General features: G+C 69.2%; 102 protein-coding genes and 16 pseudogenes. 56 read left to right on the forward strand and 62 right to left on the reverse strand.

Going from position 1 to position 95,477, the window contains the following annotated elements:
• Positions 1-114 precede the first annotated feature (114 nt).
• The 5 genes and pseudogenes from phoU to ACIQMV_RS33535 form a co-directional block, all read left to right on the forward strand.
• Positions 115-699, forward strand: a pseudogene (gene phoU / locus ACIQMV_RS33515) (phosphate signaling complex protein PhoU); the annotation flags it as partial.
• A gap of 604 nt (positions 700-1,303) precedes the next feature.
• Positions 1,304-1,522 (forward strand): hypothetical protein, encoded by a 219-nt coding sequence (locus ACIQMV_RS33520; RefSeq protein WP_402597065.1) that lies wholly within the window; start codon positions 1,304-1,306, stop codon positions 1,520-1,522.
• Positions 1,523-1,563: 41 nt separating this feature from the next.
• Complete coding sequence (locus ACIQMV_RS33525; RefSeq protein WP_402596973.1) at positions 1,564-2,013, forward strand: hypothetical protein; 450 nt, start codon at positions 1,564-1,566, stop codon at positions 2,011-2,013.
• A 37-nt stretch (positions 2,014-2,050) separates the two neighbouring features.
• On the forward strand, positions 2,051-2,287 hold the full coding sequence (locus ACIQMV_RS33530) for a hypothetical protein (protein WP_402596974.1): 237 nt from the start codon (positions 2,051-2,053) through the stop codon (positions 2,285-2,287).
• Between the two features lie 145 nt (positions 2,288-2,432).
• Positions 2,433-2,714 carry a hypothetical protein gene (locus ACIQMV_RS33535; protein WP_402596975.1) on the forward strand — a complete coding sequence of 94 codons (282 nt, stop codon included), beginning with the start codon at positions 2,433-2,435 and terminating at the stop codon, positions 2,712-2,714.
• 170 nt (positions 2,715-2,884) lie between these two features.
• Here the strand turns inward: ACIQMV_RS33535 and ACIQMV_RS33540 are convergent, their stop codons facing one another.
• Together ACIQMV_RS33540 and ACIQMV_RS33545 are read right to left on the reverse strand one after the other, a co-directional pair.
• Positions 2,885-3,085 (reverse strand): hypothetical protein, encoded by a 201-nt coding sequence (locus ACIQMV_RS33540; protein WP_402596976.1) that lies wholly within the window; start codon positions 3,083-3,085, stop codon positions 2,885-2,887.
• Positions 3,078-3,425, reverse strand: coding sequence for a hypothetical protein (locus tag ACIQMV_RS33545; protein ID WP_402596977.1), 348 nt, complete (start codon positions 3,423-3,425; stop codon positions 3,078-3,080). Before ACIQMV_RS33545 ends, ACIQMV_RS33540 begins: the two co-directional genes overlap by 8 nt.
• Positions 3,426-3,487: 62 nt before the next feature.
• Here ACIQMV_RS33545 and ACIQMV_RS33550 point away from each other — a divergent pair, with 62 nt between their 5' ends.
• The 5 genes and pseudogenes from ACIQMV_RS33550 to ACIQMV_RS33570 form a co-directional block, all read left to right on the forward strand.
• Complete coding sequence (locus ACIQMV_RS33550) at positions 3,488-3,826, forward strand: DUF6233 domain-containing protein (protein WP_402596978.1); 339 nt, start codon at positions 3,488-3,490, stop codon at positions 3,824-3,826.
• 128 nt (positions 3,827-3,954) lie between these two features.
• Complete coding sequence (locus ACIQMV_RS33555) at positions 3,955-4,164, forward strand: DUF6207 family protein (RefSeq protein WP_402596979.1); 210 nt, start codon at positions 3,955-3,957, stop codon at positions 4,162-4,164.
• A gap of 86 nt (positions 4,165-4,250) precedes the next feature.
• Positions 4,251-5,150: a Ku protein gene (locus ACIQMV_RS33560; protein WP_402596980.1), complete on the forward strand. Its 900-nt coding sequence runs from the start codon at positions 4,251-4,253 to the stop codon at positions 5,148-5,150.
• A gap of 597 nt (positions 5,151-5,747) precedes the next feature.
• Positions 5,748-6,317 (forward strand): GNAT family N-acetyltransferase, encoded by a 570-nt coding sequence (locus ACIQMV_RS33565; RefSeq protein ID WP_402596981.1) that lies wholly within the window; start codon positions 5,748-5,750, stop codon positions 6,315-6,317.
• A 76-nt stretch (positions 6,318-6,393) separates the two neighbouring features.
• Positions 6,394-6,828 (forward strand): annotated as a pseudogene (locus tag ACIQMV_RS33570) (transposase); the annotation flags it as partial.
• A 1,102-nt stretch (positions 6,829-7,930) separates the two neighbouring features.
• Here the strand turns inward: ACIQMV_RS33570 and ACIQMV_RS33575 are convergent.
• On the reverse strand, positions 7,931-8,464 hold the full coding sequence (locus ACIQMV_RS33575; RefSeq protein ID WP_402596982.1) for a hypothetical protein: 534 nt from the start codon (positions 8,462-8,464) through the stop codon (positions 7,931-7,933).
• A 618-nt stretch (positions 8,465-9,082) separates the two neighbouring features.
• Here ACIQMV_RS33575 and ACIQMV_RS33580 point away from each other — a divergent pair.
• The 3 genes and pseudogenes from ACIQMV_RS33580 to ACIQMV_RS33590 all read left to right on the forward strand — a co-directional run.
• Positions 9,083-9,433 (forward strand): annotated as a pseudogene (locus tag ACIQMV_RS33580) (phosphate signaling complex PhoU family protein); the annotation flags it as partial.
• A gap of 16 nt (positions 9,434-9,449) precedes the next feature.
• A pseudogene (locus tag ACIQMV_RS33585) lies at positions 9,450-9,569 on the forward strand (IS3 family transposase); the annotation flags it as partial.
• 336 nt (positions 9,570-9,905) lie between these two features.
• Entirely contained in the window at positions 9,906-10,118 is a 213-nt protein-coding gene (locus tag ACIQMV_RS33590; RefSeq protein ID WP_402596983.1) for a hypothetical protein, read from the forward strand.
• Positions 10,119-10,533: 415 nt separating this feature from the next.
• Here ACIQMV_RS33590 and ACIQMV_RS33595 read toward each other — a convergent pair whose 3' ends face one another.
• Complete coding sequence (locus tag ACIQMV_RS33595) at positions 10,534-10,845, reverse strand: hypothetical protein (protein WP_402596984.1); 312 nt, start codon at positions 10,843-10,845, stop codon at positions 10,534-10,536.
• Positions 10,846-11,394: 549 nt separating this feature from the next.
• On the opposite strand from ACIQMV_RS33595, the gene ACIQMV_RS33600 reads away from it, so the two are divergent.
• The 4 genes and pseudogenes from ACIQMV_RS33600 to ACIQMV_RS33615 form a co-directional block, all read left to right on the forward strand.
• The gene (locus ACIQMV_RS33600) at positions 11,395-11,532 is read left to right on the forward strand and encodes a hypothetical protein (RefSeq protein ID WP_402596985.1); all 138 of its coding nucleotides are present in this window, start codon (positions 11,395-11,397) and stop codon (positions 11,530-11,532) included.
• Positions 11,533-12,102: 570 nt separating this feature from the next.
• Positions 12,103-12,519 (forward strand): MerR family DNA-binding protein, encoded by a 417-nt coding sequence (locus ACIQMV_RS33605; protein ID WP_402596986.1) that lies wholly within the window; start codon positions 12,103-12,105, stop codon positions 12,517-12,519.
• Complete coding sequence (locus ACIQMV_RS33610) at positions 12,516-13,409, forward strand: Clp protease N-terminal domain-containing protein (RefSeq protein WP_402596987.1); 894 nt, start codon at positions 12,516-12,518, stop codon at positions 13,407-13,409. The genes ACIQMV_RS33605 and ACIQMV_RS33610 overlap by 4 nt, the downstream gene beginning before the upstream one ends.
• Positions 13,410-13,734: 325 nt before the next feature.
• Positions 13,735-14,280: pseudogene (locus ACIQMV_RS33615) on the forward strand (transposase); the annotation flags it as partial.
• 5 nt (positions 14,281-14,285) lie between these two features.
• Here ACIQMV_RS33615 and ACIQMV_RS33620 read toward each other — a convergent pair.
• The 5 genes from ACIQMV_RS33620 to ACIQMV_RS33640 form a co-directional block, all read right to left on the reverse strand.
• On the reverse strand, positions 14,286-14,888 hold the full coding sequence (locus ACIQMV_RS33620; protein WP_402596988.1) for a hypothetical protein: 603 nt from the start codon (positions 14,886-14,888) through the stop codon (positions 14,286-14,288).
• Positions 14,885-16,228: a DUF58 domain-containing protein gene (locus ACIQMV_RS33625; protein WP_402596989.1), complete on the reverse strand. Its 1,344-nt coding sequence runs from the start codon at positions 16,226-16,228 to the stop codon at positions 14,885-14,887. The genes ACIQMV_RS33620 and ACIQMV_RS33625 overlap by 4 nt, the downstream gene beginning before the upstream one ends.
• Positions 16,225-17,232, reverse strand: coding sequence for an AAA family ATPase (locus ACIQMV_RS33630; protein WP_402596990.1), 1,008 nt, complete (start codon positions 17,230-17,232; stop codon positions 16,225-16,227). The genes ACIQMV_RS33625 and ACIQMV_RS33630 overlap by 4 nt, the downstream gene beginning before the upstream one ends.
• A gap of 63 nt (positions 17,233-17,295) precedes the next feature.
• Positions 17,296-17,832, reverse strand: coding sequence for a hypothetical protein (locus tag ACIQMV_RS33635; RefSeq protein WP_402596991.1), 537 nt, complete (start codon positions 17,830-17,832; stop codon positions 17,296-17,298).
• Positions 17,829-18,809 carry a DUF4129 domain-containing protein gene (locus ACIQMV_RS33640; RefSeq protein ID WP_402596992.1) on the reverse strand — a complete coding sequence of 327 codons (981 nt, stop codon included), beginning with the start codon at positions 18,807-18,809 and terminating at the stop codon, positions 17,829-17,831. The genes ACIQMV_RS33635 and ACIQMV_RS33640 overlap by 4 nt, the downstream gene beginning before the upstream one ends.
• 429 nt (positions 18,810-19,238) lie before the next feature.
• Between ACIQMV_RS33640 and ACIQMV_RS33645 the strand changes: the two genes are divergently transcribed.
• Entirely contained in the window at positions 19,239-20,834 is a 1,596-nt protein-coding gene (locus tag ACIQMV_RS33645; RefSeq protein ID WP_402596993.1) for an ISL3 family transposase, read from the forward strand.
• A 230-nt stretch (positions 20,835-21,064) separates the two neighbouring features.
• On the forward strand, positions 21,065-21,295 hold the full coding sequence (locus ACIQMV_RS33650) for a hypothetical protein (RefSeq protein ID WP_402596994.1): 231 nt from the start codon (positions 21,065-21,067) through the stop codon (positions 21,293-21,295).
• Between the two features lie 190 nt (positions 21,296-21,485).
• Here ACIQMV_RS33650 and ACIQMV_RS33655 read toward each other — a convergent pair whose 3' ends face one another.
• From ACIQMV_RS33655 to ACIQMV_RS33665, 3 genes and pseudogenes are all read right to left on the reverse strand, one after another.
• Positions 21,486-21,713, reverse strand: a complete 228-nt coding sequence (locus ACIQMV_RS33655; protein ID WP_402596995.1) for a hypothetical protein — start codon at positions 21,711-21,713, stop codon at positions 21,486-21,488.
• 81 nt (positions 21,714-21,794) lie between these two features.
• Entirely contained in the window at positions 21,795-21,935 is a 141-nt protein-coding gene (locus ACIQMV_RS33660) for a hypothetical protein (protein ID WP_402596996.1), read from the reverse strand.
• A gap of 243 nt (positions 21,936-22,178) precedes the next feature.
• A pseudogene (locus ACIQMV_RS33665) lies at positions 22,179-22,412 on the reverse strand (IS982 family transposase); the annotation flags it as partial.
• A gap of 171 nt (positions 22,413-22,583) precedes the next feature.
• On the opposite strand from ACIQMV_RS33665, the gene ACIQMV_RS33670 reads away from it, so the two are divergent.
• Together ACIQMV_RS33670 and ACIQMV_RS33675 are read left to right on the forward strand one after the other, a co-directional pair.
• Entirely contained in the window at positions 22,584-23,408 is an 825-nt protein-coding gene (locus ACIQMV_RS33670) for a poly-gamma-glutamate hydrolase family protein (protein ID WP_402596997.1), read from the forward strand.
• A 283-nt stretch (positions 23,409-23,691) separates the two neighbouring features.
• On the forward strand, positions 23,692-24,234 hold the full coding sequence (locus tag ACIQMV_RS33675) for a hypothetical protein (protein ID WP_402596998.1): 543 nt from the start codon (positions 23,692-23,694) through the stop codon (positions 24,232-24,234).
• On the opposite strand, the gene ACIQMV_RS33680 is transcribed toward ACIQMV_RS33675, so the two are convergent.
• The 5 genes from ACIQMV_RS33680 to ACIQMV_RS33700 all read right to left on the reverse strand — a co-directional run bounded on the left by ACIQMV_RS33680 (position 24,227) and on the right by ACIQMV_RS33700 (position 29,056).
• Entirely contained in the window at positions 24,227-24,787 is a 561-nt protein-coding gene (locus tag ACIQMV_RS33680; RefSeq protein WP_402597066.1) for a transposase, read from the reverse strand. The genes ACIQMV_RS33675 and ACIQMV_RS33680 overlap by 8 nt on opposite strands.
• Positions 24,784-25,323, reverse strand: coding sequence for a winged helix-turn-helix domain-containing protein (locus tag ACIQMV_RS33685; RefSeq protein WP_402596999.1), 540 nt, complete (start codon positions 25,321-25,323; stop codon positions 24,784-24,786). The genes ACIQMV_RS33680 and ACIQMV_RS33685 overlap by 4 nt, the downstream gene beginning before the upstream one ends.
• Before the next feature lie 62 nt (positions 25,324-25,385).
• On the reverse strand, positions 25,386-26,672 hold the full coding sequence (locus ACIQMV_RS33690; protein WP_402597000.1) for a hypothetical protein: 1,287 nt from the start codon (positions 26,670-26,672) through the stop codon (positions 25,386-25,388).
• A gap of 359 nt (positions 26,673-27,031) precedes the next feature.
• The gene (locus tag ACIQMV_RS33695) at positions 27,032-28,462 is read right to left on the reverse strand and encodes a hypothetical protein (protein WP_402597001.1); all 1,431 of its coding nucleotides are present in this window, start codon (positions 28,460-28,462) and stop codon (positions 27,032-27,034) included.
• A 423-nt stretch (positions 28,463-28,885) separates the two neighbouring features.
• A complete protein-coding gene (locus tag ACIQMV_RS33700) occupies positions 28,886-29,056 on the reverse strand; it encodes a hypothetical protein (protein ID WP_402597002.1) in 171 nt (56 codons plus the stop codon).
• Positions 29,057-29,442: 386 nt separating this feature from the next.
• On the opposite strand from ACIQMV_RS33700, the pseudogene ACIQMV_RS33705 reads away from it, so the two are divergent.
• Positions 29,443-29,724, forward strand: a pseudogene (locus ACIQMV_RS33705) (transposase); the annotation flags it as partial.
• A gap of 11 nt (positions 29,725-29,735) precedes the next feature.
• Here ACIQMV_RS33705 and ACIQMV_RS33710 read toward each other — a convergent pair.
• A complete protein-coding gene (locus ACIQMV_RS33710; RefSeq protein WP_401783207.1) occupies positions 29,736-30,152 on the reverse strand; it encodes a hypothetical protein in 417 nt (138 codons plus the stop codon).
• A 110-nt stretch (positions 30,153-30,262) separates the two neighbouring features.
• Entirely contained in the window at positions 30,263-31,546 is a 1,284-nt protein-coding gene (locus ACIQMV_RS33715; RefSeq protein WP_402597003.1) for a CBS domain-containing protein, read from the reverse strand.
• Positions 31,547-31,947: 401 nt separating this feature from the next.
• Between ACIQMV_RS33715 and ACIQMV_RS33720 the strand changes: the two genes are divergently transcribed.
• Positions 31,948-32,247, forward strand: coding sequence for a DUF1540 domain-containing protein (locus tag ACIQMV_RS33720; protein WP_384093943.1), 300 nt, complete (start codon positions 31,948-31,950; stop codon positions 32,245-32,247).
• Between the two features lie 95 nt (positions 32,248-32,342).
• Here ACIQMV_RS33720 and ACIQMV_RS33725 read toward each other — a convergent pair whose 3' ends face one another.
• The 6 genes from ACIQMV_RS33725 to ACIQMV_RS33750 all read right to left on the reverse strand — a co-directional run bounded on the left by ACIQMV_RS33725 (position 32,343) and on the right by ACIQMV_RS33750 (position 36,176).
• On the reverse strand, positions 32,343-32,831 hold the full coding sequence (locus tag ACIQMV_RS33725) for a Tn3 family transposase (protein WP_402597067.1): 489 nt from the start codon (positions 32,829-32,831) through the stop codon (positions 32,343-32,345).
• Positions 32,825-33,106, reverse strand: a complete 282-nt coding sequence (locus ACIQMV_RS33730; protein WP_402597004.1) for a hypothetical protein — start codon at positions 33,104-33,106, stop codon at positions 32,825-32,827. Before ACIQMV_RS33730 ends, ACIQMV_RS33725 begins: the two co-directional genes overlap by 7 nt.
• Positions 33,107-33,474: 368 nt before the next feature.
• Complete coding sequence (locus ACIQMV_RS33735) at positions 33,475-33,867, reverse strand: hypothetical protein (RefSeq protein ID WP_402597005.1); 393 nt, start codon at positions 33,865-33,867, stop codon at positions 33,475-33,477.
• A 177-nt stretch (positions 33,868-34,044) separates the two neighbouring features.
• Positions 34,045-34,458 (reverse strand): Hsp20/alpha crystallin family protein, encoded by a 414-nt coding sequence (locus ACIQMV_RS33740; protein ID WP_402597006.1) that lies wholly within the window; start codon positions 34,456-34,458, stop codon positions 34,045-34,047.
• A 323-nt stretch (positions 34,459-34,781) separates the two neighbouring features.
• Complete coding sequence (locus tag ACIQMV_RS33745; RefSeq protein ID WP_141367814.1) at positions 34,782-34,985, reverse strand: cold-shock protein; 204 nt, start codon at positions 34,983-34,985, stop codon at positions 34,782-34,784.
• Between the two features lie 513 nt (positions 34,986-35,498).
• The gene (locus ACIQMV_RS33750) at positions 35,499-36,176 is read right to left on the reverse strand and encodes a helix-turn-helix domain-containing protein (protein ID WP_390727705.1); all 678 of its coding nucleotides are present in this window, start codon (positions 36,174-36,176) and stop codon (positions 35,499-35,501) included.
• A gap of 148 nt (positions 36,177-36,324) precedes the next feature.
• On the opposite strand from ACIQMV_RS33750, the gene ACIQMV_RS33755 reads away from it, so the two are divergent.
• Positions 36,325-36,543, forward strand: coding sequence for a hypothetical protein (locus ACIQMV_RS33755; RefSeq protein ID WP_402597007.1), 219 nt, complete (start codon positions 36,325-36,327; stop codon positions 36,541-36,543).
• A 317-nt stretch (positions 36,544-36,860) separates the two neighbouring features.
• Here ACIQMV_RS33755 and ACIQMV_RS33760 read toward each other — a convergent pair whose 3' ends face one another.
• The 3 genes from ACIQMV_RS33760 to ACIQMV_RS33770 all read right to left on the reverse strand — a co-directional run bounded on the left by ACIQMV_RS33760 (position 36,861) and on the right by ACIQMV_RS33770 (position 40,369).
• Entirely contained in the window at positions 36,861-37,757 is an 897-nt protein-coding gene (locus ACIQMV_RS33760; RefSeq protein WP_401783179.1) for a GNAT family N-acetyltransferase, read from the reverse strand.
• A gap of 36 nt (positions 37,758-37,793) precedes the next feature.
• Entirely contained in the window at positions 37,794-38,618 is an 825-nt protein-coding gene (locus tag ACIQMV_RS33765; RefSeq protein WP_402597008.1) for a lipase, read from the reverse strand.
• Between the two features lie 677 nt (positions 38,619-39,295).
• Entirely contained in the window at positions 39,296-40,369 is a 1,074-nt protein-coding gene (locus tag ACIQMV_RS33770) for a hypothetical protein (RefSeq protein ID WP_402597009.1), read from the reverse strand.
• 100 nt (positions 40,370-40,469) lie between these two features.
• Between ACIQMV_RS33770 and ACIQMV_RS33775 the strand changes: the two genes are divergently transcribed.
• The 3 genes from ACIQMV_RS33775 (at position 40,470) to ACIQMV_RS33785 (ending at position 42,696) form a co-directional block, all read left to right on the forward strand.
• Positions 40,470-40,649 carry a hypothetical protein gene (locus tag ACIQMV_RS33775; RefSeq protein ID WP_402597010.1) on the forward strand — a complete coding sequence of 60 codons (180 nt, stop codon included), beginning with the start codon at positions 40,470-40,472 and terminating at the stop codon, positions 40,647-40,649.
• Between the two features lie 270 nt (positions 40,650-40,919).
• Positions 40,920-41,327 (forward strand): ATP-binding protein, encoded by a 408-nt coding sequence (locus ACIQMV_RS33780; protein WP_402597011.1) that lies wholly within the window; start codon positions 40,920-40,922, stop codon positions 41,325-41,327.
• 424 nt (positions 41,328-41,751) lie between these two features.
• The gene (locus ACIQMV_RS33785) at positions 41,752-42,696 is read left to right on the forward strand and encodes a hypothetical protein (RefSeq protein ID WP_402597012.1); all 945 of its coding nucleotides are present in this window, start codon (positions 41,752-41,754) and stop codon (positions 42,694-42,696) included.
• Here the strand turns inward: ACIQMV_RS33785 and ACIQMV_RS33790 are convergent.
• Entirely contained in the window at positions 42,667-44,412 is a 1,746-nt protein-coding gene (locus ACIQMV_RS33790; protein ID WP_402597013.1) for a S8 family serine peptidase, read from the reverse strand. The genes ACIQMV_RS33785 and ACIQMV_RS33790 overlap by 30 nt on opposite strands.
• A gap of 134 nt (positions 44,413-44,546) precedes the next feature.
• Positions 44,547-45,014 carry a hypothetical protein gene (locus ACIQMV_RS33795; protein WP_402597014.1) on the reverse strand — a complete coding sequence of 156 codons (468 nt, stop codon included), beginning with the start codon at positions 45,012-45,014 and terminating at the stop codon, positions 44,547-44,549.
• A gap of 507 nt (positions 45,015-45,521) precedes the next feature.
• Here ACIQMV_RS33795 and ACIQMV_RS33800 point away from each other — a divergent pair.
• Complete coding sequence (locus ACIQMV_RS33800) at positions 45,522-46,697, forward strand: PP2C family protein-serine/threonine phosphatase (RefSeq protein ID WP_402597015.1); 1,176 nt, start codon at positions 45,522-45,524, stop codon at positions 46,695-46,697.
• Between the two features lie 443 nt (positions 46,698-47,140).
• Here ACIQMV_RS33800 and ACIQMV_RS33805 read toward each other — a convergent pair whose 3' ends face one another.
• The 4 genes from ACIQMV_RS33805 to ACIQMV_RS33820 all read right to left on the reverse strand — a co-directional run bounded on the left by ACIQMV_RS33805 (position 47,141) and on the right by ACIQMV_RS33820 (position 49,938).
• A complete protein-coding gene (locus ACIQMV_RS33805; protein ID WP_402597016.1) occupies positions 47,141-47,344 on the reverse strand; it encodes a hypothetical protein in 204 nt (67 codons plus the stop codon).
• A gap of 388 nt (positions 47,345-47,732) precedes the next feature.
• The gene (locus tag ACIQMV_RS33810; RefSeq protein WP_402597017.1) at positions 47,733-48,101 is read right to left on the reverse strand and encodes a transcriptional regulator; all 369 of its coding nucleotides are present in this window, start codon (positions 48,099-48,101) and stop codon (positions 47,733-47,735) included.
• Positions 48,098-48,721, reverse strand: coding sequence for a hypothetical protein (locus ACIQMV_RS33815; protein ID WP_402597018.1), 624 nt, complete (start codon positions 48,719-48,721; stop codon positions 48,098-48,100). Before ACIQMV_RS33815 ends, ACIQMV_RS33810 begins: the two co-directional genes overlap by 4 nt.
• A gap of 980 nt (positions 48,722-49,701) precedes the next feature.
• Positions 49,702-49,938: a hypothetical protein gene (locus ACIQMV_RS33820; RefSeq protein ID WP_402597019.1), complete on the reverse strand. Its 237-nt coding sequence runs from the start codon at positions 49,936-49,938 to the stop codon at positions 49,702-49,704.
• Positions 49,939-50,248: 310 nt separating this feature from the next.
• On the opposite strand from ACIQMV_RS33820, the pseudogene ACIQMV_RS33825 reads away from it, so the two are divergent.
• Positions 50,249-50,400, forward strand: a pseudogene (locus ACIQMV_RS33825) (DUF6207 family protein); the annotation flags it as partial.
• Between the two features lie 30 nt (positions 50,401-50,430).
• Positions 50,431-51,351 carry a Ku protein gene (locus ACIQMV_RS33830; RefSeq protein WP_402597020.1) on the forward strand — a complete coding sequence of 307 codons (921 nt, stop codon included), beginning with the start codon at positions 50,431-50,433 and terminating at the stop codon, positions 51,349-51,351.
• A gap of 278 nt (positions 51,352-51,629) precedes the next feature.
• Here the strand turns inward: ACIQMV_RS33830 and ACIQMV_RS33835 are convergent, their stop codons facing one another.
• A complete protein-coding gene (locus ACIQMV_RS33835; protein ID WP_402597021.1) occupies positions 51,630-52,076 on the reverse strand; it encodes an anthrone oxygenase family protein in 447 nt (148 codons plus the stop codon).
• A 92-nt stretch (positions 52,077-52,168) separates the two neighbouring features.
• On the opposite strand from ACIQMV_RS33835, the gene ACIQMV_RS33840 reads away from it, so the two are divergent.
• Complete coding sequence (locus ACIQMV_RS33840; RefSeq protein WP_402597022.1) at positions 52,169-52,747, forward strand: TetR/AcrR family transcriptional regulator; 579 nt, start codon at positions 52,169-52,171, stop codon at positions 52,745-52,747.
• Positions 52,748-53,019: 272 nt separating this feature from the next.
• Positions 53,020-53,205 carry a hypothetical protein gene (locus ACIQMV_RS33845; RefSeq protein WP_402597023.1) on the forward strand — a complete coding sequence of 62 codons (186 nt, stop codon included), beginning with the start codon at positions 53,020-53,022 and terminating at the stop codon, positions 53,203-53,205.
• Positions 53,206-53,223: 18 nt separating this feature from the next.
• On the opposite strand, the gene ACIQMV_RS33850 is transcribed toward ACIQMV_RS33845, so the two are convergent.
• Both ACIQMV_RS33850 and ACIQMV_RS33855 read right to left on the reverse strand, forming a co-directional pair.
• Positions 53,224-54,426, reverse strand: coding sequence for an IS110 family transposase (locus ACIQMV_RS33850; RefSeq protein ID WP_402597024.1), 1,203 nt, complete (start codon positions 54,424-54,426; stop codon positions 53,224-53,226).
• A gap of 304 nt (positions 54,427-54,730) precedes the next feature.
• Entirely contained in the window at positions 54,731-55,084 is a 354-nt protein-coding gene (locus ACIQMV_RS33855) for a hypothetical protein (RefSeq protein WP_402597025.1), read from the reverse strand.
• A 50-nt stretch (positions 55,085-55,134) separates the two neighbouring features.
• On the opposite strand from ACIQMV_RS33855, the gene ACIQMV_RS33860 reads away from it, so the two are divergent.
• Positions 55,135-55,440 carry a DUF4158 domain-containing protein gene (locus tag ACIQMV_RS33860; protein WP_402597026.1) on the forward strand — a complete coding sequence of 102 codons (306 nt, stop codon included), beginning with the start codon at positions 55,135-55,137 and terminating at the stop codon, positions 55,438-55,440.
• Here ACIQMV_RS33860 and ACIQMV_RS33865 read toward each other — a convergent pair.
• Positions 55,437-55,673, reverse strand: coding sequence for a hypothetical protein (locus tag ACIQMV_RS33865; RefSeq protein WP_402597027.1), 237 nt, complete (start codon positions 55,671-55,673; stop codon positions 55,437-55,439). The two genes, ACIQMV_RS33860 and ACIQMV_RS33865, sit on opposite strands and share 4 nt — an antisense overlap.
• Positions 55,674-55,832: 159 nt before the next feature.
• Entirely contained in the window at positions 55,833-56,594 is a 762-nt protein-coding gene (locus tag ACIQMV_RS33870; protein ID WP_402597028.1) for a DeoR/GlpR family DNA-binding transcription regulator, read from the reverse strand.
• An 89-nt stretch (positions 56,595-56,683) separates the two neighbouring features.
• On the opposite strand from ACIQMV_RS33870, the gene ACIQMV_RS33875 reads away from it, so the two are divergent.
• The 3 genes from ACIQMV_RS33875 to ACIQMV_RS33885 all read left to right on the forward strand — a co-directional run bounded on the left by ACIQMV_RS33875 (position 56,684) and on the right by ACIQMV_RS33885 (position 59,644).
• The gene (locus tag ACIQMV_RS33875; RefSeq protein ID WP_402597029.1) at positions 56,684-57,892 is read left to right on the forward strand and encodes an MFS transporter; all 1,209 of its coding nucleotides are present in this window, start codon (positions 56,684-56,686) and stop codon (positions 57,890-57,892) included.
• Positions 57,893-57,999: 107 nt separating this feature from the next.
• Positions 58,000-58,992 (forward strand): LLM class flavin-dependent oxidoreductase, encoded by a 993-nt coding sequence (locus tag ACIQMV_RS33880; RefSeq protein WP_402597030.1) that lies wholly within the window; start codon positions 58,000-58,002, stop codon positions 58,990-58,992.
• Positions 58,993-59,026: 34 nt separating this feature from the next.
• A complete protein-coding gene (locus ACIQMV_RS33885) occupies positions 59,027-59,644 on the forward strand; it encodes an HAD family hydrolase (RefSeq protein WP_402597031.1) in 618 nt (205 codons plus the stop codon).
• Positions 59,645-59,704: 60 nt separating this feature from the next.
• Here the strand turns inward: ACIQMV_RS33885 and ACIQMV_RS33890 are convergent.
• Positions 59,705-60,636 (reverse strand): annotated as a pseudogene (locus ACIQMV_RS33890) (IS5 family transposase).
• Between the two features lie 97 nt (positions 60,637-60,733).
• On the opposite strand from ACIQMV_RS33890, the gene ACIQMV_RS33895 reads away from it, so the two are divergent.
• A complete protein-coding gene (locus ACIQMV_RS33895; protein ID WP_402597032.1) occupies positions 60,734-61,303 on the forward strand; it encodes a hypothetical protein in 570 nt (189 codons plus the stop codon).
• A 158-nt stretch (positions 61,304-61,461) separates the two neighbouring features.
• Entirely contained in the window at positions 61,462-61,596 is a 135-nt protein-coding gene (locus ACIQMV_RS33900; RefSeq protein WP_391300981.1) for a hypothetical protein, read from the forward strand.
• A gap of 54 nt (positions 61,597-61,650) precedes the next feature.
• On the opposite strand, the gene ACIQMV_RS33905 is transcribed toward ACIQMV_RS33900, so the two are convergent.
• Positions 61,651-62,019 (reverse strand): hypothetical protein, encoded by a 369-nt coding sequence (locus ACIQMV_RS33905; RefSeq protein WP_402597033.1) that lies wholly within the window; start codon positions 62,017-62,019, stop codon positions 61,651-61,653.
• Positions 62,020-62,181: 162 nt separating this feature from the next.
• A complete protein-coding gene (locus ACIQMV_RS33910; protein WP_402597034.1) occupies positions 62,182-63,261 on the reverse strand; it encodes a peptidoglycan-binding protein in 1,080 nt (359 codons plus the stop codon).
• Between ACIQMV_RS33910 and ACIQMV_RS33915 the strand changes: the two genes are divergently transcribed.
• Together ACIQMV_RS33915 and ACIQMV_RS33920 are read left to right on the forward strand one after the other, a co-directional pair.
• Positions 63,260-63,688: a hypothetical protein gene (locus ACIQMV_RS33915; RefSeq protein ID WP_402597035.1), complete on the forward strand. Its 429-nt coding sequence runs from the start codon at positions 63,260-63,262 to the stop codon at positions 63,686-63,688. The two genes, ACIQMV_RS33910 and ACIQMV_RS33915, sit on opposite strands and share 2 nt — an antisense overlap.
• Positions 63,669-64,079, forward strand: coding sequence for a hypothetical protein (locus ACIQMV_RS33920; protein WP_402597036.1), 411 nt, complete (start codon positions 63,669-63,671; stop codon positions 64,077-64,079). The genes ACIQMV_RS33915 and ACIQMV_RS33920 overlap by 20 nt, the downstream gene beginning before the upstream one ends.
• A gap of 570 nt (positions 64,080-64,649) precedes the next feature.
• On the opposite strand, the pseudogene ACIQMV_RS33925 reads toward ACIQMV_RS33920, so the two are convergent.
• The 4 genes and pseudogenes from ACIQMV_RS33925 to ACIQMV_RS33940 form a co-directional block, all read right to left on the reverse strand.
• Positions 64,650-64,889, reverse strand: a pseudogene (locus ACIQMV_RS33925) (IS5/IS1182 family transposase); the annotation flags it as partial.
• An 86-nt stretch (positions 64,890-64,975) separates the two neighbouring features.
• Positions 64,976-65,902, reverse strand: a complete 927-nt coding sequence (locus tag ACIQMV_RS33930; protein WP_402597068.1) for a phosphorothioated DNA-binding restriction endonuclease — start codon at positions 65,900-65,902, stop codon at positions 64,976-64,978.
• Between the two features lie 467 nt (positions 65,903-66,369).
• Positions 66,370-66,678 carry a hypothetical protein gene (locus tag ACIQMV_RS33935; RefSeq protein ID WP_402597037.1) on the reverse strand — a complete coding sequence of 103 codons (309 nt, stop codon included), beginning with the start codon at positions 66,676-66,678 and terminating at the stop codon, positions 66,370-66,372.
• Positions 66,675-67,889, reverse strand: a complete 1,215-nt coding sequence (locus ACIQMV_RS33940; protein ID WP_402597038.1) for a hypothetical protein — start codon at positions 67,887-67,889, stop codon at positions 66,675-66,677. Before ACIQMV_RS33940 ends, ACIQMV_RS33935 begins: the two co-directional genes overlap by 4 nt.
• 541 nt (positions 67,890-68,430) lie before the next feature.
• Between ACIQMV_RS33940 and ACIQMV_RS33945 the strand changes: the two genes are divergently transcribed.
• Entirely contained in the window at positions 68,431-69,369 is a 939-nt protein-coding gene (locus ACIQMV_RS33945) for a hypothetical protein (protein WP_402597039.1), read from the forward strand.
• 152 nt (positions 69,370-69,521) lie between these two features.
• Here the strand turns inward: ACIQMV_RS33945 and ACIQMV_RS33950 are convergent, their stop codons facing one another.
• Complete coding sequence (locus tag ACIQMV_RS33950) at positions 69,522-69,893, reverse strand: hypothetical protein (RefSeq protein WP_402597040.1); 372 nt, start codon at positions 69,891-69,893, stop codon at positions 69,522-69,524.
• Positions 69,894-70,252: 359 nt separating this feature from the next.
• On the opposite strand from ACIQMV_RS33950, the gene ACIQMV_RS33955 reads away from it, so the two are divergent.
• Positions 70,253-71,122 carry an LLM class F420-dependent oxidoreductase gene (locus tag ACIQMV_RS33955; protein WP_402597041.1) on the forward strand — a complete coding sequence of 290 codons (870 nt, stop codon included), beginning with the start codon at positions 70,253-70,255 and terminating at the stop codon, positions 71,120-71,122.
• A gap of 215 nt (positions 71,123-71,337) precedes the next feature.
• Here ACIQMV_RS33955 and ACIQMV_RS33960 read toward each other — a convergent pair whose 3' ends face one another.
• Positions 71,338-71,637, reverse strand: coding sequence for a hypothetical protein (locus ACIQMV_RS33960; RefSeq protein ID WP_402597042.1), 300 nt, complete (start codon positions 71,635-71,637; stop codon positions 71,338-71,340).
• A gap of 374 nt (positions 71,638-72,011) precedes the next feature.
• On the opposite strand from ACIQMV_RS33960, the gene ACIQMV_RS33965 reads away from it, so the two are divergent.
• Both ACIQMV_RS33965 and ACIQMV_RS33970 read left to right on the forward strand, forming a co-directional pair.
• Complete coding sequence (locus ACIQMV_RS33965; RefSeq protein WP_402597043.1) at positions 72,012-72,365, forward strand: hypothetical protein; 354 nt, start codon at positions 72,012-72,014, stop codon at positions 72,363-72,365.
• Between the two features lie 697 nt (positions 72,366-73,062).
• A complete protein-coding gene (locus ACIQMV_RS33970; RefSeq protein WP_402597044.1) occupies positions 73,063-73,362 on the forward strand; it encodes an SH3 domain-containing protein in 300 nt (99 codons plus the stop codon).
• Between the two features lie 184 nt (positions 73,363-73,546).
• On the opposite strand, the gene ACIQMV_RS33975 is transcribed toward ACIQMV_RS33970, so the two are convergent.
• Positions 73,547-73,774, reverse strand: coding sequence for a hypothetical protein (locus tag ACIQMV_RS33975; protein ID WP_402597045.1), 228 nt, complete (start codon positions 73,772-73,774; stop codon positions 73,547-73,549).
• A 210-nt stretch (positions 73,775-73,984) separates the two neighbouring features.
• On the opposite strand from ACIQMV_RS33975, the pseudogene ACIQMV_RS33980 reads away from it, so the two are divergent.
• A pseudogene (locus tag ACIQMV_RS33980) lies at positions 73,985-74,143 on the forward strand (ISNCY family transposase); the annotation flags it as partial.
• Between the two features lie 90 nt (positions 74,144-74,233).
• On the opposite strand, the gene ACIQMV_RS33985 reads toward ACIQMV_RS33980, so the two are convergent.
• The 8 genes from ACIQMV_RS33985 to ACIQMV_RS34020 all read right to left on the reverse strand — a co-directional run bounded on the left by ACIQMV_RS33985 (position 74,234) and on the right by ACIQMV_RS34020 (position 82,725).
• The gene (locus tag ACIQMV_RS33985) at positions 74,234-75,670 is read right to left on the reverse strand and encodes an aldehyde dehydrogenase family protein (protein WP_402597046.1); all 1,437 of its coding nucleotides are present in this window, start codon (positions 75,668-75,670) and stop codon (positions 74,234-74,236) included.
• A gap of 28 nt (positions 75,671-75,698) precedes the next feature.
• Positions 75,699-76,472, reverse strand: a complete 774-nt coding sequence (locus ACIQMV_RS33990; protein ID WP_402597047.1) for an SDR family oxidoreductase — start codon at positions 76,470-76,472, stop codon at positions 75,699-75,701.
• Entirely contained in the window at positions 76,472-77,365 is an 894-nt protein-coding gene (locus ACIQMV_RS33995) for a dihydrodipicolinate synthase family protein (RefSeq protein WP_402597048.1), read from the reverse strand. Before ACIQMV_RS33995 ends, ACIQMV_RS33990 begins: the two co-directional genes overlap by 1 nt.
• A 13-nt stretch (positions 77,366-77,378) precedes the next feature.
• Positions 77,379-78,164: an enoyl-CoA hydratase-related protein gene (locus ACIQMV_RS34000; RefSeq protein WP_401782863.1), complete on the reverse strand. Its 786-nt coding sequence runs from the start codon at positions 78,162-78,164 to the stop codon at positions 77,379-77,381.
• Entirely contained in the window at positions 78,161-79,351 is a 1,191-nt protein-coding gene (locus tag ACIQMV_RS34005) for a CaiB/BaiF CoA transferase family protein (protein ID WP_402597049.1), read from the reverse strand. The genes ACIQMV_RS34000 and ACIQMV_RS34005 overlap by 4 nt, the downstream gene beginning before the upstream one ends.
• Positions 79,348-80,703: an FAD-dependent oxidoreductase gene (locus ACIQMV_RS34010; protein WP_402597050.1), complete on the reverse strand. Its 1,356-nt coding sequence runs from the start codon at positions 80,701-80,703 to the stop codon at positions 79,348-79,350. Before ACIQMV_RS34010 ends, ACIQMV_RS34005 begins: the two co-directional genes overlap by 4 nt.
• Before the next feature lie 11 nt (positions 80,704-80,714).
• Positions 80,715-82,016, reverse strand: a complete 1,302-nt coding sequence (locus tag ACIQMV_RS34015) for an MFS transporter (protein WP_402597051.1) — start codon at positions 82,014-82,016, stop codon at positions 80,715-80,717.
• Between the two features lie 100 nt (positions 82,017-82,116).
• The gene (locus ACIQMV_RS34020; RefSeq protein ID WP_402597052.1) at positions 82,117-82,725 is read right to left on the reverse strand and encodes a helix-turn-helix domain-containing protein; all 609 of its coding nucleotides are present in this window, start codon (positions 82,723-82,725) and stop codon (positions 82,117-82,119) included.
• Positions 82,726-83,027: 302 nt separating this feature from the next.
• On the opposite strand from ACIQMV_RS34020, the pseudogene ACIQMV_RS34025 reads away from it, so the two are divergent.
• From ACIQMV_RS34025 to ACIQMV_RS34055, 7 genes and pseudogenes are all read left to right on the forward strand, one after another.
• Positions 83,028-83,588, forward strand: a pseudogene (locus ACIQMV_RS34025) (transposase); the annotation flags it as partial.
• A 313-nt stretch (positions 83,589-83,901) separates the two neighbouring features.
• Positions 83,902-84,174 (forward strand): hypothetical protein, encoded by a 273-nt coding sequence (locus ACIQMV_RS34030; protein ID WP_402597053.1) that lies wholly within the window; start codon positions 83,902-83,904, stop codon positions 84,172-84,174.
• A 318-nt stretch (positions 84,175-84,492) separates the two neighbouring features.
• On the forward strand, positions 84,493-85,008 hold the full coding sequence (locus ACIQMV_RS34035) for a hypothetical protein (protein WP_402597054.1): 516 nt from the start codon (positions 84,493-84,495) through the stop codon (positions 85,006-85,008).
• A 314-nt stretch (positions 85,009-85,322) separates the two neighbouring features.
• Positions 85,323-85,763 (forward strand): hypothetical protein, encoded by a 441-nt coding sequence (locus tag ACIQMV_RS34040; RefSeq protein WP_402597055.1) that lies wholly within the window; start codon positions 85,323-85,325, stop codon positions 85,761-85,763.
• Between the two features lie 346 nt (positions 85,764-86,109).
• Positions 86,110-86,598, forward strand: a complete 489-nt coding sequence (locus ACIQMV_RS34045) for a hypothetical protein (RefSeq protein WP_402597056.1) — start codon at positions 86,110-86,112, stop codon at positions 86,596-86,598.
• Positions 86,599-86,713: 115 nt separating this feature from the next.
• On the forward strand, positions 86,714-87,352 hold the full coding sequence (locus ACIQMV_RS34050) for a class I SAM-dependent methyltransferase (RefSeq protein WP_402597057.1): 639 nt from the start codon (positions 86,714-86,716) through the stop codon (positions 87,350-87,352).
• A gap of 173 nt (positions 87,353-87,525) precedes the next feature.
• Positions 87,526-88,326, forward strand: coding sequence for an IS5 family transposase (locus tag ACIQMV_RS34055; protein ID WP_402597069.1), 801 nt, complete (start codon positions 87,526-87,528; stop codon positions 88,324-88,326).
• 74 nt (positions 88,327-88,400) lie between these two features.
• On the opposite strand, the gene ACIQMV_RS34060 is transcribed toward ACIQMV_RS34055, so the two are convergent.
• Positions 88,401-89,147: a phosphotransferase family protein gene (locus ACIQMV_RS34060; RefSeq protein ID WP_402597058.1), complete on the reverse strand. Its 747-nt coding sequence runs from the start codon at positions 89,145-89,147 to the stop codon at positions 88,401-88,403.
• A gap of 202 nt (positions 89,148-89,349) precedes the next feature.
• On the opposite strand from ACIQMV_RS34060, the pseudogene ACIQMV_RS34065 reads away from it, so the two are divergent.
• Both ACIQMV_RS34065 and ACIQMV_RS34070 read left to right on the forward strand, forming a co-directional pair.
• Positions 89,350-90,104 (forward strand): annotated as a pseudogene (locus ACIQMV_RS34065) (IS5 family transposase); the annotation flags it as partial.
• A gap of 23 nt (positions 90,105-90,127) precedes the next feature.
• Positions 90,128-91,267 (forward strand): hypothetical protein, encoded by a 1,140-nt coding sequence (locus ACIQMV_RS34070; RefSeq protein WP_402597059.1) that lies wholly within the window; start codon positions 90,128-90,130, stop codon positions 91,265-91,267.
• 177 nt (positions 91,268-91,444) lie between these two features.
• Here ACIQMV_RS34070 and ACIQMV_RS34075 read toward each other — a convergent pair.
• Both ACIQMV_RS34075 and ACIQMV_RS34080 read right to left on the reverse strand, forming a co-directional pair.
• A pseudogene (locus ACIQMV_RS34075) lies at positions 91,445-91,657 on the reverse strand (transposase family protein); the annotation flags it as partial.
• Between the two features lie 104 nt (positions 91,658-91,761).
• The gene (locus ACIQMV_RS34080; RefSeq protein WP_402597060.1) at positions 91,762-92,736 is read right to left on the reverse strand and encodes an NADP-dependent oxidoreductase; all 975 of its coding nucleotides are present in this window, start codon (positions 92,734-92,736) and stop codon (positions 91,762-91,764) included.
• A 229-nt stretch (positions 92,737-92,965) separates the two neighbouring features.
• Between ACIQMV_RS34080 and ACIQMV_RS34085 the strand changes: the two genes are divergently transcribed.
• Both ACIQMV_RS34085 and ACIQMV_RS34090 read left to right on the forward strand, forming a co-directional pair.
• Complete coding sequence (locus tag ACIQMV_RS34085) at positions 92,966-93,181, forward strand: hypothetical protein (RefSeq protein ID WP_402597061.1); 216 nt, start codon at positions 92,966-92,968, stop codon at positions 93,179-93,181.
• A gap of 13 nt (positions 93,182-93,194) precedes the next feature.
• A pseudogene (locus ACIQMV_RS34090) lies at positions 93,195-93,878 on the forward strand (major capsid protein); the annotation flags it as partial.
• A gap of 63 nt (positions 93,879-93,941) precedes the next feature.
• Here the strand turns inward: ACIQMV_RS34090 and ACIQMV_RS34095 are convergent.
• Together ACIQMV_RS34095 and ACIQMV_RS34100 are read right to left on the reverse strand one after the other, a co-directional pair.
• Positions 93,942-94,094, reverse strand: a pseudogene (locus tag ACIQMV_RS34095) (transposase); the annotation flags it as partial.
• A 261-nt stretch (positions 94,095-94,355) separates the two neighbouring features.
• Complete coding sequence (locus tag ACIQMV_RS34100; protein ID WP_402597062.1) at positions 94,356-95,210, reverse strand: class I SAM-dependent methyltransferase; 855 nt, start codon at positions 95,208-95,210, stop codon at positions 94,356-94,358.
• Between the last annotated feature and the right edge of the window lie 267 nt (positions 95,211-95,477).

Genomic DNA, 95,477 nt, shown 5'->3' on the forward strand with positions numbered 1-95,477 from the left:
CCCCGCGGCGCGGGGCGTGGCGCCCGCCAATCAATTTTTCCGTTTGTTCTTTTTCGTTTCGGTCCGGCTGTGTGGTGTTGTCCCGGGGGGGGGGGGGGGCCCCCCGCCCCCCCCACCACCGCACTCCTCGATGCCGATCTACAGCTTGCCGAGAACGTGATCTCAAGCGATGAGAAGGTCGACGATCTGCAGCGCGACCTGGAGGACCGGGCACTCAGGCTGCTGGCACGGCAGCAGCCGGTCGCCACGGACCTGCGGATCGTGGTCACCTCACTGCGCATGAGCGCCGACCTGGAACGGTCGGGAGATCTCGCTCGACACGTGGCCAAACTGGCCCGGCTGCGCTACCCCGAACGTGCGATTCCGCGCGACCTTCGCCACACGATCCTGGAGATGGGCCAACTCGCGCAGCGCCTGATGGCCCAGGCCGCCGAGGTACTCATCACCCACGACGTCAACGCGGCACTCCAACTGGAGAAGGACGACGACCGCATGGACGAGCTGCACCGCGCTATCTACCACCACCTCATGGACGACCGGTGGCACCACGGCGTCGAGACGGCCGTGGACGCCACGCTCATCGGCCGCTACTACGAACGCTTCGCCGACCACGCCGTGGCGGTGGCCCAACGCGTGGTCTACCTCGTCACCGGCGAGTATGCGGACGACCTGCTCACCGACCCACCCGCGACCACCTGACCCTGCCCTACGGTCAACCGCGACGCTCACGGTGGCCAACCAAGACGCCCAGTCCACACTTGCCGGCCATGTCCACGGCCGGACCGTCGGCCAGCTCGAGCGCCGTTGTTACACTTGTCCACCACGTAAAGCCTGCCGCCCGTATCTGGCAGGCAGAGGAATCGTTAAGCAGGCCATCGCGTGCATAAAGATCCGCCCCCCGCGGATACGCGAAACACGGTGAGAGTGGCAACCCAGTGGCTGACCAGCACGGGCACCGTGCCATGGACGCTCCGCCCAGGCCAAACCGCCCAGGAGCAAGGCATCACCCTGCCCAAGGCCCGCAACCCACGGGCGGCCGACCCCGCTCTGGCCCGCTGACACCTTCCGGCTCAGAGCCGAGAGCGCCGGCGGCCCTTGTCGGAGCCGCCCTCACCAGACGGGCCCCGGCCGCTCCCCGTGTCCCGTCGCCGTGCGGCAGCTCAGACATCGTGACCACGAGTGCTGCTCGGACGGTCATCAGCGACGCAAACTGAGCTACGAAGAACAGCACGGACGTTGGTTCAGAGAAGCCTGCGTCCGCTGCCCGATGCTCTGGCCCGACCCCGCCCAACGCGGCCGCTTGGTGGAGATCCGAGACAACCTTCACGCCCGCGTCGCGGAAGCCGAGCGCGAGGGCTGGCTCGGCGAGGTCGAAGGGCTGCGAGTCAGCCTCGCCGGCGACGAAGACAAGCTCACCCAGCTCAACCGGCGTCGCGACCATCGGACCGCCGTCGACCTCGGCATCCCCACCCCGAAGCCGGCCTCCACAGACCCACGGCCCGGCCATGACTGTCCGCCATAATCAGGAGGAACAGGGAAGGAGCGAGCTGCGACAATCAGCATATGTCCAGCCAGGAGATCCGCTTCGACTGCCGACGCCATGCTGATCGTGGCGTGCTCGAAGTCGTCCCGTGCATCGACGGAACACCACTCACCGACTTGATCGACCAGTTCGAGACGGACGCTGGGATGCAACCAGCCGGAAACGCCTATGGGGGCCTTATCCCGCGGTTCTTCCGGTTCGGCCCGATGGAAGACCATTTCCACGGACGATCCTCTGGAGCAATGGGGCCGAAGACGCCGCTGCTCGGCTGCGAATGCGGTGAGTGGGGATGCTGGCCGCTGATGGCCGACATCACCGTGACTCCTGACCACGTGACCTGGGACTCCTTCGAACAGCCCCACCGCAAGACACGCGATTACTCCGGGTTCGGTCCGTTCCATTTCGACCGCCACCAATACGAGGACGCCGTGAAGGCCCTGAGCGCAGCAGTCAGCTCCGACGAGACGTGAGTACAACCCATCGGCTCAACACGGGAAGGAAGCAGTCGTGTTTGACCACGTGATCGGACTACGTCCCGAGGAAGCCGCACGCTGGGCCGCGCTTGTCGAGGAGTCCCGGCCAGTCCTTGAGAGCGATGGAATGGAGGCTGTCCAGGCCCTCCTGGCCGAGCGCGGCATGAGCGTCATCCAGTCGATCGCAATCACCCGGGCACTACTGGGCAATGCGGAGACACCGCTCCGAGTCGCCATCGACATCGTGGCCACGAGTAAGGCTCGGCAGTAAGTTCAGCGACCAGCCCGAACTGGATCGTCCCGGACCACACGGCCTTCATGCATCCGGAGTCATTCGCCAGTAGATGGTGCGCATCCCGGCCGCGGGCCGCCCCCACAGCAGCGGGGGGATCGGACCGCCTGCTTAGGATCCGCAAGTGGCGCACGCCTTCGAAGAACTCGTGGAGATGCAGCGCGCAGCTGACGCAGCGCAGGCGCAGGTCGTGCAGCTACGCGATCGGTACGGGCCGCCCGCCCGCGAGCCGTGGAGCGAGCAGCAGACCGCGACGTACGAGACCGCGTGGCGCGCCTGGCGCGACCTTGCCCGTGACGTCCAGGCCGCGGTTACCGAGTACGCGAAGGATGAAGGCCAGGCACGGAACGAGGTCGAGGCCAGTGTGAAGAAAGCCGCGCGGCACGCGACGGAGGAGGGCTCCTAGCGGCGGCGTGTCGACAGCCGGTACTCGCCGCCTGCCCCTTGCTCCTGCGTGCGCGCGGGCGGGAGCAAGGCAGGCGGCCGCGCGTTGCGGTGGCGGCAGAGGATCTGCCGCAGCGCACGGCCGCGGGCGGGGTACGGGCGGTGAGCCATGGCGCCCAGCGTGGCAGGCGGTCAGCCCTCGCCCGGCCACGACGTCAACACGCTGCCCTGCTGCTCATCGGTGAGGGTGATGCGGGCGCCGGGCATACTGCCGTACTCCCCCACCCATGACGAGAACTTGCGGCGAGCGGTCGTCTCGCTCCCCCACCAGCCATGCATCACCAGACGGCCGGCCGCCGTCACGGTCAGATAGAAACGCTGAGAGTCACCCACGGCAGCCGCCCTCGTCGTCGATCACAACGGTCGGCTGCACCCCGGCCTCGGCTGCGGCAGCACGCAGGTCAGCGACGATCTCGGCCACCGTGCCCGACACCCGAGACGGCTGCAGGTCAACGGTGGCAAGGAGACAGGCCCGGCAGCGGTCCAACCACCGGCGGCCGTAACCGGGCACCTCGATGATCCCCGCCGCACGCGCCGACCGACCACAGCCCACACACGGGACCGGATTCCGGCCGACACGGGCCGCTGCCTCCCGGTGGACCTGCCGGGGCGGGGCCGGAGCCAGGCCTGAAGGGTCCACGGCAAGGCGGTGCAGCACATCGTCGATCGCCATGCGCGCTCCTCTCCGGCCCCCCTTGGATTGCAGTCTTCCACCCCGATCATAGAATCGAACATGTGAACGATCTGCCGCCTGACCTGCCCCGTCTCCGCATCCTGGAGACGTGGCTCGTCCTCACCCTCGACCGGGTACGGCAGCAGATCGCCACAGCCGAACGCCGCGAGCAGGAGCGCCAGCGCGGCGAGCAGGCCCGGCCGGCCACACCCGACTGGATCCTCGAAGGCGGCCTGAACCGCGACTCACCGCCCGTCGCCGTCCACGTCGGCGGCTGCCCTATGGCGGGCAAACGCTGGACAGGCGGACCCCGGGACGTCGCCCTGCGGGCACTGAGCGAAGGCATCGAGGCCTGCGGGCACTGCCGGCCCGACGCTGAGCTCGGCTACCTGGATGGCTAGGCGCTGCGACGGGCAGAACCACGCCAGGTGCTCCGCCGCGGCGGTAGAGAGGGCCGGGGCCTTTACTCGGTCAGGTGAAGCGGCCGGGATCGGAGAACCTCTTGGGGTGTCGGCGCGTAGTGCCGTGCATGGAGCCGATCAACGAAACACATGTGGTGGAGCCGGGGCCGGCCGTGGTGGAGATCGCGGCATGCGACGACCAGACGGCCTTCGCCGTCCAGGAGCTGCTCGCCATGCGGTGGGCGACCGCGGCGGCGGACCGTACGACCCGGGATCCGGGGCAGCCCGGAGTGCGGCTGCGCTGCTACCTGGACGCGCGCCAAACGCTCGACTCATAGCGCGCGCCGAGGGCACCCGCCGGCCTGTCCTCGTGCCGGGCCGGGCGGCGTCCTAGGCTGATACTGCTCGGGGCTGGAGGTGTGTCATGCCCGCGAGCGTGTGGAATGGTGCCATCTCGTTCGGGCTGGTCAGCGTCCCCATCGCCGTCCTGGGCGCAACCGAGGATCACAGCGTCCGCTTCCGCCGGATCCACACCGGCGACAACGGCCTGGTGCGCAACCGCTACTGGTGCGAGATCGAGGACCGTGAAATCTCCTACGGGGAGATCGGCCAGGGCTACGAGATGGCCGACGGCCGCGTCATCCCGCTGACCGGCGAAGAACTGCGGCAGCTGCCGCTGCCCACGGCGCGCGCGATCGAGCTGGTGGGCTTCCTCCCGGCCACCGACGTCGACCCCGTTCGGATCGGCCCCGGCTACTACCTCCAGCCCCAGGGCAGCGTCGCCGCGAAGCCGTACGTGCTGCTGCGCCAGGCCCTGCAGCGCGCCTCAAAAGTGGCGGTCGCCCGCTACGCATGGCACGGCCGCGAACGACTCGGTGTGCTCCGGGTCCGCGGCGACGTGATCGCATTGCACGGTCTGCTCTGGCCGGACGAAATCCTCGACCCCGCCGCCGTAGTCCCGCCTCCGGTCCAGTTGGACGAAGACGAGGTCGACGAAGCCGTGGCACTGATCGAGGCTATGACCCGGGACGACCTCACCGGCCCCGAGTTCACCGACCGCTACACCGAGGCGCTGCACGCGGTGATCGAGGCCAAGCAGGAAGACCGCCAGTTGCCGCAGGTCCCGGAGCCGACGGCCCGGCCGGGTCAGCTGGTGGACCTGATGGCCGCGCTGCAGCAGTCCGTCGACAAGGCCCGGGCGGCGCGCGGCGAGACGGATGTGCCCGAGGCGCCGGCCAAGCCCGCGAAGAAGGCGCCCTCACGGAGAGCTTCCTCAAGGACCGCCGGGCGCGCGGGCGGTCGGCGAGGTACGTCAGCGCCCTGACCTGCCGTGGCCGGGCTCATGGTCGGTACTACGGTCAGGGCGTGTCGCCGGAGTGGTAGAAACGGCACGCAACGCCGGGACCGGGCGTGCGCGCTTCGCCGGGGCGCGGGTCGTACAGGGCGCGGCCGCCGGGAAACTGCCCGAGCTCGGTGGACAGGGCCACATGCAAATGCTGCGCGGCACCCAGCCACACACGCCTCACACACCCCAACAAGCTGTAGGCGGGCGACGGCCGGATTCATGACGTTGGAAATCCGGCCATCACCCGCCAGTTTCAGAGGCGCCGGTCACTCCGTCTGCAGGAGCCCGATCGCTGCGACCCTGTCGGTCTGCTGGATGAGCGGTGCGGCGACGTCCGGCTGCGCTTGGACTGCCCGCTGTGTCGCTGACCTTGTTCACCTTCTTCACTGCCTCGTGGAGCGGTGCCGGGGTAGCTGGAGGGCTAGGAGCGTGGGTCAGTTAACAACTCCTGGAATGCCGCGCCTCGTGGTGAAGTGCGGCTGCCGAGCGCTGCTCTTGAAAAGGCGTGGCTGCCGGGCAGTCGTGATGCGAAAATCAGTCCGCAACTTGATCCACATCCGCGTCCCGGAGGTCCGCATGGACGTCGCCTCGCTGCTGCCGTTGACCACGGCCCGGTTGTCGCTGCGTCTGTTCACTCCCGGCGACGCCGACGACCTGTACGCCTACCAGAGCCTGCCGAGCGTGGCGCGCTACTTGTACCGGCCGGCGCACACGCGTGAGCGCAGCGAGCAGGTTGCCGCCGAGCGCGCGGCGCAGACGGCCTGGCGCGCCGACGGGGACAAGCTGGCGCTCGCTGTCTGCCGACGCGATGAGCCTGGCGTCCTTGGCGAGGTGAGCCTCGCCCTGGCCGATGTTCGCGCCGCCCAGGCCGAGATGGGCTGGACTCTCGACCCAGGTCACCAGGGGCACGGCTACGCGACCGAGGCGGCCGCGGCGCTGGCCGGGTTTGCCTTCGACACGCTGGGCGTGCACCGGCTCTACGCACGGCTGGATGTGGAGAACACCGGGTCTGTGCGGGTCTGTGAGCGCCTCGGGATGCGCCGGGAGGCGCACCTGGTCGAGAACGACCTCGACGGGGATCGCTGGGGCAGCGAGTACATCTACGCGGCGCTGTCCGCGGATCTTGGCAATCGATCAGGCGATTGAGCCCGACGCCGCCTCCTGTTCGTGATCTTCCATATGGGAGAACCCTGGTATGTCTGGTGGGGATGGCCTGTTCGAGGTGGATCCGGCGGCGGTGGTGAAGCCGGAGATCGCGCCGACGGTGGCGGTGAAGAAGACCTTCCGGGCGTTCGTCCCCGATCAGATGCTGATGCTGACGCCGTCGCTGGATGAGTGGCTGCCCGAGGGGCATCTGGCCCGATTCGTGGCCGAACTGGTCGACGAGGCGCTCGCCCTGGGCCCGATCCTGACGTCCTACACCGAGAAGCGCGGGTTCCCGCCGTATGCCCCGCGGTTGATGGTCCGGCTGCTGATCTACGGGTACACCACCGGAGTGCGCTCGTCGCGGGCGATCGAGCGCAAGTGCACCGATGATGTGGCCTTCCGCTATCTGGCCGCGGGGGCGGGGCCGGACTACCGGTCGATATCCCGGTTCAGGGCCCGGCACCTGGACGCCCTGGCCGGGATCTTCACCCAGTCGGCCGCTGTCTCCCGCTCTTTCAGACACATCGCATCGAGTTGCTCGTATGGCAGACGGATGCGTCCTTCGGCGATGCCCTCGTAGAGCAGTCACGGCCGGCCCGCACCGCGCCGCTACGGCGGCCCAGCACCGCCTGCCCGGGGCTGGTGATGTGGGTCTTCTTCCCGGCGCCAGCTCTGTCGGAGCTAACAGCGGCGGTAGCGGTAGGCCCACCGGTTCTTCCACCAGCCGAGCCAGTGCTCGGACTCCTGAGGGAAGACCAACTGCAGCGCTGTTACCCCCACGCTCAACCCCAGACTGAGCACGATGGCCCACCGCGGACCGGCCGTGGGGCCGTCTACCGTAGACGTATGGGCGCGATCGTCGTCGTGTACGAGCTCGACAAGCCGGTGGGCACACGCACCTCCCCGGGCGGGGCGCCTGGTGAGGCACGGACCGTCCGCCGGGTGCATGCGGCGCCCACCGCCCCGGGGACGCCCACCGCGACTGGACCGCGGACTCTCTGCGGCAAGGACACCTTCGCTATGGAGACGGCCTGCCAGCAGCCATCCGAGCACCCTGGGGCGCCTTGGTACCCCGCAGAGTACGCGTCCGTGGTCTGCCCCGACTGCGATGCCGTGATGACCACCTGACGGTCGTGACCGACTGCCCCGCCCTCGATGCGTCGCCGAAGGGACCGCTGCGGCTTGCAGCGGCACCCGCTCGCGGACGGCTACTCCTGGGGGATGGCATGGCATTGCATTGCACATGGACATACATGGCTGGCTGGCAATTTTGCCGAACACCAAGACCAGGCGGGCGAAGGTCACCGCGGACAAGCTCCAGACGCTCGCAGGCCTCGGCCTGGAGTGGGCGGCGGCGTGAGGTCACAGTCGCGGCGTCGTTGAACGCGGCGAGGCCTACAGCCGGGCCCTGGGGATGTCATGGCAGTTTCCCGGGGCCCGTGACGTGTCCGGGGCAGATCAGGTCAGGTCGGTGGTGCCGACGGCGGCGGGACTGGTTGCGCGCCCACCTTTTGAGGTCCCCGAGCGGTAGAGCACTTCGGCGCCGCACTTGCCCGCCCAGGCCGCGAGCCCCAGTGCCGATCCACCAGCCGCACACGGCAGGCATGGTGCGGTCAGCCTCGTACTGCTTCGTACAAGCCGCGGCCCGCGCGCCGGGCCCGGGAGGCCTTCACCAATCGCTCCAGGGTGCCGCGTACTGCTTCTATCTGTCCCACAGTCTCCGGGCGTCCGAGCGCCTGGTTGATCTCGCCGGCCTTCATCGCCCTCTTTGCCTTCGACAGGATCTCCACGATCCCGTCCGTCAGCCCTTTCGCCCGCATCGCCGGGGCAGCCTTCTTCTTACCGGCCTTACTGGCAGCCTTCGCCCGGGGCGCGGCCTTCCTCGCCGTGCGGGACGCCGGGCGTTGGGCGGTGGTTCCGGTCTTCCTCCGACCTGCGGTCCTGGGTGCGGCGGTCGTGGCCGCCGCCGTCGCGGTGGACAGGGTCTTGAGGCTCTCCACCGCGGTACGGACGGCTTCCAGACGCTGTGCCACGGCTGCCAGTTCCTGCTCCAACTCCTGCTTGCGCGATTCCAGACCGGGAAGCTCGCCCTGCAGCTGCTCGATGGTGGAGTGGATGCCGTCGGGGGCATCGATCGTGGTTGCCATGGTTATCGTCCCTTTCCGATGCGCACACAGCCGGTGCATGGTCATACCGGCCACCGCGTGGCGAAGTCGGCGTTATGTTACGTACTATGGCAATGCCGCCTTTATTCCAATAGTCCCTCGCATGGGCTGCTGCCGACCGCGTCCCCTTACCGTCGCGCGTCCTGCGTCTTCCCAGGGCGCATGGACGGCTGCGCAGCGGCAGGGCTGGAACCGGCTGTTACCCGCCCAGCAGTGGCTACTGGACAGCGCACTCGGACTGCAACCCGCAGGCGAGGACGAACAGCTGGAGCCAGTCCCGGATGTAGACGCCCTGGCGCAGCGGCTGCCCACCACCCCCGCAGCCGCTGAGCGTCGTGTCCGATACCGGTCAGCGGCCCAGGCGGCAGGTGTTCCAGCCCCGTTTTTCTGGCCAGGTCCTGACGGGCTGCTTCACCCCTCCTGGTGTGACTGAGCGCCTCGGTTGGCCATTGAGTGCTTCAGTTGGCCGCCCTGGTGCTCAGCGTCGCCCCGCTTGGTACTCGCGGATGGCCAAGTTGGCCGGCTGGCCCGTGCATGAGGTGTGCAAGTCTGGCAGTCGGCGGAGGCTGGGGAACGAGCGGCGGCGCGGGGAGGCACGCGATGCGAGAGCACTACCACGACGAACTGGAATCGATCACCGACGGCCTCGTGGAGATGGCGAACCTGGTCGGTTCGGCCATCGGCCGAGCCACCACCGCTCTCCTCGATGCCGATCTACAGCTTGCCGAGAACGTGATCTCAGGCGATGAGGAGGTCGACGATCTGCAGCGCGACCTGGAGGACCGGGCGATCACGGTGCTAGCGCGGCAGCAGCCGGTCGCCACGGACCTGCGGATCGTGGTCACCTCACTGCGGATGAGCGCCGACCTGGAACGGTCGGGAGATCTCGCTCGACACGTAGCCAAGCTGGCCCGGCTGCGCTACCCCGAACGTGCGATTCCGCGCGACCTTCGCCACCTGGCCGAACAGGTCCACTGCCCGCACGGCGATCTTCGAGTGGATCGAGGGCTGGTACAACTTGCACCGGCTGCACAGCAGCCTCGGCTACCGCAGCCCCGCCGACTACGAAGCCGCCCTGGCGGCCTGACCACCACACCGATGGTGTCCTCAAAGCGAAACAAGCTCAACCTGACCCTGCCCTACGGTCAACCGCGACGCTCACAGTAGCCAACCAAAACGCTCAGTGCGTAGAGCTGGCCGCCCGTATCTGGCGAGCAGAGGAATCGTTAAGCAGGCCATCGCGTGCATACAGATCCGCCTCGCGGATACGCGAACACGGTGAGGACCCGAACCAACTCCCTCCCGGTTCGGGCCCTCACCCATGTCAGCCACACCCGCCTAATTGGGACTGCCGAGTCATAAAAACTCGGTTCATTCCGGCGCCTGTCAGGCCGCAGAGACGACGCGTTACGGAGGAATACGCATGCTGCCCATCGGATCACTGGACAACCTGCTGAGCGCCATTGGTGAGCAAGCCACCCGCAGCCTGCGCGCCATCGCTCCGCACGGTTGGGTGGGCCATGCCCAGCGCAATGCCGCGCAGGCCTCCGCAGCGGCCCGCACGCAGCGACTCGAGCGCGATGCAGTGGCCACCTGGCTGGCCGAGCATGACCTTTCCGGAGGGCCACGCCCCTGACGCCGTAACCAGGCTTGCGGCACCATCCGGCTCTCAGGTGAAGCCGGCCCGCGACGGTCAGCACCACTGCTGCGGCAACCGTTACTGCTGAGCACGTGACCATCACGTGAGCATGTGACCGGCTGCATCTGGGGCGGCATCGCAATCAGGTGGGTTCATACCCGTCAGCGCGCGATCAAGACGCACGGTGACCGGGCCGCCTCGGTCATCACACTCTCGGCCCATGCGCATCGGCCATTCGCGGTCTGCGAAGTCCTGGGGTTGTCAGCAGGTGACCGCTCCCGGGTGCGGGGGCGATGGTGGACAAGAATCGCGGCCGGAGGAAGATGCCATGGCTGGAGCATTCTCTTCCGGCCGCGCGGCGCAGCACTACCGCCGATATCCGTCATCGCGGTTGTACCAGGGGCGGCCAGCCTTACTCAGGCTCGGCCGTCGAGGCCTCCCCTTCCTCGGCTGCCGGCTGTTCACCTTCGGCCGGTGCTGCTTCAGATGCCGCATTCTCGTCGGCCGTGGGGGTCTCTGCTTCCGTCGCCTCTTCGGTCTCCGCCGCTCCGGTTGCCGGCTGCTCGCCTTCGGCCGGCGTTGCCTCGGATGCCGCAGTCTCGTCGGCCGTGGGGGCGGCCTCTGCTTCTGTCGCCTCTTCGGTCTCCGCCGCTCCGGTTGCCGGCTGCTCGCCTTCGGCCGGGGTCGCCTCGGGTTCCTCAGGTGCCCGCTCAGTGTCGGTCATGTGTTCGCCTCTTTCCCGCAGCGCACGTTGGAGTCCTGGTGGCAGTTCCCCAGGGAGTCACCAGGGTTGAGGGCATACGCATATATGTGCTTTATAACTTCTGTCCTAGTTCCGCGGGGGTGAGGATGTCAACGGATCTCCCGCTCTTCTGCCGAGAGTTTGCTCAGTCCCGATGAGAGGACGAAAGCTCTGCTTAAGGCGGGCGAGCAGGTAGCGGGTTCAGTCCATCGTGGGTGCCTTCAAGAGTGCACGGGCCGCCGCCTTGCCGCCGCACCTCGATGTAGGCGACCACGGCGACGGTCTGCAGGGCGGTGACGCAGTTGCCGCCGGGCTGCTCCTTGAGCGCCCCAGCGATGTCGTCGCCGTCGATCGGGCGACTGTTGTACCACTTTCCGACGCTGGTAAGGGGGCGCACTCGGGTGGCTGGCTCGCCAGGCGATCTTTGGCAAGCTTTCGCAGGATGGGTTTAGGTTGCCCGGCCGGAGCGGCGGATGGTGGGCGCTTTTCGTCGTGCGCGGCGCCATGCCGCCCGGAGCTCAGGAGCAGAACATGGCAGGGAAGACGGATGTGCTGATACCGGCACTGAAAGATGCCCGTGACGCCCATGCCGCGGTCGTCGACCGGTTTTGGACGGGTGTGGCCCTCACCCCGCCGGGCACCGAGCGGCAACGGCTGGAAAGTCACTAGGACATCGCCGAACGGCTCAACGACCAGGAGAGTGCCGAGCTGCTTGCCGTGCTGGGGCGGCAGGACGAGGTGCTGCTGGAGACCAGCGAGGAGAACCTCGCCCGACGGGCCAGGGCCGTGGCTGCGGCGGCGACCGAAGGCCCCCGCCTGGCGCGGGGAGAAGATGACGACCAGGACCCAACCACAGCAGGCCTGCAGATGCCGCTGCTGCCTGTGGTGCCCTGCCGGTTGCTCTGTCTGCTGGCGTGCCGGGCTCGCCCGGCACGGAGCGCGGAGGCCCCGCCGACGCGCAACGAGACACCGAGGCGCCCGATCCCCCGCCGCGCCAACCGCCAGCCACAGCCCGCCCCACCTCTTCTCCTTTTCTGTTCTGGGGTCGGCTGCGAGAGGCGCATAGAGGGATGCCGGGCTCGCCATCACGGCCGGGCAGGCGTGGTGAGCTGCGGATACGCCGCCCAGGCCGCGGTCGCGCGCGGACAGTTGTCGGACGGGTTATCGGCGGGGATATCGGCCTGGTTGGGGGCGGTGTTGTCGCTTCGTGACCGTGGTCGGGTCTTGATGGTCGCAGGTGTGGTCGGGGGTGTCGGCTGGGCTGGCTCGTACACGCGGCACCGGGCAGGCCCGCGCACCCCGGCCGGCTACCGCGACTACCCACCCCAGGCCGCACACCGAATCGCCTTCATCCGCGAGGCCCAGGCGGCCGGACTCACCCTTGCGGAGATCCGCTCTTTCCTGGCCGTACGCGACTCCGGCGAGGCGCCCTGCGTGCACGTTGCGGACCTGATCGCGCAGCACCTCGCGGACATCGAACGTCCCATGACCGAACTGCGCACCACCCGCACCGCACTGCGCACGCTGGCCCACCGCGCGACGGCCACCGACCCGAGCACCTGCACCGAGGCCGACATCTGCCGCATCATCACACCCGGACGACTGACAACGGGGGATTGTCACCGCAGGAGTGACAATTTACGGTTGTCAGCATGAGCCCAGAACCCACCGTGGACCAGCTCATCCAGGCGGCCCACGCTCGTGCCACCAGTGACGACCCGCTCGATGTCCTCGACGCCGTCCTGGCCCTGGCCCGTGATGTGTCTGGCCGGTCCGACGAGGCTGTCGACCAGACCGTGCGGCAGACCCGCGAGGCCGGATACTCCTGGACCGTGATCGGCGAACGTCTCGGCGTCTCCCGCCAGGCCGCCCGCCAGCGCTACGCCAACCGCGTCGCCCATGCACCCTCGACCGTCGGCCTGATCCGCGGCCGCGACCTGGAGGCCGGACTGGCCGCCGCGCTGGCCGGCGCCGAGGCCGACCATCTGGCTGAGGCGGGCACCGAGCACATGCTGCTGGGGCTGCTCACCGACGGAGTGGCCGCCGCCACCCTGGAACGGCTCGGCGTCAGCCGTGACAAGATCCGCGACGCTTGCCATCGCCTGTTCGACTACCCATCCGAACCCGCACACGAAGGCCGGACCGTGTTCTCCGCCGAGGCCCAAGCGGCTCTGGCCGGCGCCGAGCAGCTGGCCACCGAACGCACGCCGGCCCGCGCGCCGGTGGCCGTCACCACGCCACAGCTGCTCGCCGTGATCGCCACCAACCCCGGCTCACGCGCCCGCCGCGTCCTCAACGACCTCGGCGTGGATGTCGCCGATATCAAGCGGCTGCTGCACTGCTACATCAACGTCCCACGCACTCCTTTCGGCCGCCGCTCCCGGCGCGGCTGGCCCGGCAAGAAGCAGGCGGATCGCTGCTCGTTCTGCGGTCACGCCCGCAGCGAAGAGCGCCGCCTGGTCGCCGGGCCCGACGTGTGGATCTGCTCCGAGTGCGTCGAGATGTGCAGCGAGATCAACGCCCAGCCAACCGACGCAGGAGCGTGACGGCCAGCCAACCCAGCCTGACCAGGCGCTAGTTCAGAGAAGTCACCAGCCCGAACGAGATGGCACCGGACCAGATGGTTCGAGGCATAAGGGTCGTCCTTCACTACCGGCCCCGAGCACCTCCAGGCTACGAGGTGCCCGTCCCGCGGCAGCCACATCAATGGCGCCCGACAGCTCACCGTCACCGCTTATTTTCAGGGGTTCGGATGCGAGGGCGTCTTGAGCTTCCAGGCGCTGCCGCTGCAACTGTCATGCAGCGGTGGGAACCGGTGGCTGGCTTTGTTCACGAGTTGCGGATCAGGCACAAATTTCGTGAGGACGATCAATGGGTTTGGTCTCGGTGACTCACCGTCACCTCGCGAAGCCGTGGAAAGTCGATGACGAGTTGTGGGCGGTAATCGAGCCGCTGCTGCCCAAGGTCGAGCGCCGGACCCGGCACCCCGGGCGCAAGCGGCACCCGGACCGGCTGGTGTTCCAGGGCATCCTGTTCGTACTGCACACCGGGATCGCCTGGGAGCACCTGCCGCAGGAACTCGGCTTCGGCTCGGGCATGACCTGCTGGCGCCGCCTGGCCGAGTGGACCGAGGCCGGGGTATGGCCCAGGCTGCACGAGGTCCTCCTCGCGAAGCTGCGTGGCGCGAACGCCCTGGACTTCTCCCGGGCCGCCGTCGACGGCTCCCACATCCGGGCGTTAAAGGGGGTTCCAAGGCGGATCGCCCGCCGGGGCACCGAGCATGGCTCCGGACTGGGCACCCAACGCTGGGTCGTGGAGCGCGCGTTCGCCCATCTGCATTGGTTCCGCCGCTTGCGGATCCGCTGGGAGATCCGCGACGGTGTCGCCGGGATAAGCGCCAAACTCGCCAGTAGTCTCGGCGGTCAGCCGGGCGGGCTGCGATGGGTTCGCAGCGCCAGTACCAGGCAAACCGTGGTCGCGGCGATGGCGAGTGAGGCGGGCAGACGTGCCCATGAGGTGTCCGCGACCGGCGCCTGGGCGGCGAGCAGTACTACTGCGGTCGCGGCGGCGGCCGTCAGTGCGCGTGTCGCCTGCGGGCGGCCGGGCGGGGCGGTGACACCGGCTGTCCAGGCGTCGGTGACGAGCAGGTAGGCAAGCAGCAGGGCGGCGATGCAGACGACCAGCCAGACCGCGGGGCCGGTGGCCGCCGCGACCGCGATCGCCGCCGCCGGCAGTACGGTCGTCCTGCGGCGGGCCGCGACGGTCCGCCAGCGCATAGAGGTCAAGACGGGGCGCGCGTCGACCATCGGAGCGGCCCACCACGCGGCCGCCGCCGCTCCGACCACCAGCACCCTGACCGGCAGCGGTGCGTGCAGGGCGGCCGGCGGGTCGCAGGCGGCGACGGCAAGGGCCGTTCCGAGCAAGCGGTCGGTGATGCGAGAGGTGAGACGTGCGATGAGCCGGGCGGCTCTGCTGTTGGCCGGGCGCGGGCCTGGCCCGGCGAACCGGGCGGGGACGGTGGTCATCGGGTCCCCCCGTGGATGCGGGTGCGCAGCAGCGGCGCAAGGGCGAGGTCGAGGGTCTCGCCGGGACGGTGGGCGACGACCGCGATGCCACGTTCCATCAAGGCGAAGCGCATGGCGTCGCGATCAGCCCGCCACAGCCGCAGCGCGAGTTCGCCCTCGGTGTCGCCAGGTTCCAGGACCGGCTCGCCAGTGGGGATCTCGACCACGACCATCGGGTTGGCCCGTCCGCGCACCTGGTGCAGGACGTCGAAAATCCGCTGGTCGGTCAGCGGCGTGATGACGTACACCAGCGCTCCCTCGGGCAACGCGGGCGGTGGGAGCAGACTGAGGCCCGCCGTGCCGTACGCGCGGTCCTTGCGGACCTCCAGCACGCTCTCGACGATGCGGTAGAAGTACCCCTGGCCGCTGCCCGGTTGCAGCCAGCGGGTCACGCCACCGACCGACACGACACCGACCCGGTCGTGGGTGCGCAGGTAGGCGCGGACCAGCCCGGCAGCGGCCCGGAAGGTCTCGTCGAGCGAGGACGCGCCGGTGACCGGGTCGACCACGTCGGCGAGCACATCCAGCAGCACCACGGTGTCGGCGGTGCGCTCCGCGGCGAACTGGTGGACCTGCAGGGCGCCGCGGCGGGTGGTGGCCGGCCAGTGGATCCGCCGCTGCCGTTCGCCACGCACATACGGGTGCACGCCGGTGACCTCGACGCCCTCGCCGCGCTGCACGGCGGCGTGCTCGCCGAACCGCTGCGGCAGCCGGACCGGGATGGGCGTGAGGCCGGCGTGTTCGGGCACCGGGAAGACGGCGATCTCGCCGAGTTCGGCCCGCACGGTGCGGCGGGCCAGCCCGCCGCGGTCGTAGACGTCGACGTCGACCGTGCCGAGCGTCCAGCGGCCCCAGCGCTGCGCGGTCAGGACGAGATCGACGCGGTGCGGGCCGACCGCGAGGTGGTCGAGCCGGACCCCGTGACCGAGGGTGACGCCGGGGTCCAGGCGGCCGGTCTCACCGTCGTAGGCCACCGCGATCCGCACCGCCACCTGCTCGCCCTCAAAGCACCGCCGTGGCTCCACCTCGACCTCGGCCGTCACCGCGTCCGGGCGCTGCCCGCTCGGCAGGGCGAGGGCGAGCAGCACCAGGGGCGCGGCGGCGAGAGCAAGCACCCAGGGGCGCCCGGTGAGCAGCGCGGCGGCCAGCGCGACAACGGCCAACGTGCCCAGCCGCAGCGCGCGTTCACCGGTGCGCCAGCCGGGCGGGGGCGGCGGGGGTTCGGCGGCCACGTCATGGCGGCCGTCCAGGGCCCGTTGGGCGGCGGCTGCCGCTCTGCGAGTTGGCACTGGCTCCGTCATGACACGACCGGCGTGCGCGGCACGGTCTGCGGGGCGGGCACGGACTGCATGATCTCGCGGATCACGTCGTCGCCGTCGATCTGCCGGACCCACAGCTCCGGCTTGAGGGTGACGCGGTGCGCGAGGGCCGGCACCGCCACGGACTTGACGTCCTCCGGGGTCACGTAGTCCCGCAGGTCCAGGACGGCACGCGCACGGGCGAGCTGCACGAGGGCCAGGCCGCCGCGCGGAGAGGCACCGACCTGGATGTGCGGGTGGGCCCGGCTGGCGCCGACCAGCGCGACGACGTACTCCAGCAGGTCGTCGTCCACCTCGACGCGTTCGACGGCGGCCCGCATGGCCAGCACCTCGCCCGGCCCGCTGAGCGTGCGCAGCACAGCCTCGGGCGCCGCCCGATCCACACGCGCGCGCAGCATGCCGGTCTCCTGGGACGCCGTCAGATAGCCCATCCGCACCCGCAGCAGGAACCGGTCGAGCTGGGCCTCAGGCAGGGTGTACGTGCCCTCGTACTCGATGGGGTTGGCGGTGGCGACGACCACGAAGGGCTCCGGCAGCGGCCGGGTGCTTCCGTCGATGGACACCTGGGACTCGGCCATCGCCTCCAGCAGCGCGGCCTGGGTCTTGGGCGGGGTGCGGTTGATCTCGTCGGCGAGCAGCAGGTGGGTGAAGACCGGCCCCGGCCGGAAGACCATGTCGGCGGTCCGCTGGTCGTAGAACGGAGCGCCGGTGACGTCGGAGGGCAGCAGGTCGGGGGTGAACTGGATGCGGCAAAAGTCCAGGCCGAGAGTGGTGGCGAAGGAACGGGCCAGCAGCGTCTTCCCGAGCCCCGGCAGGTCCTCGATGAGGACGTGGCCGCCGGCGAGGATGCCGAGCATCACCAGCGCCAGCGGTTCCGTCTTGCCGACCACGGTCGTGCCGATCTCGTCGAGCACGGCCGCGGCCCGTTCGCCCGCCTGCCGAGGGGTCAGGATGTCTTGGTCCGGGGCGGGCTGCGGGCTGGTCACGATCGGATCCTCACGGGGCGGGGTGGGGTGTGCGGGCTGCGGGGTCGGCCGCAGCGCCACCGGTCACAGGGCTTCCAGGCGGTCGAGCAGGGAGCGCAGGACGGGCTCGGGGAGAGTGGGCTGCGGAGCGGTCGCCTCGGGATCGATCCACGGCCACAGCTCAGCACCGACCAGCGCCCGGGCCCGCTGCGGGTTCCGGTACATCGCCACGCCGTGCCGTTCGGCCAGCCGGGCGGCGAACAACCGCTGCAACTGCGGCCGCATGACGGTGCGGAGGTGCACTTCGCTGTCGTCCGCGAGGGTCCTGGCCACGATGCGCTGCCACCCGCCGAGCGCCGGAGCCCGGCTGCCCAGCAGGCGCACCGGCCTGCGGTGTCCGCTGTCCTGGGCGGCACCACCCGCGGCATAGCGCCCCAGCGCCAGCGCAACAGCGGTGATGAGGGCGAGGCCGGTCGCGGCCGCGGCGGCACCGTCGGCCAGGACGAGCAGCACTTCGGCCGCGACGGCGACGGTGCCCAGTACGGCCAGCGAGTGCCGCACCGAACCCGGCGCCGGCAGCACGGAGTTGACGAAGGCCTGGATCCGTGTGGGCGCCTTCACGAGCCACCCGCCACGGCTTCGGGCCCGGACGCCCGCGAGCGCAGACCGTCAGCGATCTCGGCGAGCGCGGCCGCGGCCCGCTCGCGATGGCCGCCGTCCATCGGGTGCGTGGAGTAACGGGCCTCGCGGAACAGGGCGCTGAGCTCGGCGGCGGCCGCCCCCGCGGGCAGGCCGCCGGCGACGGCCCGCTCCAGCAGGTCCTTCGGGCTGTCCGAAGCGCGCCGGGCCACGCCGGAGTCGGCGAGCGACTCCTCCATGGCGGCATAGCCGGCGATGACGGCTGCGCGGGCGTCGGTTCCGTCCAGCAGGGCGCGGCGCCCGGAGTCCACGGCCTGGGCCAGGCGTTCCTGCTCGTCGTCGAGCGTCGCGTACGTCGCCGGGGCCTCGGGCGCCGGCGGCCGGGTCAGATACCGCCACAGGTGCAGCCCGGCGATCACGACGACCACGACGGGCAGGGCGATGCCGAGACCGAGCAGGATGCGCGTCAGCCCGAAGTGCATGCTGTGGCCAGAGTGCCCGGCATGTGGTGCGGGTGGCGGGGTGGGCACCGGGTCTTGCCGCGAGCTGGGAAGCGGTAACGACTCGTGGCCGCCCCCGTGGCTGCTGCCGGACGAACCGAACCGGTGCAGGACCAGGACGAGCAGCGGGACAACCAGCGACGCGGCCAGCAGGACGCGGCTCACGCCGTCAACCATCCGCTGTTCCACCGGGTTGAGTTCCCGGGCGGCGCCGACCTGCTCCAGGTACTTCCCGCGCAGCGCCAAGCCGCCGAGGAGTGACAGCAGGGCGAGGCCGACCACGAGGACCGAGTTGCCGCCGAGCGGCCCGCGGCCCTTGGCGAACAAGCCCGTGTCGGGGTGCAGCAGCAGTGCTCCCAGGGCCGCTCCGCCCACCACCAGCACCGTCAGCGCGGCCTGTGCGGCCCCGATCGTGCCGTGCCGCCGTCGCCCGCCCGCCGTACGCGCCCGCCCCACCACCACACCCCTCCCTTGTGATCGGCAGCTTCGCACACCGGTCGACGGCGTGTCAGCAGGGGGCCACCGGTGGGGCGGCCGGGGCGGGACCCCCAGCGGGTGATCGATTCCCGCCTGCTGGTCCTGCTGTGCGTCTCGCCACCTGCGGCGCTCATCTACTGGCTTATCTGCCAACGTGCGGCACAACGAAGGGACTCACGGCCCCAGGCCGTGGAAGGCGTCGATGAACACGGAGACCCGAGTTAGCCCCGTGATCAATCTTGCCGATGGCTCTTCCCGAGCCCTCCCAATGTCGAGTGACATCAATTCTCAGGCTCTGGTCCACTTCGTGTGGTCGCGTACGCAGGGTGACTGTTGATCTTCGTGTGATGGCGGTTGGGTTCGCCCGAAAATCGCCCGGCCGGATGGTGGTGCGGCCGAGAGTCCTTCGCTGTGAACGAAGTGCTGCCGCAGCTGGATGAGCTGCTGTTCTCCTCGGTCGAGGGCGTGTTGGTGGAGTCGGTCGAGGTGACCGACACGGTCGTCCGAGTCGAGGCTCGTACGACCGCACGACGGGCGGCCTGTCCAGAGTGTGGATGCTGGTCGGGGCGAATACATGGCTCCTACCTGCGGTTTCCTCGTGATCTGCCGGCGGCGGGCAAGTTCGTCGTGGTGTCGTTACGGGTACGGCGGTTCGTCTGCGCGAAGGACTTCTGCCCACGAAAGACCTTCGCCGGGCAAGTCCCCGGGCTCACTCGCCGGTTCGGACGCCGTACTGAACGGCTGCGATCAACGCTGGGGTCGGTCGGTCTCGCGCTCGCAGGCCGGGCCGGCGCCCTCATGACGGATGCCTTCGAGGTCCCGGTCAGCAGGAACACTCTGTTGAGGCTGATCGCTTCGCTTCCGGACCCCGCCACCACCACACCCCGCGTGGTCGGCGTGGACGAATACGCCCAGCGCAAGGGTCGTTTCTACGGAACCGTGCTCGTCGACGTCGAAACACGTCGTCCGATCGACCTCCTTCCCGACCGGGAGGCAGACACGCTCGCGGCCTGGCTCGCCAAGCGGCCCGGAATCGAGATCATCTGCCGTGACCGGGCCCCCTTCTTCGCCGAAGGAGCCACCCGCGGCGCCCCGCAGGCCCTCCAGGTCGCTGACCGATGGCACCTCTGGCACAACCTGGGAGAAGCCGCCGAGAAGTGCGTCTACCGGCACCGCAGCTGCTTGCGCCCCATGCCGGCACGGCCGGAGGAACCTCAGGAGAAGGCGGAGCCGACCGCGTTGTCGCCCTGGCCGACAGGGCACCGGTTCGCCGAACGCACCCGCGCCAAACACGCAACCATCCACGCTCTCCTCGCCGCCGGTCACAGCAAGCGATCCATCGCCCGACAGCTCGGCATGACCCTCAACACGATCTTGCGCTTCTCCCGCGCCACCACTCCGGAGGAGATGTTCACCGGCCAGTGGCAAAGCCGTGTGACCAGGCTCGATGACTACAAGCCCTACCTCGACCAGCACTGGCAGGAAGGCTGCACCAACGCCTGGAAACTGTGGGAGGAGATCAAGGAACAGGGCTATCCCCGGGGCTACGCCAGCGTCCGTGACTACGTCAGCAGGACTCTTCGCGGCAAGCCCCAACCGGTCGGCCCCCGGCCACCATCAGCCCGAGCCGTTACACGCTGGATCCTCACCCACCCCGACGCCCTGCCCGAAGGCGACCAGATCCAGCTCAAATCCGCCTTGGCCAACTGCCCCGAACTGACAGCGCTCGCCGAGCACGTGCGCTCCTTCGCCCACATGCTCACCCACCTGCAAGGCGACCGACTCCCCGCATGGATCGAAGCGGCCAGCGCCACCACTGAACTGCCCAGCCTCCGCCACTTCGCTCAGCACCTCTTGTGCGACCTCGACGCCGTCACCGCTGGCCTCACCCTTCACTGGAACTCCGGCGTCGTGGAGGGCCATGTCAACAGGATCAAGATGCTCAAGCGCCAGATGTTCGGCCGCGCAGGATTCGAACTCCTCCGCAAGCGGGTCCTATTGGCGTGACCGAGCGTTACCGGACCACACGAAGTGGACCAGAGCCGCTACCGCTCGATAAAGTCAACACCCAGCCAGCGATCCGGATCATCTCCTGCGGGTAAAGCTTCGCCAGCGTCGGCAGAGGCCTCAGCCATGATCCCAGAGCGAATGCCTCCCCCAACAAGTGACCGGCCCGCGGCAGACCACACGCCTCTGCCACCTCGGTCAGCGCCCGCGCCTGCTGGTGCGAGTTGGTGATGGCCCGGGCGAGCTGCTCCGCCCGCTCGTGGTCGCCGGCGCTGGCCACAACCCCAACCACCCCGGCCAGCGCCCACGCCTGCCGGCTCAACCTCAAGGGCGTCGGCGGCGGCGACCTCCCCGACCCGAGCACCCAGGTCGGCGAGCGTCAGTACACCTACGTCACCGCAGCCCGCGCCGCCGGCCTGTTCGAGGCGGGCGCCTTCGCCAAGTACCAGCACACCAAGTAGGGCGAGGCAAGCCACCGAGCGGCCTGTTGGCAGGCGCCTCTCAACTGGCGGGCGCCTCTCAACAGGCCGTCTTTGCATCAGCTCGACTGGGCCGCCGGAATGCGTGGGAATGGGGTCCGATCGGGGCTAACAAACGGCATACTGCGACGGTCACACCCCGTCAGCCCCCAACGACATCACGCTTCCAAAGTCAGTAGTGGCCCAGGCGGCAGGTGTTCCAGCCGCGACCGTCGCGTATCAGCGCGCCGGACCGTTCCAAGTTGGCCAGGTGGTACGCGACCGAGGCCGTGCTGCGCATCCCGACGGCGTGGGCGAGCTGCCGCACCGACGGTCCCTCACCCTCGTCTTCGATCCACCGGCGAATGCAGCGCAGGATCTCCTCCTCCCGCTCGGTCAGGTGCTCCGGGCGCCGGTTCACCGCTGCTCCTGCATGGCGCGGGCCTGGTGGCGCAGCTCGGCCCGCGCGGCCGGCATGCGGCCCGGCCCACTCCGGGTGCCATCACAGCCGAACGGACAGCCACTGCAGCCGGCGGCGCAGCACAGTGGTCCGGGCCGGGTCCGGCGCAGCCAGGGCCTCGTAGGTGCGGTGCCAGTCCGTTTGGAGCTGCATCAGGTCTGGGGGGAAGGTCGCGTGCTCCATGCCCGCTATTAGACCGTGTGTTCGATTTTTGGGCCAAGTCTGGACGGGCAGCTTCATCCCTCCTGATGACCCTCCATCTTCGCCTCGTGCACATGCGCCGGCTCGCGCGACGCCCAGCGGCGCGGCTGCTCCGGTCCGGGGCACGGGGCCGGTACCGGTCGAGTCCCCAGTGGCCGACGATTCATGAGCCAGCATCACGCGCGGCCCGTGCCCGTTCGCCCTAGACGAGTCATTCCGATGTGATTAGTGGTCGTAGGCGATCAGGGATCGCATGACCGGCTGTCCGGTCTTGTGGTTGTGCCAGATCGCCGCGGCCAGCGCGAGGACGCGCTGGGCGACGCGGACGGCGACGGCCTCGAAGGTCCGGCCGCCGTGCTGTTCCAGGTCGAGCTGGCCCTTGAGGGTGTCGTTCACCGACTCGATCAGCTGTCGCACCGACTTCAGCAGGGACTCGCCCTTGCGGCGTTTCTCCCGCTTGAGGCCGAGGCCCCCCACTCCAGGAGTGGATCGCGCGCGGGCACTGATCCCAACCCGCACCCCGGGGGCGCCGTCACCCGACCGGGACGGTGCCCCCCGTCGCGTTCTCGTCATCGAGTGGCCCGGAAACCCGCTGGTAGGCGGCGTGTCGCCACTGCCAGGATAGGGATCATGACAACGTCTCGGAGAACTGTTCTGACGGCCCTCGCTGCGGCTCCCGCACTGGTCGGCGCCGGCAGCAGCTTGGCGCAGGCCGCGAGCACCGGTGACACCTATCCGTCGAACACCGCGATGTACGCGGACAGCAGCCTGGTCGAGGGCACCGACTACGGCCGCCGGTACCGGCGCCACGCCATGGAGGACAACAGCCTCACCGACCGCTACGACTTCGGCAGGACGACGGTCATAGCACCGCACGGCGGCGGAATAGAGACTGGCACCTCGGAGCTGTGCCTGGCCATCGCCGGCTACCATCCGGCGGACCTGTCCGTCACCCCTGGGGGAGGGCCGGTCCACGACTACTGGATGTTCGAAGCGCTGCGCTCGTCCGACAACGGGGTCATGCACGTCACCTCGATCCACTGCGACGACACCGTCGCACGCTCGCTCTGCGCGGGCAGCCTCAATGTGCTGTCGCTGCACGGCTGCACGCCCAGCCAGGCCGGTCTGGAGGCCGGAGCGCGGGCGGTGCTGGTGGGCGGCCTCAACACCACTCTGAAGCAGTACCTGCTCGGTGCCTTCAAAACCGCCGGGATCCGGGCCGTCGACGCGGTCGGCGAGGAGGAGCTGGCCGGCGTCTCACCGCAGAACATCGTCAACCGCACCCTGCTGGGCATGGGCGCGCAGTTGGAGATCACCACCGATCTGCGCGCTGCGATGTTCGGGGTCAACACGCGGGCGGGCCGCAAGACCAGCACCACCCAGGTCTTCTGGGATTTCGTTGCCGCCGTCCGTACCGCAATCCAGCGGATGGAGGCCGAACAGCGCATCGCCTGACACAACGCCTGCCGAGCTCGACCCGTGACGCCCCGGTCTGAGAGGCAGTGCGGTTGGCTGTGCCGCTTTCCATGGGAGCCCGAACATGCGTCACGCCGGAGGGCCGGAACTCCCCCGGACAACACATCGAACAGGACTCCGACCAGCGCCGAGCTCTACTGAGCTTGTTGGCGTGATGTCGTTGGGGTCTGACGAATCGTGTTCCCTGCGGTATGCCGTCTGCTGAGGTGCGCACAGGGTGTACAGCAACGGCCTGACCGGACTTTGTGACACGCTGTGAAGCATGGGGTGGACTTTCAAGCTGCACGGTGGTGTTGCAGCCGGGCTGGGCGCCACGCTCTTGGTGCTGGCCACGCTCACGTGGCTGCCTGGGGCCCTGCCGCTCACAGACGCGAGATGGTTGACGGCCGCGACTTTCGCGTCACTCTTCTTGACCTTTGCATCTGCCCTGGTGCGACTGATCCTGACGGGCGCGGACAAACACGCGATATGGCTGGCCTTCCGGTGCCTGCCCGGCAAGGTGCAGATGACACTCGGAGCGTTGGCCCTGTGGGGAGTGGCGCTGTCGGTCTTCAGCACGGCAACGGAAGGGAACCTGCAGTCAGCCGAGGTAAGGGATGGCCGTTATGTCGCCTTCGACACGACGCCCCATGCGCGCGGCATGGTCGAGATCTCCCAGAGCCGCTACCAAGATGTCCTGGAGAGCGATCAGCGCACCATGCTCGCCATCCCAGGCGTGCTCTTCCTCGGCGCTGCCTATGCTGTTCTGGCAGCCGGAGAACTACGCCGAGCAGATGGCGCTGTTGTCCCGTCCGACGTCACGTAAGGGCTTCTCCGCACTTTAGGCGTGGTGTCGTCGGGGTGAGTCCGGTGCCGGTAAGGCATCCGTCGATGAGGTCGGGCTGGTACTGGACTTGGCGCAGTCCCCGCCGGAGGGCGCGCATCAGGTGGGCGGGGTCGGTGAAGGCGGTGTTGGCTTGGCAGCGCCTGCGGAGCAGGGACCAGATGCCCTCGACCGGGTTGAGGTGTGGCGCGTATGGAGGCAGGTAGTGGACGGTGATCCAGTCCTGGGCGTCGATGAACGCGCGTAAGCGGCGGTCACGGTGGACATTGAGGTTGTCCCAGACCAGGACGATCGGCTTGCCGAGCTGCTGGTGGGCTCTGATGAGTAGGTTGCGGTAGTCGGTCCACGCGAAGCTGCGTCGCCCGCCCGCCTTGTGGTCCGGGTGGACCATGGGCCGGTAGATGAGCCGCGAGCGCTCGCCGGGTTTGTAGCAGGCCAGGGCCGCGATCGAGATCTGGCGCTGGGAGCGTCCCCTCACCGTGATGACCGGGGTGTCGCCACGAGGGGACCAGGTGCGGGCGGTGGGCGGCGTCATCGAGAAGCCGGCCTCGTCCTCGAAGACGAGGTAGGCGTCGAGCGCCGCCGCGGTGCTTCCACGTGCGGGAAGGTCTCCTTCACCCACCCGGCCACGGCCGCATTGTCCCGCTCGACCGCTCGCCGGGCCGGGACCTGCTGACTCCAGCCGTGGCGACGCAGCATCTGGGAGATACCCGAGAGAGTGAACGACTTGTGGAACCGCCGCCCGATCAAGGTCTTGATCCGGGCCAGCGTCCAGGTCTGGTCCGGCCAGCCGTGCGCGACCGGTCCCTTGGCCAACTCCTGCTCCAGTACCGCAAACAGCTTCTCGCTCAGCCTGGGCAACGACACCGGCCCCACCGACCGAAGACCGTCCGGGCCGACGTCCTGCCAGGCCCGGCGCCACCGCTGAACCGAACGCACGCTCACCCGTAAATCCTTGGCGACCTCCGCGCTGGAGGCACCGGCGCCGAACCGTTCGGCGGCCTCCATCCGGATCCGCTCACGAAACGCCTGCCGTTCAGGCGTCAGCCCACCACCCTGCGGATACCTCATACAAACGGCATACCGCGACGATCACACCCCCGTCAGCCCTCAACGACATCACGCTTCCAAAGTCAGTAGTTGGCCTCCCCCAGGTAGCTCAGGGCTTGGCGGAAGTCGTCGAGGGCGGGCCCGAATTCGTGGGCGGCGGCGTGGAAGGTCGATCGGTCGATCAGGATCCTGGCCAGTGTTCGCGTTCCGTCTGTCGGATCGTGCTGAGACAGCCGACGGGCCAGACCCACTCCGTTGTCGAACAGGGAGCGCACTCGCTCCGCGAACAGATGGGTGCGGTTCTCCCAGTAAACGGCGGAGCGGACGGTGAGGACCCGATGCAGCCGGACCAGTTCAGCCAGATGCTGGTCCGGATCCTCGGTGGCTCGCGGAGCGAGCGTGTCCACCTGCTCACGGAGGGCATGACGGCTGTCGAAGTAGCGCCGCTTGGCATCGGGCGACCACTGCATGGGCGCCGCCCCTAAAGGGGGACGCGGCTCATCGGACGCAGGCCGATCGCTCTCGGCGCCGGAGAAGGACAGCAGCGCCGCCCAAAGCGACGCCTGATAGCCACTCCAGGATTTCCGCTCACCGGTATCGGCCAATTCCGTCAGCAAGGCGAGTGCCTCTTGCCGGACGAGTGCCGCCTGCCCTCCTCGGCCGTGGGTATCGAGCATCTGCGCATACCCGATGAGCGAGTAGAGATGACAGGCCATCGGGCCGCGGTCATTCGCGGCTTCGGCCGCTTCCATGCTGACGAGTGTCTCGAACGCGGCGAGTGCTTCGCCGGACCGGCCAGCGTCATGGAGAGCGGCGATCCACTCCAGGAGTGACCAGGCGAGACCCCCGCTGCCGGACCCGTCGGGCAGGATCGCTGCGACCAACTCGGTCATGGCATCGGCAGCCTCGGCATACCGGCCTTCCTCGGAAAGACCGGCAGCCCATACATGCAGCCCTTTGACCACGGAGCCTCCGGACAGTTCGGCCTGCGCACGCCCAATGGCAAGCATCTCGGCACGCATGGCCAGCCCTTCGGCGCGTCGACCCAGGTCGTACAGCTCTCTCTGGCACGTGTCGAGAGCCTCGTACAGAACATCCGCACGGGCAGGTTCGGCCGGATCGATGGACCGAGCCACGGCCACCGCCTCCTCGCACAGCGCGAGGCAGGCCGCATGCTTCTTGCCGGAGCTGGTGTCGTAACTCAGACGTTGCAGCGCCCTGGCCAAGAGCGGCAGGTACGAGGCGGGGCTGACCTGGGCGAGCACCCGGTACGCGTCGACTTCCTCGTGCGCCGTGCGGTGTCCCGACGCGAGCAGCACATTCCGCGCCCGCACGATGTCGTCCTGATCGACTCTCCCCGAGTGATTCATAACGGAGATTCTGAGTGCCCCAGAGAGGGCCGAACAAGGCTCGTCACCTGTGCCGTTCCTCCTACGAAAACGCGCTCTGACCTGTCATGATGGGTGTGACATCACTTTCCCGGGGCGTACTGGCAACTGCGGCTATTCAGACTTGCGAAGTTCCCGACGTGCGATGTCCGCTGCATAGCCGAGCCTTGCGTTGCCGGCGTCGTGGGACCAGGCCACCGCGCAGGTGATAGAGATGCCCAGTACGTCGCTCAAGACAGACGCCGGGATCTGAGCTGCAAGACGCTACGTCGCCACCGCCTACCCCGAGCGCACCGCGAAGCTACCCAGGTAGCGGGCCAACCCTCTGTTGGCGGGGAGCGTCATTCCAGGTGCGCGGTATTCGGGGCGGTCCATGAGTCGTCGCACCCGTAGCCGACGTCGGACGGAGCAGCCTCCTGCCACTCCGTTCGGTCCGTCCAGAAGCGTCGTTTCTCCTTCCGTTGGGCGGCCACGTCGGGGATGACGGCAATGGCCTCGGTGAAGCGGCCATGCCGGATCAGCAGTTCGGCCAGGTCGGTTGCGGCCCGCTTGCCAGGAAGCGCGCGCAGGCGGGCGATGGCCTCCTCGAGGCGGCCGTCCTGGGCGAGCAGCCAGGCGATGGTCAGCTCGCGGTCGTCGACCTCGCTGGCCGGCAGCGCCTCGATCTCCGCGATCGCTTCCTGGGCGCGTCCCGACTCTCCCATGAGCCACCACCGGTTGGACCGGAGCCAGAACGCCTCGTTCTCGGCGAGGAAGTCGGGGCTGCGTCCTTCCGTGAGGCCAAGGGCCTTGTCGTGCTGGCCCTGGTCGGCGAGGAGGATCATGGTTGCCTGGAGAAGGTTTTCGTCGTAGAGGTCGTCGAACGTGTGCTCCACCGACTCGATGGCTTCATCGAACCGACCCTGGCGGATGAGCAGCCCCATCAGCGCGCTCTCGTGCCGGCCCGGATGCTTGGCGGCGATGAGGTCGCGCAGGTACGCCTCCGCTTCTCCGGCTCGACCCAGGTTCTCCAGGGCCGTCACGTACGGGCGTACGGCGGCGTACCTACGGGTGTCGGCAAGGTCGCGAAGTTCCTCGATCCGACCGTGTCGGGCCAGCAACTCGGCATAGAACTCAACGTTGTTCTGCGGCCCGTACCGGCGTGCGGCCACGTCCGTGCCGAGCAACCGGATTGCCTCGTCCGCGTGGCCGGACCGCTCCAGGACCCGGGCCTGTGCGGGCAGGACGTCCCACAGGTCACGAATGCCGTACTCCTCCGAGTTACGCCGGAACTCCTCGGCGATCGGGGCGAGCAGCTCCAACACCCGCTCGTCGCACCCCTGGCCCTCGGTCATCTCCACCAGGGCGCCCAGCACCCGCCCGCCGCGCAGGTACGGGCCGAGAACGCCGATCGCGTCCTCCACCCGCCCGGCCCGGACCAGCGCCTCAGCGTAGTCCCGCCACGCGTCGACCGCGTTCTCCTGCTGCTCCTTGGGGTGCGCCAGATCCAGCGCCTGGTCGACGCGGCCCCACCGCAACAGGACGTCGGCGCCCGCCCGCACCGCCGGCTGCCAACCGGTAGCCGCGAACGGCTCCACCACCTTCCAGGCCCGCCCGAACTCCCCCGCCGCGCACAGACCCTGCACCGCACCCGCAGCGCAGAACCAGTCCTCACGCTCCCGCGCCGCCTCCACCAGGGCCTCCAAGCCGCCGCGTTCGAGGATCTCGTCCACGATGCGCGGCAGGACACCGCCGAGGTTGCTCAACTGCCACTGAAGATCATCCACATTCACGGGGACACCCTAGGGTCAGCCACCGACACCACCTGCGACCCGGCCCGCCGAGCTTTCCTGGCGGGCCAAGCAGTTGTTGCTGCACGCTGGTGTCGAACACGTCAGTGAGCGCGTTCTTCTCGCTCACCGTGGCGCTGAGGCCGTAGATGTTCTTGATGTGGGTCCAGGCACGGCTGTACGTGCACCAGTAGGCGACCGACGGCGAGCGCCCGGCGTCCGGGCCTTGTCGCCCTTGGCCCGGTTCGAGGCCGCGGAGACCGCGATCAGCTGGCTTTGCTCCAGGTCGTTGACGAAGGCGCGGCGCTTGTCGGTCGTTGGTCCAGGTGTCGGCGCTTTGCTGGACACCTGCAGGAGCGCGGGATCCAGCCGGCGATGGGCTCGTCTCAGGGACCCGGCTTCCACAGCGTTGCTTTGCAGGCGGACTCAGCCGGGTGAACCTTCGCTCCACTCGCTGTCGAACTCGCGAGCGGAGGTGAGGCTCTCGATGAAGGAGTGAAAGTCCGGGGCGAGGGCCAGTTCCGAGTTGTCGTCCGTATCGAACCAGGCGACGGACGGCTCCCCATGCAGCCGGGCGTCGGAGTCGACCACCGCCACTCGTGGTGGTCCTCGGCCCAGTCGATTCCGCAGGTTGCGTTCACCACCCGCTCCTTTTGAAGCGTCGCTGTCCATCGGTATCAAGCCGTGGCGGGGCCACTCGGCGACCTAATAGAAGCGCTCGCGGGCGCACCACCCCATCAGCCGTCCGTGACCCCAGCCCTGCCCAGGGGCCTCGCTCTCGTGAAGAACTCGACGGCTCCGGCTGATCGGGAGGTAGCCCTGGGAATGGCTCGAATCACGGCACAGTACGGCGACTTGGTGCGATGCGGCAGGGGCCGGACAGCGTCCCTCTTGTCGAAGCACTCCAGGCACTGCATACATCCCAGACGTCTTGACCGGCCCCTGCCTGGGCGGACCCAGCGGCCAACCCACATGCCTATTAGGCCTACTCCTCTCGTGCGATCCGAGACCACCTGCGCAAGCGCGGTATCCGGGCTGTGATCCCCATCCCGGCGGACCAGCGGGGCCACCGGCTGCGACGAGGCAGCCGGGGCGGTAGACCGCCGGCCTTCGATCGCGAGATCTACCAGCAGCGCAACACTGTCGAACGGTGCATCAACCGCCTGAAGCAGTGACGAGGCATCGCGACCCGCTACGAGAAGACCGCGACCACCTACCTGGCCGGACTCCACATCGCAGGCATCTTCCTATGGTCCACCCGGTGATCCAATGGGGACTACGATTTGGCGATCTCTTGCCGGAGCTGCTGCGTGAAGCGACGCAGGAGGTCCAGCGTCTGTTGGTACTCGGCCCGGCGGTCGTCCCTGCCGTCGGTGGGCCGGGTGCTCCAGACCCGACGCGCGAGAGCATCGGCGAGATCGATGGTGTCGCTGGCGCAGAGCAGGTACAGGGCTGAGCGTGCCTCCTGCATCCGGTTCGCCAGCTCGTTGGCTCCGGGACCGTCGTCACTCAGCTGTGTTTCCTTCAGGTAATCGAGTAGCTGACCTACGGCCGTGTTGAAGCCGATCCCGGCTTTGAGTTTCTGTTCGCGGAGCCACATGCGGTCCTGTCGGCGCGCGGTGAACCACGAACCGAACACCACCCCTATGAGGCCGACAGCGGCCCCGATGACCACGGACAGGATATTCTCCACAGTCAGCTCCCCCCGACGTACAGCCACGCCAGGCTACAGAGGCCGCCAGGGGGCCGCACTCGATGAGGGCTGCTCACATGCCAAGGGTTCGGTGATCCGAACAAAACGCCCTAGTCCGCCTGGGCGGCCGCAAGGTGCGCGTCCACGGCTGCGACACCGTCGACGCCCTGGCACAGGCCCACGACCACCGGGACAAGACGCGGTTCCGGGACCTGACCCCGCAGGGTAACGGCACCGTCCCGAACCTCGACCGCGACAGTGCCCTCTTCCAGGCCGAGGATGCGCCCCAGGACGTCCCGCTCGACCTCGCCGCGGATTTCAACGTCGGAGCGGATGAAGGCGTTCAGCAGGTCGCTACGGCTGACGATTCCAGTCAGGAGCCCATGGTCGTCGACGACCGGCAGTTGCTTGACGTGCCGCCTGCGGAGTTCCCGCGCGGCCCGGGGGATCGTCCAGTCGGCACGGGCGGTGAAGACAGGGCCGCTCATGAGCGCGCCCGCGGTCCGGGCCCGGGCCTTGCCCCACGCGCGCTCGTCGTTCCCGTACTGCCCCTGCGGGTCGGGCATGCCGGTCTCATGCCGCAGCACGTCGGACGCGGACACGACACCGATGGGGACGCCCTCATCATCGATGACCGGGGCCGCGGCGATGTCATTCGCGTCCAGCAGGGAAGCGATCTCGTGGAACGGTGTGTCGGGGCGGAGGGTGATGACTTCTTCGGTCATCACGTCACCGACCGTGCGGCGGTGCAGCATGGCATCGGCCTCCTCCGCTTCGCGACGGCGCGGCGCCCCGACCTTCGCGGCCGTTCGCCCACGCCCCGTCTCCCTACCCATGACAACACCGCGCCGCTCCGGCGACCAGTGACGTTCGACCTGGCGGGGAGGACCAGCGGTCCCACCTCCGCCGCAAGGGAGCGAAGAACGGCCTGGGCAAGGACCCTGAGCGGGCGGCGGAACGTGGCGCACAGCTGACGGCGATCGACCCAGCTCAGCGCGCCAGAGCTGGACCGGCAGCCCGACCCCGGGCACGCGCAACCGTGCTACGCCTTGGAGCGCCGCGAGCCGAATCGGGGTGGAGTCCGGTGCGGAGTTGGCGTCACCTTTGGTGATCAGGTCGTTGTTGGGAAGTACCTGGTAGACCCGATGGGTAAGCAGACGGCCGGGTCGGGCGGGGTCCTGGACCAGCACGATTTGGCCCACCGCCGGTGTGCGGTCGCGCGATGGTGGCTGGTAGAGAACGACGTCGCCCGGCATGAGGACGGGACGCACGGAGCCGGACTGCACCACGCCCGCTGTCCAGCCCAGCGCCACCACGGGCAATTGCGCCCACAACAGCAGCCCAACCATCGAGCCGACGACGGTACGTGAGATGACCGAGGTGACCACGCGCATCGGGTGCTGGGCACCCCTGGCCGTGGGTTGACGGAGCGCGCTGGCGACTAGGTCACTTGGGAGAGTCACTCGTGTTCCCGCGCTTCCCAGGTGAAGGTCACCGGGCCCATTCTTCGGCGAATGTCCTGAGTTGCCTCCGCTGCCGTTCTTCCTCGGCGATGCGGTCGGCGAGTACGGCGTCGTCGATGTACGGGGCGACGGCTGCAAGCAGGTGGCCCGACCCGCCCCCACCCTCTCCACCGGCACACGGCCCACGAGCGCTACCCCATTCGATGGAAGTCCGCTGGCCGTCGGCGGCGCTGACGACGACGCTCGACCTGACGGGCCCGCGCTCACATCAGCCGCCCGCTGCTCGCCGTCGACGAGCTGGACATACATACCGCCGCGAGGAGACCATCGTCATGGAAATGCCCGTCGTGACCGAGTGCACGGCCGAGCACTGCGCCTACAACCGGGACCGCGCCTGCCACGCTCTGGCCATCACCGTGGGCGACACGGCCGGCGTGGTTGTCCGGCACGCGCACTGCGACACATTCGTCACCTCCCCGGCCAAGGGCGGCGACCCGTCCGTAACCGGACGGGTCGGCGCGTGCAAGATGTCGGACTGCCGGCACAACGCCGAACTCGAATGCCGTGCCCCCAGCATCACCGTGGGCTATCGAAAGACCGAGGCCGACTGCCTGACCTACGCACCCGCCTGAGCCCTACGGTGCCTCCCCCCTCGGCTCACCCGCTCAGTCCCGGCTATGCCCGTCGCTCCTTTAAAACGGACGCAGAGCTGTCGAGTGACGTTACTTCACCGACATTGATCACCCAGGCGCGGCCTGACTGACTCCCAGGCAGCCGGCGGCTCCGCCCCGGCCGCGCCTCTGTCTTGAGTGCCGCAGGCGGGCGGATGCGAGCCGCTGGCCACGGTGGTGCCCTGGCTCCACACCGTTCCCTGGCGGGCGGCGAAGGTGGCGTTGGCGATCTCACCCCCGGCGGCCTTGAGGCTGGCGGCGGCCAGGTAGCGGAGGGCGGTGTAGCGCAGCTCCTCCTCGCTGTGCCCGTGCTCGCCGGCCGCGACCGCACTGATCCCCGAGTTGGCGCCGTACGCGTACGCGATCAGGAGCAGGCGTTCGAGGAGTTTCGCCTCGCCGATGGCCTCACGGGCGCCGACCGGGGCGAGGGCCTTGAGCATCCCGCTACGCAGGGCGGCCTCTTTGAGGATGTCGATCAGGGCGACGACAGTTAGGCGGCGGCCCCGTCCTGCCAGGCGGGGCCGCGGCGGGAGTGGGATCAGGATGAACCAGCCGGGGGCTCCTCCGGTTCCTCGGCGGCGGCTTCACTCTCCTCAGCTCCAGGCGTCTCCTCTGCCGCTTCAGCCGAAGGCTGCACTGCTTCCTCGGTAGCGGTCTCGGGCTCCTCAGCCGCGGGGGTCACCTCTGCTTCCTCAGCGGCGGCTTCACCCCCCTCAGCTGCAGGCGTCTCCTCTGCCGCTTCAGCCGAAGGCTGCACTGCTTCCTCAGCGGCGGTACCGGTCTCCTCGGGTGCGGGAGGCTCCTGCTCGATGTCGCTCATGTGTTCACCTCCTTTCGCCGGTGGTGCTGTGGGAAGGATGTGGGCTGTCACGCGGGCGGTAGCCAAGACATTCAGATAATTCCTGCGGCAATTGCCCTATAAAGAAAATTTACTGCTCTTGGATCGTCTGACCAGAAAGTTCCCCTGCCGATCTTCGGTGCGGGGCTGTATCCAAGCCGTGTGCAGCCGCACCCTGCCGAGCCCGATGAACAGCTCCAAGGTCGCCGACGCCATCGGTGTCCTGGGGGACCGTACGATCACGCAGCGGCTTGGCACGATCGAGCGCGTGTCCTGTAGCCCTGGGCGTGGGCCCAGGGCATGCCCCCGACGAGCTGGCCTGAGCGCGACGCCGGCCGTCGTCTTCAGCCTTACGCCAGGGTGTCGGTTTCCTTGGTGACCGCGGTGTGCACGTCGTGGATGAGGTGCTGTTGTGCCTTGGTGAGACCGCGCAGGATCGGTTGCCCGCTGTCGGGGGAGGCCTGTGTGCCGCAGATGGTCAGGTTGCCGAAGATGTACTGGACGGGGCCGCCCAGGGCGGCCACGAGTGCGGTGGCGATGCGGTTGGGCGGGTACGTGCTGGCCATGCAGGAGACGTCGCCGACGTGACCGTGCAGGCCGTTGCCGCCCCATGAGGCACGCCGAATGGTGAAGGAGGCCGACCTCCCGTGATGGGGGTCGGTGTCCCGGTGCATCTGCTCCGGCACGCCGTCGCGGAACTCCAGCCGGCCGTCGGAACGGATCAGTACATAGATACCGGACATGGTGTGGCCCTCTGCGTCCGATCCCGCGTCCAGGCGTGGGCGGTCTGTGCGGTTTTGGGCCAATGAGGTCCGGTCGGCCCTATCGCGGGCAGGTACCGCGGAGGTTGCCTGGGTTCGGGACGGTCCTCCCGGGTGGTGGGGACAGGTACCCCTCCCCACCACCCTTTCTTACTGCCTTTAGGCTTGGGTGATCTCGATGTGGCGCGGCTTGGCCGCCTGGGCCTTGGGCACGGTGACGGTCAGCACCCCGTCGGCCAGCGTCGCCGTGATCTCTTCGGCTTCGACGTCGGCCGGGAGCAGCGCCCGGTACTCGAAGCGGCCGGTGCGCCGGGTACTGCGACGCAGGACGCCTTCGCGCTCGCACTGCTTGCACTCCCCAGTGATGAACTGGTCCCGGTCGCCGATCTCGACGTCGATGTCCTCGCGCTCGATCCCGGGCAGTTCCGCCTCGATCACGTAGGCCTCGTCCGTTTCGTGCAGGTCGGCCAGAGGCGACCAGGCCCCGACGCCGGGTGCCGTGCTGGCGGCCTGCAGGAACCGGTTCATCCGCTCGAAGAGGTCGTCGAAGTCGGCGGTAATCGGCTCGCTCACCCCAGCTCAGGGCCGGGAACGGGCGCTCCAGGAGCCGACCGGGCCGGTGGTGCACGGGCAGATTCATCGCGGTTCACCTCCGCGAAACGACGGCATTCGGGTTCATTTCCATGCTGAGCGCCCCCGTATCGCCCCGCGAATCGGGCAGCCTGCGGTCATGCCCCACACCCCCGATCGCAGACTTCGCGCCTCAGCACCTGGTCTACCTGGTCACCGGTGAGCACGCGAGCGAGCTGCCCAGCGACGGGCCTTCGGCCTGACACGGTCGCAACCGGGCACCAAGGCCCGGCACCCACGATGCCGGGCCTGTTCGGGTGCTGGGGTCACACGACGCGAATGTTCTCCGCCTGGGGGCCTTTCTGGCCCTGGGTGACGTCGAACTCCACGTGCTGGCCCTCCCGCAGTTCGCGGTAGCCCTGACCGGAGATGTTGGAGTAGTGGGCGAAGACGTCCGGGCCGCCGCCCTCCTGCTCGATGAAGCCGAAGCCCTTCTCCGCCTTGAACCACTTCACAGTGCCCTTGGCCATGCCTGTCTCCTTCGAGGGGTTCGGGCCCGCACGGTGCGGGTCCGGAGGTGATCGCCCTGGTCCGGAGAGGGCTGCACAGCAAAGCACCCGCGGGCAAGGTGACCCACGGGCGAACGACTTCGGAACCACGACTGCTCTGCGGATTACGCTAATCCTTCTACTGGAGCACCGCCAGACCGAAACGCCGCCAGCCCCTCGTGCGCCGGTGCAGGCACTGCGGCGAGCCGCTGAAGGCGGCCAATGGCGGCACCCCTGTGCGGAAGCCGTCGAGTCCGGCTTCCGCCTCATCGAGGGCCGCACAGGTCTCCCGTCGCTGCAGACGCCGGTTCGCCCGACTTACGGAAGGCTGGGCCGGCCCCAGGGGCACGCGGACCACTCGTTGTGGTGCGGCGACTCCCGTCATCGGCGCGGGGCCTGGCGGCGGCCCATTCGGCGGCGAAGCTCGGGAGTTGCCGGGCCGACGGTGACGGGAGGTTCATGCGGCGGACCTGTTCGGGCGCTTGCCGGGGAAGCTCACCACGTGTCGATGCGGCGCCCCGTGACTGCGGTGGGTTCGATCCGCATCCACAGGTCGTGTTCCCCTCCGGTCCACGGCTCGCTGTAGGCGAGCTCGGCGAAGCGGCGTACGGCGTCGGGGTCGGTCACGGCTTCGGCGCGCCCGCATACCAGGACACTCCAGCCCTGACTCAACGCGTCGTCCACGCGGTCGACCTCGAAGGCCACCTCGCGATCGCGTCCCTGGGTGGGCACCGAGTCCGCCCGGGTCCGGAACACGACGGCGTCGTCGACGACGGAGTAGTTGACGGGAACGACGACCGGTGCGGCTTCGGTGGGTATCGCCAGGCGACCCACGCCGTGCGTCGAGAGCAGTCTGCGGCACTCCTCCTCGTTCAGTTCGGTGAGGCGAGGACTGTAAGCGGCGCGTCCGATACCGGGTGGCAGGTCGACGTTTCCGCCGCCGAGTTCTGTCGGAGTGGTCCGCAGGGCTCCGGCCAGCCGGAGCAGGGTGCCCGCCTCCGGTGCCGCCGTGCTGTACTGCTCCAGGTGCGCGACATAGCTCGGGGCCATGCCGGCACGGAACGCGACTTCCTCCCGGGTGAGTCCCAGTTCCCTGCGCCGCCGCTCGATGCGCCGTCCGAGGTCGCCCTGCAGAGGTTGGTCCGTGACATACGGCGGTGTCTGTTCGGCCATGGTCCCTCACTCCTCGTCGGGGCTTCCCCACAGCGGCCGGTTCCTGCCGCCGGTTCACCATGGCAAGGTCTCCGGTATTGCCCCGTAGATCCAGCATGCACGGCCTCGTGGCGGTCCGCTTGGGCCGGACGACCCCCCTCCCCCGGGCGTGCGGGAGCGCCCTAAGGAGGCTCTGCGCGGCTGGGTCCGCCAGGCCGAGGCCGACCACGGCAAGCGTGACGACCGGCTCACGACCGCCGAGCGCGAGGAACTCATGCAACTCCGCAAGGAGAAGACCGAGTTGAAGCGGGCGAATGAGATCCTCAAAGCCGCCAGAGTGTTTTTTGCCCAGAAGATCGACCGTCCCCGGACGAGGCCGAGCAGGTGATCGACCACCTGGGCTCACCGGACGGCGGCACTGGCAACGGCGGCCACCATGGCGACCAGCACCGTCGCACCGGCCAGGGCAACGATGAACGGCTGGGTGAGCTGCGGGTGGCGGTAAATGGCGTAGCCGAGCGCGCCGATGAACAGCAGGCCGACCAGGACCAGCAGCAGGACGACCCAAACTCCGCGCTGCCTGCACCGCCTCGGGCGCCTCGGTGGCCCGCATCGCCCAGGCTGCGGCTGACCGGCCTCGGTCGGCGGGCCAGTCGGTGCCGCACCCCTTTCCTGGCTGTCAGGGCTCCCGTCACACCCTCGGGCTCACGCGCCGGGCCGCGCGGCTTGGGGGCGTGGGTGCTGGTAGGTCCACAGCTGGTCGACGAGGGTGAAGCCGAAGGAGCGGAAGAGCCGGGTGGCGGCCCGGCTCTCGGAGGCGGACTGCTGGGCGTCGTCAAGGACGAGAGCGACCTCGGTGGCACCCTGCTCGGCCAGCAGGGCCAGGGCCTGGCTGAGCAGCTTGTGGCCCAGGCCGCGGTGGCGGCGGGTGGGCAGGGTCTCGATCCAGTAGACGGTCGCGGTGCGGTCGGGTTCCACGCTGACCACGGCTTCGGCGACCGGTTCGGCGGCCTCACGAATGATCAGGCGGTGGCCCGGAGGGTAGTCGCAGGGGAAGACATCGGCGACCAGCTTGGCGGGCGGGGGCTCGGCAGGGAGCACGCAGTGCAGGTAGCAGCCCTGGCAGCGGCCGGTGAAGCCCGTCTGCACCAGGGCGTCGTGGGTGGCGCCGCGTCGGGTGCAGGGCAGGCCGCCCGGACCCAGGGGACCCGGCGGAGCACTCACGAATGCATCGATCCAGGTGCAGTCGGTAAGTGCGGCAAGAGCGTGGCCGATCAGGGCGCGCAGGGCGGGCGGTTCCTCGTGGGCGTGGACCCAGCAGATCAGACCGGTTCGCACATCGGTCCAGGACAAGTACGCGATGATCCCGTAGGGGCGGTCCTCGGCATCGGCCAGAACGCTGATCCGCGGCCGAGTCGGTACCGTCCAGCCAGCCAGGGGGAAGGGGACAGGACCGTGCCGCGCTGCGGCCAGCTTCTCCGGGGTGCAGTGCGGCTGCCCCGGCAGCCGGTCGGCATCGATCAGTTGTCGCACACCCGGTTCGTCCTGGGAGCAATACGGGCGTACCGTCGGCGCGCCCTTGGGGTTACGCGAAAGAGCCATGCTGTCCGTCCGCACACGTGCTGACGTTCCTATCGGCTACCTCTCAGGGTCCTCCGTTTGCCTCCCGCTGTCACGAAGAACCTCGGCTGTGCCGTGAGGCTGTCCATTCACACTGAAGGTGTGGCCGTGTGGGAGGCCTGCGGCGGACGTGGCCTGCTGGGCCGCAGTGAGCAGCGAGCGCACCTGGTCGATGACCGGCTGGTGGACGGGGAGGGTCAGGTGCCCGACGCCGGGCACGAGCACATTGCATGCCTCGAGGTCTGGGTGGTCGATGCGGCCCCTGGTGGCCGGGATGATCACCTCGTCCAGGTCACTGTAGAAGGCCACGAACCGGGTACGGCACCCCACGGCCGGCTCGGCCAGTTCGGCCAGCAGGTCGCTTCTCGGCCGTAGCTGGCGCAGAAGCGGATGCGGCGGTGCCAGCAGGGCCGCGGCGCTCCCGCCGTGCGGCGTCGCCAGCGTGATCACCAGCGGCACCTGCAAGTCCCCGCCGAGCCGCTGCACGTAGTAGCGGGCGATCAGCCCTCCAAGGCTGTACCCGATCACGACCACAGCCCGCCCGGCGCTGCGAGCACTGGCCAGCTCCACCTGCTCGCCCAGAACCCGGGCCGCCGCGCGGACGTCCGGGCCGAGCGCGTGATAGCTCACCGTGATGAAGGGCCCCGCGCCGAGGCCGCCCAGCCCCCGCCGCAGCGCCGCGCAGACCGACTCCCTGTCCGCCAGCCCATGCACCAACAGCACGGGGAAATCCCCATCTGCCGACGGTTCGCCCCGGACCGCCCCCCGCCACGGCAGAGCACGACCGAGATACCCGGTCAGCAGGCCGACGCCCCCCGCAGCCACATCGAGGGGAAGGCGCACCAGCCGCCCGGTAGCCCTGCTTGCCTCGACACCCACACCGCGTACCGGTGACAGCCCCGGCACCGACAGATGCGGTCCAAAAGGAATGCCCGTAGCCGTTCACCTTCTCTCCACACACCCCCATATAGACAACGTTGCGCGCTCCCGTTTGGATTCCCCTGCCACGGTGGCCGTTCCCTGTGTCACGCTGGATGCTCCCTGCTGGCTCTGTACGTGACCTCCGGGAGTTGTTTCGGAAGAAGGCCGCCCAGACGCCCGCAGGCTGCGCCTCCTCGGGCATCCCGGGCTGCCGAAGGCACCCAATCAGGCCGCGCGGATACGTGCCACACCGCCCATCGAGGACCAGGCCAATGTCCACGTGATCGAGGCCGAGTGACATCAAAAGTCACTGACATCGATCACGATCGCAAGCAAGGAATGACTCCCCAAGTCGGCTCGAAACGACTCCCTCAGACGTCAGACGGTGACACAGCCACCCCACCCGCCGATGGATCTCGGGGGTGCCGGCGAGACCAGGCCCTCGTCGAAGACGAAACGGGACCGGCTGGCAGTGGTGTTCGGACAGGACGCGCTGGCGCTGTGCCGGGCGGTGTGGGCACCCGGGGCGCCGGGATGGTTGCGGGAGATCGAGCCGCACGCCGCCTCGCTCCCACCGTCCAGGGCCCCACAGCACAGCGTTACACGGGTAGACGTGTCCGAGCTGCGGAGATGACCCGCTTGCGGTGCTGGTGATGTTGTTCGTACTCCAGCACCTGCCGGACCACGTCGTCGGACACGTCGTGCAGGTGCCTCTTGATGCGTTCCGGGTCCATCGCGTCGTAGCCGGCCCAGGGTTCGGCTTGGCGGAGATGCCCGATGGTGTTCAGTACCCCGCGGCGGCCCGCGTGCGCGCGTTCGTAGCCCTCGATCACCGTCAACTCCGTCTGGGACAGACCGCGCAGGCGCTGCTGGATCTCCGCGACGCCGAGCCGGCTGAAGCCGGGGACGGGCAGGACCTCCTCGCGGGCCATGGCGCCCTGCACCTTCTCGGCCACACGGGTGGCGGCGGGCATCTCCCGCCAGGCTCCCCCAGTCGGGCCCTTCATTCGCTCAGTGACCCTTTGGGGCAGTGCCCGAAGCTGGGCCGTGGCCGCCCGCACCTGGCGCGTGATCGCCTGCAGCAGGCTGCGGCCTTCGGCGACTTCTCCCCGCGCCAGGCGGGGGCCTTCGGTCGCCGCCGCAGCCACGGCCCTGGCCCGTCGGGCGAGGTTCTCCTCGCTGGTCTCCAGCAGCACCTCGTCCTGCCGCCCCAGCACGGCAAGCAACTCGGCACTCTCCTGGTCGTTGAGCCGTTCGGCGATGTCCTTGCCTGTCTGGCAGGTCGCCAGCGCCCGGGCTGCGGCCGTGTACTCGTCCACGGCGGCCCTCAGCAGCCGGAGCTCACCAGCCTGCCTCACACCACGCACCCTCCCCGCCACGGCCGACACCCCCGCCCGAAGCGGAAGCACGCCCGCCCGCACGACACCGCGAGTCACCATCCACGTCAGCTGCCCGGCGGCCGACAGCAGCCCACGGGGCGGGCGCATTTCGCGCACCCGGGCCTCGATCCGCCCGACGTGGTACTGCGCCTCGCTCGCCTGGCTTTCCAGCCGTTGCCGCTCGGTGCCCGGCGGGGTGAGGGCCACACCCGTCCAAAACCGGTCGACGACCGCAGCATGGGCGTCACGGGCATCTTTCAGTGCCAGTATCAGCACATCCGTCTTCCCTGCCATGTTCTGCTCCTGAGCTCCGGGCGGCATGGTGCCGCGCACGACGAAAAGCGCCCACCATCCGCCGCTCCGGCCGGGCAACCTAAACCCATCCTGCGAAAGCTTGCCAAAGATCGCCTGGCGAGCCAGCCACCCGAGTGCGCCCCCTTACAGCATCGCAAAGTGGTACAACAGTCGCCCGATCGACGGCGACGACATCGCTGGGGCGCTCAAGGAGCAGCCCGGCGGCAACTGCGTCACCGCCCTGCAGACCGTCGCCGTGGTCGCCTACATCGAGGTGTAGCGGCAAGGCGGGCGGGCCCGTGCACTCGCCACTGTCGTTGGGCGCCTGACCTGAATACGACCGCGCGTACAGCGGGTATGCGAATAATGCCCGCTTTTTTAAGGTATCGGCCTGAATCCCTGGCGGCCGGGTCTCTTTACGCGGTTCGGCCGTCTTGCGGTCCGACAGGCGCGCCGAACAGGAAGGTAGAGCGTCATGAGGTGGTCCAGCCGAGCGACGACGGCCGAGCCGCAGGTACTACCTCTGGGCCCGTGCCACCGCGTCTTCAGCGTGCCGACGGAGCCGGCATCGGTTCATCAGGCACGCGTCTCCACGCAGGCGGCGCTCGCGGAGTGGGACGTCGCGCCGGGTTCCGCTCTGGTGGACGCGGTGCTGCTGGTCGTCAGCGAGTTGGTCACGAACGCGGTGAGGCACACACATGATCGCTCTCCCAGCGCACAAGTCGTTATTACGGTGGGTGCCGATCACCTGGTGGTGGGTGTCGCGGACCGTGACCCGCACATGCCACCCACAACACGCACGGACGCAGGCGAGGGGCTACGCACGGTTGTCGACCTCGCCAAGCTGTACGGAGGCGGAGTGACCGTTGCTCCGGTTAAACACGGAGGCAAGATCATCTTCGTCCGCTTCCGATGCCCCCAAGCCCTTACCTCCCACCATGCATCGCTCCAGCTGTGATCTTGGCCTGCAGCTCCCCGTTTACGCCTGTGCCCCGCTGCCGGACCATGCCTGAAAGCCGCACAGTCCGGTGGTCCACGTAATCGGGAGGGGAGCGGGCAGGATGGGGATCTCCGTTCTCGCCCGTGCGTGGGCGGGAAAAGAGGGAGGCGCATCCCGAACCGGACGTTGCATGGAGTGCGCGCCTGTAGCCCTCCTCGCCCTACGTCTGCCGCCAGCCACCCGCCCATGACCCCGGAGCCCGTCGCCCGCAAAACGCGCAGTTCCGTTGGGCGATGGTGCACCCGCTGCCTGTGAACGGTCTCGCGGCGCAAGGATCGAGCTGCCGGGATGACGTTCGCGGCTACATGAGCAGTTGCACTCCCAGCACGCGGCTCGCTGGTCGCCACGGACTTGATCAGGAAGACCAGCGCGGGCCTTCGCCATGGTCATCAGCCTGCTCACTGTCGCCGCCCTCGTCTACCTGGCCTACTCGCGCCTCTTCGAAGTGCGCGAGGAACGCCACGAGCGACGCCACAACCTGGAGACTTGTCGGACTATCGGCATCCTCGGTCCCTTCCGAACCCGACCAACCCACGCACTGAAGGACACCCCCATGTCGCATAACGCACGACCCCGAGGCGGCCCGGCACCCCGCCTGTTCGTCCTCCGCCGTGACCGGGACATCACGGGCGTCTCTGGGCCTGGGGATGTGGCCGATGGTGTGCAGTGGCCGGACGGCACGGTGGTCCTCCGCTGGCGTGAGCGGCCGTCGACTGCCATGTGGGACAGCCTCGACGTAATGCTGTCCGTCCACGGCCACGACGGCGCCACCCGCGTCGTCTGGGCCGACGGCGCCGAGAGCCGGGCCCAGGCAGCCGCCGGCCGGGCCTACCGGCTCGCGGACCAATGGGAGGCCTCCCATAGCTCCACCATGTTCCTTGAGCGAGCCGCAGGCGCCGAGCGGCGTGACCTCCTGGACGACTCTGCGGCCGCGGCCGATAACGTCGTTCGCCCTGGGCAGAACCCGCAGGCCGCCAACGGGAACGGCGTGGACGAGTCCGAGCTGCTCGTCACTGCCCAGTGCTCCGCACAGCACCTCGGCCACGACGAGCGCCCGCGCCAGTGCATCCGAGCAGCGCAGCATCGCGGCGATCACATCGATGAGCACGGATTCCGCTGGTCCGACACCGTGGCCGTCTACCCGGTGGGCGCCAGCGCCGAGCACGAGGCGCGCCCTGGGTTCACGTGTGTCGAAGTCGACGCGACGCGGCCGGACTGGAACGTCCGCTGGAGCCGGATGGCACCCGCCCTGCCTCGGGGACGGGTGCCATCCGGCTTTGCAGGCCGCGGGAGGGTCCTACCCGGTCATGGAGGGGGCGAAGGGTGACAGGGCTGGGGCGAGCTGCGTGCCGGGGGCCAGGCCGAGGGCGATGAGGGCGTCGGGCAGGCCGCGCCCGGTGCGGGCCGCGTCCAGTGTTCCCGGGGCGGCCAGGGGGCGGCAGCTGGCGGCGATGATCTCGAACAGGTGCTGCACGCGGCCGGGGCCGCGGGGCAGCAGCTGGCCGTGGAAGTCCTCGTGGTGGGCGAGAACGAGGGCGGCCAGGCCCGCGACGTGGGCGGAGGCGGTGCTGGTGCCGTCGAGAGCCGTGTAGCCGCCGTCGGGGGCGCAGGAGAGGACTGACACGCCGGGGGCGGCCGCATTCACTGCGGGGCCGTGGCAGCTGAACGGCGCGGCGAACAGCCCTTCGGGTGTCAACTGCGGCCCGGTGTGGGTGGCCTGGGAGGTGTCGGGTGGGTAGGTGCCGAAGGCGCCCAGGGCGCCCACGGCGAAGACGGTGGGCAGCGAGGCGGGGAAGGCGGCCGGTCCGCCGGTGTCGCCTGCCGGGGCGATGCAGGCGATGCCCGCCGCGGTGGCGTCGGCGAGTTTGCGGGAAACCAGGGCCGAGGGGTACGGGGTTGCCACCTGGATGTGGGCGATGTCTGCCTCGCGCTCGATGCAGTGGTCCAGGGCGGCGATCAGGTCGCTGAAGTGGCCGTCGGGCATCACCTGGCAGACGTCGAGTTCGGCCTCGACGGCGATGCCGATGATGCCCTTGCCAGTGTCCGCGCCGGCGATGATGCCGGCCGTGTGGGTACCGGTGCCGACCGGGTCGTGGGCCCAGCCGTCCTTCGTGCCGCGCACGAGGTCGGTGCCAGAGCGCACCCGCTGCTTCAGGTCCGGGTGCTCTGCACTGACACCAGTACCGATAACGGCGATCTTGATGCCGAAGGCGCGGAACGTGGGCGGCAGCCGGTCCAGCCGCATGGCCTGCTGGCCCCAGCCGTAACTCTGCCGCTGCTCCAGTTCCGGGTAGACCTTGGCCAGCGGGGTGAGGGTGACGAGGTTGTCCTGGGTCTCCGACAGGTCGGGGCGGTGGATCCAGCGGTCGGTGTATCCGCCCGCGGGCCGGACGTACAGGGACTGGAGGGACTGCGCGGTCTCGGTCGCCAGGGTGAGGGTGACCTTCCCGTCGGCAGCGGTGATGCCCTGGCTCGGCCAGGCAGCCCCGATCAGGAACACCCCTGCGCCGACCAGCGGTTCACCGTCCGGACCGCAGACGCGCACCGAGATCTCCACCGGCTTGTCCCGCAGCGTGACCAGCCCCGGGTCGCGCAGCGGCAGCATCCCTGCGGCCGGCATGGCTGCGGGTCCAGTTGCGGACAGCGGCAGGTCCGGTTCGATGTGCACGTGCAGCGTCCGCATCGCTGGCACCTGGGCCTCGGCCGCCTCGACGACCACGAGTTCGGGGCAGGAGGGCTGCACTCCAGCCGACTGCAGCTTCCCCGACGGGGTGAGTCTGCGGACCACCGTGACCTCGGGCATCCTCTCCAGCCGGTCGCACACCGCATCCATGCCGAGTTCAGGCACTCCCGGCGGGAGCAGATGCTGCGGCAGCGGGGCTGCCATGAACCGCTGCCGGCGCGGCTGCACCGCGACCGGTGACGGCGCGCCCTTCTTGCGTGGCGCCGCCTCCTCCTTGCGACCCGGCCCGCCGGCCCCCGCGCCCTCGGATTCACTCTCGCGGTTACTTCCGGGCTTGTTTCCGGGCCTGTCCTTGACCATCACGTCCACCTTCACCACGCCTACGTCGGTTTTTGTGCTTCTGATCCGGATGACGGGCAGCTCCAGCCTCCACGGCTGTGCGGTGTGCCCGGGAATCGCTCCCGGGGCACACCGCACAACGGGGCCGCGTTAGGTCAGCCGATGCCGAAAGGCTGACCCATCTGCCCGAAGCCGAAGCTGGGCTGCTGGTACTGCTGCGGGTAAGGCTGGCCGAACGACTGCTGCTGACCGAACGGCTGCTGGCCGAAGCCGCCACCCCACTGCTGCTGACCCTGCTGGCTCTGCTGGAGCAGCGTCACGATCGCGGTCGGCAGCGCCTGCTGCACGGACTGCTCCACAGCCTGCCGGACGCCCTCGTGCAGCGTGTGATGCAGCGCGACGGCCAGGTACGGGTGGGCCTGGTGGGCCAGGCCCTGCTGCTGCAGCTGCTGCTGGACCTGCTGGATCTGCTGCAGCGTCTGCTGCATGCGCTGCGCGACCTGCTGGCTCGCCTGCTGGCAGGCCTGCTGGATCGCCTGCTGGACCACCTGAGCGATCTGCTGCTGACCGCCGGCCTGCTGGCCGAACTGCTGCAGGGGCGGGGTACCGGTCATCACCGACATGAATGCTCCATTTCGATGCCACAGGAAAGCCAACACAAGGGATGATGTTGGCTTTTTGGGATGATCCCGACGCGCCGAAGCTATGGCGACGCCTCTCCGCCCGCAATCGGGCGAGCCGCTCAGGAGGAGTAATCCCCCGATCGGATCCGGCAACAGGCGAACCGGCCGGGGACACGGCAGGATGAGCTGCTGCTGGAAGTGGTGGAGGCGCGGCACACCCTCACTGTCTGCCGCCGGCGGCAGGGGCTTTGAGGACCAGCGGCGTGCAGTTCCCTCGGCGGGCACCTGTGCATCGCCTTCAGCTCGCTGACACCATGCTGTCCCGCCTCGGCGTCAGCGGCGGCGGAGACGACGGCATCGCCTTGATCATCGTCCGCCTGTAGTCCCTCCCAGAGCCCCAGAACTCAATTGCCGACGCCTGGGCGTACTCCAGGCGCTTGAGCCGCTCATAGGCAGGCGTGCATCCGTGCAGGGATGGTTTCCGAGCGGATGGTGCACATTGGAAAGATGAACCTCGGGCAGCGCCTCGCCCATCCACGGCAGCTGTGGCAGCCGAGCCACGCGCTGGTGGCGATTCCGCTGGTGCTGATCGCCGCGATCACCCTCGCAGACATCCGCACCCCGGAATCCGTCCAACTTGGCCCGCTACTCGTCGTAGCCCCTGCCATCACCACCGCATTCGGCGGCTACCGGCTGACCGGACTGATCGGGGCACTGGCGGTGGGAACCCAGGTCGTCACCGCTGAGCTCCACGGCGGACTGGCCACCACCAACCACATCTCGCAGGTCATCGCGCTCACCATCCTCTCGGTCTTCGCCATGATCGTGTGCTTCATCCGCGACCGGCGGACGGCGGAACTGGCCCAGGTACGGTCCGTCTCCGAGGCCGCCCAGAGAGCCCTGCTGCACCCACTGCCCGACCGGCTCGGCCCCCTGCACATCGCATCCTCATACCTGGCAGCCGAGAAGGAGGCGTGCATCGGCGGCGACCTGTACGCGGTGGCGCGCACCGGGGACCGTACGCGTGTGATCGTCGGCGATGTGCGGGGAAAGGGACTGGACGCGGTTGGAGAGGCGGCCACGCTGCTCGGCTCATTCCAGGAGGCCGCCCACCACCACGCCACGCTTCCCGCCCTCGCGGAGGCGCTGGACCGCAGCGTCTGCCGCTACCTCACCGGCTTCCCGCAGGCGGACGGGGAGGTCCAGGAGCATTTCATCACCGCGCTACTACTGGAGATCCCCGATCACAGCCCCGTCTCGCGGGTCGTGCACTGCGGGCACCCGCCGCCCTTCCTGATCAGGCACGATCACGTGACACCCGTAACGAGTCCCGCCCCAGCGCCCCCGCTGGGCATGTACGGACTGAGGCCGGCGACCTACGACGTGCATAACTTCTCGTTCCAAGCCGGTGACACCCTGCTCCTTTACACCGACGGTGTCGTAGAGGCCCGCGACAGCAGCCGTGCGTTCTACCCGCTGGAAGAGCGGGTCGCCCAGTGGACCAAGAACAGTCCCAAGACACTCGTGCAGCGCCTCGAAAAGGATCTTCTCGCCCACACTGGCGGGGCCCTGGGCGATGACGCCGCCATCCTCGTCATCCAGCGCACGCCCGTGCCACACACCCGTCTCCACGTCAGCCCCCTGACACACGGCGCTGACCTCCACGATCAACCGACCGACTGAGCCCAAGACACGGGGCACCTGCGAGGAGACACGACTGGCGATCTACCTTGGCCAGCCAGACCGTTTCTGCGGACAACGGCCCACCCTGCGCGGGCCGCGGCCCGGGGAATCTGTGCGGCTGCGCGACGGAGCTCACGCCCCTGCTGCGAGGCCCGGCCGCGCAGCAGCTGCTCATCACCGTTCATCCGACCAGCCTTCCAACCGGCACCAACAACGCGGGTTTACCCAAGGCCACCTTGGGCTTGCCCGCGCCGCCAGCGGACGGTGTCCGGGAGTGGCTTCGGCAGCGGGAACACAAGCACCGGCGGCAGGGCGCGCGCCGCAAGCTGCGGGAACTCAGCCTGAGGGGCGCCCCCCTTCGCAGCCGTGCTGTGCGGCGCCCTGCGACACCTCGTCGCAGGGTGCGTCGGATCAGCGCCCGCAGCCGAGCCAGCAACTTCGACTCAGCGCAGCGCCGGGGCGAGACGGCTCAGCGGCACCTTGCGGCGGTGGGGGCGCGCCGCGCTGGTACGCAAGCCCATCAGGTGCGGAACCGACACATCCGGGACCCGCCTCGCCGGTGCGTGGATCTCGTACGCCTCCGGGACCACGGGGACTGCGGCGGGGCCGACGGGAGCGGTCACCTCGTGCAGAACCAGCTTGCTCATGTCGCACTCCTTACGCATCGCCCGGCAGGGCGCCCAGAAGCCAAAGCGGAACTTCGCCACGTCAGACCTGACAGTGCCGATCGGGATGACGAAGCCGAGACCCATCGCCGCCAACGCTCGATGGGTCCAGCGGTACCGCCGACGTCCTCGCCACTGTGAAAGCTCTCGGTCACGGAAAAGAGAATGACCCGCGATCATGAAAACCGCCTGAAGCTGTCCTAAGAAGAGCGAAAAAACCGCATATACCAAGATAAAGATGGCTACACGGGTCACCCTGGGCACCCAGGCATCACGCTGTCCTCCGGCGAGGGCCACGGCCCGGCGCGGCGACATCGCCTCGACGTGGGCGGCAATCGGAACGTGAACTCGATCTTGCACATCGTGCATGTCACCCGTTCCTCCAGGCAGGGGTCCGGATCAGGACTCCGGGGGCTGGCCTGCCTTGTTCGATCTGGTGGATGAGGCGCTTGAGCTGGGTGACCTCGTCCTGCAGGGCGCGGTCGCCGGCGGGAGGGAGGGAGAGCCAGGTACGGGCGCGCTTGCCCTCGTAGCCCTTCTCGACGTCGACCAGTCCGGCCTTCTCCAGGACGGCCAGGTGCTGGCTGAGGTTTCCGGCCGTGAGGCCAAGGACCGTGCGCAGAAAGCTGAACTCGACCCGGCGCGCCTGGTGGGCGACGGTGAGGATGCCGAGGCGGACGCGCTGGTGGACGACGTCATCCAGGCCGCTGACGGGGTGCTGTTCGGGCTGATCGGTCATGACACGTTGCGCCCACGGGGCATCTCGGCCAGGCCGAAACCGAGGGCGCCGAGCAGGAGGAGCACACCGGGGACGGCGAAGTGGGGCAAGAAGGACCAGGGCGAGGTGAAGGAGATCCCCGTCCAGCCGGTGGTGAGCGGCACCAGCTCGATGGCCAGGTACACCGCAGTGAGCAGCACCAGGGCGAGGCTGCGCTCCACCCAGGACAGCACCAGCAGCGGCAGCCCGACGGCCATGGCGTTTCCGGCGAGTCGTTCGAGGAACCTCATCACCCCAGACGTCGGATCGAGGTGCAGGCCCCAGAAGTCGACCTTCTCGCCCGGCTGCGGCATCCCATGACGGAGGCTCCAGAACGCGGTGGCGGTCACCAGGCCGACCAGGACGATCCCGGTGACGATGTACGGCCGGACCGGGGTGCCGACGCCACGGTTGTGGGAGCGGCGGATGTAGAAGAACGCTGTCGCGGCGTAGGCCAGGGCGAGTCCGACAGGCCAGTAGACCGGCGAGCCCTGTGTGATCAGGGTGCAGCCGCCGCCCGCCGCGGCGTCGCCCGCCGGGCAGGGAACGGTCTCGACCTTGAAGGTGAAGCGGCTGACCAGGATTCCGCCCAGCGTGAGCACGCCGAGCAGCAGGAGGGGGAACCAGGTGCCGCGCTCTTGAAGCGCTGCTGAGCCGCGACAACGACGAGGAACGGTCCACCATCACCACCCTGCTGCAAAACGCGGCCGCACCAGGCCAGATCGACCCCGCCCTGGACCCGGACGACACCGCAGCATGGATCATGGCTCTCGCCGCCACCCTCAGGCTGCCCTCGAGCGCGAGCTCGCCGACCACCTCGCCCGAACGCGGGATTCCTTTTGTGCGGCGCCAAGCGGCGCCGCACAGAAGAGCCCTGCCGCACCCACCCAACGTCCGCACCGCTTCTGCCAGCGCATCCTCGGACGGCGTAGCGCGGAGCTCACCCGGACGACTCATCGAACAGGGCTCCGACTGACGCCGAGCTCTAACGTCGAAGTGCCCTGCTCCGTGACAGGACGGCAGGGACTGGGCGGCCCCGTCCACGCCCTGGTCAGGGGCCGCCCATACCTCGGCCGTTGTCGACCAGAGCCCGAATCCGGCGGCGACATCACCGCCCCGGTGATGGTGTCATCCAGGTTGGCGACCAGAGCCACAGGTGTGATGCTGCAGGCGTCGGCGAGGCAGTCGCCGACTTCGGCGGCCAGTGTCGGCACGGCGATCGGCGCGCATCTAGGCGGCGCCAGCCGGAACCGGCCGGCCGGTGTCTCCCTCCCGCCTGGCGTCGCCACTACCGGCGGCGCGGCGGCCCCGACCGACGCGCTACCACGGCGAGCGCGCACCGATCCCCGGCCGCGTCCACGCCGCCCATCCCTTCTCCCTCAACTCCAGCCAGGTCTGGGCGAAAGCGGCCGCAACGGGGATGTCAGAGACCCGACCAGGCCGAAACCGCGTGGTGACCTGCATAGATGCGGAAGCGGTTCTTCGGGCCGCGCAACAGGAGACGCAACAGATAGCGCAACCGTAGGCGCAACCCACGTCGCAACGTGGTGCCCCTGATCGACCAGGGTCACCCGGCGGCCCGTCATGCGGCCCGGACGACTCCCCGAGCACGGGTCAACTGCCGCAGTTGGGTGCGCGCCGCCGACGCCGAGGGGACGGTCTTCCAGTAGGGGTGCCCCCACAGCCGTACGGACAGGCGCAGCAGGCGGCGGCGCAGCGCCGTGGTGTCGCGGGGGCGGGGCGCGGCGAGCGCGTCGTAGGTGGTGTTCCAGGCGTGCTGCACCTGGACCAGGTCGTCGGGGAAGTCGGTCGCGTCCATACCGGCATTAGATCGCTTGTTCGATTTCGCTGTCACTTCGGACACGCCGCCTCCCAGGCCGCCCAGCCATGGTCGGGGCTGCAAGCAGCGGGGGCGGAGGCATGGTCGGCCTCATGGTCGGGGTCGTGGTCGCCCCGACCATGACGGCAACGGGGCGTAGCGCTGACGCCTTCGTGGCAGCCCTGGCCGACGCGCAACCAGGTGAGGCGCCCCGGTCCTCAGCTGCATCCGCACCACCCACCCCGCTCACCCCTTCTCCTTCACGCCAACGAGGGCCAGGGCGTGGGCCAGGCGCGCTGAAGGCACCTGGTGGGCGACCGCGACGGCGGACCGTACGACCCAGGATCCGGGGCAGCCCGGAGTGCGGCTGCGCTGCTACCTGGACGCGCGCCAGACACTCGACTCATAGCACCGAGGGCGCCCACCAGCCCTTGCTCGTGCCGGGTCCGGGCGGCGTCCTAGGCTGATACTGCTCGGGGCTGGAGGTGCGTCATGCCCCCGAAGGTGTGGACCGGTGCCATCTCGTTCGGGCTGGTCAGCGTCCCCATCGCCGTCCTGGGCGCAACCGAGGATCACAGCGTCCGCCTCCGCCGGATCCACACCGCCGACAACGGCCGGGTGCGCAACCGCTACTGGTGCGAGATCGAGGACCGTGAAATCTCCTACGGCGAGATCGGCCAGGGCTACGAGATGGCCGGCGGCCGCATGATCCCGCTCACCGACGAAGAACTGCGGCAGCCGCCGCTGCCCACCGCGCGCGCGATCGAGCTGGTCGGCTTCCTCCCGACCGCCGACATCGACCCGATCCGGATCGGCCCCGCCTACTACCTCCAGCCCCAGGGCAGCGTCGCCGCGAAGCCGTACGTGCTGCTGCGCCAGGCCCTGCAGCGCGCCTCAAAAGTGGCGGTCGCACACTACGCGTGGCACGGCCGCGAACGGCTCGGCCTGCTACGGGTCCGCGGCGACGTGATCGCATTGCACGGTCTGCTCTGGCCGGACGAAATCCGCGACCCCGCCGCCGTAGTCCCGCCTTCGGTCCAGTTGGACGAAGACGAGGTCAACGAAGCCATGGCACTGATCGAGGCCATGACCCGGGACGACCTCGCTGGCCCCGAGTTCACCGACCGCTACACCGAGGCACTGCACGCGGTGATCGAAGCCAAGCAGGAAAACCGCCAGTTGCCGCAGGTCCCGGAGCCGACGGCCCGGCCAGGGCAGCTGGTGGACCTGATGGCCGCGCTGCAGCAGTCCGTCGACAAGGCCCGGGCAGCCCGCGGCGAGACGGGCGACGCGGTCCCCCAGGAGACGCCAGCCGCACAGACGAAGATGGCCGCAGCGCGGAAGACGGCAAGGAAGGCGCCCGCACGGGCAGCGTCCTCGAGGAACGGCAGTCGAGGTGCCCCAGCGCGCTGATCTGCCGTGGCCGGGCCCATGGTCGGGGTGGTCAGGGACCGTCGCCGGTCCAGTCGAAGCGCCGCGGGTCGCCGGGGCGCGGGTCGTACATCGCCCGCCCGTCTGCATGGCGCAGACCGTCTCGATGTAGCTGGTGAAGCCGCGCCACGGGTCGTGCGTCACCGGCTCGGCGTCGGCCCGCGGGGTCAGAAATCCGAAGCCCTGTCGGGCTCACCCCGACGGGGCGAAGGCTGTCGACATACAGGGGCGAACCAGTGCATGTCGGGGCGGCTTCGGTATCAGGCGAGGGCGGCGACCAGCAGGGCGAAGGCGGCGATGATGACGGCGACGCGGACGTAGTGGTACCGGTCCCAGCGCTTCATCTGCTGCTTCCAGTCGTCGGGCCGGTTGTCAGGGGTCCACGTCTTGCCCCGGTTGTTGATCGGGACGAGCAGCAGGAGCGACATGATCACGCTGACGATCAGCAGCGCGGCGGCGGTGACGACGAGGCCGGTGCCATGGTGGTGCCATCCCGCGACAGCCCAGACCGCGACGAGGACGAGTGAGCCGATGTACCAGAACGGCATCACGGCGCCGAGCATCCGGCCCCCGTGGGAGTGGGCCAGCTGGTTACTGTCCTCCGGGAGGGCGTTGAAGATCGGGTTCATGACGAAGGCGACGGAGAACTCCACCCCCACCATCAGGCCGACGACCACGGTGGTGATGACCTCGAGTGCGCTGAGCATGTTGCCCCTCCCGGGATCTAGCGCTGCTAGCTGATGTGGACAACGCTAGTGCTACTGCCGCTTGATTGTCTAGCGGTGCTAGGATTCGAGTTATGTCGGTACAGGAACGCAAGGCACGCGACCGGGCGGTCCGCGAGCGCCTCATCGTGGCGACGGCCCGTGAACTCGCCGAGCAGCAGGGCTGGGACGCAGTCACCACGCGCCGGCTCGCCGAGCGCATCGAATACAGCCAGCCCGTCCTCTACAGCCACTTCCGAGGCAAGCGCGAGATCATCGGCGCCGTCGCCCTGGAGGGCGCCGCCGAGATGGCCGTGGCGGTGCGGGCCGCGGCGTCCGCCGCGAACAGCCCGCGCGAGCGGGTCGCCGCCCTCGCCCGTGCCTACCTCGACTTCGCCGAGCGCAACCCGGCGGTCTACGACGCCTTGTTCCAGCTCGACGGCGGCCTGGCGTACGCACAGGAGGACACCCCAGAACCTCTGAAGGACGCCTTCGCCGCCCTGCTGGAAAGCCTCAGCGAGGCCGCCGGGGACGGCGTCCACCCGGGGCTGTTCACCGAGGTGTTCTGGGCGTCCCTGCACGGACTCGCGACCCTGACCCGAGCGGGACGGCTGCCGCCGGAAGACACCGAGCAGAGGGTGGAACTGCTGGTGGACCGGCTCGCTGTGCTCTGACACACCATCCTGGCGGGCACGCGGCCGGAGTCCTCGAACCCCGCCGCTGCCTGCCTACGGCAACGCTTCGGGTCACTCGCGTCCGCACGGCGCAGCCGCAGATCGCCGGGCCCCGCACCCCAGACGGGCACCCGCCCCGGAAGCTGCGAGGCCTCGCACCTGTCGCTGCACACGCTCCAGTCACCAGAGGGCGTCCTGGCGGTCGCCGGAGTGATGGCCGGCCGCGAGTGCGTCTGCGATGGCGGCGGGCTCCCACGAGTGACGAGGCACTGGTGCTGTCGCACTGGCTGGAGAAGCTCCAGATGACGGACCTCAGCCGCGTTGTCGACGATCCGGCGGTGTGGGCACCGATCCATCGAATCGCCGGAACACTGGACAAAGCGCTTCCTGAACTGTTCGCGCCTGACTATGACCAGCAGCTTGACGCCGCTCGTCAGCGGCTTCGGCCGGCGGACTGATTTGGCGGTCTGAACTCCTCACCTGGCCGCGGCGGGTTGGGGTTCGTAGAAGGTTCCGTCGCGGAGCATCGCGAAGAGGACGTCGGCCCGGCGCCTGGCGAGGCAGAGCAGAGCCTGGGTGTGGTGCTTGCCCTGGGCGATCTTCTTGTCGTAGTAGACCCGGGAGGCCGGGTCGCCCAGGGCGGCGAAGGCGGAGAGGAAGAAGGCCCGTTTGAGCTGCTTGTTTCCTCTCCTGGAGGGCTGTTCGCCGCGGATCGAGGAGCCCGAGCTCCGGGTTGCCGGGGCGAGACCGGCGTAGGCGGCAAGGTGGCCGGCGGTCGGGAAGGTGCTTCCGTCGCCGACCTCGATCAGGATGCGGGCTCCGGTCCTGACGCCGACGCCCGGCATCGAGGTCAGGACCTTCGAAAGAGGGTGGGCCTCCAGGAGTTCCTCGATCCGACCGGCCAGCAGTTTCCGCTGGTCGAGCACGGCAGTGAGCGAGGCCGCGAGGCTTGGGACGATCAGCGCGGCCGCCTCAGTGCCGGGAACGACGACGGTCTGCTCGTCCAGGGCGGCGAAGATCTGCTCGACCAGCCGCTCGACCATCCTCGGCGCCTTCGGCCGCAGAAGGGTGATCAGCCGCCGACGGCCGGCCTTGCGTATCTGTGCCGGGGATCCGAACCGTTCCAGCAACGTGAGGACGGCCGGATGCTGCAACCGCGGCCCCAGCACCCGTTCCAGCGACGGATGGATCTGGGTCAGCAGCCCGTGCAGCCTGTTGGCGAGCCGGGTGGCCTCGCCGGCCAAGTCGTCGTCGAAGCCGACGATCATCTCCAGCTCGGCGATTGTCTCGTCCTCGCCGTCGATCGCCCGCAGCGTGTGCGGCATTGCGCGGGCGGCGTCGGCGATGATGAACGCGTCCTTCGCGTCGGTTTTGGCCTCGCCGGGGTAGAGGTCGGCGATCCGCCGCATCGTCAGCCCCGGCAGGTAGGCGACTGGGCAGCCCATGTTCCTCGCGACCGCCAGCGGAAGGGCGCCGATCGAGGTCGGCTGGTCGACCACGACCAGCACCGTTCCGTGCTTGGCCTGGAGTTTCGCGAACAGCTCGCGGAGCTTGGGCTCGGTGTTGGGCAGGCGCTTGTCGAACACTTTCTTCCCGGCCGGGGTGACGGCGGTGGCGTGGTGTTCGCCCTTGTCGACGTCCAGGCCGAGGAAGACGTCGATGTTGCCGGTGTCGATCACGTGCAGGCCCCTCCATCACGCTTTCGTCCGGCCTTGCCAGGGCACCGAGCTGCCACATCCACGTTACGGACGGTTCGGGTGAAGCCGGTGCTCAAGCCCCTCATCAGCGGTCCGTCGATGCCTCCGGGACCGGTGACACCACCCCCCCGGATCATGAACAACAAGGGGGGAAGTCATGCCGGACCCGAAGGCCGGAGGCCCCATTGCGGAGCCACGAAAAAGGTAACGGGGGGCGGCGGCCAGGATGGCGTCCCGGACGGCGACGGCCCGCCCGGCTGCGCCCCGCACGTCCGCGGGTGACCGGTCAGCCCGCGGCGGGCCTGGAAGTCCAGGATCTGGCTGCGTCGCACTTGTGCCGGACGATGGCGCCCGCCTGCAGGGCGTACCGGGCCCGCAGGATCGCGGCGACCCTCTCGGGTGGCACGGCGACAAGGCCGAAGTGCTCGTGGGCGACGTCGAGCACGTTCCGGACATCGACCCGCTCGCGGTCCATGTGCTGCAGCGGGAGCGTGGGCATGCGGCGGGACAGTTCCCGCCGGGCCGCAGTGATGGCGCTATCGGCGGCGGCCTGCATCTGGGCGTCGAAATGGGCGGACAGCTGCGCCGCGGTGGCGGCGGCACGGCGGGCCCGCCGGCGCTCAATGAGGCTGCGGATCATGCGCGCCCTTCATCGGCTTCGGCGCGGAGCTGCACTGCGCGGGCGCGTACGTGGCCCAGCAGGTGAAAGTACCTGCGGAAGCGTGGGCGGACTATGACTGGCAGAGCAAGGTGATCCAGCGGCACCGGGGCGAGATCCGGGCGGCGTACGAGTTCCGGGCGAACACCGAGGAGGACCAGGACCGGCTGGCCGCGTGGCTGGCCACCGAGCTGTGTCCGATGGAGCTGTCGCGCGACCGGCTCGCGGCGACGGTCGTGGCCCGATGCCGCTGGTCGACCACACGGCCGGGAAGGGGCCGTTGCGCGTTCCACCGCAGCTGGAATGTCCGCCAGGCACTCGCGGGTGTCGGAACTTAGCGGCCCAGGCGGCAGGTGTTCCAGCCCCGGCCGTCGCGTATCAGCGCGCCCGACCGCTCCAGGTTAGCCAGGTGATAGGCGACCGACGCCGTGCTACCCATCCCAATCGCTTGGGCGAGCTGCCGCACCGACGGACCCTCACCCCGCTCCTCGATCCACCGCCGGATGCAGCGCAGGATCTCCCCCGCCCGCTCAGTGAGGTGCTCCGGGCGCCGGTTCACCACTGCCCCCACAGGAAGCGGGCCTGATCGCGCAGCTCGGCCCGTGCGGCCGGCATGCGGCCCGGCCCCGGCACGCGGGCTCCGGCGTGGTCGGCTCCCCAGGGTGCGCGGGCGGCTGCCCGCGAGGCTGGCCGTTGGGTGCGGGTGTGGTGCGCCCGCGCGGCGAAGTGGTCAGGCGGTTTTGACGATGGTGCCGGCGCCTTCGAGTGCGGCTACCTCGTCGGCGGGTGCGGTGGTGTCGGTGACGAGGGTGTGCATGAGGGTGGAGGGGCCGACGTAGGCGTAGGCGGTGCGGCCGAGTTTGCCGCCGTCCGTGGCGACGATGGTGCGGCGGGCGGAGGCGATACTCGCCTTTTTCACCGCGGCATCGTCGAGGTCGTAGGCGGTCAGGCCCTCGGCCGCGCTCAGTCCGCAGCAGCCGATGACGGCGGTGTCGAAGCGCAGGGCTGCCAGGGAGGCGAGGGTGAGGGGGCCGGTGAGGGCGCCCTCGGCGGCGCGGGGCTGTCCGCCGGGCACGACCAGTGTGGCCGGGCCCGGTGTCTCACCGAGCAGGTGGATGGCCTGGAGGGACAGGGGCATGACGGTGACGGGCCGCTCGCGCAGGAGGCGGGCGACCTCCAGGCAGGTGGTGCCGCTGTCCAGCAGGATGCTCTCGCCGTCGGCGATGAGTGCGGAGATCTCGGCGGCGATCCGGCGTTTGGCGTCGACCGCCTCGTGGGCGCGCAGGACGAAGGGGGGCTCCTCGCCCCTGAGCAGCAGGGTGCGTGCCCCGCCTCGGACGCGTTCGAGGACGCCCTGGGCGGCCAGGGTGTCGAGGTCGCGCCGGATGGTCATCTCCGAGGCGCCGGTCAGCTCCGCGAGCTCCTGGACCGTGGCGCTGCCGGAGTCCCTGACGGCCTTCGCGATCAGCCCGTGCCGGTCTGCGTTGCTCATACCGGGATTGAACACCACCAGAAAACAAACATGCAAGGCGTTCATTATCCGGGTTTTCAAACACAGAGCCTGTTCGTTATGGTGGCGGCATGGAACGTTCGCTTCGAGCCGCCCGCGTGGCGACCTATGTCTACTTCGTCCTGTGCGGCACCCTGATGGGCGCCTGGGTGGTGCACATCCCCGCCGTCGAGGAGCGGGTGGGCATCAGCCACGCCACGCTGGGCGGCCTGCTGGTGCTGCTCGGGCTCGGGGCCTTCGTCGGGATGCAGGTGGCGGGCCCTCTGACCGACCGCCTCGGCGCGCGCGTCGTGGTGCCCGCCAGCGGGGTGCTGTGCGGCGCGGCCCTGGTGCTGCCCGGTCTCGCCCGGGATCCGTGGACGCTGGCGGGCGCCCTGCTGGTCTTCGGCTTCTGCAACGGCTGCCTGGACGTGAGCATGAACGCCCACGCCGTGTACGTGGAGAAGGCGTACGGCCGGCCCGTCATGTCGGGCTTTCACGCCACGTTCTCCGTCGGCGGAGTCCTCGCCGCGCTCGTCGCAGCGGGGGCCACGAGCGCCGGTCTGAACCCGGTCGCGACCATGGCCGCGGTCGGAGCGGTGGGCATCGTGATCGCCCTGGCCTCGGCACGCGCCCTGATGCCGGCCGCCCCCGCCGCCGAGAGCACCGGTTCCGTGGAGGAGACGCAAGCGTCACCGGCCGCCGCGCGCCGCGGCACCGCAGGGCGGGTCTGGCTCCTGGCCGTCCTGGCGCTGATGGTCATGCTGTGCGAGGGCGCCGCCAACGACTGGAGTGCCCTGCACTTGAAGGACGTCCTCGGTGCGCCCGCCAGCACGGCCGCCTTCGCGTATGGCACCTTCGCGGCGGCCATGACCATCGGCCGTCTGCTGGCCGACCGTTTTGTCGCCCGGTTCGGTTCCATGGCGATCCTGCGCTACGGCGCGGCCACGGCTGCTGTCGGCATCACGCTCGTGGCCTTCGGCCCGTGGATGTGGGCCGCGTTCGCGGGCTGGGCGCTGTTCGGGCTGGGCCTGTCGGGCTGTGTCCCGCAGTTGTTCAGCGCGGCCGGGCACGCCGACCCCGCGGCCGCCGGTGCCAACGTCTCCCGCGTTGCCGGGCTCGGCTACGTCGGCATGCTCGCCGGCCCCGCCGTCATCGGCTGGCTGACCCACCTCGTCGCCCTCAACCACGCCTTCGTCCTGCTGACCCTGCTGTGCGTGACCACCGCTGTGGGCGCCCGGGTCCTGCGTACGGGATCCGACCGCACGCCACGGAGCGAGATGGCAGGCGTCGGCCACTGACCGCTTGTGCGGCACGGTCCTGACCCCCGTGCCGCACAAGCTTCCCCACCTCCCCGGCCACCAGGGGCCGGGGAGGAAAACCCGCAGCTGACCGAAGGAGCCCCCCGATGCCCGAGCCCCACGCTCTGCCTGCCCGCGGCCGTGTCGGTGTCATGCTGCCCCGTGATCTTCCCGTCGGCGAGGTGCTGCCGTACGCGCGGCGAGCCGAAGAACTGGGGTTCGAGCAGATCTGGGTGGTGGAGGACCTCGGCTGGCGCGGCGGCATCGCCCAGGCCGCCTCCGTCCTGGCCAGCACCACGAACATCACCGTCGGAATCGGCATTCTGCCCGCCGGTGCCCGCAACGTGTGCTTCGCCGCGATGGAACTGGCCACCCTCGCCCAGCTCTATCCCGGCCGCCTCATCGCCGGCATCGGACACGGTATGCCCGACTGGATGCGCCAGGCCGGATCCTGGCCCGCCAGCCCCCTGACGCTGATCAAGGAATACACGACCGCGCTGCGCCTGCTCCTCGCCGGTGAGCCCGGCCCCGCGAACGGTCGCTACGTGCGCTGCGAAGGCGTCGTCCTCACCGAGACGCCCGACATCGTCCCGCCGTTCGTCCTGGGCGTCCGTGGCCCCAGATCACAGGAAGCCGCGGGCGAAGTCGCCGACGGGCTCCTCCTGGCCGAGCCCGCGACCTCCGCCTACGTCACCGCCTCCCTGCACCATCTGGGACCTGCCGCCACCTCGAAGGCTCCGGAGATCGTCACCTACGACGCTGCCGCCGTCGACGACAACGAGGAAGCCGCCCTCGCCCGCGTCCGCGTCGGCCTGGAGGCGATCGGCGAGCCGGACTGGGCCGCGCACATCGACCCCCTGCCCTTCGCCGCCGAGCTGCGCGCCCTCCGCGCCGCCTGCCCCGACGCCCGGCACTTCGCCCAGACCATGCCCGCCGCCTGGGTCCGCGAACTGAGCATCGCCGGTACCCCCGCCCAGGCCCGCGCGGCGATCAACGCCCGCCACGCGGCCGGCGCGACCAGCGTCGTCCTCGCCCCCGCCGGACCTGACGCCCTGGCATCCCTCGACTCACTCGCCCGCGCCCTCGACCCCTGCCCCTGACATCCACACCGCCGGACTTGGAGGAGCCCTCGCCATGTCCACCGACCGACCCATCGTGCTGTTCGACCTCTTCGGTGTCATCGCATGCCACCAACGCCCAGGTTCCATGGACGAGATGGCCGCCCTGAGCGGCGCGCCGACGGACGTCTTCACCGCCGCGTACTGGGCCTGCCGTCCGCCCTACGACGCCGGGCAGTGGACCGCACCCCAGTACTGGACGGCCGTCCTGCGATGGCTGTCGCTTACAGCCGGCCCCGACACGATCGAGAAGCTGCGACTCACCGACATCGACAGCTGGTCACGTGTCGATGACCGCATGGTCGCCTACGTGCAGTCTTTGCGAGAGCGGGCCGAGGTCGCCCTGCTGTCCAACATCCCCGCCGACCACGCGGACGCCTTCCTCACCGCCCAGCCCTGGCTGCACCACCTGGACCACGTCGCCTTCTCCGGAAAGATCCACGCGGCCAAGCCGGACCCGGCGGCGTTCCGCCACTGCATCGTCGCCATGCACGCCGCCCCCGCCGACTTCCTCTTCGTCGACGACCGCGAGGAGAACGTGCGCGCAGCGCAAGCCACCGGCATGAACGGACACGTCTTCACCCGACGCGACGAGCTGGCAGCAGCCCTCGACTCCTGGCTGCCGACCCAATGAGTAACGCCGTCCTGTGACGGTCAGGGCCGAGACTTGCGCCACTAGGTTCTGTCCGGTCGATCATGTGCGGAGCCAGATGACGAGTGCTGCTGCGGTGACGGTGCCGAGGTAGATGTATCCGCGTTTGTCGTAGCGGGTCGCGACGGCTCGGGCGTGCTTGAGCTTGTTGATGGCCCGTTCGACGGTGTTGCGCTTCCTGTAGCGGTCCGCGTCGAAGCCGGGAGGCCGTCCCCCGCGTGAGCCCTTGCGAAGGCGGACGGCCCGGCTGTCTGCCTTCTCCGGGATCGTGTGCCGGATGCCGCGTCTGCGCAGGTAGTTGCGGCAGGGGCCATTGCTGTAAGCCTTGTCGCAGGCCACGCCGTCCGGCTTCTTCCGAGGTCTGCCCGGACCGGTCCGCGGGACACGAATCTTCTCCAGCACAAGCTCGAACTGCGAGCAGTCGGCTCGCTGTCCCGCGGTGAGGACGAGGGACAGCGGGCGGCAGCGGCCATCCACGCTCAGGTGGACCTTGCTGGTGAACCCACCCCGCGAGCGGCCCAGGCCCTCGCCTCCAGCACCACCTCCGCCAGGCGGGCGACGAGGCTCTGCCACGGCGTCTCGTCCTGGTGTTCTGCCGGCCCAGCCCCCTTTGAGGCAAGGGCCGGCGGCGGATCGTTGCGAGCGCCGGCCGCGTGCTGATGCGCCCGGACGATCGTGGAGTCCACAGAGACGTCCCAGTCGATCTCACCGGCCGCGTCCGCCTCAGCCTGGATCTGCTGGAGCAGGCGCTCCCACGTTCCGTCCGCGGACCACAGCCGGTGGCGCTCGTAGACCGTCTTCCACGGGCCGAACCGCTCGGGCAGGTCGCGCCAGTGCACGCCGGTCCGCACTCGATGAAGGATCCCGTCGATCACCTGCCGGTGGTCTCGCCACCGGCCACAACGCCTGTTGCTGACCGGCAGGAACGGCCGCAGCCGTTCCCACTCGGCATCTGTCAGGCCACCCCGCCCCATGCCCGAACCAACGAGCCACATCACCCGTTCGATCCGGTCTTCACCCCAAAGAAGCATCACCTCATCAGTCCTCCGGTCGTTTCAGATACTGCTGCGTATGCCGCGGCATCTGACGGACAGAGAGGACACCATGAGGGTCAAGCGTTTTACTCGCGCCATCGCCGCGACCGTCGCCCTGGCCGCCTTCGGTCTTGTTGCCCCCGCCGCCGCGTCGGCCGATGACGGGGACACCGCCGAGGTCGGCAGTCACTGCACCCCCTGGGAGGGGGTCTACGGCCACGGCGGTACCACGTACACCGATCTCCGCACCTGCGTCGATGTCCTCGACCACCAGGGCGACTACCACTTCACCATCGAAACCAACAGGACCACCTACCGGTATGGAGGAATCTGGTACTCCGCCAGCGACGTCTACCCGGCCGGCGCGACTGCAACGGTCCGCATCGAGCCGACCCCAGGGCAGGAGGGTCCTTCAGAGGGACGCTTCAAAGCCTGGACGCTGGTGTCCCGCAGCTACCACACCAGCCTGGGCGCTATGAACGAAGCGATCACGTGCGGGACCTACCACCTCGACGTGAACTACGAGCAGACCGGCCCCTACTACGGGCACGACCGCGTGCTCACCGCCGAGCGTTCCTTCGACAACTTCGTCATCCCCTGCTCCTGAAACCGGGCAGCCGCCGACGCATCTGACCTCCGCGCCCGGAAGGGACCTGCGTGCCGGGCGAAGGCACCCCCGGCTACCCCGGCTCGCCACGAGTGTCCGAGCGCAGGGCCGGCCGACTCGTCGGCCGGGCCCCGGCGACGTGCTGATGGGCACGGGCGATGGTGGACACCGTCGAACGGGCCATCAACAAGCTCAAGCACGCCCGAGCCGTCGCGACCCGCTACGACAAGCGCGGATACATCTACCTCGGCACCGTCACCGCAGCAGCACTCGTCATCTGGCTCCGCACATGATCGACCGGACAGAACCTAGCCGAGCGGCTCAACGCCCCGGCCGAATCCCGGCGATCAACCCAGGATCCGGACGTGACTGACTACGGCAGTCTCGCAGCCGCCGTCGCCCGGCACGCCGACCAGGTGCTGGACGTCCCGGTGTACGCCGAGCGCCACCACCGGGCGGCAGCTCTCATGCAATTCCTGATCCAGGTCCCTGCGCTGGAGTCCCGCAACGAACGCTTCGCGTCCGTCGTCGCTGCGGCGTACCTCACCGCGTCCGGGCCGACGGTGACCGCCGAGCCGAAGGACGCCGTCGCCCTGGCCGCCCGGGTCCGCGACGGGCTCAGCGTCCGGGACCTGGCGCACGAGATCCGCCGCGGGTGGATCGCCGATGATCGCAGGTCCGTAGCAGCCGCGATCACCGCGGCGGCCGCCGATCACGTACCGTCAGCCCCCGACGACATCACGCTTCAAGGGTCAATAATCGGGTGGGTTGTCTGTCTGTCGCCTCCACGTGGTGGGGCAACTGAGGTTCGTACAAGGCCGTGGCCCCCGGCGTACTGCCGGGGGCCACGGTGTGTGGGGTTTGAAGGATCGTGCTGCTCACCCGACCCGGAGGGTCAGGTTCTTGGGCCAGTGAGCCTGGTTGAGGCGCTGGAAGAGGTCCTTGATGTCGTTCGGCTTGAGCTTGATGCAGCCGTTGGACTGGTAGTCGAAGTCGCCGTCCCAGCGCCAGTAGTCGTCCTGCTTGGGAGTGTTGATGGCCTGGGTGCCGTCGGCGAGCATCTCGCTGTGGATGAACAGGGCGGTGCGCTTGACCGGCTTCCGGCCGGAGGCCGGCGAGCAGTACTTGTCCTCGAGCTGGATGGCGTAGCCCTGGATCTGCACGCGGGGGTTGTAGTTCCACCCGCCGCGGTTGGTCTCATGTCCCTTGACCTTGTAGGTGCCGCTGGGCAGCCAGCCCTCATTGGGGAGACAGGTGTCCTTGCTGCCCATGCCGGAGTTGGCGCGGTAGGTCTTGAGCACCTTGCCGTCGCGGACGAGGGAGAGGGGCGAGTACATCGGATGCTTGTGGTTCTTGGTGAACTTCAGGGAGTAGCCGCGGGGGGCCGACGGCCTGGGGGCGGGCTGGGCGGCCGGGGAGCTGGTGAGCAGGGCGTTCCAGGTCATCGGCCCCACGATGGCGTCGGCGGGGAGGGACCGGCTCTTCTGGAAGGCCCTGACGGCGAAGGCGGTGCGCTTGCCGAAGACGCCGTCGGCGGCCACGGCGTGCCCTCGGGCGGTGAGGAGGCGCTGTGCGGCCTTGACGGTGGGGCCGCTGGAGTTCTGGCGGACGGTGCGGGTCAACTTGCTCCAGGTCTTCGCGCCGACGACCCCGTCCGCGGTAAGGCGGTTGTTCCTCTGGAAGGCCTTCACCTTGTCCGCGGTCTTGTGTCCGAAGACGCCGTCGGCGGCCACAGTGTGGCCGCGGGCGGTGAGGAGGTACTGGAGGGCGGTGACGGCGGGACCCTTGCTACCGATGCGGAGGACCGGCACGTTGGCGGTGACGCTGGTGCCGGCCTTGGCCTGGGTGGGGCGGGCGGCGGCGGTGTCAGGGGCCTCGGCGGCGCCGAGGGCAGTGACGGCCGCGACGGCCAGTGTGGTGACGGCGGCGGTCCCCAGGGCACGAGGTGGGCGCTTCATGAAATTCAAGGTTGAAGTCGATGCAACCCGCTTCCGTTTTACGGGGAAAATGGGCTACACGGCGGTGGACCTTTGCGTGTACGCGAACAGGCTCATGGTCACCACCCTCCTGCTCGACAGCACAACCCGTGCCCGGATTGCTCAGCAAAAGCACGTGTTCCTCGTCGATCTGGATGTGCTCGACCGGTGGTGCCACGAGGGGCTGTCGCTGATCACCGAGTACAAGTCGGTGCCGTCGCCGGGGGCGAAGGCCGTCGGCCGCATTACCGGGTTCGGGTTCAAGTCCTTGCCGGACGACTCGTCGCGGCACCTTGCACTGGAGGCGCGGCAGATTGTCGCCGCGGAACTGGACGAGGACTTGTTCGGTCAGTACCTGTGCCCTGCTGGTCCGGGACGGATTCACCGTGATGTCGCACCAATCCGGTAGTTCACTTGGGGCCATCATTGTTCAACTGCCGGAGTCCGCGTCCGCCGGAGAGCTTTTCGGCACGGTCAGCTACAGCAAGTCCTATGACATCGGGCGCACCGGCATGGCGGACCCGGAGCGCGTTGATGAGGCCACGCGCGATCACATCACGAATATGCCAGATTTGTCAGACAGTCTGTCCGGAGCAGGCGGATTCCTCAGCCTATGGATGCACGTGACCGACAGCGCGATCCCTCCGCACAAACGTGATGAGGTGGGAATGCCGGACGGCGTCATGCTGCTGGACGCTGAGGGGCTCGCCGCCTGGGGTGAGATGCGTCTGCAGGTAACCGTCGACGTCATCGGTGACGGCAAGGGGAAGATCGATCTGCAGCTGGTGCCCGTGGCGTGATCGCCTCCGGGTGGCGAGAGTGAGGCTCTTCCATCATCACTCTGAGCTGGCCAGCTGGAGCCAGAGGGCGGCTTAGCTTGATGTTTAACCTCAGCGGTTCACCTGAGCCGCTGATCTTGGTTCGTTCCTAAGACAGCAGGACGGCCGTTCTTCACGCTTCGAAGTGTCGAGCAACGTCGCGTGAAGGAACGGCCGCTGGTGAAGAGTCTCGCCCCTCAAGAGTCCGCTGACGCCGCGCTGGGCATCCTGTCCCACTTTCGTGTCCAGTTCTACGACTGCCTCTATACCCGTGCGGAAGCGCTCTTCGGCCGTCATCCGCCGGGCAGGCACCTGCCCGGTCCACCATGCGCCCCATCAAGTCGGCCCCCATCTCGAAGTCCGTCGACTCCTGATCTTGACACCCAGCCTGCCCTCACATCTGTACTCGGCGCCGGTACCGCACCAGACCGGATCTTGGCAGCCCGTCTCCATCAGCACCCCCATTCTCACGTTTTTGGCCCGCCTGCTTGGGCCAGTCCGTACGCTTTCCCCCGGCCGTGGCCTCTGGCTCTTTGGGAGGCTTTGGGAGCATTCGCGGGCCAGACTCCGGTGCAGCATCAACGTGCCGTTGACTGCGGGATGAAGCCTTTGCCTTGGTCTGCCGGGTTGCTGCGGACGACCTCAACGATCGTCCTTGAAACCTTGGTCCACCAGGGCTTTCTCCAGGCGGTTCCCACACCGTTCGGCCGTCTGGTCCAGCAGGTCCTTGCCAGTGGCGTTGTCGTGTGCCGACGCGGCCGGGACGACGGCCCCGATGATCAGTCCCAGCACGGGCTCCACCTGATCAGCTCGCGATGACCCGTACTCGTCACGGATCGGTGCGGCTGTCCGGAAGTGCTCGAGCTTCCTTGGTGCAGTCATGCAGCGTGCGCTGCGGGGCGTTTGAAGACCTGCCGCTGGTGCCAGTCGACGTACTGCGCATCGATGGCCGAGTGGCCAGGCCGAGGCGTAGCAACACGGTTGCCGTGCAGGGCGTCGACAGCCTGCCCGGCCGTGCTTCGGGCTACGTACCAGCGGGAGACCTGGATCCGCAGGTGCGGCCCGAGTCCCAGCACACCGAGGTCGAAGAGCGTGTGGTGCAGGGAGCACAACGCCAGCCCGTTGCTGACTTCGTCCGGACCGTCCTGGCTGTGCCAGCGCACATGGGCGGCCTCCAAACCCACCGGATTGCGGCCGATGGCGCCATCGAACCCGCAAAAGGCGCACGCGTAAGCGTAGGCGTGCAGAACGTCCTCTACGAAACCCGGCCGCCGTGCTCGGCGTTGTCCCTGCCCGGGGACGAAGATCGCTTGCGTATCCCAGCTGGTCACCTCGAGGCCGACGGCGTCACAGATGGGTGCTTCCAGAGCCGGGGTGAAGTGCTGCTGAAGCAGGAGTCCGGCAGCCGCCGCCACGGTGCCCGGGTGGGCGAGCAGTCTCTCCACCTCAGGGCGCATACGGCCGTGGGCGCCTTGGGCGCGCAGCCATGCTCCCCGATCCGGATCGGTCGGGCGTATCGGCTGGCCGGCGCTGTCACGCAGGTCCCACAGGGTGCGTTCCAGGTGCACGAAGGGCATCGCGGCACGCTGCTTGGCCTGTGACGGGTTGGTCATCGCCGGACCGAAGTCGTTGATCAGCCTGCTGACGGGGCCTTCGGCTTCGTCGTAGGTGACCGCGGTACTCCCTGAGGTGACGAACCGGCCCAGCAGCCATAGCACCAGCAACGGCTTGTGCGGCGCGCGATGCGCTCCGATCCGCGCCTGTCGCAGGCTCGACAGCGTGCTCATCAGTTCGTCCCGTACCATCACGACGCCCACCTTGCCATGCGTCGCGAGGAGGCATACCGACGGTGCAGGCGGGCTACAGCCGCCAACGCCTTTGCCGCCAGGCTGAGCCGTCGACGCTCTGCCAGGGCTGCGCGACCGCCGTGGGCCTGGCGGACGTACGCGGCGTGATCGACCGTCGGCGGGTGAGTGGTCGATCTGCTGTGTGTGCTCAATGAGAAGCGATGCGCTGATGTCCCGTTCGCCCCGCCCTCATACCCCCGGCTCGTGGAACGCCAAAGACTTCGCCCGTGTCAGGCAGGACTGCAACAGATGGTGACGACTATGTCGTGTCTCAGCGTGTCGTCCATGACACGGTGCAGGGCAAGGTCGACGACACGATCATCAAATCCCGGCCGGGTGGCACGTACCGCCGCCGGAGCTCGACGCGTCGCGCGGCGTCCTGTTCTGGGGGTGTCCGGCAGCCCCAAGTGGTCAGGGCCGGCGGCTCAGGATGCCCAGTGCCGGTACGCCTCCACCCAGGCCCATCCCTCAGGCGCGAGGTCGGGCAGCGGTAGATCGAGGATGCCGATCGCCTGAGCGTGCCGGCCGCGTCTGCACAAGGCGGCGATGCCGCTGCCGGGCCGGTCCTGGATGGCGGTGACGGTCACGGTGACGCCGAGCACGACTGTGGCGAACGGCAGGGCCAGGCGGTCCTCGATGACCGCCTGGAAGGCGGCGAGCTGTTCGTACTCGTCGTAGGCATCGACGATCGCCTCGGCGACCATGGCGTTGAGTTCGGCGGTGGACAGCCTCATCGCCTCTTCCGCTCTTGCTTGCGCAGGAGTTCCGCGAGGCGGGCGCCGACGGGGGTGACGCTTGGCCAGGGTTCGTGGGCAAAGTGCATCGCCTTGCGGCGGCGCAGCAACTCCTCCCCATCTTGCTCCCAGGCGAAGGTGGGCTTGCGCAGGAGCGCGCGGAAGACGGAATCGGCGTTCTCGGGGTGCCGCTGGACCAGACGGCGGATGACCATGGGAGAGATGGAGTCGTCGTTCAGGTACTCGCGGAGCCGGCTCAGGTAGGTGCGGTCACGGGCCAAGGTGGGATCGGCGAACAGCGCGTCAAGGTGGCCGAAGTCGGCGTAGTAGCACAGGCCTTCGGTCTCGTCGCAGATCACGGCGACGGTGTCCGCGTCGCGGAACTCTTCGGGCACGCTGGTGAGCTCGTCGAGGGAGGGCCCACTGTTCATCGCCTGCGTGGCGGCTTCGTCGTCGAGTTCGGCCAGGGCTTTGTCCTGCCGGTGCCGGTGGTACTCCCGCATCCGCACGTGCGTCTCGCCGGGGTCCAGGACGAGCATGTCGGTACCGAACACCTCGATGAAGTCGGCGCGGGCTTCGGCCTGCATCTCCCAGGCCCTGCGCAGCATCTCGGGATTACGGCGCAGCAACTGCGGATTGACAGCGAGAGTCTGGACAGCGAGTTGTGCCAACTGCGGTCCGTCGCCGGGCGCGTAAGTGGTGAGGTTGCCGCTGACCAGCCAGGCGTCAGTGTCGGGGTGGACGGGCACAATGCGGGCAGCCACGAACATCCCTTTGTTCAGTTTGCCAAGGGCACGCCGCCCCAGGTTGGAGTGGACCCGGTAGACGAGGTCATCGAGCAGGTTGTGCAGGACGGCGGCGCCTGCATCGGAGCCCTGTACCTCGAAGACTGCCTCCACCACATCGCGCCAGCCGAGCAGCATCGCCCGCTCGTCCTCCTGCAGCGGCGGCCTCCGCTGGGCCACAAACCGCTCGACAACGGTCGAGCCGTCCGCCAGCCGGTGCTGCAGAGCGAAGTGGTCGATGGTCTCGATGGCAGTCGTCTCGTCCAGGAAGCCGAACCGGTCCGCTGCCTCCTCGAGCCGGGCATCCAACCGCCGGGCAAAGCGCGGACTGTGCACGAAGGCCACTAGCTCGTTCTTGAGGTCCCCGCTGCGTGCCACCAGCTTGGCGACCTGGGGCACCACCGTGGGGGAATCGCTGTGTTCCACTACTTTTTCCTGCCTGCTCTTCCCGTGTGTTCCGCTCGCAAGCCGCCACCCTAGGGCAGCGCGCTCCGTGCCAAGACATACGTCAGAAGTCGGCCGGCCGCGGCCGCCCGCGGCCGCCCGTCGACGGACCTTCCTGGCCTGCGGCGCCGCCTTCGCGGGCGCGGTGCTGTTCTTCCACACCATCATCGCCACCTGAACAACCCACCGCGGCGCCTCACCAGGCGCCGCGGTCCCGGCGCGCCCCGCACAGCAAGCCGCTCCAGGTGCCTGGATGCACCGACGACCATGAGCAGCACGACGAGACATCGACGGGTCTGGCTATGCCCGACGTCGATCTCGGTCGGCGGCCACCAGAGTCCGCACTCCGCCCAACAGCGACGGTAGATCGGGCCGCCCCCGGATCGTCGGGACCGGCCACAACCGCCGCGACATGCGGTGACGCCGATCCGCCACCACGGACGTTCCGCGTCACGCACTCGATGCGGTCGACGGGTCGGCCGGGAGGCACTCGACGGCTCGCGCGTGCTCGGCTTCCGCGGGTGTGCTCGGCGGTGCGCTGTCGTCCAGGCACCTTCGCCCCAGCGAGGCCAAGGCCACCGCCCGGCACACGGCCGACCACATCCGGCGACGGCTGCTGCCCGCACATACCGCCGCCCTGGCCGAGCTGCGCGAGCGCACCGCCCCCCAGGTGGCCACGTTCCGGCGTGCCGACGCCGCACTTGCCGGATTCCTTGACCGTCCCCAAGACGGGGTAGCGATCTCCGAGCAGCCGGTACGCCGCCCGCTGGGGTGGACTGCCCGGTGCGCCGTCGCCTGGTGGCACACGCTCGACGGGCCCGCCCGCGGCATAGCGCCGTTCATGGCCGACGTCCTGCGCCGGGCCGGACTGGCGACGACGGAGCCGCACGGCAGCGGCTACGTGTTCTTCGCCGAGTCCCCGGCCGAGCACTCCGACGCCCGGTTCCTGATCGCTCCTGCCACCGGGGGCGAAGGGTGGGACCTGGTCGACGAGTTCACCGGCGCGTGCGTGCGCACGTACGACGACCGGGAGTGGGCCCAGGGGATCGCCGAGAGCGCGGACGGCGAGGAGGACGCCGCCCGACGCGCCCAAGTCGCGTCCATGGACCTGCCGGGACTGTCGGCAGACCTGATCGAGGATGAGCAATTCCGAGCCTTGGCCCTGGAGTTGCCCACCGCTGGACACATGCCCTACGGCCTGACCGACGTTGACTACGCGCAGACGCCGGGATTCCACATCTACCCCAGCGCGGAGCCGGGTAGGGCCAAGGTGGCACGGCTGCTGGAGCCCTGGGGGGCGATCCGACCCGGCGCCCGCTTCGAGGCGCCCGAACGCGAAGTCGAACGCTACGACAAGGACATGGAGGCCTATGCACGGCTCCTTCACGGTCTGGGCCGGAATGTGACCATCACGACGGGCAGCGTCCAAGTCCAGTTCGACAGCCCGCCGCCCGGGCCCTGATCCAGACGTCTCAGGGTGGAGCAGTGCTGAGAAAGACAGCCCCCCATTCTGGAACAAGCCGGAGGGGCGCGTTGCGGACCTCCCCGAGGCAGCCCTCACCACCTGAGCCGCCCACCCGTCTGGCCGTGGGTGCACAGCACCCGGCCCCTCCCTCAACCGGAGCCCTCATGCGCACCCACGCTGCGTTTCAGCTCATCGGCGACCGCTCCCACCAGTGCGACGCAACCGCCACCTAAACCCACAACGGCGCCCGCGCGTATGTCCTGTGCGATGGGATCGGCTCCAGCGACGAGGTACGCGTCTGGACCCGCACCGCCGCCCGGCGTATCGCGCGCGCCGCCGCACTCCTCGTCGACGCCGAGGCCGGCCTGCGGGCCGTCTACAACGCCTACGCCGACGAGCCGGGCGCCCTCGCGCCGACCTGACCGGCCGCCATCGCCGAGACGGCACCGGCGACGGCCGACCACCGCCGCCCCTCCGCAGCCATGCCCCTCGCACTCCCCGATCCCGTCGTCCTCCGCCATCAGCAGCCCTCTCCTCGCACCGTCGTGCGTCTACGGAGCGGTGCCCGTCCAAGGGGCCGATGGGGAAGCGAGAATCTGACCGGCGTGCTCGAAGCAATAGTGCGTGACCCCACTACGGCCCCCGCTGCCCCAGACTGACCTGCGGGCTGAACGCCCCAAGAACAACGGAGTCGGCCAGGCGGGGCCCCCGTGCCTTCACGCCCGCAAGGCGTCCCCACTGAGGGCCGGAATGACAGCGCAGGTACGGGCGGAGGCCTCGCCCGTGCGAGTGACATGCCGTGCCGCCTCCACGCGCGGCGTGCGATTGTCACCCGAACGCGTCCGCGCTTCGCACTTAGGGTGACGCCAGGAGGTGGCGGATGCGAGTGGGGTTGCACGCGCTCGGCATCGGTGACGGTGCCCGTCCGGAGGTCATCCGGGCGGTGGCCACAGCCGCGGAGATACACGGCTTCGCCAGGCTCTGGTGCGGCGAGCACGTGGTGCTCGTGGACGCGCCCGTCTCCCATTACCCCTACTCCGCGGACGGCCGGATCGCCGTTCCCGCAGACGCGGACTGGCTGGACCCGCTGCTCGCCCTGAGCTTCGCGGCGGCGGTCACCAGCCGAATCGAGCTCGCCACCGGCATGCTCCTGCTGCCTGAACACAACCCGGCCGTGGTCGCCAAACAGGCCGCCACACTCGACGTGCTCTCAGCCGGGCGGTTCACCCTCGGTGTCGGGGTCGGCTGGTCGGCCGAGGAGTTCGCAGCGCTCGCAGTCCCCTTCGCCAGGCGCGGGCGGCGCACCGAAGAGTACCTCGCCGCGATGCGCACCCTCTGGACCGAGGATCCAGCCTCCTTCGCAGGGGAGTTCACCCGCTTCGACGCGATCCGCGTCAACCCGAAGCCGCTGCGCGGCGGCCGGCTCCCGGTCGTGATCGGCGGCAACAGCGACACCGCCCTGCGCCGCGCGGTCACGCTAGCCGACGGCTGGTACGGCTTCAACATCCCGGCGGCCGACGTCCGCTCGCGCGTCGCCACCCTCGCCGACGAGTGCGCCCGCCACGGGCGCACCTTCGACGAGCTCACGGTTGCCGTCGCGTTGAGCGACGGCACACCGGAGCAGCTGCCCGCCCTCGCCGCAGCAGGCGTCACAGAACTCGTGGTCGTCGGCGCACCCCCGCCCGCTCCCGACGCGGCGGCCACCTGGGTCGCGGAACTCGCCCGGACGTGGATTCACCGGAAGGACTGACCGGGGCCGGTCGGGCTCGGCCGGACGCAGCAGCTCGATGACGCTATGGTGCGGCGGGTGTCGGCCGGAGGCAGGGACCTGGAGCAGATGTCCATGCTCGCCGAGGTCGCCGACGTGCGGGACACGGAGGGCTGCCTACTGCTGGCAGTAGCCCGGGACGAGGTCGAGGAGGGCCGCGGGCGCGGCCACTGGGACCAGGAACTCGCTGCTCCACTTCACTTCGCGTTCCGGGTGTCCTTGAGGTTGCCCCAGTCCCAGCGGAAGAGCGGGAGTCCGAGGGAGCCAAGGAGGTCGTATGCCTCACAGCCGTCGATCTGGGCGCCGCCGGTTGCCTCCTCGATCAGGTCTGGGCCGTAGTAGAGACCGGAGCCGACCAGGATGAACAACTCCCCGTGACGCAGGTCGTTTTGGTGGAGAGGGCGGAGCCGGGCCGCGGCGGCGTGGATGTCGCGGCGACTGATGGTGTAGGCCTTGCCGCAGACGGTACGGGTGATGGTTTCGGGGTGGGTGCTCATCGGCGGGCCTCCGCGGTCAGTTGGCAGGGATCAGGACAGGCTCGATCAGCGATGATCCTGGCGGGGCACCCGGAGGAGCGCCGGTCGGGGGTTCCCGATACACGGGCCGTAGGACAAGCGCACTAGGAGCAGGTAGTTGCGGGTGCCGCGCTCGCAGTGTGAGTTGAGTCGCGATAGCCAGACAGCCAAGGCATCGTGGGCTCACACTCCAGAAGGAGCTCGCAAGGAAGCGAAGGGGTGTGGCCTGCTGCAGCGGCCCGCGCTATGCGCCGACTGCATGGCCCACAGCTGAAGACCTGCCTGCCGGCTGCCGGGCCGGGTGTACCCGTCCCCGTTCCGGTATGCGGCCCCTACAGTGGATGAAGGAGATGACCATGGATACCAACCCCACCGCGCTGCTTCTCGACCTCGCCGCCCGCGCCCAGGACCTCAGCGACCGGAAGGCGCTGCAGGACCTCCTGGCCACAGGCCACCGCGCCTGGTGCGAGGGGGTCGCCGACGTCCGGTCCGGCATCGACCAGGAGACCGCGAGACTGTCCGACCGGCAGCTCGCCGAGCGGTGCGCTGCTGTCGGCGCGCCGTGGGAGAAGGGGATGACGCGCAGCGAAGCGGTCTCCGCCCTCGTGTTCGCCACGTGGGACGCCGCGCCGGCCGCCATGGCCTACACGGAGCTGGAAGAACGCGCCGCACGCTTCGGTGCCTGCCTTCTTGGCGAGGAAGTCCTGTAGTCCGGCCTGGCGGCCGGCTGGACGCTGGGAGATGATGCCCCGCTGGGGGCTACACCGCTGCACCGCCCGGTGGGCGCAGGAGACAGGTGGTGCACTCTGGCGTGCAGCGCACTGTCTGCTTCGGTTGCTCCACGCCCCGCAGGGGCGGGTGAGGAAGAAGCCTGTCAACGCTGCCGCTACGGCGTGGTCGGGCCAGTACCACCCAAAGGCGGCGCCGGGCAGGTTGAGTCGGTAGGTATCGAACCACGCCCGGATCGCGGCCCAGCAGTGCCGCCACCTCGCCAGCCAGCCCACGGTGTTCCCGGTGCAGAGCGCCCCGCTGTACGGAGTCATCGGCACCGCCTACCAGTGGGGCGACAGCGGCACCCCACCCCGCCTGCGCAAGCAGCGCGCAGCGCAATCACACAGGGCAGGCTAAGGACTTGCCGCCGGGCACCACGGATCTGGAGCCGGTCGCTCTCCGAGCCCCACAGGGTGGTCAGTGTTTGGGGTCCGTCCGCAAGTACGGAAGGCGTCATTTCCTTTGCGAATGGCTGGGAGCTGTCCTTCCGGGCAAGACATCGCCCTTACATGCTTCTGCCATGCCTACGTCAAGGACGCGTGGGCTCATTGGGGAGGGTGAAACATGCGAGCAGCACACCGCGCGAAGGTGGCAGCACTGGCGGTAGCGGTACTTGCCGGGCCAACAGGTCTGGTCATGGCTACCGCGGGACCGGCGTCGGCGGCCGCCCCCTGCGGCAAGGCGGGCGTGCTCAGAGACGGCCTCGTCTTGAGGATGAAGGCGGGCGTCGCCGCCAACATGCGCACCGGCTCCAGCACGGCCTGCGGTATTACGGGCTGGGCCGACAACCAGGACTCTCTTAAGTTCTACTGCTACACGGGGAACGGTGAAGGCGGCCCCTGGACGTACCTCTACAACAGCACCGACAAGACGTACGGGTGGGTGAAGAGCTCCCTGCTGCCCAACGAGGGCTCCGTCTACCCGTGCGGTTTCTGACCCTGAAGGCGAGCCGGCCCAGCCCGTGACTGCAGTCACGGGCTGGGCCCTCGGGGTATCGAAGTCCGATCGGACGGCCTGGTCCGCCCCTCCCCACGGGGCGGCCAGTGTTGACCGTACGTTCCGACTGCGGACAGACCCCAATGCCGCCCACGAGTAAAGAGGCGGGGCTTGGAAGACCCGATCACGCTAGCCGGTAAACGGCCTGGTCCGGATCCGGCCTCACGATCACTCCGTCATCGGCGAGGTCGCGCAGGTGGCGGCGGGCCTCCTTGCCCGCGGCCTCATCACTTGTCGGCTCGTACCCGGCAACGCGCAGGGCCAGTACGGCGCGCTGCGTGTCCCAGATGCCGCCCAGCGCCTGGATCACTGCGGCGAGCGCTTGCTTGTGCGTCAGCAGCTTCTCAGTCATCTCATCCTCCCCTTTGATAACCGCCACAGCGTGGCACACAACGGGAACGCCATCTGCCGACGGTGCACGGGCGCGTCGACTCAGCGTCCAAGTGCGTGTACTGCCTGCACCCGACGAAGCCTTCACAGGCCGGGGAGGACTGAGCGCGCTGCTTCTCTTGCTGAGGGGCCCAAGACGAACCGCATCACAAGCGCCTGAGCGCCATGCGGATGGAGGAGTTCCAACAGCATCGAGGCCCGCATCAGTCACCTCAAGCGCGGTTTCGGCTTCCGTCGCACGCGCCTGCGGCGCCTGGCTGGCGCCCAGACCTGGGCCGGACTGGGAATCTTCGCCTACAACCTCCAGCGGATGACCGTCCTCAGCCGATGAGAGGCATGTCGCGGACAGGCCAGCGACACAACACCGTCCCGCAGCACCGGCCCCGCCACCAGCCCAAACCCCTTTTTCAGGGGCAAGTAGCTAGCTCTCCCAGCCGAGGTAGACCGACTTGGACCAGGTGTAGAAGTCCAGCGCGACCGCGCCCTGCTCGCGGAAGGTGTTACTGGAGGAGTCGCCGACGCCGCCGAACGGGACGTTGAGATCCAGGCCGGTGGTCGGGCGGTTGACCTTGACCACGCCTACGCGGACGGCCGCGGCGAAGCGCTGGGCGGCGGCCAGGCTGCGGGTGCAGATGCCTGCGGCCAGGCCGTAGCGGGAGTCGTTGACCAGGTTGATCGCTTCGTCCAGGTCCGCCGCGGACAGTACCGCGACGACCGGGCCGAAGATCTCTTCGCGGGCCGCGGTGCTCTGCTGGCCCAGGCCGGAGAGTACGGTCGGGGCGAGCATCAGCCCCTCGGGGTCCTCGCCGCCCGCGGCGACGGTCGCGCCCTCGGCTCTGGCCTGCTTGATGGCGGCGGTGACCGTAGCGAGCTGTTGCTCGCTCACCACCGGGCCCATCAGGGTGCCGTCGGCCAGTCCATCGCCGGGGCGGTAGCGGGCCGCCTCCTTGGCGAGCGCGGCGACGAATTCGTCGTACACGCCCGGGGTGCAGATGACCCGGGAGGAGGCGGTGCAGGCCTGGCCGGTGAGGCCGAAGCCGCCTGCTGCGGCGATCCGCGCGGCCTGTTCGACGTCGGCGTCGTCCAGTACCACCAGAGCATTCTTGCCGCCCATCTCCACCTGCACCCGGCCGCGGCGCTCCTGCACCACGCGCTCGATGTGCATGCCGACCCGGGTGGAGCCGGTGAAGGAGACCGCTGCCACCCGGGGGTCGCGGACCAGGGCCTCGCCGACCACCGCGCCGGAGCCGTGCACCACGTTGAGCACCCCGGCGGGCAGCCCGGCCCGGACCAGGGCCTCGGTGAGGTGGCGGGTGGAGAGCGGGGTGAGCTCTGCGGGCTTGAGCACCACCGCGTTGCCGCCGATCAGCGCCGGTGCCAGCTTCCAGGCGGGGATGGCGATCGGGAAGTTCCACGGGGTGATCAGCCCCACGACCCCGACCGGCTCCCGGCGGGTGTGGACCATGGTGTCTGGCAGCGAGCTGGGCAGCACCTGCCCGCCGAGCCGCCAGCCCTCGGAGCCGAAGAAGCGCAGTACGTCGATGGCCCGCCGGACCTCGCCGCGGGCCTCGGTCAGCGTTTTGCCCTCCTCCCGGACCAGGTCGCGGGCGGCCTCCTCGTGGCGGCCGCGCAGGATCTCGGCCGCGTCCAGCAGGATCGCGCCGCGCGCCGGGGCGGGCAGTGCCGCCCATCCCGGCTGGGCCTTGGCGGCGGCTGCCACGGCCGCGTCGACGGCCTCGGCGCCGGAGGCCGGGGCCACCGCGACCAGTTCGGCCGGGTCCGCCGGGTTGTACCGCTCGAGGCCGTCGCCGGCGACCTCCTCGCCGGCGATGAGGTTGGGGATCTGCACAGTGCTCATGGCTACGGTTCCTTGGGGAGTGGGGAGTTCACAGGCTGCGGACCAGGCCGCCGTCGCAGCGCAGCGCGGTTCCGGTGACGTATGAGGCGGGGGCGCCGCAGAGGAAGGCGGCTGCCGCGCCGAACTCGGCGGGAGTGCCGTACCGTCCGGCGGGGATCGCAGCCTGCGAGGCGGCCTCGACCTCGGCGACGGGGCGCTGTTCGCGTTCGGCCCGCGCGGCGTCCAGTGCCGCCACCCGATCGGTGGCGATCCGGCCTGGCAGCAGCAGGTTGACGGTGACTCCGTCGGCCGCCACCTCGGCAGCGAGGGTCTTCAGGTACGCGGCAAGGGCGGCCCGTGTGGCGTTGGACAGGACCAGCCCGGGCAGCGGCTCGGCAATCCCGCTGGAGCCGACGGCCAGGATGCGGCCCCAGCCGCGCTGGCGCATCGCCGGCAGGGTCAGCGCCACCAGCCGCTGCTGAGCCAGCAGCAGCGAGTCCACGGCTGCGGCGAGGTCGCCGGTGTCCAGGCCGGCGGCGGTGCCGGGCTGTGGGCCGGGTCCGTTGAGGACCAGGATGTCGGGATCGCCGTAGGCCTCGCGGGCCGCCTCGACCAGCGCCTGCGGCCCGTCCGGGACGGTGAGGTCGACCTGGACGCCGATCGCGTCCGGCAGCCCGGCGGCGATCTCCTTGGCGAGGCCGCCGCGCCGCCCGGCTACTACGACCGAGGCGCCTTCGGCGGCCAGCGTTTCGGCCACCGCCCGGCCCAGGCCGCCGGTGGAGGCGGCGACCACGGCGACCCGGCCGCGGATGCCGAGGTCCATCAGTGCACCTCCTTGGGCAGCGCGGCGAGGTGCCGTTCCAGCTGCGGGACCAGGGCCTCGGGCAGCTGCGCGGCTGGTGGCCGCACCCCCGACTCCATGATCAGGCCACGGCGCCGGATGGCCTCCTTGCGCAGCGCCAGCCCGATCCCGGCCTGTGCCTCGAAGTTGACCAGTGGCAGGTACGGCAGGTAAGCCTCCCGGGCCGCGTCGTGGCCGCCGCTTCGCCAGGCCTGGACGCAGGCGATCAGGCCCTCGGGGCAGGAGAAGCCGGTCATCGCTCCGGCGGCGCCGGCCGCCAGTTCGTCGAGCAGGCCCAGGCCGCCCAAGCCGCCGAAGACCGGGATGTCCAGTTCGGCGGTGAGCCGGGCGATGGCCGCCGGGGTGGGCGGCGCCTCGGCCTTCACCGCGACCGCCGAGGGGACCGCGTGGACGGCGCGGACCAAGTCGGCGGTGCGGATGGCGACCCGGCTGGTCTCCGGGTAGTCCTGGACGACGATCCCGGCGCCGGTGACATCGTGGACCGCGTTGAGGTGGGCGGCGACCACCTGCGGATCGGGCGAGTTGACCTGCACCATCAGGCCGGCGAGGCGGCCCCCGACCACCTCGCGGACGAGCCGGGCCTCCTCCAGCACCGGTGCGGTGGCCAGTCCGGTGACCCCGACGACCAGCGGCAGGTCGACGGTGTCGGTCACCGCCTCCAGCACCGTGCGGCGCTCCTCGGTGGAGAGCCGGGCGGCCTCGCCGAAGACTCCGAGCACGGTCAGGCCGGTGGTACCGATCCGCTCGTAGTGCTCCACCAGCCGGACCAGGCTGGGCTCGTCCACCTCCAAGGCGGAGCCGAGGAAGGGCGTGGCGAGTACACCCCACACTCCGGGGGCGAGCTTTTCGGGCATCAGTGGACTCCCCTCATTGTCCGGGCCAGAGCGGTGGCCGCTTCTGCTGGAAGGCGAGCACGCCCTCCTTGGCGTCCTCGCTGTCCAGCGCCGCCATCAGCGCCGGGGTGCGCAGCTTGTGGGCGTCCTGCGGGGACAGCCCGCCCCCGCGTTGGACCATCTGCTTGATGGCGCGCAGCGAGGTGGGGGCGCAGGCGAGGATGTCGGCAACCCAGCGGTCGACAGCCTCGTCCAGCTGCTGGGCTGGGACCACCTCGTTGACCAGGCCCATGCGGTGCAGCTCGGCTGCGGAGGCTCGGCGGCCGGTTAGCAGCAGCCCCATGGCTTGGGTGTGCGGCAGTCGGCGGACCAGCTGGAAGACGCCGCCGTCCAGCGGGATCCGGCCGACCCGGGGCTCGGTGAGGCCGAACTGAGCGTGGTCGGCGGCGAGGACGATGTCGCAGCCGAGGACCATCTCCATGCCACCGCCCAGCGCGTAACCGTTGACCCGGGCGATCACCGGGACGTCCAGGGTGGTGCGCAGGCTCAGCCCGCCGAAGCCGTTGGGGTCCAGGCCGGCCCAGTACTCCAGGCCGGTCTTGTCCACCGCGTCGGCGGACATGTCGGCGCCCACGCAAAAAGACCGCTGTCCGGCTCCGGTGACGACGACCACCCGCACCTGGGGGTCGGCCTCGATGTCGGCCCAGATCTCGTTGAGCCGGGCGTTGGTCTTGACGTCCACCGCGTTGAGCACGGCGGGGCGGTCGATGGTGACCCGGGCGATGTGCCCGTCCCGTACGTAGCGGACCTCGTCGGTCATCGCAGCACCCCCTTCTCGCGGAGCAGCTCGATCTGCTCGACGGTGTAGCCGAGTTCACCGAGCACCTCGGCGCCGTGCTCGCCGAGCCGCGGCGGGACCCGGCGGACCTCGGCGGGGGCGGCGGAGAGGTGGAGCGGCGTGTTGAGGGTGCGGAACCGGCCGGCGACCGGGTGGTCCATCTCGACGATCATCTTGTTGACCGCGGTCTGCTCGTCGTCGAGGGTCTGCTCCAGACTGCGCACCGGGGCGCAGAGGATGTCCTCGTCCTCGAGCCGCTTGACCCAGTAGTCGGTGGTGTTGCAGGCCACCGCCTCGGCGAAGATCCGCTGCAGCTCGGGACGGTGCGCGAACTGCAGGTCCAGGGTGGCGAACTCGGGGCGCTCGCCCAGGTCCTCGTCGAGCTCCAGGGCGCGGCTGATGTGGTGCAGCGGGTTGGCCTTGAAACCGCCGACCATGATCAGAGCGCCGTCGGTGGTGGGGAACACCCCGGTGAGTGGCATCGCGGCCCAGTTGATCTCGGAGCCGCGATTGAGCTGCTGGCAGGCCTCCTGCATCTGCATGTGGAGCATCGAGTCGTACATCGACACCTCGACTTTTTGCCCGTCGCCGGTGCGGTCGCGGTGCAGCAGGGCCAGCAGGATGCCCTGGAGCAGGTGCATTCCGGTGGTGTAGTCGCAGAGCGTGGTCGGGTAGAGGGCGATGGGGTCGTCATCGGAGACCCGGCGCCACATCACTCCGCTGTACGCCTGGGCGATGGCGTCCTGCCCACCTTTGTGGGCGTACGGGCCCTCGGTGCCGAAGCCGGTGCCGGAGGCCCAGATGATCCTGGGGTTGACGGCGCGCAGTGCCTCGTAGCCGAGGCCGAGCCGCTCCATCACGCCGGCCCGGAAGTTGCTGACCACGACGTCGGCGGAGCGCACCAGCTCCTGGACGGCCTGTCGGCCCTCCTCGGTGCGGGTGTCGATGGAGATGCTCCGCTTGTTGCGGTTGATCGACAGGAAGATGGGGTTGTCCAGGCCGGCCGGGTCCGGGATCGAGGTGCGGGAGATGTCGCCGGTGCCGGGCCGCTCCACCTTGATCACGTCGGCGCCGTAGTCGCCCAGCATCTGGGTGCAGGACGGGCCCATGAAGACTTGGGTGAAGTCGATGACGGTGACGCCGCTCAGCGGCTGTGCGGCGGTGGTCATGCCACGGCCTCCTCGAGCTGGTCGACGGTCGCGTTCTCTGCGGGGACGTCACCGGGGTCGGCGCCCTGCTCGCGCATCCGGCGCTGGATGACGGCCGGGTCGACGTCCCGGACCAGCACGTCCTGCTCCACTGCGGTGGCGGCGGCGATGCCGGCCGCCTGGCCCATGGCCATGCAGGGCGGGATCTCGCGGGACATCCGCTGCGCCTCGGGGGTGGCCGAGTAGTGCCGGCCGGCGACCAGCAGCTGGTCGACGCCGCGCGGCAGCAGCGCGCGGTACGGGGTGTAGTAGTCGCGGCCGCGGGCGACGCTGTCGGCGAAGTGGCGACGAGTGGTGACGTCATCCTTGGTGACCACGTACTCGCCCTGCAGCAGCCGGGTCTGACGGACTCCCATCTGCTCGGCGACGTCGAGCAGATAGGCGTTCTCGAAGCCGGGCAGGTCGGACTTGATGTGGTCGAGGACGGCGCCGATCCGGGCCCGGGCCTCGAACTCGGCCTCGGTGAGCGAGACCGGGTCGGTGCCGTCGAAGCCGGTCATGTGCGGGCAGTTGCACCAGACCACGCCGGGAACGGGCGTCTTGAGCCACCACAACTCCCAGGCGCCGCCCAGCATCCGCTTGATCTTGCGGTTGATGGCCCGGGCCTCACGCGGGTTCTCCTGCTCGAAACGCTCGGCGGCCGCGGTGTCCACCCCTCCGAGCCGGAAGACCAGGGTGACCAGGTAGCTGTCCTGGGCGTACGAGGCGCCGGCCCGGGAGGCCACGTCGATGTCGCCGGTGGTGTCGATCACCACGTCGCCCATCACCGCCTGCGGACCGGACTTGGTCTCGCAGACCACGCCCTTGACCGCGCCGTCCTGGACCACAGGCCGGGAGAACCAGCTGTGCAGTCGAAGATTGACCCCGCTCTCGCGGACCAGGTCGTTGGAGACCCGCTTCCAGCCGTCGGGATCGAAGGCGACGGCGTAGCAGATCGGCTTGGGGTTGGTGTGGGAGTGGAAGTCGAAGGCGCCCCAGCGGCCCCACTTGGCCCACATCTCGGGCGAGGAGTAGCGGTCTTCGGCCGGCGGGTAGACGGCGAGGCCGAGCTTGGCCATCCGCTCGACGTACTCGTCGACGATACCGGTGACGGTGATCTCGTTCCCATTGATCATGTCGTCGAGGACCAGGACCATGCCGCCGGAAGCCAGGCCGCCGAGGGCCGAGTAGCGCTCCAGCAGGGTCACGCTGGCCCCGGTGCGGGCGGCGGCCACGGCCGCGCTGACTCCGGCCGGTCCACCGCCGACCACGATCACGTCGGACCGCTGGACCACGGGTGCCTCGATGGCATCAAGAGAGATGGTCTGGGGCATCTGACTTCCTTTCAGTTCCCGACGCGGACGGCGCCGCGGCGGAAGACAAGCACGTAGAGCAGGACGCTGAGCAGGCAGAGGACCGCGCCGTAGACGGGGAACGCCCAGCCGGCGCCGAGGTCCTGGAGCCACAGCAGGAGATAGGGGGCGGTGCCGCCGAAGCCGGCCACGCCGATCGCGTAGCCGAGACCGACGCCGGTGACCCGGCAACTGGTCGGCATCAAGGTGGCGGCGACGGTGTTGTACAGGCCCATGGTGAAGGCGAGCACCGGGGCGCCGACCAGCATCACCACAGTGAACGTCGCCATGCCGGGCCGCTGGTAGGCGAGCACGATGAAGATCAGCGGCACCACGGCGAGCCGGGAGGCGATGAAGGTGCGGGAGATCCGCTTGCGGTCGGCGAGCCGGCCGACGAGCGGGTAGAGCGCGGCGACACAGATCCCGGCGAGGGTGGAGACCAGGAAGACGGTGTCCGGGTTCTCGTGGTAGGCGGAGCGGGCCAGGTTGGGCAGTCCGGTGGTCCAGGTGTATTGGAGCGCCTGGGCGCCGGCCACCACGAAGACGATCGCCAGGAGCGCCAGCCGGTGCCGCCAGACCTCGGCCCAGACTTGGCCCACCCGGGCCGGCTCGGACTGCTTCCCATCCGCGCTGTGCAGGGTTTCCGGCAGGGCGCGGCGCAGCCAGAGGAAGATCAGGCCACCGACGGCGCCGACCGCGAACGGGATGCGCCAGCCCCAGGAGGCCATGGCGTCAGGGGCGACCACCGAGGCGGTCAAAAAGCAGACCAGCGAAGCGCCGACGATGCCGACCTGCACATAGATGCTGATGATGCTGCCGAACCGGGCGGTCCTGCCCTCGGGTGCCAGTTCCACGATGTACGCGGAGTTGAGCGGGGCCTCGATGCCGGTGGAGAGTCCCTGCAGGATGCGGCTGGCCAGCAGGATGACGCCGGCCCAGACGCCGATGCTCGCATGGCTGGGCAGCAGGGCGATGACCACGCTGCTGAGCACCATCGAGCCGATGGAGAAGAGCATGATGGCGCGTCGGCCTATGCGGTCGGCCAGAGTGCCGAAGATGATCGCGCCGAGCGGCCGGGCCGCGAAGCCGACCGCGAAGACGGCCAGCGCAGACATGGTCTCGGAGACGGAACTGCCGGACGGGAAGTAGAGCGGACCGATGTAGGAAGCCAGTAGCCCGTAGACCATCCAGTCGTACCACTCGACGGCGTTTCCGCCGCCCAGGGCCAGCAGAGCGCGGCGGTGGGAGAGGGAGTTTCCGGTGGCGACAGGGGCTCTGCCGATGAGTGATGCCATGGGGGCACCTCGTAGGGAAGCGCACGGGACGAGGCCGTGCGGTACCGGCGCCCGGGCCTGAGGCCGGGGCGTTGGGGAAGGGGCGGCGCGAGGCCTGCGCCTACCAACTGGGCGGTGTGATCACCCAGATCGAGGTGGCGGGCTCGTCACCGGGGTTGACGTACCAGTGCGGAATGCTGGACGAGTAGGTGATGGAGTCACCCGCTTCGAGCCGGTGACGGACGCCGTCGAGATAGACGTCCTTCACACCGGAAAGCACGATGCCGAACTCCTCGCCGTTGTGACAGAACGCGGTAGCGCTAGTGTCGTGGCCTGGTTGGGTGACCACCCAGAGGACCTCCAGAGCGCCGTTGAGCGATGGAGTGAGCAGTTCGAAACGGTCGCCGCTCTCCGCGCCCGAGCCGTGGAAGTCCAGGCTGCGGCGCTCGTGGGCACGGACCACCGGGCTGACCTGATCGGCAAGGTGCAACAGCCGTCCGATCGGCACGTCCAGACCGTGGGCGATCTGCACCAGGCTGGCGAAGGACGGGTTGCCCTTCCCTCGCTCGACCTGGCTGATCAGTCCGGTGCTGATGCCGGAGCGGCGGCTGAGCTCGTCCAGGGTCAGGTCCGCCTGCTTACGCAGGGCCTTGATCTGCAGGCCAACCGTGGCAACCATCACATCGAGGTCCGGCCGGCCGTCCGGCATCGGTGCGTCGGTGTCGTCCACGGTCTCCACCTGTCCCTGGGGGAAGCTGTCCTGCGACATATTGAAGACCTTCATGATGATGAAAACAACCCCTGATGTTCATCTCTTTGAAGCCGGGCAGGCGCCCGACGTGGAGAGCTGGCACTACAGGACCACTTGAGGCGCCAACCGGCGGCGCCACTGCGGACGGCGGTCGCCTCACACACCATCAACCACCGACTTCCGGACACAGGCCAACCCATGCGGCCCGTACGAGCCACGCGGTGCCGTCGCCTGGACCTCTGCCAGAAGAACACCGGTCACCAGGTCCCGGTGGATAGAGGAAGTTGGTCGCGGACATCTTCACCGCCCTGGACGAACAGACCGTGGTGGTGCCCGGCACCGACGCCGCCGCCGTGATCGTGCCCAGACTCGCCGCGAACCTGTCCTCGCTGCTGGACCAGCGCAGACAACTCGCCTCCAGCATCGAGGAACTGCTGGAGGCCCACCCTCTTTCCAGGCTCCTGACGTCGATGCCGGGGATCGGCGTCAGGACCGGAGCCAGGATCCTCATCGACGTCGGCGACGGATCCGCCTTCCCCACCGCCGGACACCTCGCCGCCTACGCCGGGCTCGCCCCCGTGACCCGCAGATCCGGGTCTTCGATCCGCAGCGAGAGCCCGTCCCGCAGAGGCAACAAGCACCTCAAACGGGCCTTCTTCCTGTCCGCGTTCGCGGCCCTGGCCGACCCCGTGTCCAGGGCCTACTACGAACGGAAGAAGGCCGAGGGCAAACGCCACAAACAGGCCCTGATGTGTCTGGCCCGCCGCCGGGTGGACGTGCTGTTCGCCATGCTCCGCGACGGCACCTTCTTCGAGGCCCAACCCGCCCCCCAAACCGCCTGAACTCCAGCGAATCAACCATTCCACCCCTTGACGAGAGAAGGCAGGGGCCCACAACTCGCTCCACTCGCATGACCGGCAGTTGAAGCGTCGCAGCGCTGCCGGAACCGAGTAGTGATCGCACGAGGCTGCTCCCGTAGTCTCATTGACGTCACAGGTTTTCCTGCATGCGCGGCGGAGAGACGGACCGCCGGCGGAACCACATGGGAACGTCCAGCAAGGCAAACCGAAAGCCAGGGTTGCCGGAATCCAGGGCGGACCGTCAGCTTCCGGCAACGCGCACGTTCGGCATCTGGGGGAAGGCACATTGGCCGGCATGGACGAGCAGGGAAAGGGACGCGCGTCGATCCTCTGGGCAATCGGTGCGCTCCTCACGGTCGTAGGGCTGGGGCTCTTCGTCAACCTCCGCGACAACAGCGCTCGCCTCGGAGCACTGGAGGACGCCGGCAAGGCATTCCTCAAGGCCCGCGCTTCGGGCGAAGGTACGGATGTTTGCTCCCGTATGACCCGGATTGCACAGTCCGAACTCGCCGCGGGCCAGGGCAAGGACAGTTGCCCGCAGGCCGTTGAAGCCCTCATCGCCCCCTGAGCGACGCCGAGCGCAACCGGCTGGCGGTCTCCTACAGGTCCAGATTCTGGGGAAGAGGGGACAGTTTCGGGCACGTCGGTGTCCGCGACAACCCTCTCGACATCACCGAGCTGCTTCTCTCCGAGATCGACGGAAAGTGGCGGGTGGCCGAGATGGAGTAGCCGTTCTCCCACCGACGTCGAACCGCCCGCAAAGGGGCCGCCGGCTTGCTGGCTGCCCCTTTGCCGTACGTGCCACGAAACCCGAGACCACCAGCCCCGACCGGTTGACGAAACAGATAGGGGCACCCCCCTTGCCGCGCCGGGCTATCGTGCCGCCGTGACAAGCACGATGGAGCGTCCCCTCCTCTTCCTTGACATCGACGGCCCACTCATCCCGTTCGGATCGGCATCCGGTCACCCACAGACAGCTGCCCCCGACTCCTCGGCGTCTCCCGATCAGGGAAACCCATTGCTGAAGCGGCTCACCCCTGGGCTCGGATCGCGTCTCACGGCACTGGGCTGCTGTCTCGTATGGGCAACGACCTGGATGGAAGAGGCGAACGAGGTCGTCTCCCCACGCATCGGACTGCCGAGGCTGCCCGTGGTGGAGTGGCCCCCCAGTGCCGATGAAGGCCCGCGTGGCCTCCACTGGAAGACCCGCACCCTCGTCGAGTGGGCCGACGGCCGGCCGTTCATCCGGGTCGACGACGAGATCAGCGCCATGGACCGCCTGTGGGTCGACGCCAGCCACCCTGGACCGTCACTGCTTCATCGCGTCAACCCGGCCAAGGGCCTCGTGGACGCTGACTTCTCCACGCTCGCCGATTGGCTCCGTTCCGTCATACCGGGATGAGCACCGCATGAGGAGTTCGATCAACGGAGCCTCACCGCGCGCCGCGGTAGAGGCTGCGAGAGCAGGGCGAGTTGCGGGGGGACCGGGGGCGTGCGCCGTCGTTGATGTCAGGCAGGTCGGGGCACGATGCTCACCGCGGTGCAGCCGCTCCGGCGTGGCACGCAGAAGCGGTGACGTCACGAGATCATCACGCCGCCAGATGCAGGCCTTGGCGGCTGGCACAGTACGCGCGTGCGATCACTGACGGCTGCGGGAAGCGTCGTGGGAACCGGTTTATCCAGAGCCGCGTCCAACAGCCAGGAGGGGGGTACGGCGTGACAGGTCAGAGCAACGCCCGTCATCGCTGCGTGGCGGCTGTTTCGGCCCGCCCGTGGCTCGTCGCAGTAGCGGCTACGTCCTTGCTGGCTGGCGGTTGTGGCATGTTGGACGATCCGGTCAAGGAACGTTGGGCGTCTAGAACTGAGTTTTCAAGTTGTGGGGACGTGAGCTTGGACCAGGGCGAAGAAATAAAGAAGAAGGCGGCGCGTGAAATCGCCTGCCTCCGGGAATCACTCAAGAGCAGTAAGAGCGCAGAACTGAAGGTCACTTATCTTACTGTCGAGGGCGATCCGATTCGCGAGTACTACCGTTTGACGGCGCAAGGCAGGCTTGAGGTGTACACCGACAGTACGGACGACCGCTACTCGGACCGGAAGTGGTCGTTCGCCAAGTGCTATACGCCGGAATGGTTGATTGAGGTTTCCTGCGATCAGTGACTAAATCAACTGCCGGTCGCCTTCTCGACTGCGCAGGTGAGCGAACTGCCAACCGTATAAATCCCGTTTGCTGTGCGTCATGATGAGGTGTTGCCGCACCAACAAGCGGGGAGCAGGATGAACAGCCTTGAAAACCCTCGTGGCGCGAGTCACCGTGGGTTCAAATCCCACACTCACCGCAGTGGTGGAGAGCCTCTGACCAGCTGGTTCGGTCGGGGGCTCTCCTCGTTCCTCCTCGCCGCGAGCGACCGTGGTTCCCCGCGCTTCCCCGCCTGATCGGGCACGGAAGGGGCACGGTTGTTGGGTGCATGAGCATGGGCAGGCAGAGGGATCGCATACTGGCGTCATGCTCTCGCCACAGCGGTTCCGGGATGCCCAGCACACGAAGTACCACTTCATTGATCATGTGCTCGTGCGCTGCCCGAAGTGCGCTGGGATTGCACACGTTTCCCCGGTGGCACCGGCGGCTGAGGACGCGGTTCCCTCGGTGTTCACGCGCCGCCGTCTCGTCTGTAGGGCGTGCGGTCTGTCGCGAGATGTTGCTGGGGGAGGGTTCCGCCTCTTCCGGGAGCGAGGCGAAGCGACAGACCCCTACTTCGGTCTGCCGTTGTGGTTGCAGGCAGAGATGCGACACGGCTGGCTGTGGGCCTACAACCCGGAACACCCGGAGCTGATCCGGAAGTTCGTACAGGCACCCTTGCGTGAGCGAGCCCCATGGGATGCGCAAGTAAAGAAGATGACGCTCGTCGCGCGGCTACCAACCTGGATCAAGAGTGCGAAGAACAGGAATGAGGTTCTGCGCGCCATCGGCCGGATCCGGTTGTCCCTCGCCTGACCAGCTCAACCACACACCTACCCCAGCTCCCATCCCGTCCGCCGTCGACCCACTCAGCAGCGCCTACCAGCACGAGCACGACCCGCAAATCGGCGCCACACCCCGGCTGTGGGGCATGTACTCCATCCCCGACGCGCACCTGCACGCCCTGGGCGACGTCACCGGCAAACGCGTCCTCGAACTCGGCTGCGGCGCCGGCCAGTGGTCCAGGGCGCTCGCCGCCGAGGGCGCCACCGTGGTCGGGCTCGACCTGTCCGAAGCCCAACTCGCCGCAGCGGCCCACGCGATGGGAGCGGCCCGCTACCCGCTGGTGCAAGGCGCCGCCGAACAACTCCCCTTCGCCGCCGACAGCTTCGACCTGGTGTTCTGCGACTTCGGTGGGCTCAGCTGGGCGCCCCCGCACCTGGCCGTCCCGCAGGCCGCACGCGTCTTGGGCCGAGGCGGGCGCCTGGTGTTCAACGTCGCCAGCCCATGGTTCGAAGCTTGCTACGACGAAGCCGCCAGCCGCGTGACCACGACGCTGCAGCAGGACTACTTCGGGCTGAACACCATCGCCGAAGACGACGGCGCGACCAGCTATCAGCTCACCTACGGCGACTGGGTCAAGGTCCTGCGCGGCGCGGGTCTCATCATCGACGACCTCATCGAGCCGCGGCCCGAACTCGGAACACCCAACGGCTACAACGAAACCGACCCACCCGACTGGGCACACCGCTGGCCGGCGGAACTGCTCTGGGTAACCCACAAACCGTAAGTTCCGCCGCGCCGAGACGTGAAGGCATCCCCTCGCCGGGCAGGCCCTAACGACTCCTAACAAAAGGAGGTTTCTGGACCTCTCAGAATGACGGTGTGTCAGTTCTCGTTGATGCTGGCCGAAGGGGGTGCGAGCCAGTCGAGACGAGGAAGACCGCTGCCAGACCGTGGGAGATCGACGACGGATTGTGGGCGCGCATCGAGCCGCTGCTGCCGGTCGTCCCGCGTAATCCGCGGCGTCCAGGTCGTAAGCGTCTGGATAGTCGCAAGGTGCTGTGCGGGATCCTGTTCGTGCTGTACACCGGGATCCGCTGGGAGTATCTGCCCCAGGAGCTGGGCTTCGGCTCGGGGATGACCTGCTGGCGACGGCTGCGGGACTGGAACGAGGCCGGGGTCTGCCAGCACCTGCACGAGCGGCTGCTCTCCGAGCTGCGGGCCGCAGACCTGCTGGACTTCTCCCGCGCAACGGTCGACTCCAGCCACATCCGCGCGATGAAGGGTGGGCCGGCCACCGGTCCGTCCCCGGTGGACCGGGGCAAGGCCGGCAGCAAGCACCACCTGATCGTCGAGGCGCACGGCATCCCGCTCGCGGCAATCACCACCGGCGGCAACCGCAACGACGTCACCCAACTGATCCCGCTGATCCAGGCCGTCCCACCGATCCGAGGCAAGCGCGGCCAGCCACTGCGCCGCCCCAAGCACCTGTACGCCGACCGCGGCTATGACCACGAGGTCTACCGGGACAAGGTCCGCCGGTTCCAGATCACCCCGCACATCGCCCGGCGCGGCACCGGGCACGGCTCCGGCCTGGGCATGTACCGCTGGGTCGTGGAAGGAACGATCGCGCTGCTGCACTGGTTCCGCCGCCTGCGCACCCGCTGGGAGATCCGCGACGACCTCCACCACGCGTTCGTCACCCTCGGCTGCGCCGTCATCTGCTGGCGACGACTCCGCACCGCACTTTGTCGAGAGTAAGGGCAGGCAATGCGCCAGGAGATGGCCTGCTCCATGCGTCAGAACGCACTCGCAGCAGTCGGGCCCGCGCAGCCTCACATCCGGGATCTCAGCACGTCGACCTCACAGCCCGGCGCGAACGGGTCGAAGCCATGCTCGACCAGCCAGCGAACCGCCAGCAGGCTTCGCAACGACCACCACGCGCGGATCACGTCGAGGTCGACGTCGGTGCCATAGCCGGCGATGACGTCGCCGAGGCGCTCCTCGTGTCCGAGCGTGAAGGTGGCGAGGTCGTACAGGGCATCACCCTGGCCCGCCTCGGACCAGTCGATGATGCCCGTGACCTCGTCGCCGTCGACGAAGACGTGCGCGATCTGCAGGTCGCCGTGCGTGAACGCCGGAGTCCACGGCCGGAGCGCGGCCTCGGCGACCTGGCGGTTGCGGGTGACCAGGTCGGCGGGCAGGACGCCGTTCGTCACGAGCAACTCGCACTCGTCGTCGAGTTCCGCCGCCAGCGCGACGATGCTCCGGCCAGCCTGGCCCGGCCGAGACGGCAGCGGCGCTTCGTGCAGCTTCCGGATGGCGGCGCCCGCCGCGGCCCACGCCGCCGGCGACCCGGTCGACGGCCCACCGAGGCGCCCAAGCGTCGTCCCCGGGAGTGCGGCGATCGCGAGCACGGACGGCTTGCGCCACAGGACCTCCGGGGTCGGGACCGGCGCGAGGGACATCGTCTCGACCTCGACATCGATGCGCGCCTGATCGGCGTCCACCTTCAGGAACACGTCGCCGACGCGCAGAGTCGCGCGCTCGGAATGGGCGACGACGACTTTGACCTCATCCATGGGCGACCAGTATCCCGGGGATGATCGCCGGCGTCGCCGGGTTTATCGCGTGCGATTGCGCGGCCGGCCGCGTCCCGCTACCCAGCGGCCTCGTGCACGACACCGACCTCTGACCAGGTCAAGCCCACCACTTTTGTTAGGAGTCCTAAGGGGTGTCCGGGGGATCATGAGTGTTCCTGTCGCCGTGGCCGTGTAGTTGGTCGTGGGCCGTGGTGATCTGACGAACGACGAGTGGCGCCGTCTGGAACCTCATCTGCCTGTGGGCGGGCGGCGTGGTGGGCGCTGGGTCGGCCACCGGAGGGTGATCAACGGGATCTTGTTTCGTGAGCGGACGGGGGTCCCGTGGCGAGACTTGCCGGAGAGGTTCGGCGGGTGGAAGACGGTCTACGAACGGCACCGCCGCTGGTCCGCCGACGGCACCTGGGAGCGGATACTCCAGGCCGTCCAAGCCGACGCCGATGCCGAGGACCGGATCGACTGGAGCATGGTGGGCGTCGACACGACGTCCGGCCGTGCCCACCAGCACGCCGCCGGCGCCCGCAGGAAGACTCCGCGGACACCGAAAAAAGGTCAACCCCTCGGCAGCACCGCCCCGACGAGGGACTCGGAAGGTCCCGGGGCGGGCTGACGAGCAAGATCCACCTCGCGAGCGACGGTGGGTGCAGACCACTCGCCCTGCTGGTCACTCCGGGTCAGTGGGGCGATGCACCACAGATGATCCCGGTCCTCGAACGTATCCGCGTGCCCCGCACTGGAGAGGGGCGGCCGCGCACCACCCCGGATCTACTCAGCGCAGACAAGGCGTACTCGTCCCGCAGTAACCGCCGCTACCTGCGCAGACGCCGGATCAAGCACACCATTCCCGAGCCGAAGGACCAGAGAGCCAATCGTCGGCGCCGTGGCAGCAGAGGCGGTCGCCCTGTCGGCTTCGACAAGGAGCAGTACAAGCCCCGCAACGCTGGGCGACCCGGCCGGGCGCCGTGGACGGGCGCAGCGTACGCGAGCTGGTCGTCGGCGGCGACGGCGAACCGGTGCTCACCGCCGGCGACACCCTCGACGCGAACGGCACGGTGACCCGCGTCTACCCGTGGGCGCCGGACAAGCCGTCCGGCATCACCTGCTACCTCACGGACGCCGAATGGCTGCTGGAGGACCTGGGGAGCGCCCACGATGTGTTCTCCCTGCCGCCGGACAAGGCGAGTTACCGGGTGCGCTCCGACGGGCAGGTCCTCGACCGCCTCGACCTCATGGCGGACTTCATCCCTGTGGTGCACATCCCGAACTCGATCCCGGATGTCGGCGAGCACTGGAGCAAGTCCACCCTGGCGACCGTGCTGCAGCTGCTCGACGAGCTGGCCGCCACCGACAGCGCGTCCGCGTCGGCGACCACCGGCACGCCGATCATCGCTCTCGCCGGGGCACGCTTGCCCATCGACCGCTCCACCGGGCAGCCGATGCCCGTACGGGTGGAGGCCGGTTCGGTGTGGCAGCTGTCCGACCAGGGGCGCATGGACACCCTCGACACCTCGGCGCAGCTCGCCGAGCTCCGCGAGCGCATCGACCACCTGATGGACCGGCTCGCATCCAACACGCGCCTCACCACAGCCGGGCTCGGTAGCCTCGACCCGGCGAAGGTGCCGTCCGGGTACGCGCTGCAGCTCGCTTTGAGCCCGCTGGACTCCCTTGTCGGCGCGATGCGCCTGGCCCGAAACCACAAGTACCAGCTGCTGCTGCGCATGGTGCAGCGCCTGCACCAGGCCGGGCAGGTGTGGCCCGCCGGCGAGTCGCTGCCCGCACGCCTGGTGTGGGGGGCCCACATGCCCACCGACCGCGCCTCCGTCCTCAAGGACGTCACGGCGGGCTACGTGGGAGGCGTGTTCTCCCTGGAGACGGCAGTGCGGATGCTGCAGGAGGCCGGGTACCCCATCGACGACGTCGCCAAGGAGATCGAACGCATCCAGAAGCGGGCCTTCGACCAGGCCGCCCGGCTTGCCGACGCCACCGGCGACAACGGGGCCGTGCGCGAATACCTGGGCCTGGCCGAGGCCGACCCGGTGCCCACGGTGCCGCTCGTCGAGCCGGGCACCAGCGCGCAGGGCAACTCCAGCAGCGATGGCTGAATGCGGACAGTCTTCGCTCCGCGGCTGACTCAAGGGCGTTGCCGTGCGCGTAGCGCAGCGCGTCCTCGCGCTGGCCGCAGCGGTCTGGCGCAGCTTCCAGGCCGACCATGCAGTCGCCTGTTCGCTGACCCCCTGTGGCCACTACACGTGTTCGGATGGATTCGGAGCTTCGCACCCAGGAGCCAGCTGGCGTAGCGTCAGGTTCGTGCGCCAATAGACCGCAACGAGCAGTACCCGATCCTCGAAGGGCAGGCTCCACGGCCGACCCCGGCGTACTTCCTCGGCGCCCGCACGGCGCAGTGCGGTCACCAACTTGCCAAAGCAGCGAGAGCTCAGCCCGGTGAATGGGGCTATCCAGGAAGGCTCCGACGCCGTGATCACACCGGACACGTGGTGATCCTCCCACCGAGGGGTGCGCCGACAGGCGCGTTGTCCATCGAGCTGTTGAAACCGTCAGTACCCGTTCGAAGTCCCAGCAATGAGTCGCTGGGCTTCTACGCTGGCATGGTGTCCGAGGAAGCCGGGCCGGTGACGCGGAGCACGAGCTTGGTTCCGCCGGTGAGGCCCCTCGAGGACCGGTCGAAGGCGACGGGGCCCTCATCAAGGGGAAGTAGCTCCGTGGGTAGGTCGAGTACGCCGTCGCGGAGCTGGCTGGCGAGGACAGCGAGAGTCTCTGCGTCCGGACGGACGTAGAGATCGACCGAAGCGAGTTCAACGCTCGCGGGCGGGGCGTCCGAGGTGATGGAGCACAGTCGGCCACCCGGGCGGACAAGTTCCCCTGCGGTGGCGGCCGTTCCGGGGGCTGCGGCGAGCGCCGCGTCGAAGACGCGCCCGACCTCGCGCGGCCAGGTGGGGCGGCGGTAGTCGATGACGTCTGTCGCGCCCAGGCGGCGCAGCCGGTCAAAGGAGCGGGGGGACGCCGTCGCCGTCACATGGACTCCGGCCGCGACCGCGAGTTGCAGGACGAGGGCCCCGGTCACTCCCGCTCCGTTCGTCACCAGCAGGTGCATGCCGCTGGACAGGTCAAGCCAGTCCAAAGCCTGACGGGCGGTCAGGCCATTGACGGGGAGGGCCGCCGCCCGCGCCGGGGCCAGGCCTTCGGGCAGAGGTGCCGCGTCCGCGGCTCGCAGCAGCACCTGCTCGGCCCACAAGCCGCTGTGACCGGGCAGCGGAGCACTGTGGGCCAGCACCAGGTCACCCACGGCAGGGGTCGTGACATCCGGCCCCACGGCGACGACACGACCTGCGCCCTCCACCCCGAGGGCCGCCGGAAAGCGCAGGCCCACGTCCCATCTACCGGAGGCAAGCAGCCGGTCCCAGGGGCCGACCCCGGCGGCCAGGACCTCGAGCAAGATCTCGCCTGGCCCGGGTGACTGGGGCCTGGGCAGCCGTAGCGACTGGACCGGACCGGACATTTCGGCCACCCCGCAGGCCCGCATCCGTGCATCAGCTGGCTCCGACTGCGGCATGACGCCTCCGGGAAGAATGGACTCCACCCGAGTGTGCACTGCCGTGCTGACGCAGCGTCGGTCGCCACGCGCATCAGTGGCAGCGCTGTGCCGGCGGCAGGGAAGCCAGCGGCACAGCCTCAGCGGTGGCCTGGACGAACCAAATTCGCTCGACGGACCCGTGCGTCCCGCCGGCGCGGTAACCCTCGGTCAAACCGTCGTCGGTCTCCGTCCACGAGCAGATCTGTCGGTGCTCCCATCCCTGCTCGGCACGGCCTTTGGGACCGACGCCACTGACGGCCGCCAGAACCTCGCCGGGTTCGTGTTCGCCGAGGTGCTGTTCGGGCCGGCGCAGACGAAGGTCCCGGCCGCGCTGCTGTGGCACGGCCCGGTGCGCACCGCGAAGCTCCCGGTGCCCGTCGTCACGGTCGCCCCGTCCGCCAGCTGCCAGATCCGGTTCGCGTAAGGAGGCGCTGTCGATGAGTGTTCAGGACCTGATCAAGGACATCAGCGTCGCGGACCTGACGACGTTCGCCCGCTACATCCCCACCCCGGCCGACTTCCTGCTCACGCAGACCGTGTTCGCCAAGGTGTCCGTGCAGGACGACATGTGGCGGATCAAGCAGACGGGCCGTTACGTACATGCCGCGAAGTACCGGGCGTTCGACGCCTCCGTGCCGTTCGCGGACCGGCAGGCGTGGCAGACGTCCACGCAGGGCATGCTGCCGTCCCTCGGCCAGAAGCTGATGGTCGGCGAAGTCGAGTTGCTGCTGCAGGAGGCTGCCCGGGGCGCGGACGCCTCCCGCCTGGAGCAGCTGCTGTACGACGATGTGGAGCGGCACGTGGAGGCGGTCAACAGCCGTCTGGAGCTGGCCGCCGGCGACGTCCTCGTGGACGGCAAGTTCTCCCTGCAGGGCGAGAATGGGCTCACCCAGGAGGTCGACTACGGTGTCCCGGCGGCGAACATGCCGACCGCGCCGAAGCTGTGGTCGGATCCGACGGCGGACATGATCGCGGACGAGCTGCGCTGGATCGACTACCTCGACTCCATCGGCGCGCCCACGCCCGAGGGTGTCTTCACCTCGCGGCGCGTGTATTCCTACCTGGGCGGCAACAACGCGTACAGGGCGGCCTACTACGGGTCGGTGAACCCGTCGACGACGCCGACGGCGACGCTGACGCCGCAGCAGGTCGACGTGGTGCGCGGCAACTACAGCCTGCCGCCGATCGCCCAGGGCCAGGACATCGGCGAGGAGTTCGAGCACTTCGGTCTCGTCGTTGGCGACGCGGCGCGACAGCAGCCGGCGGCCGCTCTCGTCGATCGCGACGCAGTGGTGGTGGGTCTTGCCTGCGTCGATGCCGGCCCAGATCGCGGCCACGTTGTGCCTCCGTACGGTGTGCTGCAGGTTCCTCCCGACGGACGACCTCGCTGTCGATTCCCTACGGAGCGATCATTCGCAATTCCTAATTGGCAGCCGAGTCGTCGTGGAGCGTCGGGCGGCCAATCAGTGGAAGCCACAAGCGGCAGAACTTTGAAAGCCACACCCGACGCTCCTGGGTGGGAGAACCATACGAGGGGCTCGCCCTGTCCCGGTCAACAACGTAGGGAACTTTGACCGGCCAACCGCTGGGGCCGTATGTCAGCACGCGGTGACTGAATAGGCGGCGAGCGCGCGGTTGCCGCGCGGCTTGGCGATGGCCCGGAGAACGTCGGCCTGGCTCAGGACGAGCTGTCGCACCGGCTCGGGCAGCGCGGCCAGACGCTCCTCCGTTCCGGCCAGGTCGAGGCAAGCAGCGATTTCCCAGTCACCGTCCTGAAGCTCTTCGGTATCGACCGACCTGCTGTCGTCGGCTGTCCAGCCGGCCTCAGGCAGGAGCCGCAGCAGGCCCTCACGGGAGAAAGGTGTGCGGACGTTGCCCTGGCCATGCGATCCTGCGGCCTCGGTCTGCCCCTGGATCAGCACGGCGAGGAGATGGGCCAGTTGGTCGCCAGATGCAGGCGTCAAGTCCCACTCGGTGAACCATAGCCGCCGCGCCCACGGCCGTACCCGGGCCAGTGTGTCTCGCAGTTGTCCGAGCGATGTGAAGTACCAGGAGCAATGTGCGAGCACCACGTGGTCGAAGGTACTTTCGGGGAAGTCGACTGATGGGTTGAGGACGTCGGTGCCGAAGCGGAAGTCGATGCGCGGCCCGAGAGGGCCCGCCGCGAGCCGGGCTGCCGATTCTCCGAGAGTGACCGGCGCCCCATAGGAGGGTTCGGCCACGTCAATGGCCACCACGCGCCCTTTGGGCCCAACCGCCTCTGCAAGGACGGCGGTCATGTCGCCCTGGCCGCAGCCCAGTTCGAGAATGGTTGAACCTGGTGCGATGTGCCAACTCGCCACGAGCGCGGCGCGGTGGTGAGTCTGGGACAGCTGGATGTCCGGGCTGTGATCGGCGGCGGCCATGCCGGCCGCGAGCGAGGGGGCCTTGGCGCGGAGATCGGAGTGATTCACAAAGTCCTCGGTGATACTCGACGGGTCGGTGCGGGCCGATGGTATGAGACACGCGGGCAGCGGCGCCTCTGACTTCCTGGGCATCCTGTGATGCCGCAGCCTGAGCAGATTAGAAACACGCACTGAGAGGTCGTTTTCATCTGGAACACCCTGCTATCACCGCTTTACTTCGGCGTGATGGTGGGGTGCTGAAGAGGCTGCCGGGTTGATCGGCTCTTATGGGCCCGGTGGGGTGACGGCTGGGGCTGGAGACGGCTTGCGCCTGCC

It is taken from the genome of Streptomyces sp. NPDC091412, assembly GCF_044756885.1.
GTDB lineage: Bacteria > Actinomycetota > Actinomycetes > Streptomycetales > Streptomycetaceae > Streptomyces.

What these genes read in the sequence shown, in the direction of transcription:
- ACIQMV_RS33525 (WP_402596973.1), top strand. Translation starts at nt 1,564, where the DNA reads ATGTCCAGCCAGGAGATCCGCTTCGACTGCCGACGCCATGCTGATCGT.
- ACIQMV_RS33545 (WP_402596977.1), bottom strand. Translation starts at nt 3,425, where the DNA reads ATGGCGATCGACGATGTGCTGCACCGCCTTGCCGTGGACCCTTCAGGC.
- ACIQMV_RS33555 (WP_402596979.1), top strand. Translation starts at nt 3,955, where the DNA reads ATGGAGCCGATCAACGAAACACATGTGGTGGAGCCGGGGCCGGCCGTG.
- ACIQMV_RS33560 (WP_402596980.1), top strand. Translation starts at nt 4,251, where the DNA reads ATGCCCGCGAGCGTGTGGAATGGTGCCATCTCGTTCGGGCTGGTCAGC.
- ACIQMV_RS33565 (WP_402596981.1), top strand. Translation starts at nt 5,748, where the DNA reads ATGGACGTCGCCTCGCTGCTGCCGTTGACCACGGCCCGGTTGTCGCTG.
- ACIQMV_RS33575 (WP_402596982.1), bottom strand. Translation starts at nt 8,464, where the DNA reads ATGGCAACCACGATCGATGCCCCCGACGGCATCCACTCCACCATCGAG.
- ACIQMV_RS33590 (WP_402596983.1), top strand. Translation starts at nt 9,906, where the DNA reads ATGCTGCCCATCGGATCACTGGACAACCTGCTGAGCGCCATTGGTGAG.
- ACIQMV_RS33595 (WP_402596984.1), bottom strand. Translation starts at nt 10,845, where the DNA reads ATGACCGACACTGAGCGGGCACCTGAGGAACCCGAGGCGACCCCGGCC.
- ACIQMV_RS33600 (WP_402596985.1), top strand. Translation starts at nt 11,395, where the DNA reads ATGGCAGGGAAGACGGATGTGCTGATACCGGCACTGAAAGATGCCCGT.
- ACIQMV_RS33610 (WP_402596987.1), top strand. Translation starts at nt 12,516, where the DNA reads ATGAGCCCAGAACCCACCGTGGACCAGCTCATCCAGGCGGCCCACGCT.
- ACIQMV_RS33620 (WP_402596988.1), bottom strand. Translation starts at nt 14,888, where the DNA reads ATGACCACCGTCCCCGCCCGGTTCGCCGGGCCAGGCCCGCGCCCGGCC.
- ACIQMV_RS33625 (WP_402596989.1), bottom strand. Translation starts at nt 16,228, where the DNA reads ATGACGGAGCCAGTGCCAACTCGCAGAGCGGCAGCCGCCGCCCAACGG.
- ACIQMV_RS33650 (WP_402596994.1), top strand. Translation starts at nt 21,065, where the DNA reads ATGGCCCGGGCGAGCTGCTCCGCCCGCTCGTGGTCGCCGGCGCTGGCC.
- ACIQMV_RS33660 (WP_402596996.1), bottom strand. Translation starts at nt 21,935, where the DNA reads ATGGAGCACGCGACCTTCCCCCCAGACCTGATGCAGCTCCAAACGGAC.
- ACIQMV_RS33670 (WP_402596997.1), top strand. Translation starts at nt 22,584, where the DNA reads ATGACAACGTCTCGGAGAACTGTTCTGACGGCCCTCGCTGCGGCTCCC.
- ACIQMV_RS33675 (WP_402596998.1), top strand. Translation starts at nt 23,692, where the DNA reads ATGGGGTGGACTTTCAAGCTGCACGGTGGTGTTGCAGCCGGGCTGGGC.
- ACIQMV_RS33680 (WP_402597066.1), bottom strand. Translation starts at nt 24,787, where the DNA reads ATGACGCCGCCCACCGCCCGCACCTGGTCCCCTCGTGGCGACACCCCG.
- ACIQMV_RS33685 (WP_402596999.1), bottom strand. Translation starts at nt 25,323, where the DNA reads ATGAGGTATCCGCAGGGTGGTGGGCTGACGCCTGAACGGCAGGCGTTT.
- ACIQMV_RS33690 (WP_402597000.1), bottom strand. Translation starts at nt 26,672, where the DNA reads ATGAATCACTCGGGGAGAGTCGATCAGGACGACATCGTGCGGGCGCGG.
- ACIQMV_RS33715 (WP_402597003.1), bottom strand. Translation starts at nt 31,546, where the DNA reads ATGCGCGTGGTCACCTCGGTCATCTCACGTACCGTCGTCGGCTCGATG.
- ACIQMV_RS33720 (WP_384093943.1), top strand. Translation starts at nt 31,948, where the DNA reads ATGGAAATGCCCGTCGTGACCGAGTGCACGGCCGAGCACTGCGCCTAC.
- ACIQMV_RS33730 (WP_402597004.1), bottom strand. Translation starts at nt 33,106, where the DNA reads ATGAGCGACATCGAGCAGGAGCCTCCCGCACCCGAGGAGACCGGTACC.
- ACIQMV_RS33735 (WP_402597005.1), bottom strand. Translation starts at nt 33,867, where the DNA reads ATGTCCGGTATCTATGTACTGATCCGTTCCGACGGCCGGCTGGAGTTC.
- ACIQMV_RS33745 (WP_141367814.1), bottom strand. Translation starts at nt 34,985, where the DNA reads ATGGCCAAGGGCACTGTGAAGTGGTTCAAGGCGGAGAAGGGCTTCGGC.
- ACIQMV_RS33750 (WP_390727705.1), bottom strand. Translation starts at nt 36,176, where the DNA reads ATGGCCGAACAGACACCGCCGTATGTCACGGACCAACCTCTGCAGGGC.
- ACIQMV_RS33760 (WP_401783179.1), bottom strand. Translation starts at nt 37,757, where the DNA reads ATGGCTCTTTCGCGTAACCCCAAGGGCGCGCCGACGGTACGCCCGTAT.
- ACIQMV_RS33770 (WP_402597009.1), bottom strand. Translation starts at nt 40,369, where the DNA reads ATGGCAGGGAAGACGGATGTGCTGATACTGGCACTGAAAGATGCCCGT.
- ACIQMV_RS33785 (WP_402597012.1), top strand. Translation starts at nt 41,752, where the DNA reads ATGGTCATCAGCCTGCTCACTGTCGCCGCCCTCGTCTACCTGGCCTAC.
- ACIQMV_RS33790 (WP_402597013.1), bottom strand. Translation starts at nt 44,412, where the DNA reads ATGGTCAAGGACAGGCCCGGAAACAAGCCCGGAAGTAACCGCGAGAGT.
- ACIQMV_RS33795 (WP_402597014.1), bottom strand. Translation starts at nt 45,014, where the DNA reads ATGTCGGTGATGACCGGTACCCCGCCCCTGCAGCAGTTCGGCCAGCAG.
- ACIQMV_RS33800 (WP_402597015.1), top strand. Translation starts at nt 45,522, where the DNA reads ATGAACCTCGGGCAGCGCCTCGCCCATCCACGGCAGCTGTGGCAGCCG.
- ACIQMV_RS33805 (WP_402597016.1), bottom strand. Translation starts at nt 47,344, where the DNA reads ATGAGCAAGCTGGTTCTGCACGAGGTGACCGCTCCCGTCGGCCCCGCC.
- ACIQMV_RS33810 (WP_402597017.1), bottom strand. Translation starts at nt 48,101, where the DNA reads ATGACCGATCAGCCCGAACAGCACCCCGTCAGCGGCCTGGATGACGTC.
- ACIQMV_RS33820 (WP_402597019.1), bottom strand. Translation starts at nt 49,938, where the DNA reads ATGGACGCGACCGACTTCCCCGACGACCTGGTCCAGGTGCAGCACGCC.
- ACIQMV_RS33830 (WP_402597020.1), top strand. Translation starts at nt 50,431, where the DNA reads ATGCCCCCGAAGGTGTGGACCGGTGCCATCTCGTTCGGGCTGGTCAGC.
- ACIQMV_RS33835 (WP_402597021.1), bottom strand. Translation starts at nt 52,076, where the DNA reads ATGCTCAGCGCACTCGAGGTCATCACCACCGTGGTCGTCGGCCTGATG.
- ACIQMV_RS33840 (WP_402597022.1), top strand. Translation starts at nt 52,169, where the DNA reads ATGTCGGTACAGGAACGCAAGGCACGCGACCGGGCGGTCCGCGAGCGC.
- ACIQMV_RS33855 (WP_402597025.1), bottom strand. Translation starts at nt 55,084, where the DNA reads ATGATCCGCAGCCTCATTGAGCGCCGGCGGGCCCGCCGTGCCGCCGCC.
- ACIQMV_RS33870 (WP_402597028.1), bottom strand. Translation starts at nt 56,594, where the DNA reads ATGAGCAACGCAGACCGGCACGGGCTGATCGCGAAGGCCGTCAGGGAC.
- ACIQMV_RS33875 (WP_402597029.1), top strand. Translation starts at nt 56,684, where the DNA reads ATGGAACGTTCGCTTCGAGCCGCCCGCGTGGCGACCTATGTCTACTTC.
- ACIQMV_RS33880 (WP_402597030.1), top strand. Translation starts at nt 58,000, where the DNA reads ATGCCCGAGCCCCACGCTCTGCCTGCCCGCGGCCGTGTCGGTGTCATG.
- ACIQMV_RS33885 (WP_402597031.1), top strand. Translation starts at nt 59,027, where the DNA reads ATGTCCACCGACCGACCCATCGTGCTGTTCGACCTCTTCGGTGTCATC.
- ACIQMV_RS33895 (WP_402597032.1), top strand. Translation starts at nt 60,734, where the DNA reads ATGCCGCGGCATCTGACGGACAGAGAGGACACCATGAGGGTCAAGCGT.
- ACIQMV_RS33900 (WP_391300981.1), top strand. Translation starts at nt 61,462, where the DNA reads ATGGTGGACACCGTCGAACGGGCCATCAACAAGCTCAAGCACGCCCGA.
- ACIQMV_RS33915 (WP_402597035.1), top strand. Translation starts at nt 63,260, where the DNA reads ATGAAATTCAAGGTTGAAGTCGATGCAACCCGCTTCCGTTTTACGGGG.
- ACIQMV_RS33910 (WP_402597034.1), bottom strand. Translation starts at nt 63,261, where the DNA reads ATGAAGCGCCCACCTCGTGCCCTGGGGACCGCCGCCGTCACCACACTG.
- ACIQMV_RS33920 (WP_402597036.1), top strand. Translation starts at nt 63,669, where the DNA reads ATGTCGCACCAATCCGGTAGTTCACTTGGGGCCATCATTGTTCAACTG.
- ACIQMV_RS33930 (WP_402597068.1), bottom strand. Translation starts at nt 65,902, where the DNA reads ATGGTACGGGACGAACTGATGAGCACGCTGTCGAGCCTGCGACAGGCG.
- ACIQMV_RS33935 (WP_402597037.1), bottom strand. Translation starts at nt 66,678, where the DNA reads ATGAGGCTGTCCACCGCCGAACTCAACGCCATGGTCGCCGAGGCGATC.
- ACIQMV_RS33950 (WP_402597040.1), bottom strand. Translation starts at nt 69,893, where the DNA reads ATGGCGGAGGACGACGGGATCGGGGAGTGCGAGGGGCATGGCTGCGGA.
- ACIQMV_RS33955 (WP_402597041.1), top strand. Translation starts at nt 70,253, where the DNA reads ATGCGAGTGGGGTTGCACGCGCTCGGCATCGGTGACGGTGCCCGTCCG.
- ACIQMV_RS33960 (WP_402597042.1), bottom strand. Translation starts at nt 71,637, where the DNA reads ATGAGCACCCACCCCGAAACCATCACCCGTACCGTCTGCGGCAAGGCC.
- ACIQMV_RS33965 (WP_402597043.1), top strand. Translation starts at nt 72,012, where the DNA reads ATGGATACCAACCCCACCGCGCTGCTTCTCGACCTCGCCGCCCGCGCC.
- ACIQMV_RS33970 (WP_402597044.1), top strand. Translation starts at nt 73,063, where the DNA reads ATGGCTACCGCGGGACCGGCGTCGGCGGCCGCCCCCTGCGGCAAGGCG.
- ACIQMV_RS33975 (WP_402597045.1), bottom strand. Translation starts at nt 73,774, where the DNA reads ATGACTGAGAAGCTGCTGACGCACAAGCAAGCGCTCGCCGCAGTGATC.
- ACIQMV_RS33985 (WP_402597046.1), bottom strand. Translation starts at nt 75,670, where the DNA reads ATGAGCACTGTGCAGATCCCCAACCTCATCGCCGGCGAGGAGGTCGCC.
- ACIQMV_RS33990 (WP_402597047.1), bottom strand. Translation starts at nt 76,472, where the DNA reads ATGGACCTCGGCATCCGCGGCCGGGTCGCCGTGGTCGCCGCCTCCACC.
- ACIQMV_RS33995 (WP_402597048.1), bottom strand. Translation starts at nt 77,365, where the DNA reads ATGCCCGAAAAGCTCGCCCCCGGAGTGTGGGGTGTACTCGCCACGCCC.
- ACIQMV_RS34000 (WP_401782863.1), bottom strand. Translation starts at nt 78,164, where the DNA reads ATGACCGACGAGGTCCGCTACGTACGGGACGGGCACATCGCCCGGGTC.
- ACIQMV_RS34005 (WP_402597049.1), bottom strand. Translation starts at nt 79,351, where the DNA reads ATGACCACCGCCGCACAGCCGCTGAGCGGCGTCACCGTCATCGACTTC.
- ACIQMV_RS34010 (WP_402597050.1), bottom strand. Translation starts at nt 80,703, where the DNA reads ATGCCCCAGACCATCTCTCTTGATGCCATCGAGGCACCCGTGGTCCAG.
- ACIQMV_RS34015 (WP_402597051.1), bottom strand. Translation starts at nt 82,016, where the DNA reads ATGGCATCACTCATCGGCAGAGCCCCTGTCGCCACCGGAAACTCCCTC.
- ACIQMV_RS34030 (WP_402597053.1), top strand. Translation starts at nt 83,902, where the DNA reads ATGGACGAGCAGGGAAAGGGACGCGCGTCGATCCTCTGGGCAATCGGT.
- ACIQMV_RS34045 (WP_402597056.1), top strand. Translation starts at nt 86,110, where the DNA reads ATGCTCTCGCCACAGCGGTTCCGGGATGCCCAGCACACGAAGTACCAC.
- ACIQMV_RS34050 (WP_402597057.1), top strand. Translation starts at nt 86,714, where the DNA reads ATGTACTCCATCCCCGACGCGCACCTGCACGCCCTGGGCGACGTCACC.
- ACIQMV_RS34060 (WP_402597058.1), bottom strand. Translation starts at nt 89,147, where the DNA reads ATGGATGAGGTCAAAGTCGTCGTCGCCCATTCCGAGCGCGCGACTCTG.
- ACIQMV_RS34080 (WP_402597060.1), bottom strand. Translation starts at nt 92,736, where the DNA reads ATGCCGCAGTCGGAGCCAGCTGATGCACGGATGCGGGCCTGCGGGGTG.